Source organism: Marinomonas polaris DSM 16579 (genome assembly GCF_900129155.1).
GTDB lineage: Bacteria > Pseudomonadota > Gammaproteobacteria > Pseudomonadales > Marinomonadaceae > Marinomonas > Marinomonas polaris.
Genome location: NZ_FQVF01000023.1, coordinates 1 through 85,424, shown reverse-complemented (window position 1 = coordinate 85,424; position 85,424 = coordinate 1). Strand labels below are relative to the sequence as shown.

Annotated in this window: 83 protein-coding genes, 1 tRNA gene and 1 pseudogene; 29 read left to right on the top strand and 56 right to left on the bottom strand. The window is 41.1% G+C overall.

Translation table 11 applies throughout. The features are described from left to right. Nucleotides 1-202: 202 nt before the first annotated feature. Nucleotides 203-622 (bottom strand): PHD finger domain-containing protein, encoded by a 420-nt coding sequence (locus tag BUA59_RS20375; RefSeq protein WP_072841638.1) that lies wholly within the window; start codon nt 620-622, stop codon nt 203-205. 271 nt (nt 623-893) lie between these two features. Between BUA59_RS20375 and BUA59_RS20370 the strand changes: the two genes are divergently transcribed. The 5 genes from BUA59_RS20370 to BUA59_RS20350 all read left to right on the top strand — a co-directional run bounded on the left by BUA59_RS20370 (nt 894) and on the right by BUA59_RS20350 (nt 8,035). Further along, nucleotides 894-3,161: a tellurite resistance TerB family protein gene (locus BUA59_RS20370; protein ID WP_084122591.1), complete on the top strand. Its 2,268-nt coding sequence runs from the start codon at nt 894-896 to the stop codon at nt 3,159-3,161. Between the two features lie 4 nt (nt 3,162-3,165). Further along, the gene (locus BUA59_RS20365) at nt 3,166-4,491 is read left to right on the top strand and encodes an ATP-binding protein (RefSeq protein ID WP_072841634.1); all 1,326 of its coding nucleotides are present in this window, start codon (nt 3,166-3,168) and stop codon (nt 4,489-4,491) included. Then, the gene (locus BUA59_RS20360; protein WP_072841632.1) at nt 4,488-6,692 is read left to right on the top strand and encodes a DEAD/DEAH box helicase; all 2,205 of its coding nucleotides are present in this window, start codon (nt 4,488-4,490) and stop codon (nt 6,690-6,692) included. Before BUA59_RS20365 ends, BUA59_RS20360 begins: the two co-directional genes overlap by 4 nt. 560 nt (nt 6,693-7,252) lie before the next feature. Beyond that, nucleotides 7,253-7,549, top strand: coding sequence for a hypothetical protein (locus BUA59_RS20355; RefSeq protein ID WP_072841630.1), 297 nt, complete (start codon nt 7,253-7,255; stop codon nt 7,547-7,549). Between the two features lie 186 nt (nt 7,550-7,735). Continuing rightward, nucleotides 7,736-8,035 (top strand): hypothetical protein, encoded by a 300-nt coding sequence (locus BUA59_RS20350; RefSeq protein WP_072841628.1) that lies wholly within the window; start codon nt 7,736-7,738, stop codon nt 8,033-8,035. Nucleotides 8,036-8,102: 67 nt separating this feature from the next. Here the strand turns inward: BUA59_RS20350 and BUA59_RS23500 are convergent, their stop codons facing one another. Both BUA59_RS23500 and BUA59_RS20340 read right to left on the bottom strand, forming a co-directional pair. Then, nucleotides 8,103-8,486, bottom strand: coding sequence for an MbcA/ParS/Xre antitoxin family protein (locus BUA59_RS23500; RefSeq protein ID WP_084122589.1), 384 nt, complete (start codon nt 8,484-8,486; stop codon nt 8,103-8,105). Nucleotides 8,487-8,841: 355 nt separating this feature from the next. After that, nucleotides 8,842-10,689 (bottom strand): P-loop NTPase fold protein, encoded by a 1,848-nt coding sequence (locus tag BUA59_RS20340; protein WP_072841627.1) that lies wholly within the window; start codon nt 10,687-10,689, stop codon nt 8,842-8,844. 449 nt (nt 10,690-11,138) lie between these two features. Here BUA59_RS20340 and BUA59_RS20335 point away from each other — a divergent pair, with 449 nt between their 5' ends. After that, on the top strand, nt 11,139-12,392 hold the full coding sequence (locus BUA59_RS20335; RefSeq protein WP_084122587.1) for a DUF6602 domain-containing protein: 1,254 nt from the start codon (nt 11,139-11,141) through the stop codon (nt 12,390-12,392). A 288-nt stretch (nt 12,393-12,680) separates the two neighbouring features. Here BUA59_RS20335 and BUA59_RS20330 read toward each other — a convergent pair whose 3' ends face one another. After that, a complete protein-coding gene (locus BUA59_RS20330) occupies nt 12,681-12,890 on the bottom strand; it encodes a helix-turn-helix domain-containing protein (RefSeq protein WP_072841623.1) in 210 nt (69 codons plus the stop codon). Between the two features lie 91 nt (nt 12,891-12,981). On the opposite strand from BUA59_RS20330, the gene BUA59_RS20325 reads away from it, so the two are divergent. Together BUA59_RS20325 and BUA59_RS20320 are read left to right on the top strand one after the other, a co-directional pair. Next, the gene (locus tag BUA59_RS20325; protein ID WP_072841621.1) at nt 12,982-13,482 is read left to right on the top strand and encodes a hypothetical protein; all 501 of its coding nucleotides are present in this window, start codon (nt 12,982-12,984) and stop codon (nt 13,480-13,482) included. Then, complete coding sequence (locus BUA59_RS20320) at nt 13,479-14,879, top strand: DEAD/DEAH box helicase (protein WP_072841619.1); 1,401 nt, start codon at nt 13,479-13,481, stop codon at nt 14,877-14,879. The genes BUA59_RS20325 and BUA59_RS20320 overlap by 4 nt, the downstream gene beginning before the upstream one ends. A gap of 82 nt (nt 14,880-14,961) precedes the next feature. Here BUA59_RS20320 and BUA59_RS24300 read toward each other — a convergent pair whose 3' ends face one another. The 6 genes from BUA59_RS24300 to BUA59_RS20295 form a co-directional block, all read right to left on the bottom strand. Next, the gene (locus BUA59_RS24300; RefSeq protein WP_281251032.1) at nt 14,962-15,090 is read right to left on the bottom strand and encodes a hypothetical protein; all 129 of its coding nucleotides are present in this window, start codon (nt 15,088-15,090) and stop codon (nt 14,962-14,964) included. A gap of 244 nt (nt 15,091-15,334) precedes the next feature. Then, complete coding sequence (locus BUA59_RS20315; RefSeq protein ID WP_245813207.1) at nt 15,335-15,580, bottom strand: hypothetical protein; 246 nt, start codon at nt 15,578-15,580, stop codon at nt 15,335-15,337. Nucleotides 15,581-15,607: 27 nt separating this feature from the next. Then, the gene (locus BUA59_RS20310; RefSeq protein ID WP_072841647.1) at nt 15,608-16,711 is read right to left on the bottom strand and encodes an SAVED domain-containing protein; all 1,104 of its coding nucleotides are present in this window, start codon (nt 16,709-16,711) and stop codon (nt 15,608-15,610) included. Further along, on the bottom strand, nt 16,708-17,199 hold the full coding sequence (locus BUA59_RS20305; protein WP_072841616.1) for a type II CBASS E2 protein: 492 nt from the start codon (nt 17,197-17,199) through the stop codon (nt 16,708-16,710). Before BUA59_RS20305 ends, BUA59_RS20310 begins: the two co-directional genes overlap by 4 nt. Next, complete coding sequence (locus BUA59_RS20300; protein WP_072841614.1) at nt 17,189-18,439, bottom strand: nucleotidyltransferase domain-containing protein; 1,251 nt, start codon at nt 18,437-18,439, stop codon at nt 17,189-17,191. Before BUA59_RS20300 ends, BUA59_RS20305 begins: the two co-directional genes overlap by 11 nt. A gap of 10 nt (nt 18,440-18,449) precedes the next feature. Further along, a complete protein-coding gene (locus tag BUA59_RS20295; RefSeq protein ID WP_072841612.1) occupies nt 18,450-18,815 on the bottom strand; it encodes a metal-dependent hydrolase in 366 nt (121 codons plus the stop codon). A gap of 130 nt (nt 18,816-18,945) precedes the next feature. Between BUA59_RS20295 and BUA59_RS20290 the strand changes: the two genes are divergently transcribed. From BUA59_RS20290 to BUA59_RS20280, 3 genes are read left to right on the top strand one after another with little or no spacing between them, the layout of a single operon-like run. Next, complete coding sequence (locus tag BUA59_RS20290; RefSeq protein WP_072841610.1) at nt 18,946-19,488, top strand: hypothetical protein; 543 nt, start codon at nt 18,946-18,948, stop codon at nt 19,486-19,488. Beyond that, a complete protein-coding gene (locus BUA59_RS20285) occupies nt 19,485-19,916 on the top strand; it encodes a hypothetical protein (RefSeq protein ID WP_072841608.1) in 432 nt (143 codons plus the stop codon). Before BUA59_RS20290 ends, BUA59_RS20285 begins: the two co-directional genes overlap by 4 nt. Continuing rightward, the gene (locus BUA59_RS20280) at nt 19,897-20,700 is read left to right on the top strand and encodes an ImmA/IrrE family metallo-endopeptidase (protein WP_072841606.1); all 804 of its coding nucleotides are present in this window, start codon (nt 19,897-19,899) and stop codon (nt 20,698-20,700) included. The genes BUA59_RS20285 and BUA59_RS20280 overlap by 20 nt, the downstream gene beginning before the upstream one ends. A gap of 81 nt (nt 20,701-20,781) precedes the next feature. Here the strand turns inward: BUA59_RS20280 and BUA59_RS20275 are convergent, their stop codons facing one another. The 7 genes and pseudogenes from BUA59_RS20275 to BUA59_RS20245 form a co-directional block, all read right to left on the bottom strand. Continuing rightward, entirely contained in the window at nt 20,782-22,005 is a 1,224-nt protein-coding gene (locus BUA59_RS20275; RefSeq protein WP_072841604.1) for a tyrosine-type recombinase/integrase, read from the bottom strand. Next, nucleotides 22,002-22,472, bottom strand: coding sequence for a hypothetical protein (locus BUA59_RS20270; RefSeq protein WP_072841602.1), 471 nt, complete (start codon nt 22,470-22,472; stop codon nt 22,002-22,004). The genes BUA59_RS20275 and BUA59_RS20270 overlap by 4 nt, the downstream gene beginning before the upstream one ends. Next, nucleotides 22,465-24,537, bottom strand: a complete 2,073-nt coding sequence (locus BUA59_RS20265) for a site-specific integrase (RefSeq protein WP_072841600.1) — start codon at nt 24,535-24,537, stop codon at nt 22,465-22,467. Before BUA59_RS20265 ends, BUA59_RS20270 begins: the two co-directional genes overlap by 8 nt. Then, entirely contained in the window at nt 24,537-26,618 is a 2,082-nt protein-coding gene (locus BUA59_RS20260; RefSeq protein ID WP_072841599.1) for a hypothetical protein, read from the bottom strand. The genes BUA59_RS20265 and BUA59_RS20260 overlap by 1 nt, the downstream gene beginning before the upstream one ends. A gap of 61 nt (nt 26,619-26,679) precedes the next feature. Beyond that, on the bottom strand, nt 26,680-27,732 hold the full coding sequence (gene recA / locus BUA59_RS20255; RefSeq protein WP_072841597.1) for a recombinase RecA: 1,053 nt from the start codon (nt 27,730-27,732) through the stop codon (nt 26,680-26,682). Between the two features lie 121 nt (nt 27,733-27,853). Then, a pseudogene (locus BUA59_RS20250) lies at nt 27,854-28,045 on the bottom strand (recombinase RecA); the annotation flags it as partial. Between the two features lie 113 nt (nt 28,046-28,158). Continuing rightward, a complete protein-coding gene (locus tag BUA59_RS20245; RefSeq protein ID WP_084122585.1) occupies nt 28,159-28,659 on the bottom strand; it encodes a CinA family protein in 501 nt (166 codons plus the stop codon). A gap of 78 nt (nt 28,660-28,737) precedes the next feature. On the opposite strand from BUA59_RS20245, the gene mutS reads away from it, so the two are divergent. After that, entirely contained in the window at nt 28,738-31,395 is a 2,658-nt protein-coding gene (gene mutS, locus BUA59_RS20240; protein ID WP_072841593.1) for a DNA mismatch repair protein MutS, read from the top strand. 171 nt (nt 31,396-31,566) lie between these two features. Beyond that, on the top strand, nt 31,567-31,890 hold the full coding sequence (fdxA, locus tag BUA59_RS20235; RefSeq protein WP_012071401.1) for a ferredoxin FdxA: 324 nt from the start codon (nt 31,567-31,569) through the stop codon (nt 31,888-31,890). 557 nt (nt 31,891-32,447) lie between these two features. On the opposite strand, the gene BUA59_RS20230 is transcribed toward fdxA, so the two are convergent. After that, on the bottom strand, nt 32,448-33,668 hold the full coding sequence (locus tag BUA59_RS20230) for an EAL and HDOD domain-containing protein (RefSeq protein ID WP_072841591.1): 1,221 nt from the start codon (nt 33,666-33,668) through the stop codon (nt 32,448-32,450). Nucleotides 33,669-33,830: 162 nt separating this feature from the next. On the opposite strand from BUA59_RS20230, the gene ilvD reads away from it, so the two are divergent. The 3 genes from ilvD (at nt 33,831) to BUA59_RS20215 (ending at nt 37,859) form a co-directional block, all read left to right on the top strand. After that, nucleotides 33,831-35,675: a dihydroxy-acid dehydratase gene (gene ilvD / locus BUA59_RS20225; RefSeq protein ID WP_072841589.1), complete on the top strand. Its 1,845-nt coding sequence runs from the start codon at nt 33,831-33,833 to the stop codon at nt 35,673-35,675. A gap of 95 nt (nt 35,676-35,770) precedes the next feature. Next, nucleotides 35,771-36,613, top strand: coding sequence for a 23S rRNA (adenine(2030)-N(6))-methyltransferase RlmJ (locus BUA59_RS20220; protein WP_072841587.1), 843 nt, complete (start codon nt 35,771-35,773; stop codon nt 36,611-36,613). A 22-nt stretch (nt 36,614-36,635) separates the two neighbouring features. Further along, on the top strand, nt 36,636-37,859 hold the full coding sequence (locus BUA59_RS20215) for a sensor domain-containing diguanylate cyclase (RefSeq protein WP_072841585.1): 1,224 nt from the start codon (nt 36,636-36,638) through the stop codon (nt 37,857-37,859). Between the two features lie 65 nt (nt 37,860-37,924). On the opposite strand, the gene BUA59_RS20210 is transcribed toward BUA59_RS20215, so the two are convergent. Next, nucleotides 37,925-38,353: a secondary thiamine-phosphate synthase enzyme YjbQ gene (locus BUA59_RS20210; protein ID WP_072841584.1), complete on the bottom strand. Its 429-nt coding sequence runs from the start codon at nt 38,351-38,353 to the stop codon at nt 37,925-37,927. A gap of 5 nt (nt 38,354-38,358) precedes the next feature. After that, a complete protein-coding gene (gene folA, locus BUA59_RS20205; protein WP_072841644.1) occupies nt 38,359-38,868 on the bottom strand; it encodes a type 3 dihydrofolate reductase in 510 nt (169 codons plus the stop codon). A 164-nt stretch (nt 38,869-39,032) separates the two neighbouring features. Between folA and BUA59_RS20200 the strand changes: the two genes are divergently transcribed. Beyond that, complete coding sequence (locus BUA59_RS20200) at nt 39,033-39,884, top strand: thymidylate synthase (protein WP_072841582.1); 852 nt, start codon at nt 39,033-39,035, stop codon at nt 39,882-39,884. 93 nt (nt 39,885-39,977) lie between these two features. Here the strand turns inward: BUA59_RS20200 and BUA59_RS20195 are convergent, their stop codons facing one another. The 6 genes from BUA59_RS20195 to BUA59_RS20170 all read right to left on the bottom strand — a co-directional run bounded on the left by BUA59_RS20195 (nt 39,978) and on the right by BUA59_RS20170 (nt 45,266). Continuing rightward, nucleotides 39,978-40,478, bottom strand: coding sequence for a GNAT family N-acetyltransferase (locus BUA59_RS20195; protein ID WP_072841580.1), 501 nt, complete (start codon nt 40,476-40,478; stop codon nt 39,978-39,980). Further along, complete coding sequence (locus BUA59_RS20190; protein WP_072841578.1) at nt 40,462-40,989, bottom strand: GNAT family N-acetyltransferase; 528 nt, start codon at nt 40,987-40,989, stop codon at nt 40,462-40,464. Before BUA59_RS20190 ends, BUA59_RS20195 begins: the two co-directional genes overlap by 17 nt. 23 nt (nt 40,990-41,012) lie before the next feature. Then, on the bottom strand, nt 41,013-41,498 hold the full coding sequence (locus BUA59_RS20185; RefSeq protein ID WP_072841576.1) for a P-loop nucleotide/nucleoside kinase family protein: 486 nt from the start codon (nt 41,496-41,498) through the stop codon (nt 41,013-41,015). Nucleotides 41,499-41,599: 101 nt separating this feature from the next. Beyond that, entirely contained in the window at nt 41,600-42,415 is an 816-nt protein-coding gene (gene lgt / locus BUA59_RS20180; RefSeq protein WP_072841574.1) for a prolipoprotein diacylglyceryl transferase, read from the bottom strand. Between the two features lie 27 nt (nt 42,416-42,442). Then, nucleotides 42,443-44,731, bottom strand: coding sequence for a phosphoenolpyruvate--protein phosphotransferase (ptsP, locus tag BUA59_RS20175; RefSeq protein WP_072841572.1), 2,289 nt, complete (start codon nt 44,729-44,731; stop codon nt 42,443-42,445). Nucleotides 44,732-44,780: 49 nt separating this feature from the next. Continuing rightward, nucleotides 44,781-45,266, bottom strand: coding sequence for an RNA pyrophosphohydrolase (locus BUA59_RS20170; protein ID WP_072841570.1), 486 nt, complete (start codon nt 45,264-45,266; stop codon nt 44,781-44,783). Nucleotides 45,267-45,401: 135 nt separating this feature from the next. Here BUA59_RS20170 and BUA59_RS20165 point away from each other — a divergent pair, with 135 nt between their 5' ends. Further along, nucleotides 45,402-46,058, top strand: coding sequence for a histidinol-phosphatase (locus tag BUA59_RS20165; protein WP_072841568.1), 657 nt, complete (start codon nt 45,402-45,404; stop codon nt 46,056-46,058). Between the two features lie 121 nt (nt 46,059-46,179). Here the strand turns inward: BUA59_RS20165 and BUA59_RS20160 are convergent, their stop codons facing one another. Further along, nucleotides 46,180-47,376 (bottom strand): class I SAM-dependent rRNA methyltransferase, encoded by a 1,197-nt coding sequence (locus tag BUA59_RS20160; protein WP_072841642.1) that lies wholly within the window; start codon nt 47,374-47,376, stop codon nt 46,180-46,182. Nucleotides 47,377-47,479: 103 nt separating this feature from the next. On the opposite strand from BUA59_RS20160, the gene BUA59_RS20155 reads away from it, so the two are divergent. Then, on the top strand, nt 47,480-48,346 hold the full coding sequence (locus BUA59_RS20155) for an HDOD domain-containing protein (protein ID WP_072841566.1): 867 nt from the start codon (nt 47,480-47,482) through the stop codon (nt 48,344-48,346). Nucleotides 48,347-48,421: 75 nt separating this feature from the next. On the opposite strand, the gene BUA59_RS20150 is transcribed toward BUA59_RS20155, so the two are convergent. The 9 genes from BUA59_RS20150 to recJ all read right to left on the bottom strand — a co-directional run bounded on the left by BUA59_RS20150 (nt 48,422) and on the right by recJ (nt 59,589). Further along, nucleotides 48,422-49,489: an ABC transporter ATP-binding protein gene (locus tag BUA59_RS20150; RefSeq protein ID WP_072841564.1), complete on the bottom strand. Its 1,068-nt coding sequence runs from the start codon at nt 49,487-49,489 to the stop codon at nt 48,422-48,424. Nucleotides 49,490-49,529: 40 nt separating this feature from the next. Beyond that, nucleotides 49,530-51,194, bottom strand: a complete 1,665-nt coding sequence (locus BUA59_RS20145; protein WP_072841562.1) for an ABC transporter permease — start codon at nt 51,192-51,194, stop codon at nt 49,530-49,532. 55 nt (nt 51,195-51,249) lie between these two features. Then, the gene (locus tag BUA59_RS20140; protein WP_072841560.1) at nt 51,250-52,317 is read right to left on the bottom strand and encodes a Fe(3+) ABC transporter substrate-binding protein; all 1,068 of its coding nucleotides are present in this window, start codon (nt 52,315-52,317) and stop codon (nt 51,250-51,252) included. Nucleotides 52,318-52,602: 285 nt separating this feature from the next. After that, the gene (locus BUA59_RS20135; RefSeq protein ID WP_072841558.1) at nt 52,603-53,430 is read right to left on the bottom strand and encodes an HDOD domain-containing protein; all 828 of its coding nucleotides are present in this window, start codon (nt 53,428-53,430) and stop codon (nt 52,603-52,605) included. Between the two features lie 141 nt (nt 53,431-53,571). After that, complete coding sequence (locus BUA59_RS20130) at nt 53,572-54,777, bottom strand: UbiH/UbiF/VisC/COQ6 family ubiquinone biosynthesis hydroxylase (RefSeq protein WP_072841556.1); 1,206 nt, start codon at nt 54,775-54,777, stop codon at nt 53,572-53,574. A gap of 30 nt (nt 54,778-54,807) precedes the next feature. Next, entirely contained in the window at nt 54,808-56,115 is a 1,308-nt protein-coding gene (locus BUA59_RS20125) for an aminopeptidase P N-terminal domain-containing protein (RefSeq protein ID WP_072841554.1), read from the bottom strand. Between the two features lie 70 nt (nt 56,116-56,185). Then, entirely contained in the window at nt 56,186-56,776 is a 591-nt protein-coding gene (locus BUA59_RS20120) for a UPF0149 family protein (protein WP_072841552.1), read from the bottom strand. 124 nt (nt 56,777-56,900) lie between these two features. Continuing rightward, on the bottom strand, nt 56,901-57,743 hold the full coding sequence (folD, locus tag BUA59_RS20115; RefSeq protein WP_072841551.1) for a bifunctional methylenetetrahydrofolate dehydrogenase/methenyltetrahydrofolate cyclohydrolase FolD: 843 nt from the start codon (nt 57,741-57,743) through the stop codon (nt 56,901-56,903). Between the two features lie 121 nt (nt 57,744-57,864). Further along, a complete protein-coding gene (recJ, locus tag BUA59_RS20110) occupies nt 57,865-59,589 on the bottom strand; it encodes a single-stranded-DNA-specific exonuclease RecJ (RefSeq protein ID WP_072841640.1) in 1,725 nt (574 codons plus the stop codon). A gap of 366 nt (nt 59,590-59,955) precedes the next feature. On the opposite strand from recJ, the gene BUA59_RS20105 reads away from it, so the two are divergent. Next, nucleotides 59,956-61,185, top strand: coding sequence for a sugar MFS transporter (locus BUA59_RS20105; RefSeq protein WP_072841550.1), 1,230 nt, complete (start codon nt 59,956-59,958; stop codon nt 61,183-61,185). A 113-nt stretch (nt 61,186-61,298) separates the two neighbouring features. Here the strand turns inward: BUA59_RS20105 and BUA59_RS20100 are convergent, their stop codons facing one another. From BUA59_RS20100 to ffh, 10 genes are all read right to left on the bottom strand, one after another. Further along, complete coding sequence (locus tag BUA59_RS20100) at nt 61,299-62,396, bottom strand: GGDEF domain-containing protein (RefSeq protein ID WP_072841548.1); 1,098 nt, start codon at nt 62,394-62,396, stop codon at nt 61,299-61,301. Nucleotides 62,397-62,549: 153 nt separating this feature from the next. Continuing rightward, nucleotides 62,550-63,269 (bottom strand): 16S rRNA (uracil(1498)-N(3))-methyltransferase, encoded by a 720-nt coding sequence (locus tag BUA59_RS20095; RefSeq protein WP_072841546.1) that lies wholly within the window; start codon nt 63,267-63,269, stop codon nt 62,550-62,552. A 96-nt stretch (nt 63,270-63,365) separates the two neighbouring features. After that, a complete protein-coding gene (gene thrC, locus BUA59_RS20090) occupies nt 63,366-64,751 on the bottom strand; it encodes a threonine synthase (RefSeq protein ID WP_072841544.1) in 1,386 nt (461 codons plus the stop codon). Nucleotides 64,752-64,763: 12 nt separating this feature from the next. Continuing rightward, entirely contained in the window at nt 64,764-66,065 is a 1,302-nt protein-coding gene (locus BUA59_RS20085) for a homoserine dehydrogenase (protein ID WP_072841542.1), read from the bottom strand. Nucleotides 66,066-66,209: 144 nt separating this feature from the next. Next, nucleotides 66,210-66,926: a thioredoxin fold domain-containing protein gene (locus BUA59_RS20080; protein WP_072841540.1), complete on the bottom strand. Its 717-nt coding sequence runs from the start codon at nt 66,924-66,926 to the stop codon at nt 66,210-66,212. Between the two features lie 103 nt (nt 66,927-67,029). Further along, on the bottom strand, nt 67,030-67,392 hold the full coding sequence (gene rplS, locus BUA59_RS20075; protein ID WP_072841538.1) for a 50S ribosomal protein L19: 363 nt from the start codon (nt 67,390-67,392) through the stop codon (nt 67,030-67,032). Nucleotides 67,393-67,461: 69 nt separating this feature from the next. Further along, on the bottom strand, nt 67,462-68,214 hold the full coding sequence (trmD, locus tag BUA59_RS20070) for a tRNA (guanosine(37)-N1)-methyltransferase TrmD (RefSeq protein ID WP_072841536.1): 753 nt from the start codon (nt 68,212-68,214) through the stop codon (nt 67,462-67,464). Nucleotides 68,215-68,236: 22 nt separating this feature from the next. Then, entirely contained in the window at nt 68,237-68,782 is a 546-nt protein-coding gene (gene rimM / locus BUA59_RS20065) for a ribosome maturation factor RimM (protein ID WP_072841534.1), read from the bottom strand. 15 nt (nt 68,783-68,797) lie between these two features. Next, nucleotides 68,798-69,046: a 30S ribosomal protein S16 gene (rpsP, locus tag BUA59_RS20060; protein WP_012071436.1), complete on the bottom strand. Its 249-nt coding sequence runs from the start codon at nt 69,044-69,046 to the stop codon at nt 68,798-68,800. Nucleotides 69,047-69,224: 178 nt separating this feature from the next. Next, nucleotides 69,225-70,607 (bottom strand): signal recognition particle protein, encoded by a 1,383-nt coding sequence (ffh, locus tag BUA59_RS20055; protein WP_072841532.1) that lies wholly within the window; start codon nt 70,605-70,607, stop codon nt 69,225-69,227. Nucleotides 70,608-70,736: 129 nt separating this feature from the next. Here ffh and BUA59_RS20050 point away from each other — a divergent pair, with 129 nt between their 5' ends. The 3 genes from BUA59_RS20050 (at nt 70,737) to BUA59_RS20040 (ending at nt 73,399) form a co-directional block, all read left to right on the top strand. Next, nucleotides 70,737-71,504 carry a cytochrome C assembly family protein gene (locus BUA59_RS20050; RefSeq protein WP_072841531.1) on the top strand — a complete coding sequence of 256 codons (768 nt, stop codon included), beginning with the start codon at nt 70,737-70,739 and terminating at the stop codon, nt 71,502-71,504. A gap of 83 nt (nt 71,505-71,587) precedes the next feature. Next, the gene (locus tag BUA59_RS20045) at nt 71,588-72,844 is read left to right on the top strand and encodes an HlyC/CorC family transporter (protein ID WP_072841529.1); all 1,257 of its coding nucleotides are present in this window, start codon (nt 71,588-71,590) and stop codon (nt 72,842-72,844) included. Between the two features lie 9 nt (nt 72,845-72,853). After that, nucleotides 72,854-73,399: an NUDIX hydrolase gene (locus tag BUA59_RS20040; RefSeq protein ID WP_072841527.1), complete on the top strand. Its 546-nt coding sequence runs from the start codon at nt 72,854-72,856 to the stop codon at nt 73,397-73,399. Here BUA59_RS20040 and BUA59_RS20035 read toward each other — a convergent pair. From BUA59_RS20035 to dinB, 10 genes are all read right to left on the bottom strand, one after another. Further along, complete coding sequence (locus BUA59_RS20035) at nt 73,380-73,688, bottom strand: YqfO family protein (protein ID WP_072841525.1); 309 nt, start codon at nt 73,686-73,688, stop codon at nt 73,380-73,382. The two genes, BUA59_RS20040 and BUA59_RS20035, sit on opposite strands and share 20 nt — an antisense overlap. A gap of 47 nt (nt 73,689-73,735) precedes the next feature. Beyond that, nucleotides 73,736-74,599, bottom strand: a complete 864-nt coding sequence (locus tag BUA59_RS20030) for a DUF72 domain-containing protein (protein WP_072841524.1) — start codon at nt 74,597-74,599, stop codon at nt 73,736-73,738. Continuing rightward, entirely contained in the window at nt 74,596-75,105 is a 510-nt protein-coding gene (greB, locus tag BUA59_RS20025; protein WP_072841523.1) for a transcription elongation factor GreB, read from the bottom strand. Before greB ends, BUA59_RS20030 begins: the two co-directional genes overlap by 4 nt. Nucleotides 75,106-75,223: 118 nt before the next feature. Then, nucleotides 75,224-76,054 (bottom strand): mechanosensitive ion channel family protein, encoded by an 831-nt coding sequence (locus tag BUA59_RS20020; protein WP_072841521.1) that lies wholly within the window; start codon nt 76,052-76,054, stop codon nt 75,224-75,226. 35 nt (nt 76,055-76,089) lie between these two features. Beyond that, complete coding sequence (locus tag BUA59_RS20015) at nt 76,090-76,461, bottom strand: hypothetical protein (protein ID WP_072841519.1); 372 nt, start codon at nt 76,459-76,461, stop codon at nt 76,090-76,092. Next, nucleotides 76,461-76,919: a DUF2489 domain-containing protein gene (locus BUA59_RS20010; protein ID WP_072841517.1), complete on the bottom strand. Its 459-nt coding sequence runs from the start codon at nt 76,917-76,919 to the stop codon at nt 76,461-76,463. The genes BUA59_RS20015 and BUA59_RS20010 overlap by 1 nt, the downstream gene beginning before the upstream one ends. 31 nt (nt 76,920-76,950) lie before the next feature. Further along, the gene (locus BUA59_RS20005; RefSeq protein WP_072841515.1) at nt 76,951-77,763 is read right to left on the bottom strand and encodes an inositol monophosphatase family protein; all 813 of its coding nucleotides are present in this window, start codon (nt 77,761-77,763) and stop codon (nt 76,951-76,953) included. 29 nt (nt 77,764-77,792) lie between these two features. Continuing rightward, nucleotides 77,793-78,461: an alpha/beta hydrolase gene (locus BUA59_RS20000; protein ID WP_072841513.1), complete on the bottom strand. Its 669-nt coding sequence runs from the start codon at nt 78,459-78,461 to the stop codon at nt 77,793-77,795. A 121-nt stretch (nt 78,462-78,582) separates the two neighbouring features. Continuing rightward, a complete protein-coding gene (locus BUA59_RS19995) occupies nt 78,583-79,563 on the bottom strand; it encodes a hypothetical protein (protein ID WP_072841511.1) in 981 nt (326 codons plus the stop codon). 70 nt (nt 79,564-79,633) lie between these two features. Next, the gene (gene dinB, locus BUA59_RS19990) at nt 79,634-80,692 is read right to left on the bottom strand and encodes a DNA polymerase IV (protein ID WP_072841509.1); all 1,059 of its coding nucleotides are present in this window, start codon (nt 80,690-80,692) and stop codon (nt 79,634-79,636) included. 394 nt (nt 80,693-81,086) lie between these two features. Here dinB and BUA59_RS19985 point away from each other — a divergent pair, with 394 nt between their 5' ends. The 6 genes from BUA59_RS19985 to BUA59_RS19960 all read left to right on the top strand — a co-directional run bounded on the left by BUA59_RS19985 (nt 81,087) and on the right by BUA59_RS19960 (nt 84,956). Beyond that, nucleotides 81,087-81,716: an LPP20 family lipoprotein gene (locus tag BUA59_RS19985; RefSeq protein ID WP_072841507.1), complete on the top strand. Its 630-nt coding sequence runs from the start codon at nt 81,087-81,089 to the stop codon at nt 81,714-81,716. A gap of 3 nt (nt 81,717-81,719) precedes the next feature. Beyond that, complete coding sequence (locus BUA59_RS19980) at nt 81,720-82,913, top strand: flagellar assembly protein T N-terminal domain-containing protein (protein WP_072841505.1); 1,194 nt, start codon at nt 81,720-81,722, stop codon at nt 82,911-82,913. A 58-nt stretch (nt 82,914-82,971) separates the two neighbouring features. Then, nucleotides 82,972-83,202 carry a cell division protein ZapB gene (locus BUA59_RS19975; RefSeq protein WP_072841503.1) on the top strand — a complete coding sequence of 77 codons (231 nt, stop codon included), beginning with the start codon at nt 82,972-82,974 and terminating at the stop codon, nt 83,200-83,202. Next, the gene (locus BUA59_RS19970) at nt 83,199-83,672 is read left to right on the top strand and encodes a hypothetical protein (RefSeq protein WP_072841501.1); all 474 of its coding nucleotides are present in this window, start codon (nt 83,199-83,201) and stop codon (nt 83,670-83,672) included. The genes BUA59_RS19975 and BUA59_RS19970 overlap by 4 nt, the downstream gene beginning before the upstream one ends. A gap of 186 nt (nt 83,673-83,858) precedes the next feature. Next, entirely contained in the window at nt 83,859-84,821 is a 963-nt protein-coding gene (locus tag BUA59_RS19965) for a ProQ/FINO family protein (protein ID WP_072841499.1), read from the top strand. Nucleotides 84,822-84,872: 51 nt separating this feature from the next. Further along, a tRNA-Tyr gene (locus BUA59_RS19960) sits at nt 84,873-84,956 on the top strand. Nucleotides 84,957-85,424: the final 468 nt, after the last annotated feature.

The window sequence follows — 85,424 nt, the reverse complement described above, 5'->3', positions numbered from 1 at the left end:
TGCGCTCGCAACAAGTGGCAGCAACGACAATAAGAAAACGGAGGCAATACGATTCGTTTTACCGATTAAAAATTGACGGCAATAGACACTCTGTAATACATGACAGAATGCCAAAAATTTGTTTTTGGCCATTGGCTTGAGTACTCATTTTTAAATTCATAAAATCTCAACGCACATTAAAGCGATGAGTGAAACTGCGAATTTAAGAAATGACTATAGGGGGGAAATAAGGCGTATTTGGGTGGGTAGAAACGTAGAATTCAGACGACAGAGTCGTGTGAACAGAAGAAATATTGTCAGAATCAGAATGATAGCTGACCAGTAAGCCTGAAAAGCTACTGCAATGATTGTCCATACAGTTTTGGTGATTGTGCTCTGATGTCAAACTAGAGCATTCGTCCATCGAATCAGACGTACAAGAGATCCCCTTATCAGGAGACATATCATGATCCGATAATTCTGACGTGTCATGCATTTCCATAGACATCATATTCGAGCTCGATAACATCATACTGTTCGTTGCCATTGCCATCGAAAATAACGATAGTACAAACAGCAAAAAGCACACGAAACCGTGTTTTTTCGCTGAAGCGCTAATCTTATTTAACAAAAATGATGACATAGAACATACTCTTTATCGATACTTTAGACCCTATCAGAATAAATTGCCAAATGCAATATATATTTAAAATTAGACTTTATTTACTTCTCGGCTTTATATTAGTCTCTATTCCACCCTAAAATATGTTGACATAAAGAAGGCCTCTTTATGTCAACATCAGATATCAAGCGCACATAGCGTGACTATTTAATGGCTTTTAAATTAGGTGAACTGGACTTCCCAGACTTTACTAGATCACATTTAAACTAAAAATATAAAAATCGAGGTTAATATGGAATTTTGGCTATTAATTGGAATCGTAGTAGTGTTTTTCTACGCCATAAAAAAAGGAACCTCCTCAAAACAAAAAAGCCAGAATAATAGACTAAGCCCCGAAAATGACATTAGCGTATCCATAAAAACTAGAAACCGAGTGGTAGCAAAAAGCAATCATGATGATGACGATCTAGCTACCTTTAGTATTTCTTATGGTTATGAAGAAGAAAAAAGTAAAAACAAAGCTTCGGGTAAATGGATAAAACCAGATGAGTCTATCACCATAAAGGGACAACTATTCACTAAGGGTAATTTTTATTTTGGTGGGAAGCTCAGTTCATTAGATGGACATGGAACGGAAGCCTCATTAGTTGATGATTCGCTAAAAATTGAACATCAGCTGTCAAGTTATGAGGATGAAAGCTTAGGCTATTGGCCTAAATTCATCTCACTTACTCCTAAAGGGCGTGGAGCTTTCCTGAACTGGTTATCCGGCAATAGAGGTGATCCAGATACTCCTTTAGGTTATGTATTTATTTATTTCTATGGCATCGAAAGACGAATTACTGTTGATTCTATTAAGCAGACCGTAGATGACGCAGAATTTAAGTCTTTGTTTAACGAAATACTACGTTTAAAAAGCATTTACGGTAGTAGCCGATCTTTTTCAAATTATGCCACACGTCTATTGGAACTTATGTGTCTACTACGCCCTAAAGTAGTATCACATCCAGAACTTGAAAAAAGCCCACAAAGAGATTCTCTTCTATTTAAACATCGCTTAGCAACTACAGTAAGTAAAGGAACGCCTGTTCCCGCTGAACTGGCATTGGCATGGATTCGATTTTATCCAGATTATAATCTGAAGAAACCGGCACGGCGCTGTGACCATGAATTTAGTCGGATATTTGAACAACGTTATACAAAAAAATATGGAAACGGCGTTATTGTTAAACCCAATAAGACACGATTAAAGATTGAGTATTATCCAGCCAGTTCTTCCTTACGTGGCGTATCATTCCCTCAACAAGATCTTCCTGACCCAAGTAATTTGAAAGGTCCTGTAAATAAGCTGATTGCCCTAGCAGATGAATGTACGACCGAATTAGAAGCGTATAGTCGTTACCTTGCTAAACCAAATACGTCTCGCACTGATATTGAAGCTGTATTGTTACTGCCAGATGATCTTAGTGATTTAGGTGCGGAGTTAGGATTGGGAGAATTTAAAAAATGGGCAGATGATGCTATTTCAACAAAAAAAGGGTTGGTAGATGTTGAGGAATTCTGGACATATACCAAATCGCCTTTGCCTTCTAAGATCAACAAAAAGGAAGCTGAACTAATTCAGAACCTTGCTCAAAAAGCCGGTTATGGCATCGCTCCTGATACTCGTTACCATCATGCGAAGACGAGTGCAGATGGAAAGCTGGTTCTATTTCCTGAAGGACACGGCAAATACTTTGAACCATCCAAGGCTTATAGTGAAATAGGTATGGCACTTCGTTTAGGGGCAATGGTTGCCGCTATTGATTCGCATGTAGATCAGGCGGAATTAAATTTATTAACACAGCTGATTGATCACAGTACCAATCTATCACCTACCGAAAAACAATCACTACACGCCTACTTAGTTTGGAGGCTCAATACGCCTTCAAATATCACAGGTTTGAAAGCGAGACTGGAAACATTAGGTAAAACAGAAAAAGCAGCAGTTAGTCGCATACTTGTTGGCGTGGCGATGGCCGATGGAAAAATAGACCCAGAAGAAATCAAACAGCTTGAAAAGCTTTATACATTGCTAGGTCTTGATAAAGCCCTTGTTACAGGGGACATTCATGGAATGTCATCAAGTAAAGGTGGTATGCAATCTTCAAGTTCTCCATCAGAAACAACTTCGTCAGCTCTTACTTCGTTCCAGTTAGATGAAAATATCCTAGCGATTCATGAATCAGAAACCAAAGATGTGCAAAGCATGTTAGGTGCAATATTTGTGGAAGACGAATCTACAGGAGAATCCGATGACTCATCTGACGATAGCTTTAATATAGAGGAAGAAGCCGGAATTGATAAACAGCATTATGCCTTGTTTGAAAGCCTGATACGGAAAGATAAATGGTCCCGTGATGAAATGGAATCGCTATGCGGAGATTTAGGTCTTATGGTTGGCGGAGCATTGGAAACTATTAATGACTGGTCTTTTGATAAAGTGGATGCAGCTGTACTTGAAGATGATGGTGATGCTATTTATGTTGATCAGGAAATCGTAGCAGAGATAGAAGGTTAAACTTATGGAAAAACGTATCCGGTTAAAAGAACGTGACGCAATAATTCAATCACTGAAATCAGGGGTGACTCCCAAAATTGGGATTCAGCATATTCAGGTAGGTAGAAGCAATGAAGTCAAAGCGTTGTATAAGGATATTGAAAGAATCTCTCAGGGTGGTGCTGCATTCAGACTTATCATTGGTGATTATGGCTCAGGGAAAACTTTTTTCTTAAGCGTGGTGCGTTCCATTGCTCTTGAAAAGAAGCTAGTCACAGTCAATGCAGATCTTTCACCGGATCGACGAGTACATGCTTCTTCAGGTCAGGCACGGAACCTGTATTCTGAGCTCATGAAAAACCTAGCAACCCGTAATAAACCGGATGGAAATGCATTAGCCAGTGTTGTAGAGCGTTTTGTAACACAGGCTCGTAAAGAAGCAGATGAAAAAGATATCAGCGTTTCAACAGTAATACATCAAAAGTTAGCCTTTTTGTCAGAACTGGTTGGCGGGTATGATTTTGCAAAAGTCATTGATGCTTACTGGAACGGTCATGAGCAAGATAATGATGAGTTAAAATCAAATGCTATTCGTTGGTTGCGAGCGGAATACACCACTAAGACAGATGCAAGAAGGGATCTTGATGTCAGAACAATTATTTCTGACAATTCTTTTTATGATGCTTTAAAACTTATGAGCCTATTTGTACGTCAGGCTGGCTATGAAGGCTTACTTGTTAATCTAGATGAGATGGTTAACCTTTATAAATTAAGCAGTACACAAGCGCGTACATCCAACTATGAGCAGATTCTACGAATGCTAAATGACTGCCTTCAAGGCTCCGCTGAATATCTAGGTTTTTTATTGGGTGGAACTCCAGAGTTCTTATTAGACCCTCGTAGAGGACTATATAGCTATGAAGCATTGCAATCCCGTTTAGCTGAAAACAGCTTTGCAAAGCGAGCAGGTGTGATTGATTACTCCTCCCCAGCACTTCACCTATCGAGTTTAACTCCTGAAGAACTTTATATTCTTCTGAAGAACTTACGCCATGTTTTTGCTGAAGGTGATACTTCTAAATACCTTGTTCCAGATGATGCTCTCAAGTCATTTCTACACCATTGTAGCCAGACTATCGGAGATGCTTATTTTCGAACGCCGAGAAATACCATCAAAGCGTTTTTAGATATGTTGGCCGTACTAGAGCAAAACCCTTCTATGCAATGGTCGCAGTTAGTTCAATCTATTGCTATTGAAGAAGATCATCCAAGTAATACAGATGAAATTTTTGTAGACGAAGGAGCTGGAGAAACAACGAAATCTGATGGACTAGCTGATTTCAAATTATGACAGAGGAATATCAACTTCTTGATAAGCGTGTACAGAAATGGTTGTTTAACCAAGGTTGGCCTGATTTAAGAGAAATACAAAAACGGGCAATCATACCGATTCTAGCTTGTGATAGAGATGTACTAATTAGCGCATCAACAGCGGCAGGTAAAACAGAAGCTTTTTTTCTACCAGCATGTAGTGCAATTGCTGAAGAGAAAGACGGCTTTGGTATTTTGTATATCAGCCCTTTAAAAGCACTGATTAACGATCAGTACCGCAGGCTCGAGAGTTTAAGCGAAATGTTGGATATGCAAGTTACGCCGTGGCATGGCGATAGTCTTCAATCCAAAAAGAAGAAAGCCAGAAACAATCCTTCTGGTATTCTGTTAATCACCCCTGAATCCTTAGAGTCACTGTTAGTCAGAGAGCCCGGATGGATAAAACAATCCTTCACCTCTCTTAAATATATTGTTATTGATGAATTTCATGCGTTTATCGGAACAGAGCGAGGTCAGCAATTACTTTCTCTGCTTACTCGCCTAGAGCACCTTATAGGTCGAATTTCTAATCCTATTCCACGGGTTGCGCTAAGTGCGACACTAGGAAAGCTTGAAAAAGTACCTCTCTCTCTTAGGCCGAATAAAAGTCTTCCTTGTGAAACCATTACTAGTAGTCAGCACCAAAGCACTATCAAGGTTCAGGTCAAAGGATATTTAGAACCGATAGACATCACGACGGATGAAACACGTATCTCAGCCGAGCAGCAGATTTGTCATGAAATATTTAGGCTCTGTAGAGGCGGTTCACACCTGGTATTTGCAAATAGTCGCGGACGGACAGAAAGCATTGCTGCAAAGTTAAGTGATTTATGTGAACAACAAGTTGTACCAAATGAGTTTTTCCCCCATCACGGCTCATTAGCTAAAGAACTCAGAGAAGATTTAGAAGCCAGATTGCAGAAGGAAGCCCTACCTACAACAGCTATTTGTACCATGACCTTAGAGCTAGGTATCGACATCGGAAAAGTGAGTTCTGTCATTCAGGTTACTGCTCCACACTCAGTATCAAGTTTACGTCAGCGGTTAGGTCGATCCGGTAGAAGAAATTCCCCTTCCATTTTACGAATGTTTATCGCAGAAAATGGACTGAGTGAAAAATCTAATATAGTAGATGGTCTTAGGTTAGAGCTTGTTCAATCACTAGCAATGATACGCTTGCTCATTATAGATAACTGGTTTGAACCAGCAGATACAAAGCAAATGCATTTCTCTACATTTTTACACCAGATTCTAGCTGTCATTGCTCAATGGGGAAGCTCCAGAGTAGACCAGCTTTATTCTTTATTGTGTGAGCAAGGATCATTCAAAGAAATATCAATCCAGCACTTTAAACAACTCTTGTCCCATATGGGGACCGTCCAACTAATACAGCAACTTAATAGCGGTGAGTTGGTTTTGGGGATTGAGGGCGAACGCCTTACCAATTCCTATACCTTCTATGCTGTTTTTAAAACACCAGAGGAATTTCGTATCGTTGCCGGAAGTAAAACTCTTGGAACGTTACCAGTTGATTCGCTAATTTTAAAAGACCAGCACATCATATTTGGTGGTCGTAGGTGGAAGGTAACTGATATTGATGATGAAAAGAAAGTAATCTATGTGACTTCTACGAAAGGTGGTAAACCTCCGAAATTTAACGGTAGCGGCATGTCAATTCATGACAGAGTTCGACAAGAGATGTTAAGAATCTATTGCTCTGGTGACTATCGTATTGAAGTTGGTAATCAGAAGATAGATTTTGTGGATAAGATCGGAAGTCAGTTATTTCAAGAAGGAGCGTATTTTTTCAAAGAAGCCAATCTTGAAAATCAGCCCATATACCAAAGTGGTAAGCACTGTTATATTTTTTCATGGATGGGTGATAAAGTAGTTAATACTATTACTATTTTGCTAATTAAAAGTGGACATGTATGCAGTAATTTTGCTGGTGTTATCGAAGTTCAAAATGCGAGTGTCGATGCCCTAAAAGATTACTTTATGGGTATCATAATAGATGGGGTGCCTGATGAGACAGAGTTGGCCGAAATACTTTCACTACAACAAAAGATGATTGAAAAGTATGACGAGTATTTGCCTGAAGGTTTGTTAAACGCAGGGTACGGAAGAAAAGCGTTTGATTCGAAGGCCACTAAAGAATGGATATCAGGTTTACTAACTTAGTACCTTTTTCTCCTCAGTCAGAACCTTACGTTTTTTGACTCGCTTCGGGGTTGCTGTATAGAGCAATCCAATCTATGGCTAACACAAAGTCGCTCAGCGGCGTCAGAGATCTTAAAACTGGACTTCCCAAAGTTTGCTAGACGCTAGTTGCCTCGGTCTATTGCTAAAAAAGCCATCGAGTAAAGTGATGAATTAACGTCAATTATATGCAATTATATTTTTTCTTATAATTGGCCACTTCCCTCTATAGGCATGGCATACAACAACACAACTTCGCCTTCTGAAAAATTACTGTATAATTGATTCCTATTACTTTTTATAAAAAACTGAATTTTGGCACTCGTATACCAAGCTAACACTTTGACTATTTAGGCTAAAACAACAGGGCTTAGCAAGTTAGAAAACTCTGATAAAATCTACCTTCAACTGCAGCCAACACCCCAAGTATTTCACAGCTATACTACATACAAGCAACCGACGTTATTTTAAGGTAATAGACAATGGTCTCAATCAAGGTTTCAAACATTTTTGAAGTAGTGGCTGCGAGCTAGGAGGAAGCTTTGAGTCTAAAGGCTCAAGCAGAAATAATTGGTGTGATCCGCGATACAGCGACTAAAACTGGCTGGTCACATATCGAGGTCTGTGCCGAGGGAAACAAAATTTTGATTAAGCAAGCGAAAAGCCAAGTAAATGACAATCGACTAAGTGAAGCAGAACTACTTGAAGGGCTAGATTCTCACACTGCTCACGCAGATGAACTGTTCCTCAATGTAGATGACGAACTCGCTGAAGCTCTAATAGCTCAACTAAATAAATTAGATCTGCCTTTTATTGCTCGATCTCGTAAAGGCGCCTAAGAAACACACAGAAAGTGGAGTAAACCGTTCCTGGCAAAAGCGGCCCCCGCTTTATGACAGACCAAAAAGATATCGTTGAGGACGTTGGGCGGTTTGATCCAGATTGATTGAGCGGTTATCTAGTCAATAGCTAGAACCAAATATCAACCAAGCACCAATTAATCCTAGCAACCATAGGTAGATGAAATGTTAGTGACAAATGAAATAACACAAATGGCCAAAGCCATATTAACCCAGTTGCATATACTTAATGGCATATCGAGCACTGGTGAGCACAACAAGCGCTTATACTTTTTGGAAGACTTGTTAGAGTACTATGACGAAAACCTGGTAATTATTGAAGCCTTAAGCAATGTCATTGCACGGTATGAGGATACGGCAGCAGAGTTTGTTGATTTCAATAAACGACAGACAGCTATCAAGCTAACGACGGCAACACTAACAGTCTTGATGGATCAGGGCCTAAACAATACAAATCAGGTCTGAGTTCGTTACAAGCAAAAAAATCCAACGTGTAATTATATGCAATCTATCTGATCGCTACACAGCTGATTTAAACAACAACCCCGTGGCTAATCTGCCCTAAAAGATCTCTTACTCTATTTATTCCTTCTTTAGTAACCATCATCGACTCTGGTGACTTACCACCTAATGCCAGTACAGGTGTTTTAATCCATGATTTCCATTTGCCTTCGTCACCAAACAGCTCTAGCCCCAATTGATGAACCTTTTCATTCCGCGCTCTCATTTCAGATGCTTCAACTGCTTCTAACATAGCGGCATAGGTGTCAGCGGGAACACAGTAAAATACGGGATTACCGTCCTTCATGACAGCAACTGGGCTGCCATTTGATTCATTCATAACAAGATCAAGACTGCTCTCAATATCATGAATATCAATGCATTTTTCGGCATAATTTTTTCGTTTAGTGCTCATATCTCCTCCCTAACATGACTGATAAGTACAATGACGACCAACTGTCTAGGAAACTGGGTCCATACCAAGGTGAAACTGATGTTAGCTTCGTAATCATCTCCCCATAAGCTGAATAAGTCTTAACTTTATCTGTCAGGTTCGATTAACAGTACTCAATCTAATATGACAGTCGGCAACGTGCCAAAGCGGGCGTTAGGCTCTAACTCACTTTTGCCCCAAAACGTGTTACGACTAGCCCTTGTTAGCCTGTGTTCCTGTTATTTTGACTATTTCAAAGGAAAGCAAAAGGCAAGGTATGACCTTGTTATTTACTTTTGGTGGTTAGGGTAGCCGCTGGTCAAGCGGCTAATACAAGTTATTTTTGTTCTTGTCTTGTCTCAATGGTGGTGACAGCGGAATTAAGCTCATCTATTAGCTCTTTGATAACCCCTTTTTTTAGCCGCCCTGACATATATTCGCGCTTTAGGTTCAATTGTTTTGAAAGCTGGAGTAAAGCAGGTAGTTCTAGATGATCTTTTTCTCGGTTATTAACTATACGGTATCTCTGTCTCATAAAGCCTATGAACTCCGCTATTTCCATCGCACTCCATTGAGCAATAGCTTCAGCAAGTCGTTCGTTATCGATGCTATGGAAAAATGCCTGATTTTCAATGTAACTTTGAGGCTTATAGATGGTATATCGCCAATCTTTTAGGAAGCTGTCTGTAATAGCTTCTCTCTGTTTAGTTTCAGAACGCTGGTTTACTTCATCAATGGCCTTCTTAAAATTAGTCGTGCTGATTTGATTTGATGAGCAGCCTCTGTTAGGAAAACGGGAATGGTTTACCGTATCCAGATCAATAACGCCATCTTCTAAAACTCTTTCTTCAAGCCTCTTGGAAAGCTCATCGATATTAGCGTCTTCAAAATACCCTCGCTCGTGCATAAATAGGTATGTATCACAACATGTTATCCAATCTGACCAATTCACATTGGGCGTAGTGAAGAGTAGATCTACCAGTTGTGTAATACCTTCCTCGAACTCTTCTTCAGAAGTAAAACTATAAAAGGTGTGTGTTTTGAAAATATCTATTGGTTTCGCTAGTCTTGGTAGTTGGAATCGCTCAATAAACTCTTCATCACTCAGTTCTGGTATGAGGTTAGTAAAGCAATATTCAGCTAAAGTATCGCTACAGGCTAATCCGTTAAGCAGTGAAGTCAGTTGGTCGAACAAAGCTTTTTGTTGCAGCTCATCTTTGGTGAGTTCTTCCCCCTCATTTTGACTTCCATTACGGCTTGCTACCGCTGCTGTCAATCGGTGTGATTGCCATTTTTGAGCACTATCAAGTATTGATACAAAGGCGTCGAGATCTAGTTTGTTAACGTAGCTATAGAGTGTAATAAGAACAATATGTTGAGTTAACGTTTCGGCACAGAGTTTTTCATTGACCCCTTCGATAAGATTAATTCTATTCATTAGTTTAATGGTTCGGTTTACGGCTCGTTGAAGTACTCGTAAGTTATTGATATCTAATTTATGCATTTGTGCATGGTTAATAGTTTGAAAAAACGTGTGTTCCACCACAACATCCAGCTTTCCATCGTAAATATTAGCAATAATGGTACACAGTTCTACAGTCGTTCTAGTGAGTTTGATTACGTCACTGAAAGATTTTTCAACTTTGGTTTTATCTTTAAATGCAGTTGCGTTTGCGACGGCAATAATCTTGATTTTGTTGTGCTCGGCAAAGCGTAAGCAGGTTCCCATGATGTCTGCTATTAGCTTTTCATCTGTCAATCGCTCCAAGTCATCGACTACAAGAGTGATATCTTTCATGTTTTGGATCGCTTTTTGGCGCAGAAAGCCAGTAGTGCCAGATATGACACCTTGAATTACTCCAGCTTCACTAGCATCAGCACCACACATTCGTGCGAGCTTACCACTAAGACGAGTTAAACCATCGAGATACTTAGAGCCTTCTTCTTGGTTAGATATGTAGAGTGAGACTATCTGATCTTGGAACTCAGTGACGCTTTTGATACCGAAAGCTGAAACGTAATGATAATCACCAAATTCTTGAGGATTGGATTCAATTAGTGGGCATAGTTCATTATAGATTAAGTGAGTTTTTCCAATCCCCCAAGCCCCATCAAGCAGAATGATTGGAGGGTGACTAGAGTCCTTTAGTTGCTCAATAATCTGTTGTGTTGCTTTGTTTGTCATGGTTATTCACAATAAATTAGTTTTATCTAGTGTATCTTATCTAACTAGTTCATATGACGGCTAATTAATCGCTTGTTGAGTCTGTATGCAGGTTATTTCGGCATGTCAGAAATAGGGGGTAGGCGTATTCCACGTTTAATTAAGAGCAACAAATGGGGTAAGTCTTGCTTTTTCTAGTTAGTTTTCGTTATCCCGTTTTAGCACGGATTTCAAGAAACTATAAAGTCATTTCTAACACAGTTTTGTCCATCTTCGTTCCAGCCTGTTCGGGCTGAATCATTTCTGCCCCGAAGTTTGTTAGAACTGGTTCTCGTAATATCTCGATAAACTCCTTTTTGAATAAGTTAATCCAATACTTTTTTTGAAGCAAAGTACCTATTAGATTGGTAGCTATTCATTATGCTCTAATTTACTATGCAACTAGTTAAAATATTTGGTTGGGTTTTGAAGTGTCTAAGAAAAATGACTTTGAAGAAAAAGAGAAAAGTATCCGAGAACAAATTATAGACAGGGCTAAAAGGGCTATTGTTTTAAGATCTAAAGACCGAGAGTTTCATGGCTTAGAAAGGGAGTTCTACAACTACCAAGCAAAGATGATTGTAGAATATGACACTACAAAGGATATCAAGCATCCACGAGATGTAGGTAACGCTAGAGAAACGATCCTCAGAGAGTTTTTGAATAGTGGGTGTTTACCTAAAAAGTACTCTGTGTCTTCTACTAGTGTAAGGGTTGCTTCTCCATCTGGTCATCTAAGTCATGAAATGGATATTGTCTTGTATGATGAAGATGAGCTAATCACGTTAATGAATAGAAATAACGTGTATGAAGTTTATCCAGTAGAAAATACATATGGTGTAATTCAGGTTAAGTCTAAACTAACCACTAAAGAGTTGAAGTCAGGATTAGATAATCTTAGGTCATATAAGAAACTGAACCCTCAAGGTTTTGGAATACTGTTCTCTTACTGTAGTGATATGAACTGGGATCTTATTATTAAGCACCTAAAAGCTTATGCAGATGAAAATCCTAGTGAACACTACCCAAATTTTATATTTATTTTGGACAGGGGTTTCTTTGCGTTTGCTTCTGAGGGTAAAGCAGAGATTCTAAGTCATGAGCTTGCTGAAATGGATGATGTGGCTATACATGGATTTCCTGATAGACAGCAACAAAACCTCTATCAATTTCAGTTGATGTTGCTGGAATTATGTAGAGCTAGTAAGACTTCACTTCCTCAGATGCAAAACTACTTTAGCCTTCCTCTTACCAGTGAGGAGCAGTCCTACAGATTTGCACTAGGAAGCAATGCTGAGTTTGGTTCTTGTGAAGAGCATGGTGATTACCCTAGAAAGATATCAAGTGAGAGCTTAACCAAGATAACAGAATGGTGTGAAGCTCAAGAGCCTATAAATGGAGTTAAAGCAACTCACTTAGCCTTTGGCATACCAGAAGATGAAGAGGCCTATACAAGACAACCAAGCCTCGTTTATATCTATAACCCAGAAGATTTTAAACTGTCAGATATTCTTAAGCATGACAATGAATATGGTGAGTACATTGTACCTTCAATCGCTTATGACATCATAATCACCAATGACATGTGTATTTGGTTGCCTTATTACTATTCTATTAAAGAAGAACTTATTCCCCATTGTCCAAAATGCCCTAGCCCATTAGAGCAATTAAAGGTATCAGAGTAAATTGTATGAACATTTTTAGATGGCTCAATGCTTTAATGAGCACGTCGCTATGCATTTGGGTATCAGGTATAGATTCGGGAGTTGATAACATCGCTATACGCTGAACTAATCCGTGAAAAGCAAATTTAGTAAAATCGCTAACTCAGAAATGTCCAAAAACAAGTTATTCAAACCGGCAATTCTTCGCTCATAGCTGTCTGTCCGATGAAGTCCAAACCTATTCATCGAAACTAAAAGACCAGATCAAGTAGAGACTAATACAGAACATCATAGGCAGCAGCTGAATTCTCAATCGGGGATCAGTATTTTCGTCGAGATATCCAACGACGCAGCGATATCCCACAGAGCTTTTAACGTAACATTTACCTCACCTCGCTCTATTCGCCCCATATAACTGCGGTCTATCTTGGATTTTGCCGCTAAAGCTTCTTGAGAGATACCACGCGCTTTACGTTGACTCCGAATTAGCTCTCCAACCTCTTTTGCTATGTTTCTCATTTTTATATCTCAAAAATGAAATACAATCGCTAATTGCGGACTATATCTCCACGGACTATAATCCGTATTTTTACAAATCGAGATAGTTACTTTGAGATCTAAGCCCATCGCTCACGTTGTCGAGGAGTTCTTCCAAGCAACTACACTAAAAAAAGCCACTATAAATGACGTACTCAAACACTATGTTGAAAAATACGGCGAAGACAACCCTATTGAAATGAAAAAAGCACGACATGCTATTTATCTAAAAATTCATCGTTTAGTTAAGTCAGGTGAGTTGGTCGTTGCTTCAAAAAGTGGTAAGAGTACTCATTATGCCAAAGCGAAAATTTTAGATGAAACCAAAACGCAAAAAAATACACCAATTGCCGTTGTAGCGAGTGAGAAAGAAATGCTCTTGAAGCGTAAAGCTGAACTTGAGTATGAACTTGAACTATGTATTGCCGAAGCCCAAGGCTATGAGGAGATGAAGTCCCTATTACCCACTCAGCTTGATTTGTTGATATCTAAAAAAAGTGAAGCTAAAAAGCGAGCGATAACACTAAACGGCTTACTAACTAGCACTCAAACCATATTACTTGCGCTCTCATGAAGAAAATACAAAACCTCTCACTAAGAATTTGGCAAAAGAGCTGTTTATCTAAAGCTTTAGAAGTCTATCAAAATGGTCAGAAAAACTTTATGTGTGTTGCTGCACCAGGTGCTGGAAAAACAAGATTTTCTGCTTCGTTAGCAAAAAGCTTATTAGATGCTAACTACATTGATTTCGTTCTTTGCTTTGCGCCCTCTGTAAATGTCCAGGGTAGCATTCAAGAAACCTTCAGCAATATATTAAATGATCGCTTTGATGGCCGAATAGGCACAAAAGGCTTGGTTATTACCTATCAAGGAATACAATACGCATATCAAGAACTTGCACATGTTATTAAAAACTACCGCGCTCTAATAATCTCTGATGAAATTCATCACTGCGCTTCTGGGGTAAGTAGCACTTCTAATCAATGGGGACAGCTGTTAGTTTCTTTAATATCAGAAGGCAATCCATTAACACTAACTTTGAGCGGAACTCCTTGGCGATCCGACAGTACAAAAATAGCGCTTCAGAGCTATTCTGGAGAGCCACAAAAGCTTGATACAGACTTTGTGTATGGATTAGGCCATGCAGTTCGAGACAAGGTTTGTAGGAGACCTAGCTTAATATTGCTCGATAATAGCTCGATTGATGTTCAGGAGGGTTCTGAGACACACAAATTTAGCAGTATTCGCCAAGCTATTGAGGCTGAAAAACTAAAATATAGCGAACTACTGACTCATCAAGACTCACTAAGCCAGCTCATGACCTATGCCCATGAGGAACTGATCAGAATTAGAGAAAAACACCCTCGTGCCGCAGGGTTAGTTGTTGCATCATCAATTGATCAAGCGCGGCGGATATCTCAGTTTATTATCACTAACTTTAACGAGAGCTCTATTGTAGTTAGTTATGATCAAATTGATGCCCACGAAAACATCAGAGACTTTCAAAGTTCAGAGATTGACTGGATTGTATCTATCGGAATGGTAAGTGAAGGTACAGATATCCCTCGATTACAAGTCTGTGCTTATCTGAGTAATGTTAGGACTGAGCTTTACTTTCGCCAAGTGCTTGGAAGGATTCTACGAATAGACCAAAAGACAGACGAGCCCTGCTCCATGATAGCGTTTGCTGAACCAAAGCTAATTGAATATTCAGAACGAATTAACCAGGACCTGCCAGAAGATTCGATGAGAATAAAAGTCATTGAACAGCAGACTCTAATAAAAACGGCTGACTCAAATACATCCACCACTCAAAGTCCAGAAAAAAACGGCTTTATGACTTTGAAAACAACGTCATCAAACCATACACATTCGTTTGATAGGCTTCATGACATAGCATCAGAAGCTTCATATTCTGTTAAAATGGCTTTTGGTAAGGATTCTTATCGGACAACAATTCTATCTCTATAAAAACAGATCAGAATAAGTAAGTGGACTTCCCTAAGTTTCAGAAGTACCTCTTGTATGACTAGACTCGAACAATAATAAATATTTAGCTACGTCCGGTTTCTAAAAATGGTGCGGCGTAATTAAAATATTCTTCTTGCGGTGTACGAGCTACATCCCATCTATTGTTATGGCCTGCGAGCCTTTCTCTTTCATCAGCATAGGTAAGAAACAAGCCTACTCTTAGCCCTAGAGATTCCTAAAAAAAAGGTAAGTGCCCTTAAATCGACCAATTGCAAAAGTTTGTTTAGTTAATAATGCTATCCGGTTCTATTTACAGTAGAGCTTGTAATGGTCATATCTAAAAGGCTGAGCCCACTGGACTTTCCAGATATACTTTGTTGTAAAGTTTCTCAAGGACTAAAAAGTCTAGATTTAAGGACCATAAAAAAACATGGTACTTATACAGCCTTGATCTATTAACGTTTTTTATTTGACTGTGACAAAACAGAAGCCGCTAAAGACTTGGTAGTATCATTATACTTATCGCTTTTCAAAACTTCTGATGCGATTTCTTCCATTTTAGAACCAGTCTGATGCGATGAACTTGATTGACTTAGCACAGAACCTGCCAATGTTTTCTGGATCTGAGAGGAACCACTATCCGTCAAAACAGACGAAGCTAGTGATGCCATCTTTGATGAGCTTTGTTTTTTATTAGTCATAATTAACTCCAGCTTTACGGTTTAACATCAAGCAATATGCTTGAATTCGGTATAAACAATTATAGGTTCCGCTCCAACTTTATAAGGGATTCTTAAACACCATGGGTATTTTATAGATTGATGACGTTCATATTGATAAATGGAAATATTAGGCAAGTTTCGTTTGTCATAAGCCTGTCCAAACCTAAAAGCTATACTGTTTTGAGAGGCTAGAATTAAATTAATATTTTCTACCCCTAAACCCAACAAGTTTTTACAATATTCGAAGAAATCTCCACTAAGTCGATCTTGTTTATTTTTTGCCCAATGATTATTTCTATCAAGCGAAGGCAGTGATAAATAGTGAATGGGTTGATCAGGAAATACTGTAGAAATTGCTAATCTATCAACAGGATAAGAAATAGATACAGCTAACACAACAGTCTTAACAGTACACTCAGGTCGCTCAATAACAAACTCCTCACCATCGTCGCCTTCGTCCAATTCTCGCCAAATAGAGATATCTCGATCCCAATCGAATCTTGTAATCAGACTTTCATCATCAAGTAAATAACCAGTGTAAAATGAAAAGGGGGTAGGAAAAACTCCGCCATAGACTATCGATATATCCGATGCGGCATACTGAGTAACTTTCTCTGCAATACTCATTTTAATATGACTTAACTTGGCTAAAGCTAGATCTGGCCTAGTGATCACGTTGTCAATAATTCTCTCTCGGATGTCATTAACTATTGAATCAACCTGCCATGAGCACTGATTTTTCAAAAATTCATATAGTGGAGTATCAGAAGTATCAACTAACCCCCTCTGTTCGAGAACAATAGTTTTTTTCTTTTCGTTACGTTTCCTTACATCCCGAAATGTTTGATATTCCCACACGGCCCCAAAAACGGTTGCTGCCCCTCCAAGAAAAAAGCCTATTGAGAGAAATAACTGCGCAGTGTTTGAAGATTGATAATTTAATTCCAAAAACTGCCCTGTGTCACTGTATACAATTGACACAGTCCAACCTCCTACTAAAGTCGCTAATGTCAAACAGACCCCTGACCTAAAAACAAGCAGAGCAGGCGAACGCTTTCTGAACAGCCAGTCTGCGGCCTTCTTGATAAAGTAACTAACTGCATGTTTCATCTTTGACATATATCATTCTCGCTGTGTTCAATACCACCACCACTCCATACTCCACTGGAAAGCCAAAATTCAAAATAAAGTAGCCAGACAGAGGCCCACGGAAGGACGGTATCAGCCAGAAGCATGGTCGGCTCCCATTCGCTGACTTTGTTTTTTTGTTTGATTACTGGTAAATACAAACACAATTGCGTCCCTTTTATACCCGTCTTATTTCGATATATATGGGGGATTAACTTATCTTTTGCTAAAGTGGATAAATCAGGGGCTTTAATAATGCAGACCGGAGGATGACTAAGGGTATACTTTATGACAACTGTATACGTCCTAGACAGCGCTGTCGGTTGAAGAGTTCCTTCCCACAACACCGTCTTATCATTATCAATAATGGACACATTTCCTGTACTTCGATATTTTAATGCGAGGTATTGTTCACGAATACCAATTACAGGATATTCCAGTCGCTTTAAAAAAGAAGAGTCAGTCGCCATAGAACTGGTTCCTCTTTACTGGAACCACATCATGCAAACCTGTAGTCTCTGAATTAGCCTTTCCAGCAATAGAGGCGATGACAGCTCCTGTACCTAAACCAACTCCAAGCTTATTATTATCTCTGCTCACATTAACAGCTTCAACAATGCGGTCTTGGGCAGCTAAAACAGGCTTTTCTCCAAATGCACCAGACAAAGCAGCAAAAACACTATCCATACCTCGAATGTTTTCACTTGCCAAATATTCAAACGTATCGATTGCAGCCTGATACCAAGCATAAAATGCTCTTGTGTATTTTTGACCTTCCTGTTTTTCCGACCGATTCCACTTTTCAGCATAATTTTCTGGCCTCATAGCGGGATTGGCAATTAGTATTCCGTCAAAACCTGACTCAATGTGATGTGGCATAAGTTCAATAACATCTAAGATGAGGTCAAACTCATTGTCATATTGTTTTCCAGTCTCTATAACTTCTAAATAAGCTCGACAAGCCAACGTAGTTATTACAACAGAAATTGGCTTGAAATCAGCATGGGGGTTACTATTAAATTGAGACCAAACATCACGATGACGTTTAAGAATTTGAATAATCCGATTTAAGGGCTTCTTCTTTGACTGATCGGGTAATGCAGTGACAGATTTGCTATTCAGTGCTTCTAAAAATACCTGTGGGCGGCGAATAATCGGTAACATAGAGCAAACTTCATCAAAGTTCTTAGCCATACCTTCTGGGTTAGACTCCTTAAAGCCCATACTCTTATCAACAACCCATAACGGATGACCTGGTAACGATTCAAGGTCGTACGACTTAGCCGGAGTAATATCCAAATGATAATCACCTTTATAATTAATCCGAAAACCTCTTGGAAGATCTTCCACTAATTCCTTATAGACCTTGCTATCTAACAAGTGCTGCTTAACCACTGATACAATTTTATCTCTTGTTGCAGAACCAGCATTCGGCAAAAAGAGAATCAGATCCACATCAAACTCTTCCTGAGATAGGGGCTTATTAGTAGTACGCAGCCTCATTGAGCCCTGTGGATATATCTGCACTCCATCAAGTAAAGGGTCATCACAACTTGCCAGATAGTCACCAACGGCATTGTAAGCTGATTCAATACGCTCACGCTGTGTTTTAGTCAAATCGAGACTATCAAACACAGAGTCCAGCATATCTACCAACATAGATTTTTTACTCTCGTTTAGAGCACGAGCATTAGTAAATAAAGTAGTCATTCAGTCTCCATCAAATCTTTCCAAGTAAAGGAAGCCCCATGGGCGTTGCTGCATCGCAAATCAAGTGACTAAGGTAAGCTACCCCAGCAACAATCAATACTCCTCTGACAAATTTATTAGACAGTTCTTCAGGAGACCACTGATATACTTTTAGCATTCCCACAGAAAGCAGTGCCAATACTGTTACACCATGAAAAAACTGCCTGTGGTTAGGGTGAATAGCTGGCTCTAAAATATCTGGTAGTCTTCCCATAAAAGCTCCAATAATTGGAGCCATAGCAATATGGTGACTTATTGGATGTTTGTCTTTATCAAGTAATACTGTAGTGAGGCTAATAGCTCCCCCAACTAACATATGCGTGTTTGCATTTGGCATATATTCTTATCCTTACAAATTAGTTAAAATCTAATTACGTAGTTTTGTCCTATGCCTATTAGGACGGAACTCAAGTTAATAACTGGACAATGTCCAGAAAATTATTTTTGTCCGTCTTAGGGAATAGCAGATGCAGGAATATGATTACTACACCATCGATGAAATATTTAAGGCACTGGAGTCTAATACGGATGCAGTACTTACAAGAGCCACAGCTATATCAAAGTCATTCATCAATAAGTATGGACTTGCTATTGAAGCTGAAGATGTCTTCCATGAAGCAGTAGTGCGAATTTTAGATGATACGAGACATGTTCCTAAAAACGTCCCTTTATCGTATTCAATTGGACAGATGATTAAGAGCATCTGCCACGGCATGTTAGAACTTAACAAGGAAAAAATTTTCAACCAATCTGAGTCAATTGATGGATATGATGACGCTATTGCTGCACCAACCACAGATGAAGATAGCGATTCAGACCCAGAATGGGACATACTGATGAGTATCTTTGATAAAGATGATGATGCGATAGCTTTTTTAGCAGCAACAAAAAATGGTCTAAATAAATCTGCAATAGTTAGTTCTATTTTTGGCGGCGATGAGAAAGCCTATGACACAACGCGCAGACGAATAGTAAGAAATGGAAAAAAATACTTAAAGGAGGCAGGATGATGGCGAACAAAGAAATGGACAATTTACTCGATGATATCATGATCGAGCATATTACTTCGGCTCCCCTTAGTGAGCTTATGACTGAATACGACCTAACTTCTGATGAGATAAAGATAACTCAAGCACGCTTTCATGATCAAATTCTTGAATGCAAACAACAGTTCAAAAAAGCCAAGCTAAAGAATGCTAGGGCACAACTTGAATTTGAAAAGAGAAAGCATGAAGAAGTAGATGTATTAGGCTACCTAACAAAGAAAGGTAAAGATGCTAGAGACATTCTTATTGAGTTATTTATACAGCAAAAATTGCCGGAAAATCTTACAGTAGCGCATCGAGAAGGCAAAGAAATTACGGACGAAGACGCAAAGCAAATATTAGCTAACTTGATTGCAATGGGAGCAATTAACATTGACGATAAAGACGATTAAGGATTTTGTCGAATCACTATATGTTGACGAATTTGCAATAACTGAACCGAGTGAAATAGACATTGAAGCTATTGCATTTGAACAGCAGGCAGTTGTTTTAGAAAAACCTTTGAATGGCTGTGAAGCTATGATTATTGGCGCTGGCAACAGGGCAACAATTACTGTCAATTCAACAAGCGACGCCCCTAGGAAGCGATTTTCCGTCGGACATGAGCTGGGGCATTGGTTCAAAGACCGTGGTAAAGTCGGTAATTTATGTTCTCATAGTGACATGGAAAACCCAAAAGGCTATTCACGTAATCGCGAAAACCTTGCAAACAGCTATGCTTCAGAACTTCTTATTCCTACCTATCTGCTAAAAAATCAGCTACTTGAAAGTCAGTTGAACCTTGATTTAATCAATTCAGTAAAATCAGCATTTAATACAAGTTTCATGATGACCATGCGCCGCATTATAGCCAGCAATCATCATATGGGACATTTTGTCATATATCGAAAAGATGGAAGTCGTTGGTTATTTAGTAAAAATAGTAGTTTACCTGGATGCTTCTACCCAGAAAGTACAGTTCCTAGTGGCTCAAAAATTTATGATTTGATTGTCAACGAAATTGATTCAGGCCCTGGTGAAGTAGATGGGCATGTATGGTGTAGAGAAGATTGGGCAGACAATTCAACGGTATATGAACATGCCTTTCATTATCATAACGACCTTTTCGTTAGTTTAGTTTGGTGGAAGGACGAAGAGCCTATTTGGCAGTGTATTAGTAATCACGAAGGTCTATAAATCAATTTCAGGCCCTTTAACTAAACTTACTAAGCTTTACTAGACGTCAATAAGAAGGCTCTTGATGTTGCAATCTAGGAGTCATATATATTCTCGCAAATCTCTACTTACACTTTTCCTTGACTTAAGATTTTCAAGCTCCCATTCTAACTCTTCAATTCTAGTAGCCACAGACTGCATTTCATCCTCATCCAAATCAACAGCTAAAGCATAATCTACATACCGTTTTATAGTTGTTGTTACAGACTGATGGCCAGCCTGCAGTCTTAATGCTTGCTCAACATGCCTAACATCAATTTGCTTTAGATCATTGCTTTCTCTTCTAATAATACGTTCGATTTTAATTAACCTTGCAGCAAACCTCGTTAAACCGAAACGCCTTAAAGCGTGTGGAGTTATCTTTGGGTTAAATGAAGTTAATACTGTATAAAATGTATTTTTGCTCATTCTTGGTTTTAGAGATCTATTACCAGCATTGATGAAAACATTATCAACATCACCACATTTCGTCCAAATATTACTTATAATGTCATCTCTCTCATATTCGATATAATCCCAAGTGGCCTTTATTAAACTTTTACTCACTATAACCTTTCTATGCTTTCCATATTTAGTGCCTCGATGAATGTATACTTCTGACATAGAAGAATTAAAATTATCAACTCGAGGTAAATCAGAAATTTGTAAACAAATAAGTTCTTGTGACCGCAATGCGGCCTCAGTCGCCCATCTGACCATCAGCTGATTTCGGACAGCTAAGAATTCCCCTACAGAGTCCTTTTGATTTTTGACTTCTTTAGCAAGGTAGTCATTCAACTCTCTTATCTCATGAACGTTAGGGATATATTTCAATGGTTTTTGTATACCGCCTTTTAGAAATGGTATAATGAAATCGCTTACTCCCTTAGAAGGCTTTTTAACTATAATGTTGAAGTCAGTGTTATCTGCTTTGTTTGGCCACCCAATCATACTTGAACAGTAAGAAGTGTTATTTTGACACCACCAATAAAACCTACATATCGATGATAAATAAAGATCACAACTTTCATTAGATAGCTGGGGAAGAGCCTCATCACGATAACGCTCCATAGTAAAATTTGTTGGTTCAGAGAGGTAATCTATTTTTTCTGATTCACAAAAATCTAACCAATGAGCTAAATGGTCCGCATCAGCTCTCACTGTTTTATCAGCCAAACCAATATTAAACTTACGTTCAATTAACCATTCCGTCACAGGAACAACAGTTCTACCAGATGTGAATATAACCTTCGGGCAATTACAAGGAGCTAATACCTTGTGGCTCATTTACCCTCCAGACTAATGATTTTTCTATTAGTGTTTTGATCTCGTATCTGCGCCTGAAAAATTTGATTTTTCTTTTTAGAATCAATTAATTGCCTGCGAAGCTCAATGTTTTCTTCAGCCTGCGCGTCCCTTTCTTTCTTTGTATTCTCCAATTCAACCTTAAGTTTTTTGATTACGCCTTGAAGCTCTTTATCATTAGATTGTACTTTTGGGTCGCCTTTTTTTCGGCGTGCTTCACACTCATTTAAAAGCCCTAGAATCCGTTTGTTTAACGCTGTACCACCTTTGATTGCTCTAGAAGACTTAGAAAACCTCTCATAACGCCCCTCTGATAGAGTTACAAACCAGTTAAGGGAAAACTTAGTTGGAATAGAAAAATCGATACTAGAGCCATTTATGTAGCTTTCAAGAGCAGTTATTTTGCTCTCTATCTTCTGCATTAATAAAGCTTTTAGACCATTATCCATTTTGTAACGCCTCAAGCATGGGTGAGGATGAACAAACCAAATCTGTAACATTAATGTGATTAATTGGTTGGTCTACTGGAAGCAAATTAGGACAGCCTTCACAACTTCCTTTGGTTGCGCTAGAACATTGTATGGCTCCGTTCTCTAAACATTTACTTCTCTTCTTGATATCAGGAGTTAGGCCAAAGCATGCTCCATCTTTGACAAAATTTAGAACATACTTATCAACTAATTTACCTTTATCTTCCATTCTTGAAATACGCTTTTCGCTCTGTCCTTCAATGACTCCAAATAATTCTGCTATTTCATTACCAATCAACGATTTATCTGACCTGAAATCACTTTCAATTAGATCAATAATCCGTTCATTTTTAACTTGCTGCATCTCCCACTGGCCATCGCTATCAGTGATATAATCCATTGTCATCTCAATAGACTCATGACCTAAAAACCAATTAAGAGTAAATAAGTTAGGGTCCCGGTATTGATAATAATAAGCCATGGCCAAAAATCGCCTAAATTGGTGGTCAGAAAATATAAATGGATTACCTTCTTCATCTTTTGATTCTATTCCCACATAGTCACAAAAACCATTGAAATCCGGCCAAGCTCTTCCATGTTTAGAATTTGCATCAGTGACTTGCATAAGGTTATTAAACTGACTAGCGTCTCTTCCTTCCGCTGATAGATCTTCAAGGATAGATATTGCCTTAGCAACAACTTCTAAGGTTGGCAAAGCTCGTTCACCTTGGTTAAATTTCTCTTGGTCTACAATCAAATACCAAAGTCCTCCTTCTTGATAAGTGCAGCCAGATTTAAGTCCATATACTTCATCTCTACGGCGTGCTGTAAATGCGAATATGACAAGTAAACACGCAGATACTAGGTGTTTATTTACTATTTGTTCAAGTGAGGTTATTTGATGTCGATATGTTGTTATTGGGTGCGGAAAGTTGGTTAATTTGTTTTCTCTAATCCACACTGCGGTAAGTTTTCTAGCGTAATTAGTTTTTGATTCATCATTCCCCCCAAGCCCATAGTCTTTTATAGCCTCCAACTTTTCTTTGTACACCTGCTTAGCATACTTAAAATTATTTTGTAAAGGAGTAGAATAATCAATTACCCAACGGATAGATTCATCCATAACAGCGTACATAACGTTTCGGGGTATATTTCGGGTTTTTGCATTGGAAACTGTAGCCTTTTTCTTGGATAATTTTGATAATTTAATATCACCCATCCACATACGTTCTACTCGGTGATTTTCAGTGAAGAGATCAGACATTAGATAAACTTGTCGCATTAGACTTGAAATAACTGATAACGATTTTCTAATAGTACTTTCTGATTGAGCCTCAATATCATTTTTTACCACACCACTTCCTTTCAAGACATAACCTAGTGGCTTTAATGTTTTATACTTTAACAACTGATATTTAGGAGCATTTTGAAGGGCTCGAGCACTGATTCCAAGTTCAAAAGAAAACATATCGTTATCAAACTCTATTCTTTCATAATTTGTCTTTAAATACCTTGTTGACTTCCCAATTTTCGTATAGGTTCCAATATTTCCATTCGAAATTATTTCGTCAAATCGATTTACTGCACGTGAATCTAAGTCCAAACGAGCTATCAGACCTTTTGTAGAATAATCAGTAATAAGTTGATCAATAACAGAGCTATTAATACTTGATAAATTTGAAATTTTAGGGATTAAAAGTAAATATCGATAAAAATTAAACAAAATATTTGCTGCTTTACATAATGATTCCGCTGAATCTGTCATACCTAGCTTTTTGTCTGTTGTAGAAGCCCTTATCAAGAGACTCATTTTTATCAATTGTACTGCACCATAATAATTATTTAGTTTCTCACCATTCGGACCAACAGGTATGTTTTCCCAATCAATATCATAAGTCCTTTTCATGTTTTTAGTGTCTTGTAATACCCAAATATCAGAATCATAAGAGCAATCTTTGAACCATCTTATTTTTAGGGATTCAATATCGCTTCGATTATCAAAATCTGAAAAATAACTGACGTAATTAATGATTGGCAATGCCATTAGATATTTACCTCAGCAACAGGAATGAGGCTTGCGTATGAGTTTTGAGTGAGTGCTGCTTTTTCTTGTGCCTCTCTCATTAATCTGGCATGCGTTGGGTCTTTTGAAAAGGTATCAACAATGAGGGTTGTGAAAACATGCCATACTCGCCATTTATAAAATTCATTGTCGCTTAGAGTCTGTTTTAATTGAACAAGAATTTCATGCCACTGAATAACATTAGCTAAATTATTTATTGAAGTTACGAATACGCCCCTTCGCTGCTTGCATGTTGGACATTTATCTACCTTGTTACATACTCTACCAGCTTTTGTTCCAGGTTGAGCACCGGCGGTTGGATCAATGCAATGAATACCACCAAATTGTTGGTTAATCGCATTTTGAGCTTCTTTTTGGCGCTGTTCTAAAGCAAATTCTTTATTTTCATTATACAAAATAGAGTCAATACCAATTTTCTCAGCAAAACCTTCAATATCAACTGTAAATAATGCTTGGTACCAGTTAAGAAATAATCGTATTTCTTTATCTTGTAACCATACTTCGGGATAATGATATGTATAGCGCTTACCCATTTCTAATGAGGTATGTTGACCTTCGATCATTACAGCTGTTGCGTCCCTAGTAACAAGGCCTGTAAGAAGAAGGGCACTGCCTCTTATAGCTTTAGGTGTTGTAACCCAAGCGCCGTTAGATGCTTTTTCACACAGCATCTTAAAATAACGATTAAATGATGCTAAAGATGGCCTAGTCGGTGCATAAACTCGCTCACTTTCACTTATTTTTACATTATTTTTATACCATTGAAGAAATAGATATTTTTGATCTTTCTGAATTACAGCATTGAGAAACTTCTTACGACATTCAAGCTGATGTATAAATACATCTCTTACAGTAAGATTTTGAGTTGTAAGCGATTCTTTTCTAATTGGGAATATTCGATATTTGGACTCATGTCCACGCTGCCTTTGTTTAGTCCAATTGAGTTGAAAAAAATTATCATTCAACTCAATTAAATCTCCTTCCTCTAAACCCCATATACTAGTTGTATTAGCATTGGTTTCAAGCATGATAAATGCGAATGCACAAACCATTTCATAATTTGAGCAACCAAGGTACCTCCGTATATGATCCCGATTGTAGTTATATCTACTCATTCTATCTGGATGCCAAAATAAGCCGTAACGTGAGTCCTTATTTAAAAGTAACCTTCCTTCGTTATAACGAATCAAATAATTAACTAAAACTGAAGTTGCACATCCGCCTAGTGCTTCATCATACAAGTTCATCTTGGTATGAGCATCGACGTTTGATAACATAACTTTATGGAGTTTATCCGCACAAGCACTTATTTCTAAGTCTTTAGCCCATTTTTCAGCTTGATTTGTGGACTCTATATATGCGATATAATCGTTAGCAGCCTGATTCTTAAGCTGATTTTTTCTACCTTGTAACGAGGAAATCACTAAGGATATTGGGTTAAAATCAAAATCTTCTTCAGTATTCTCAAGTGCATTTTTAATCAGGGATATTACATCCTCATCAAGCGAAACATCATTATCATCAAAGGAAAATACAAGTTTTTGCAGATCATTTTTACTTCTATTTATAAGTCGATAAAAGTCATTTGATAAAAAAGTAGAACTCTGGCCAAGTCGCGGTTTGTCTTTCCATCCACGAAGAACAAGACCATGCGGAATAGTTTTAGTATAAGCCAAATACTCTAAGAGCTTTCGGACCCCAATAAGTTTATTGTTACGAGTCGTTAGCTGGTCTGCTGTAGGAAAGGAATCAAATATATCATTTCTATATTCGGTTATAAGGTTTTGCCAAGCAAGATACTCTTCCTGTAATGAGTCGCTACCTTTTTCAATATAGCTCCAGATTTCATGATTTGGCCTATCTGCTAAAAACCTTAACCACCTAGATATATGCTGAAAATAGGTTATTTCTGTTAATTCAGCCCTAAATGTTTCGTTAAGTAATCGCCAAGCCTTTGTGACATCAAGCAAAAAATCATTCGGTAAAGTGTTCGAGTAAATAGAGAATGATCTAATCGTGGTAGAGTTAACTTTTACTTCCATAAAAAATGGGGACTATTACTAGCCCCCACCTAATCAAATTACAAAGAAAGAACCATTAAGCTTATTCTTGAATATCCATATCTTCAATCACGATGGATTCTTTCTTTGTAGGGGTTTGGATAAGTTGGTTACGAATTTCTGTTTCAATTTCATTCGCAATATCAGGGTTTTCTTCAAGATATTTTGCTGCATTCGCTTTACCTTGTCCAATTTTAGTATCTTTATAGGCATACCAAGCTCCAGCTTTATCAACTAGGCCTTGTTTCACACCTAGATCAATGATCTCCCCCATGTGATAAATACCTTCACCGTACATGATTTGGAATTCAGCCTGTCTGAAAGGAGGAGCAACTTTGTTTTTAACGACTTTGACACGAGTTTCATTACCAACAACTTCGTCACCTTGTTTCACTGATCCTATACGACGAATATCAAGACGTACAGAAGAATAGAACTTAAGGGCATTACCACCTGTTGTCGTCTCTGGTGAGCCAAACATAACTCCGATTTTCATTCGAATCTGGTTTATGAATATGATCATACAATTGGCGTTTTTAGCACCACCAGTAAGTTTTCGAAGTGCTTGAGACATTAAACGAGCCTGTAACCCCATATGAGAATCCCCCATTTCGCCTTCTATTTCTGCTTTAGGCGTTAAGGCTGCCACTGAGTCTACAACAATTAAATTTACAGCATTTGAGCGAACCAACATATCAACAATTTCAAGTGCTTGTTCACCAGTATCAGGTTGAGACAAAAGCAGTTCATCAACATTTACACCAAGCTTTTCGGCATAAGAAGGATCAAGAGCATGCTCTGCATCGATGAATGCACAGGTATAGCCTTTTTTTTGCGCTTCGGCGATTGTACTAAGCGTTAGAGTTGTCTTCCCCGAACTTTCAGGTCCATACAGCTCGATACATCGACCCAGAGGAAGTCCGCCTATACCAAGGGCTATATCTAATCCTAAAGAGCCTGTGGATACACTAGGAATCGCTTCTCGTGGAGTATCCCCCATTTTCATTATCGCGCCTTTACCAAACTGACGTTCAATCTGAGATAAAGCTGCATCAAGTGCTTTTTTCTTATTAGCGTCAACCACTTTAGATTCCATTATATTCACCTATATTTTTTCAATATTCTTTATGTGTACCAGTACATCTAGACAAAAAGCACTTAGAGCCAGTTTTAAAAAGGGCTAAATATACGTGTACCACTTTAGCTATATAACCTTAATAGATTTCACAGATACGACCATAAGGAAGACCACCAGCACCTAGTGCAATATCCAGACCTAACGATCCAGTAGAAACCGTATCAATATCAAGCTTGGCACCTTCGCCCATCTTCATGATGGCGCCTTTACCAAATTGACGCTCGATTTGAGACAGCGCTGCATCCAGCGCCTTTTTCTTGTTGTCTGCAATAGATGACATTATGAAATCCTTGTGGCTACTTTTCGTTGTGATTAATTGTCGTTGTGGGTAACTCTATCGTTTTTTTTGGGGAATCTCAAGAAATACTGTATATAAAAACAGTATTATTTTTCACTGCTTTCAAGCATCTCTTTCACACCATGAAGAGCAGCTAAAACAGTCGCTTCTCTTACCGCTTGACGATCCCCAGAAAACTGAAAACGCTCAACTTTGGCTTCTTGTCCAAGCATTTTCCACCCGATATAAACACAACCTACAGGCTTTTCTGGCGAGCCGCCCCCAGGACCAGCCACGCCACTCACAGCCACAGAAATGTCACCGCCTAATTGTAAGGCACCAGCACACATCTCTTTCACTGTTTGCTCAGACACGGCACCAAAGGATGATAGCGTTTCTTCTTTTACCGACAAACCACGCATCTTAGCTTCATTAGCATAGCTAATCACACCACCAAAAAACCATGATGAGCTACCAGCTATTTCCGTGCATACCGCACTAATCAACCCGCCAGTGCAAGACTCAGCCGTAACCAACAACAACGCTCTTGCTTGTAAGAGTTCGCTGGCTTGTTGTGCCGCTCGTGTCATTTTTTGCATTTGATTCATTATCGTTATCCCTTAAATCCTAGGAAAATATCCCGTAGAATACCCCTCTATTTTTTGGATCACAATCGAGCTTCCCGAATGAGTAAAACACCAGCAGATAATCATACACCGATGATGCGCCAATACTTCGGCCTTAAATCACAGCACCCAAACCAGCTGCTATTTTATCGCATGGGAGATTTTTACGAGCTTTTCTACGATGACGCTAAACGCGCGTCTCAGCTGCTTGATATTACACTTACCGCTCGCGGTCATTCTGGTGGCATGCCAATTCCGATGGCTGGTATTCCCTATCACGCTGCGGAAAACTACATTGCGCGCTTAGTTCGTATGGGCGAGTCCGTTGTTGTGGCTGAGCAAACTGGCGATCCAGCCACCAGCAAAGGTCCTGTTGAACGCCAAATCGCTCGCATTGTAACGCCAGGCACCATTAGTGATGAAGCATTCCTGGAAGAGAAACGCGAAAACCTTCTACTTTCCCTTGCTCATCAATCCCGCAAAGGCCTCGATATTTTTGGTTTCTCTTATTTAGATATGGCCAGTGGCCGTTTTTGCTTATTTGAAGTAGATGGTCACGAAGCGCTTTCTAGTGAATTACAGCGTTTATCGCCGAGAGAAATTTTGATCTCTGAAGATTTCCCTGCACGAAAGACACTGAAGCTGGAAAAAGGCATCTCTGAACTTGGCCCTTGGCATTTCGATTATGAATCCAGTTATCGCCAATTAATTCAGCAATTCAACACCAAAGACCTTTCTGGTTTTGGTTGTGAGGCCATGACAGCCGCTATTGCGTCTGCAGGTGCTTTACTTCAATACGCTAAAGATACTCAACGCTCTGCGTTACCGCACATTCAATCCATCATGGTTGAACATAAAGACGATTCGGTTCTGATTGATGGCGCGACTCGACGTAACTTAGAAATCGATATCAATCTTACTGGCGGTACCAGCAACACAGTTGTAGAAGTTCTCGATAAATGCTCCACACCAATGGGCAGCCGCTTACTAAAACGTTGGCTGCACACGCCAATTCGTGATTTAAACGAAATTCAGGCTCGCCAACAAGTCGTCGCAGAATTACAGAAAAACCAAACCTATGATGTCTTTGAAGCGCCTCTTAAAAAAGTGGGCGATTTAGAACGCATATTGTCACGCGTCGCCTTACGCTCTGCTCGCCCAAGAGACTTATTGCGCCTGCGATTTGCGCTTGAAGCCGCCCCAGAAATCAACGATTTGTTAGCAAGTGCTACATCTGAGCGACTGCAAGAACTCAATCAGCGTATTATCGCGCAACCAGATATCACAGAGACGTTGGCAAAAGCCCTTGTCGAAAATCCACCGTCAGTTGTTCGTGATGGTGGTATTTTTGCCAAAGGCTACGATGAAGAGTTAGACGAACTATTGGCCTTATCCACTAATGCCACAGACTTTCTTGCCGAAATGGAACGCAGCGAAAAAGCCCGTACTGGCATCAGCTCATTAAAAGTCGGTTTTAATCGAGTTCATGGTTATTACATTGAGATTAGTCGTCTACATTCCGATCAGGCACCGGTGGAATACATTCGTCGTCAGACGCTAAAAAATGCCGAACGTTTTATCACACCAGAACTAAAAGCCTTTGAAGACAAAGCCCTGAGTGCAAAATCCAAATCCCTTGCCAGAGAAAAAGAGCTTTACGAAGCGCTTCTAGAACAACTTAATGAGATTCTAGGCGAACTACAAACCACCAGCCAAGCTTTAGCGCAACTTGATGTACTGAACAACTTTGCGGAACGCGCTAACGCGCTTAGTTTTACCTGCCCTGAATTACATAATCGTGGTGGTATTCAAATTGTCGGCGGCCGTCACCCTGTGGTGGAATCGGTTATTTCAGAACCTTTCGTACCAAACGATCTTGATCTAAATGACAAACGCTCCTTATTGATGATCACCGGCCCGAATATGGGCGGTAAATCTACCTACATGCGCCAAATAGCTTTAATCACTTTATTGGCGCATACCGGCTGTTTTGTACCAGCAGAATCGGCTTCTATCTCTGTAGTGGATCGAATCTTTACACGAATGGGTTCATCAGATGATCTTGCCGGCGGTCGCTCAACCTTTATGGTGGAAATGACGGAAACCGCAAATATCCTAAATAACGCCAGCAAAAATAGCCTGGTACTAATGGATGAAGTTGGACGCGGCACCAGTACATTTGATGGCCTGTCATTAGCTTGGGCAGCAGTCGACTATTTAGCTAATAAGTTAAAATGTTATGTTTTGTTCGCAACGCATTACTTTGAGCTCACTACGCTTGCTGACCAATTAGAAAACGCGGCTAACGTTCACTTAACAGCGACAGAGTACGAAGATGAAATCGTCTTCTTACACAAGGTCCATGAAGGCCCAGCTAGCCAATCATACGGGCTACAAGTTGCACAACTAGCGGGGGTTCCCCGCGATGTTATTGGGCACGCTAAGCAAAAGCTTAAAGAACTGGAAGTGGTTACTGGCATTGATATTGATATTGATACAAAGGCCGTAGAAACCAAGATAGATTCAAACTCCACCAAAGCTAAAACCAAGGAACACTTGGTCAAAGAAAACAAGAATGGCTATCAACCTCAGCAAGTGGATATGTTTGCTCAGGCTGAACAAAATGCATTGAAAAATGCGCTTGAAGAACTAGATTTAGATAACATGACACCGTTAGAAGCCATTAGCGCCCTTTATAAGCTGAAATCTCAGCTGTAATAAGTTATCGAGACCTTGGGCACTGCAGCTGAAAGGTCTCAATATAAGCAGCAGTCGATATAAGCTAATAGCAGATAAATGTAGACTATTTACGATTGTTGCTTGCCGCCAAATGGCCAATACCTCTAAAATAGTGCGCAATCATTTTTATACCTTGTAAGGAGAAGTCGAATGGCTTTCATCGTTACCGATAACTGCATTCGCTGCAAATACACTGACTGTGTTGAAGTTTGTCCTGTGGACTGCTTCTACGAAGGCCCTAACTTTTTAGCCATCAATCCTGACGAGTGTATCGACTGCGCATTATGTGAACCTGAATGTCCAGCCAATGCTATCTTCTCTGAAGACGAATTGCCTGAAGACCAAGAAGTGTTCGTAGAATTGAACAGGGACTTGTCTTTGATCTGGCCAAATATTGCAGAGAAAAAAGACGCACTTCCTGATGCTGCGCAGTGGGATGGTGTTGAAGATAAATTAGAGCATTTAGAGCGCTAATTTAACGCTATACCAAATTTAAAAACCAAGAATGTAAAAAAGCGACTCCAAGGTCGCTTTTTTTTATGCTTAACTTTATACAGATAAAAACAGACAAATTTTAGACAAAAAAAAGGGCGCCTATTGGCAACCCTGCTTTTTGCTAACATCCTGTCAAGCAACTCTTCCGATGAGTAAAACATCACTGTTCGCTTCATCATGAAGCATCCAAACTATCCTTATCGCATGGTGCATTCCATCAAACCACGTTATTCCTTTGAACAATCCATTGCTCTTGAACATCCGGTTCAATCCTCAACACCATCAATGGCATATCATTAAGCACTTCATGCGCTTTTCATCCATGAACTCCGTTTGGATAAGACACAATTTACCAGCTAAAAAATATATATCAACTTTATCAAAAACAACTAAAACTTAATTATTTACTTTAAAATCAATAACATAAACATAAAACACAAAAATACATGACATATAGCCACGCAACATACGGGAAATGACTACAGACATGTAAGGAAAGGACTACAAACCTTGATTGTTCATTCAAACATACAGCGTCATACCGCGATGAGGAACTCGTCAGCCCATTTGATTGCATCAAGGTATGTGGTTTTCAAGTCGTCCAAATCTTGGGGGCTTTTTATCGTATGCCCACTGCCATAATGCTCAACTAGATCAAGCGTATTACCCACTCTTCCAGATCGATGTACTATCGCGTTAATAAATTCACTTGGTAAAGGCAACTCCCCGAGCACTTCGTCTAACTTCATTCCTGTGCAAACATCAATCATTGACAACATTCCGGCTAAAAAATATTTATCCTGATTATTGTAACCCCGGCTATGAGCAAATAACTCAGCATGTTTTGCACGAACCATAATTTGCTCAAGCAAAACGTGCCTATCACCTACCATCTCTGACATTAATAACAAATTTGTTAGAGATTTTAGTTTTTCTACGCCGATTAACATAATAGCCAAACGAACAGAATCAACAGAAGCGACTAAGCCAGTTACTGGGGAGTTTAAATAACGCAATAGTTTATGAACTAATCCTGCATCTTGACTGACTATTCGCTCAAGCTCGTCGACACTCAAAGTAGACGTATTTAAAAGCGATGACATCAACTGCAATAGTGTCATGCTGTTCACTTTAGACGCTTTACTAGACACCAGCTCAGGTTTTTCAAAAAAGTAACCCTGAAAATATTCAACGCCTAGCAAACGACAAAACTGATAGTCTTCCCACGTTTCCACTTTCTCAGCAATAATTTTAATGCTAAAGCCCCTTAGCGCTTCAACTTGCTTGTGGAAATTATCTCGACCTAAAGTCTGAACATCTAGTTTGATGTAGTCTGCGAGCTCAATAAAAGGCGTTAACTTACTATCAAAAACAAAATCGTCTAATGCTATGGAGCAGCCAGCTTTCACCCAGCGACGTAAAGATGACAACAAAATCGCATCGAAACCCGAACCTTCCAGTACTTCAACCACGATATTTTCTTTATTGATCGGCATGCCACTGGGACTTAACAAATAAGCGCGAGGAAAGTTAATAAATGCCTTACTTGTCCCCACAAGGTTTTCCATACCCAGCTCAAAAAGACTAGCAGCTATAACCTGAGCTGTTGCTCCAACGTCATCTATAATATCAGCCTGCGCTGCAACAGAATTTTTGCGATAAAGAAGTTCATACCCCATTACAGCAAGGCGACTGTCTACAATTGGCTGTCTTGCCAATGCAACATTAGAGTGGGCTGATAATACATTTTCGACCATATCGTTTCCGTTTCAATAAAAGTATCAGTATTAATTTATACAGTGTCTCAATATTGTCTAAAAATTGCCATTGGGCATAGACAATAATCTTGGTAACATGGACTACATAAAATGTAGCCAGCTATATAAAACAAAATAAAGCAATAATCTGTGGGGAAAACAATGCCAGTATATCGCTCCAAAACAACTACATCGGGCCGTAATATGGCCGGAGCTCGCGCGCTATGGCGTGCAACCGGAATGACAGACGATGATTTTCAAAAGCCAATCATAGCCGTGGTCAACTCTTTCACTCAATTTGTACCAGGTCATGTTCATCTCAAAGACATGGGCCAACTGGTTGCTCGTGAAATTGAAGCCGCAGGTGGTGTAGCGAAAGAATTTAACACTATTGCTGTCGACGACGGTATCGCCATGGGTCATGACGGCATGCTTTATAGTCTTCCATCTCGTGATTTGATCGCAGATTCTGTTGAATACATGGTTAATGCTCATTGCGCCGATGCCATGGTTTGTATTTCAAACTGTGACAAAATTACACCGGGGATGCTAATGGCTGCTATGCGCATAAACATTCCGGTTATTTTTGTGTCTGGCGGTCCAATGGAAGCGGGAAAAACCAAACTGTCCGAAAACAAACTTGACCTAGTCGATGCCATGGTTATCGCAGCAGACCCAACGGCAACAGATGAAAAAGTAGCCGAATACGAACGCTCAGCGTGCCCAACCTGTGGCTCTTGCTCTGGCATGTTTACCGCGAACTCAATGAACTGCCTAACCGAAGCGCTTGGTCTAAGTTTACCGGGCAACGGCACGACATTAGCCACTCACTCAGATCGTCGCCGTTTGTTTTTAGATGCTGGTCGTCGCATCGTAGACATCACTAAACGTTTCTACGAAAACGATGAAGCGAACTGGGCACCACGTTCTATCGCAAGCTTCGAAGCCTTTGAAAATGCCATGACTTTAGACATCGCCATGGGTGGCTCAACCAACACTATCTTGCATTTATTGGCAATTGCCAATGAAGCAGGTGTTGATTTCACCATGCAAGATATTGATCGCTTGTCTCGTAAAGTGCCTCAACTATGCAAAGTAGCGCCAAACTCACCGAAATACCACGTTGAAGATGTACACCGTGCCGGTGGTATTTTTGCCTTGCTGGGTGAGCTTGATCGCGCAGGAATTTTGCACAATCAGTGTCACACTGTGCATTCAAAAACCATGCTAGAAGCGTTAGAGACATGGGATATTATGCGCTCACCAACTCCTGAGATCATAGAATTTTACAAAGCAGGACCTGCCGGCATTCCAACGCAAACAGCGTTCAGCCAATCTACTCGCTGGCCTTCTTTAGATGGAGACCGTGCTGAGGGTTGCATTCGCTCTATCGAAAATGCTTTTTCCCTCGAAGGTGGCTTAGCAGTACTTTATGGCAACATCGCTGTTGATGGCTGTGTTGTAAAAAGTGCAGGTGTAGACGAATCGATTCTGGTGTTTGAAGGCCGTGCTCACGTAACGGAGTCTCAAGACGAAGCGGTTAAGAACATTCTTGATGATAAAGTGGAAGCAGGTGACATTGTCATCGTTCGCTACGAAGGCCCTAAAGGCGGACCAGGCATGCAAGAAATGCTTTATCCAACGTCTTACATTAAGTCCAAAGGATTAGGAAAAGCCTGCGCACTATTAACTGACGGTCGTTTCTCTGGTGGTACATCTGGCCTGTCTATCGGTCACGCTTCACCTGAAGCTGCTGCCGGCGGCGCAATCGGTTTGGTTGAAAATGGCGACCGTATTTTGATCGACATTCCAAATCGTACGATCAATGTTTTGCTTAGCGATGAAGAGCTACAAACTCGTCGCGACGCTATGAACGCAAAAGGCGCAAACGCTTGGAAGCCAGTTGAAGAACGTCCACGTAAAGTCTCTCCAGCACTAAAAGTGTACGCGCACTTTGCGACCAGTGCGGACAAAGGGGCAGTACGTGATATTAGTCAAATCGACTAATTGTTAAAAAAGTAATACGCAAAAGGCCGCTTTGCCAAATACAGGCGTTGCGGCCTTTTTCATTCAAAATCTAATTATTCATCACAGGAAAAACAATGCTCAGCTATCGCCATATTTATCATGCAGGCAACCACGCTGATATTTTAAAACATTTGACGGTCAGTCAAATATGTCGCCATTTTATAAAAAAAGACGCGCCTTTTTTCTATTTGGATACACACGCTGGCATTGGTCAATATTCACTAAACTCTGAGCAGGCGCAAAAGAACAAAGAATTCCATTCAGGTATTGCACGACTGTTAACCGAAGACAACCTTCCTGAGCCATTGGAAAATCTGTTAGACATCGTCCGCGAGATGAACCCAACAGATACGTTAGAGTTTTATCCTGGCAGCCCCAAAATTGTCGATTATTACGTTCGCCAAAAAGACAAGCTACACTTATGTGAGCTGCATCCAAACGATTACCCTATTTTAGCGGCACTTTTCCCGAATAAACGTAAAGCCAATGTTGTAAAAGACAATGGCTTTGCCGCGGTTAAAGCCATGCTGCCACCACCACAGAAGCGTGGATTCGTGCTGATGGATCCACCTTATGAGGTGAAAAAAGATTACCAATACGTTGTTCAAGCTCTAGATGATGGTTACAAACGCTTCCCTCAAGGCACTTATGCCATTTGGTATCCTGTATTAAATCGTCAGCAAGCTAACGAGTTATTAAAGTCCGTCAAAGCAACCAATATTCGTAATGTGCTTTTACTAGAGCTTTGCATTAGAAACACAGAACAAGAGCGCGGCATGGCAGGAAGCGGTATGATTATCGTCAATCCACCTTGGACTCTAGAAAAAGAAGCCAAGGAATTTTTGCCAGTGCTCAGCAAGTTACTAGCAGAAGATAATGATGCGGATTACCAAGTTACTTGGATCACCCCAGAATAACCATATTATAAAGGAGCGCGTCATGAACACGCCTTTTGAACTCGCGTTTAAGTACATGCCAACGCCTGCTTTTATAATAGAAAGCAGCACTGGCAAACTAATATCATACAATCGCAACTTTGAAATTTTGTTTGAAAATTTTAATTCGACGCCTTCCGGTACCTGGGAATCACTTTGTGAAGACGCCGTTTCTCCTGACGACTGGCAAAAGCTTAATAAAAAAATCAAAAGCGGCAGCATTGAGCGTTGTGAAAGCTTAATTCGTGTTGGTGATAAGCTAATCAATATGCAGCTTGAAATGCGCCACCTTGGCGAAACGGTGTTGGCTTGTGTTTACAATACTGACCACATGGATCTTTCTGCTGCCGAAAACACCCTACTAAAATTCGCACTGACAGAATCTTCTGCGGGATTGTGGATCTGGGAAACAGAGTCAGATTTAGTATCTTGTTCAAAATCCATTGCGACACTACTGAATTATCCACTTGATAAAACACCACGCTCTACTACTGAATGGCACGCCCTTGTTCATCCCGATGATGTGAAAAAATTGGCTACTGTAGTCAATGAGCATGTAGCACTCAATCAAGATTATTATGAAGTGGAATATCGTATTCTGACTGGTGACCAACGTTACCTATGGGTAAAAGAACGCGGCAGAAGTTACACCAAAGGCCCAGATGGCAGCATCAAGAAAATCATAGGATTCATGGTGGATATTAGCCACCAAAAAGCACTGGAAGAACATCTACGCAACCAAGCGACATTTGATGAACTAACAGGGCTATTGACTCGTGGCGCAGCGCTGACGCATTTTAAAAAGCAACTAGGCTTGGCAAAACGCCAATATACGCCATTAACCATGGCAAAAATAAACCTTGATGCTAACGAACGCCTAAGCAAACTTCCAATGGAAGCGCGCAATATTGCCATTCAAACCTCCGCTCGTTATATCTATAAAAAGATTAGAGAAGCGGATGTACTAGCACGAGTAGAGCCTGACAAACTGCTGTTATTACTTCCTAACACCAGCGTAAAAGATGCGAAGACTTTGCTAAAACACATCATTAACCCGACAGAAAGTGAAAGCTCAGCTTTGTTTGAAGGTAATTCAGATCCTATGGATTTCTGCATTGGTATAGCAGCGTTTCCAGAAGATGGTGAAACAATAGAAGAACTGGCACTTAGCGCGAATCAAGCCGTTGAAGATGGCCAAGCTTCTTGCAAACAAATCGTCGTTAACTAGATTTAAGTTCTTAAAAACAAAAACGCCGCATTTTTAATGCGGCGTTTTTGTTCTAGCAAATATGACTATTTAGTCGGATCACCTTGCAGCGTTAAAATGATCCGTCTCGTACCGCCATGATCTCGATGCTCGCCTAAATAAACACCCTGCCAAACCCCTAAGCACAACCTCTTGTCGCGAATAGGAATCGTCAAAGATGAACCCAACATGCTGGCTTTTATGTGTGCCGGCATGTCGTCGCTACCTTCGTAAATATGCTCATAATAGGGCTGATCTTCAGGCACCATGTGAGAAAAATGCTTTTCCATATCCCTACGAACAGAAGGATCGGCGTTTTCATTGATCGTCAAAGAAGCCGAAGTATGCAGCAGTTGAATATGCAATAACCCTATCGATACTGGTGTCATTTTTGATAAAGCAGCCTCCACCTGATCAGTGATCAAATGAAAGCCTCGACGCATCGCTGGCAATTGAAACTCAATTTGCTGCCACATAAAAATTACTCTGCGCTGGTTCTTTGGTAAACAGAAAAACGATAGTCGTATGGATTCGGCCCTTCAGCGGCGAAAGCTTCCTCACCTATCAGGGTAAACGATGGCCAATCTACCTCTGGGAAAAACGCATCGCCTTTTACTTCAGCATCCACATGAGTGATGTACAAACGATCCGCGCGCTCAAGAGCAAGTTGGTAAATTTGGGCACCGCCTATAACCATAACTTCCTCTTGGCCATTGACCAAGCAGATGTCTTCACCAAGGGAAATGGCATCCTCCAATGTCGTCACCACATCAATTCCCTCTGCTTGATAAGCTGGATCACGACTGATAATAATATTGCGACGACCTGGCAATGGCTTGCCAATAGATTCAAAGGTTTTACGCCCCATGACAATGGGTTTGCCCATAGTCGCTTGCTTGAAATATTTAAGGTCGTTTGGCAAATGCCAAGGTAACGAGTTATTAATACCGATGGTTCTGTTCGTAGACATAGCGACAATTAGTGACAACATAAAACAACCTGCGTAAAAATCTTGGCTCTTCTTTACTCCGACAATCCAAGAGCAAAGGCTTCTGATATAATCAATAGCATTTATTATACCCATGACGGACCAGATTGCATTTCTTAACCTGCACTAGCAAGCGTCATTAGGCAAAAACAGACAAGGCATTTTTTATGAAACAGTATTTAGATCTTTGCAACCGCATCGTTAACGAAGGTGAATGGGTCAACAACGAACGTACTGGCAAGCGCTGCCTAACCGTTATTAATGCCGACCTCACCTATGATGTAAGTAAAGGCGAATTTCCCCTAGTTACCACACGTAAAAGCTATTGGAAGTCTGCTATTGCCGAAATCATCGGCTATTTAAGAGGCTACGATAACGCGGCAGACTTTCGTGCGCTGGGCACCAAAACATGGGATGCCAATGCCAACGAAAACGAAGTTTGGCTAAACAACCCTTATCGTAAAGGCGAAGATGACATGGGACTTTGCTATGGCGCCATTGGCCGTAACTTCCCAAAACCAGACGGTGGTCATATCGACCTATTACAACAGATTATTGATGATCTAAGTCGTGGGGTGGATAACCGTGGGGAAATCCTCACTTTTTATCACCCTGGCGCGTTTCACATGGCTTGTCTTCGTCCTTGTATGTACAGCCATCACTTTTCATTGCTTGGTGATACGCTTTATCTAAACAGCACACAGCGCAGCTGTGATGTACCACTTGGATTAAACTTCAATATGGTTCAGGTGTACGTATTGCTTGCCATCGTTGCGCAAATCACTGGTAAAAAACCGGGCAAAGCTTTTCATAAGATAGTGAACGCTCACATCTATGAAGATCAGCTAGAACTAATGCGTGACGTACAACTAAAGCGCGAGCCTTACCCGCTGCCAACTTTAAAAATCAACCCAGAGATCAAATCTTTAAAAGACATAGAAACTTGGGTCACCATGGATGACTTTGAAATCGAAGGCTACCAATTCCACGAGCCTATCTCCTACCCTTTCTCAGTTTAAGCAACTCTCGGTTCAAGAGACCTAAAAGCAAAACAGCGAACCAATAATGGTTCGCTGTTTTATATTGAAGTCATCTTTGTGGATAAATTAATCCTATAAGAACTTTTCTATCAAAATTTCATCGATATATTTGCCACGAACTTTAGCGTGTTTTTTCGCAGTTCCTACCACTTCAAAGCCCTGTCTTAAATACGTCGCTAAAGCGTTTGGGTTATCCTCTCTGACGTAGGCGAATAACTTTTCATAGCCTTTTGATCTTGCTAAGTTGAAGGTCGCTTTAAATAAAATCGATGCAACCCCTTGCCTTCTGCAACTGGCATCAACAAATGTTCCAATAATACCGACATGATCAAAAGCATGAGTATAGGCAGCAAACGGCTCTACATTTTGAAAGCCAACGACGCTTGAACCCTCTTCGTTTAAGGCCACATGAAACACCCCCCTCTCAGGGAAGTCTTGAATAAATTGCTCCTCATCTTCTACCGAAAAAGTAATATCGAGTATGGTAAAAAGACCTTCCTCGATAATGGGATTCAAAATATTAACTATGTCTTGTGCATCTTTGGTTTGCGCTTCTCTAACCAAGAGTGTCATGCTTTTCCTTAACAATTTTATGGTATTCAATACAATCAATACTGTTACCCTGCACTTCAGCGAAGTTTTCATGGGTCTTCATTTCAACAAATCCGTTGTGTGTCAGCACTCTCTGCGAAGCAATGTTGTCCACAGAAGCGAAGGCGATTATTTTTTGCAGATTAAGCTCGTTAGCCAGTTGAGTTATTTGTTCAGCTGCACGCTTGGCAATGCCACGTCCGGCAAATTTTTCGCCCATTCGATAGCCTAAATAAGCCTCGTGCGACACTAAATTAATATCGGTTAAATTAATACGTCCAGCAATCTCACCGGTGTCGTCAATAATAAGCATCGGCAACATGGCTTTTCTTTGATGTTGCGAAAGAAATTCTTCGATGTGCTTTTTTACGCCTTCATCACTGTAAAAACTAACTTCCCGCGGATTGATATGCGCTTCAAACCAAGTTCGGTTTTCTGTTTCAAATAGCAGCAAAGCTCGAGAATCAGATCGAGACAATAAACGCAGTTCCATTCGCCTTAAGTCCTTTATGCAAGCTAATTTCTGATTATGTTAAGACCTTCATCTTCGGATGGAGTCTGAAAATATTGGGTAACATGATAGAAAACCGTTTCATTATCAAACTGAGCTCGTTCAGGTTGCTCGACTCGACGTTTTACAAGTTGAGCCAGGCATTGTTCATCACTTAAATCGAGAAAGATAAGCTCATGCTGACACTGAATGTCAGAACATAATTGCTTAAACCATGTCCGCTGGTTAACAGTATTCGCTGGGAAATCCATCACAACATTGGTTCCCGCCTGCAAAATATTCTGCACATGTGCTTTCACAAAAGGTTTTATCAACGCAGAGAAAGTTAAGTAATCATCGAAAGAGTGAATTTGATTGGGATAATGTGCAGCAAGCCAATCATCTTCTGATAATAGCACAGCATTTTTCTCAACAGACAAGGCTTTAGATTTAGTCGATTTACCTGCGCCCATTTTTCCACAAAAGAAAGACAGTGTTCCCGTATTGTTCATAAAGCTTCCTTATCAATAAATAATGGCTAGATATAAGATTAAAAGCACCAAAACAAAAAAACCAGCCGTACGGCTGGTTTTAAGCGTCACTCTAAATCTTTTTAGCTATTTTGAATAGTATTCGCTTTTGGAAATGTGTTTAGCTTGAAGCCCGCAATAATTAAGCCAACACCAATTACTACCATTGGCAAAGATAAAAGCTGCCCTTCTGTCAGCCAACCAAAAGCAAGGTAGCCAATTTGTATATCTGGCTCGCGGACAAATTCTACTAAAATTCGGAAAATACCGTAGAAAAGTAAGAACATACCAGAGACACAATACCGCGGTTTTGTTCTTTGTGAGAAGAACCACAAGATACAAAACAGTGCTACACCTTCTAGTGCAAATTGATATAACTGCGAAGGGTGACGAGCAAGTTGCAGCGGATCATTAGGAAAAATCATCGCCCAAGAAACATCTGTCGGTTTGCCCCATAACTCACCGCCAATAAAGTTGCCTAAACGCCCAGCACCTAAACCAATTGGTACGAACGGCGCCAGAAAGTCGGTCACATCAACCAGGTGCTTGTTGTAACGACGAGCGAAGAAGTACATAGCAGTAATAACGCCTAATAACCCTCCATGGAAAGACATGCCGCCTTCCCAAATACGAACAAGAATAAGTGGATTATCAACAAACGCAGAAAACTGATAAAACAAAATATAACCGACTCGGCCACCCAATATAACGCCAAGTGCGCCATAAAATATAGCATCGCTGACCATCTCTGGTGTCCAAAGCCCATTGGAACGTTTAGCGCGATACATGCCGCATAAGTAGGCCCCGGCAAAGCCAATAAGATACATAATGCCGTACCAATGAACGGAAATTGGCCCTATTGATATGGCAATAGGGTCAATGTTTGGATATGAAATCATAATATTGAAGCAAGCCTCTGATAGGTATTATTCCACGTTAGTGGTTTTAGATGGTCGAATCAAACGCTCAATATTGGCTTCGCGCATGAGTCGTGTCATAGTCTGTGTGACCGCTTCAGCATGAGATAGTTTCATCACTTCGCTAAGCATGGCTTGCGCTTGTTCCATCGAGATATTACGAATCACCGCTTTCACTTTAGGAAGTGAGGTCGAACTCATCGATAATACGTCGTACCCCATGGCCATTAATAAAATAGCACCCATCGGATCACCAGCCATTTCACCACATACGCTTAAACCGACACCTTCATCTCTGACTTGATCGACGATGCTAAGCAATGCACGCAATACAGAAGGATGGAAAGAATTATATAAGTCCGCTACACGCGGATTATTTCGATCTACAGCAAGCAAATATTGCGTTAAATCGTTACTTCCTACCGATAAGAAATCCACCAATTCAGCTAATTCTTTAACTTGATAAACCGCCGCAGGAATTTCTATCATTACGCCAACTTGAGGCATTTTGACGTCGTAACCTTCCTCTTTAACCTCTGCATAACCACGGCGAATAAGCGCTAAGGCTTCTTCTACTTCCGCCACATTTGAAATCATAGGTAGCATGATTTTTAGATTATACAGACCGGCACTGGCTTTTATCATGGCGCGAATTTGCGCCATAAAGATTTCCAAATGATCCAGAGTAACTCGAATGCCGCGCCAACCTAAGAAAGGGTTCGCTTCGTTTATAGGAAAATAAGGCAGCGCTTTATCACCACCAATATCCAAAGTACGAACCGTTACTGGCGAAGGTGCAAAACCTTCTAACTGCTGACGATAAATAACGACCTGTTCCGCTTCGGTCGGAAAACGATCTCGCACCATGAAAGGCACTTCTGTACGGTAAAGACCTATACCTTCCGCACCACGATCCAAAGAACGGGCGATATCAGCAGACAAACCAGTATTAACAAATAAAGATAAACGGTGGCCATCAAGAGTTTCACAAGGTAAGTCTTTGAGTGTTTCGTATTCTTCTTCTAAAAGACGCTCTTCATCAACAATTTGCTGATAATTTTCAATAAGCGCTTCAGACGGATAGGTAAAAATCTTGCCCAAATAACCATCGACAATAAGATCTACTTTATCTAACTGAGCGTAAGGCAAATCTAATGCGCCCATGACAGTTGGAATACCCATAGCACGGGCTAAAATTGCCACATGAGAGTTACCCGATCCCATTACCGAGACTAGGCCTTTGATCTTATCAATTGGAATTTCGCCTAACATGGACGCGGTGAGCTCTTCACCGATAATAATAGACGGCTCACTGAAGCGCTCTGCTACATTTGGAGCCTTCTCTTGAAGATGAGATAAGATACGACGACCAAGGTCACGAAGATCCGAGGCCCGCTCACGTAAATAAGGGTCATCCATGCGGTTAAATTGCTGAATATGCGCCTGAATAACCTGTCTTAATGCACCTTGAGCCCAATTACCTTCTTTGATTTTTCGAACAATTTCACCAGCGATTGAGTTGTCATCTAGAATTTTTAGATAAACATCGAATAATGCTTTTTCATCTTCTGAAAGGTGTTGGCTAATACGATTGCTGGCACGGCGAATGTCTTGTCGAACGGCATCAAGTGCTTGATAAAAGTCCTGAATCTCTTCATCAAAATCTGTTGTACGACGATCAGGGATAACATCTAAATCAGCAGGCGGAAACACCACAACACCGCGACCAATCGCCACACCTGAGCTACCAGGAACACCCTTATAGCGAAAATCCGATCCACTAGGAATAGCGTTAGGATTAATACTAGTAATCGCCCCTGTCGCTTCAGCGTGAGCAATAACACCCGCCAATTGGGCCGATAAAGTAATAAGAAAGGCTTCTTCGCCTTCATCAAATCGACGCTTGTCTTCATGCTGAACCACCAGCACGCCTAAAACTTGTCGATGATGAATAATAGGAACACCTAGAAAAGAGCGGTATCGTTCTTCGCCGGAACCTTTTAAATAGTGGAAAGATGGGTGAATATGAGCATCTTCAAGGTTTACAGGTTCAGCCCTACGACCTACTAAACTAACCAAACCTTCATCTGCTTTTAGACTAACATTACCTGCAACGTCCGCATTCAAACCGCGCGTTGCCATCAAGATATATTCTTTAGTATTGGTGTCTACTAAATAAATAGAACACACCTCTGCTCGCATTGCTCTGCGGACACGTCGGACAATAATGTCAAGTGCCGCAGATAAAGACTGCGCGGCAGTCACCTCCTGGGTAATACGTCTTAGCAAACTTAGCATAGCTCTCCCATCAATCTATATAACCTCCAGCATCAAGCCAGTAAGTTTATCACTTTTCTAGTCGACGATGTGCACTGGGGATAAGCTCTTTTAGAGCTCGACGGTAAACATCTTTTTTAAACGCCACAACTTGGCCAAGTGGGTACCAATAACTAACCCAGCGCCAGCCATCAAACTCAGGGGTTTCCGTTCCATCTACGCACACAGAAGCATCAGGACAACGAATAGACAGAAGAAACCATTTCTGTTTTTGTCCAATACATAGAGGTTTGCTATTGTGTCTTAACATGCGTTTAGGAAGACGATAACGCAGCCAACCCCGAGTTTTACCTATTACTTCCACCTGATGAGGATCTAAACCTACTTCTTCTTTGAGCTCTCGAAATAAAGCTTCTTCAGGTGTCTCGTCGGATTTGATTCCTCCTTGAGGAAACTGCCAAGCATTTTGCCCTACGCGTCTCGCCCAAAGAAGTTGGCCACGCTCGTTCATCAGTATGATGCCCACATTCGGTCTGTATCCGTCTGCATCAATCACGAGCTATCACCTTTTAATATAAAAATAAATTAGTTTCATTGTTCCATAATTCCCCCATCTGCACAATTAAGACTGCTGTTATTTATTGTCTCCAGAGCTATAATTCACGCACTTTAGAAGAATTGAGGACAGCTTGTGACACTCGCAATATTTGACTTAGACGGCACATTATTAAATGGCGACAGCGATTACACTTGGGGACAATTTCTCGTTGAGAAAGGTTTAGTAGACAGCCACGATTACAAATTAGCCAACGATAAGTTCTTCGAAGAGTATCAAACTGGTACTTTAGATATTCATGAATACTTGGCGTTTAGCCTAGAACCATTAACTAAGTTCTCTAGAGAAGAGTTGGCCAAGCTGCACGACATTTTCATGCAAGAAAAAATCCAGCCAATGATGCAAGAGAAAGCTAATGCACTATTACAGCATCATAAAGACCAAGGTCATTTCTTGCTGATGATCACCGCGACTAACCAGTTCGTTACTGGGCCAATTGGCGATGCTTTAGGCATGGATCATATTATTGCACCTGTGCCAGAGATCATTAACGATCACTACACAGGTAAAATTGTTGGTGTTCCAAGCTTCCAAGCTGGCAAGGTTACACGCTTAAATGATTGGCTGGATGAGACCGGACACACAATGGAAGGTAGCTTTTTTTATAGCGACTCTCGTAATGATTTACCTTTATTAGAATTGGTTACTCACCCTATTGCCGTTGATGCCGATGAGACACTAACAAAAATTGCGCAAGATCGTGGCTGGCAGCATATTTCTTTAAGAGATTAGTGAACGAAACAATAAGATTGCCAAATAAAAAAGCGCTGCCAGATCATATCTGACAGCGCTTTTTTCGTTCTTATTCTTTAGCTTTTATTTTTTGGTTACTAACAACATAAACCAAATAAGCTTATAAACCCATGTTGTTATGGATTCGATAAAATAGAGCTTTTAGGTATTCCGTTTCTTCTATCGCAGGGTGGACCGGATGATCTGGTGCTTGCGTTCCGCGATAAATCAACTGCGAAAAACGCTCTAATTGACGACTGTTGCTACGAATAATATCGTGTAACCGTGCCGTTTCCAGATGCATAGAACAAGAACCGGAAACCAAAATTCCGCCCTTCGCAACCAAGCGCATCGCTAGCTGATTTGCACGATGGTAAGCACCCTCGCCCGCTTTAATGTCTTTACGACGAGCTATAAACGCTGGCGGATCCATAACAACCACATCGAAACGCTCTTTCTCTTCAATCAAAGACTGCATCGCTTCAAATGCATCACCGTGCATCAAGTTAAAACCACCTTCGTATTGGTTCAACTTAAGGTTTTCACCAACATGGCTCAATGCGCTTTCAGACGCATCAATAAAGGTAACATCTGTCGCACCCGCAGAGGCTGCTTGAACACCCCAACCACCAATGTAAGAGAAAACATCAAGTACACGTTTGCCATCACAAAAGCCTTGCATGGTTTTGCGGTTTTCACGGTGATCATAGAACCAACCAGTTTTTTGTCCATCCCACACTGGCGCTTGAAACAACACACCGTTTTCTTGTAGGAAAACCAACTCTGGAACCGTACCAAAAGCTTCTTCAACATAGGTTTCAAGGCCTTCGATCTGACGCATCTTGCCATCATTTTTCATCAGAATCGCTGATGGCTTCACTACATCTTGCAAGGCTTCAACGATCTCGTTTTTTACTCGCTCCATGCCAGCGGTCGATATTTGTACAACCAAAATATCGGCAAAACGATCGACAACCAAGCCTGACAAACCATCAGAATCACCAAAAACAAGACGGTAATACGGCGCTGGATAAGTCAGCTCACGCAAAGATAAAGCAATCTTTAGACGATGAACCAAAGTCGACTTGTTTAAAAATGTATCGGTACTACGGCTCATTAAACGACCGCAGATCAATGTATTAGGGTTTATTGTCGCAATACCAAGAGGTTTACCTTGAGCTGTTTCGACAACAACCTGATCCCCTGGGGTAAATTGCTTTAATGGCGTAGCTGAGGTATCTACCTCATTGCTGTAAATCCATTGATGTCCAGCCCTTAAACGGCGATCAGCTTGACCTTTTAGTCGAATAACACTCAAAATTTTCACCCAGTATATTTAAAAAACGCTATTATAAAGACTCTAGATTCAATTGCTACGAATTACGTAGCTGTAAAGTTACTTGTCTTAAAGAAGTGTGTCCATGTCATCTACATTAAATGAAAATCAGCTAAAACTCATCTTGCAAGGCATCAGCATTCCACCACAACCACAAATTATGGTGGATTTACACATGGAACAAGCCATGCCAGATCCTGACATGGAACGTATATCAGAAATCATTTCACAGGATGTAAGCCTTTCAGCCGCCGTATTAAAACTCGTAAACTCCGCGTCTTTTAATTTAGCTAAAAAAATAGCATCCATTCAGCAAGCCGTCATGTTGCTTGGCCCAACAAGCGTCACCAATATCGTTAACGGACTCGCAGTCAAAAGCGAACTTTCAGATGACGCAATAAAATCTTTACACAGTTTCTGGGACACAGCCAGCGAAGTTGCTGTGATTTGCTCAAGTCTAGCCAACCAGCTTAATTTTAAATACCAAGATGAATGCTATGCGCTTGGGCTTTTTCATAATGCAGGTATTCCTTTGATGCTTAAGCGTTTCGATGGCTACAAAGATGTATTGAAACAAGGTTATCAAGATCCAGAATTCAACCTAACCGACGTTGAAAACCAAGCTTTCAAAACCAACCATTCAGTTGTCGGTTATTATTTAGCAAAATCATGGGGGCTACCTAAAAGTTGCTGTGCGGTTATAGCCAAACACCACCGTGTCGATTACTTATTCCACCACAGAGTGCCTGGCGACTCTATTAATTTAACCTTTGCTTCTATTTTAAAAATGGCTGAGCATATTGCCTCGACCTATAGACATATAGGCGGTGCAAGCGAAGACTACGAATGGCAAAAAATTGGCCATTACGTCCTAGATCATTTAGAACTGAGTGAATACGATTTTGAAGGAATAATTGAAGTGTGCCATGAACAAGGAATCGGAACTATCTAGCTCTATTGTCTGCCCCCAACAATACATAAAAACGCCCAAGTGATTTATAAGCAAGTCACTTGGGCGTTTTATTTACTAGCGTGGGAACATCACAAGGTGATCTAAATGAACACTCAAGCCGATCTCTTGCCCCACGGAATGATTGTGGTGAGAAGAAGCAAAACAATATATCACTTTGCCAGAAGACAATTTCACGCGATATAAGAAGTGTGACCCACGAAACCATTTACTTACAATCACACCAACAAATTCACTGTCGTCGTCATGTAAAATGTCATCAGGACGAACCAATAAGTCCACTTGAGTATTGTCAGCAAAACCATGGTCTAAATCACCGCGAATATTACCCAAATCTGAATGAACGCAATCTGGACCACAGACGGTAGCCGTTAGGAAATCCCCATGACCAATAAAACTCGCCACAAAGCGTGTTTCTGGTCGATGATAAATCTGATACGGCGAACCTGTTTGATGAATTACGCCTTCACTCATAACCGATACTTGATCCGCCATCGCAAAGGCTTCCATCTGATCATGGGTCACTAATAACGCGCTCATTTTTTCATGCTGCAATATGGCACGAATATCAGGTACCAACTCTTCTCTTAACTTAGCATCAAGCCCAGAGAAAGGTTCATCCATCAGCAGTAATTTAGGCTTAGGTGCAATGGCGCGAGCCAAAGCGACACGTTGCTGTTGGCCACCAGAAAGAGAATGCGGATAGCGTGATTCGAAACCCGACAAACCAACCAAATTTAACAAATAAGTCACTCGTTCCTGTGCTGCCTCTTTAGGCCAAGCAGATAAGCCAAAAGCGATATTCTGTGCAATGGTAAGGTGTGGAAACAAGGCAATGTCTTGAAACACCATACCGATAAAACGGTGCTCAGGATTCACACTGTGTGATTGACTGGCAATCACCTCGTCATCAATGCGAATTTCTCCTACCATTAAAGACTCAAAGCCTGCAATTGCACGCAACAAGGTCGATTTACCGCAGCCACTTGGCCCGAGTAAACAACCGATCTGCCCTTCTAGCAGTTTGAATGAAGCATTTTTAACAACCGCATCACCATCATAACCAACCGAAACATCGGTCAGTGTCATTTCTTTCAATAGTTTATGAGGAGGTAAAGATGTCATATGCGATCCTATTTTTAATAAACGCTATTGGGCGCTTCGGCTATTTTGATTTATTCAGGTGAGAAGAAATGGAACGGCTCAACAAAATCACTGGCACCAGTCCCACCAGCACTATCATTAACGAAGCTGGAGCAGCATCGATCAGTCGCTCATCTGACGCCAATTCAAAAGCTCGCACCGCTAAGGTATTAAAATTAAATGGCCGTAACACCAAGGTCGCTGGTAATTCTTTCAACACATCGACAAAAACAATTAACATGGCCGTTAAGACCGAACCTTTTAATAGCGGAATATGAATGCGCGTTAAAACTTTAAAAGGCGACATCCCTAGCGAACGACCTGCCATGTCCATACTCGGCTTAATCTTTCCAAGGCCGTTTTGTACCGCACCTAAAGACACAGCCATAAAACGAACCGTGTAAGCAAACAGCAACGCCACTAATGTGCCAGAAAAAATCAAACCGACTCTTTCCCCACTGTAATGTTTAACCAAATCAATGATTCGATGGTCCAACCAAGCTAGAGGAACAATAGTGCCAATCGCGATAATAGTCCCCGGTAAGGCATAACCTAATCCCGCAATGCCTACAGATGTCCTCACCGCTTTACCATTATTTAAACGAATGGCGTAACTCAATATCAAGGCTAAACTCACCACAATAAGCGAAGCCATAGCCGCTAGATAAAACGAGTTCCACGCCAGTTGAATAAAGTTCGCGCCGGGCATTTCTGCTTTAAATACCGCCCAATAGGACAAAACACCTACGGGAATAAGAAAGCCAACAAGAATAGGCAGCAAGCAAAAAATGCACGCTATAAAGCCACGACTACCTTTCAAAATCATACGCCGATTACTGGCCTTTTTTAGACCTGATGCATGATAACGAATGCGATGCCGAGAATATCGTTCTAGCAAAATCAACACCGCCACGAACATCAGTAAAATACCTGCCAGCTGAGAAGCAGCTGCGATATCACCAAATCCATAAAAGGTTCGTAAAATGCCCGTTGTGAAAGTATTTACACTGAAATATTGCACCGTACCATAATCCGCCAATGTCTCCATAAGCGCTAAGGTAAGGCCTGTTACTATCGCCGGACGAGCAAGGGGGAGTGCCAATTTGAAAAATACAGCGCGACCAGAATAGCCAAGTGTGCGACTAACTTCTAAGGTGTTCTCAGACTGCTCTAAAAAAGCCGCTCGGCTCATGAGATACACATAAGGGTAAAGAACCAAGGTCAGCATAGCTATGGCGCCACCAAGGGAACGTATTTCAAAGAACCAATACTCACCGTAACGCCAACCAGTAAGTTCGCGAATAAACGTTTGTACAGGACCTGCAAAATCCAATACCCCCGTGTAGGTATAAGCAATAATGTAAGCAGGCACGGCCATTGGCAAAAGCAAGGCCCAAGATAGTAAGGTGCGACCGGGGAAATCACACATGCTAGTCAACCAAGCGCAAGGCACACCGATAACCAGCACGCCAATGCCAACACCCAACATCAGTAACAAGGAGTTAGAAATGTATTCAGCTAAGACTGTCTGATAAAGGTGTCGCCACACTTCACCATCACCGATCAAAACATTAACCAAAACAACCAAGATAGGTAATGCCAAAATGGCAGCAATAAGCATTGCCGCCATTTTTAACCAATTCCACTTAGACTTACTTGCTAAACTCGGGGGAGCTAAATTAGCCATCGATTATCAAAAACCATATCAGAAAGCTCGTTATATGGAGCAAATATCAGAAAAATCACTTCCAACCAGAAATATCCATAAGCTCGACTGCTTCACGATTGTTTTCACCTAATTGGCTTAACGAAATCGTATCCGCACGGAATGTACCAAATGGCGCCAACATTTCTGGAGCGCCAATGCCTTTTACCACAGGATACTCGTTATTCACGTGAGCATACCATTCTTGGGAAGCTTGGTTAGTGAGAAACTCAAGCAACAAGGTAGCATTTTCAATATTAGTCGCCGCGGCAGTGATACCAGCGCCACTAACGTTAACATGAGCGCCGCGTTCGCCTTGCGCTTGATTAGGCCAAAACAATTTTACGTCGTTATAAACCGCTCTTTCGTCTGCACTATCACTTTGCCCAAGACGACCATAGTAATAAGTATTCGCCAGCGTTAGATCACATACACCCGCAGAAACGGCTTTTAATAGATCCACATCGCCACCAAAAGGCGGACGTGCAAGGTTAGAAACAAGTCCTTTGATCCAGGATTGCGTTTTCTCACGACCATCTGCCTCTAACATGGAAGCAACCAGAGATTGGTTATAAATATTGGCTGAAGAACGCACACAAATACGTCCTTTCCATTTTGGATCAGCAAGGTTTTCGTAAGTAGATAAATCTTTTACTGAGACTTTTTTAGGGTTGTAAAAAATCACTCGAGCACGCTGAGATAATCCAAACCAATAACCATCACTATCTCGTAAATGACTCGGAATATTTGCGCTTAATACGTCGCTGTGAATAGGCTGCAATACGCCTGCAGCTTTTGCTCGGTGCAAACGGCCAGCATCAACAGTAATAAAAATATCTGCTGGACTCGCATCACCTTCTGCTTTTAAACGGCTCAACAAGGCATCGGCAGAACCGGTAATAAGGTTAACAACCACATCATTTTGTTCTGAAAACTTATCCAACGCAGGCTTAATAAGAGATTCTTTGCGAGCAGAATAGATGTTCACTTCGCCTTTGGCTTGTAAACCGGTAGAAAGAAGCAATGACGAAGCTAACGCAACAAATCCGACATAACTCAATATTGATTTTTGTCCTTGCGTTTTGATCGTTTTGCGCAATTTCATAAACATACTCACCTTCTACCAATTCAACAGATCCCCTCTTCCCAAAAACACCACATAGCAGATGAAAATAAGAGAAAAGGCCATAAAAAAAAGAGACAAGAAATTAGCACAACACAATGCTAAACACTAGCGATTATCATTTATTTATAGAGGTAACATAAGGGGTTAAACAGAGATAAACAAAGGATAAATTAAAGACTGGCATATCAATTTTTTGAATACGCCAATCTATTGAATATATGCATTTAAACGTATTTAAAAGCAGTTAAAATACGATATTAAAACCTAGTGAAGTAATTGATTAAGTCCATCGCCAATCGCTAAAGCATCATCTAATTCATAAATGACGCCCTCAGGCAAACCAGCCGCTTTCGCTACCGCCGAAGGAAAACCTTCTCGAACTAGATCGTATTCTCGTTCGTGGTGGATACAAGCATTAATGTAACAAGCCAAATTCAACACACAAGCAAGCGGATTTGGCTCATCATCCGAAAAAGGACGTTTATGATGTTGTACTGCATATCCAAGTCCTGCCGGAAACTTCCACAAATCCATTAGCGCTTTACCAGCATCTTGGGAAGTAAAGCCAAGTAAATCTTGTTCAGCTTTAACACGCCCCGCTTTACGGTTAGTAACCAAAGATTGAATCTCTTGCGCAATAGCTGGCTCAGTAAGATGCAATAATAATCGCCCGATATTATGAACAATTCCTGCCGTAAAAGCTTCATCGGCCTCCACCAAAGGTGTCCGCTTTGCAAACCATTGTGCTAATTCTGCCACTCTGAAAGAATCCGCCCAAAACTCATTAAGGTTTAAACCTTCAACTTTGGCTACCGAGTTAGAAAAACCAGAAGCAATAACCAAGGTTTTCAGTTTATCTGTTCCAAGCAAAACAGTTGCTTCATCAATAGAAGAAATTTTTCTCGATAAGCCAAAATAAGCAGAGTTAACCACTCGTAATACTTTCAAGGAGATCGTCTGATCATGAGAAACGCGTTCAGTAAGATCGGAATATTTAACATTAGGATCACTTAGGAGCTGAATCAGTTCACGAACGACATCGGGGACATTGGGAAGTTTATCCGTTTTCTTCAGAAGATCCGTTGCTTGCATACAATTCCGCCTTTTCTCTGATTGGTGATATATCTATACATGCAGAATAAGACAGCAAATGCTTTTTGCAACCGGAAATACGTAGCGTTTTGAAAACACGCTATTTACCTCCTAATTGCAAAAAACAAAAAAATGCTTAATTTAAGAGAAAGAAGACAAACCTGCAGCACGGGCAACCAATTTTTTCTTCAAAGATTCGCCTTTGTTAAATTGCTTCATACCGATATTTCTGAGCTGAACAATAAACGGTTGCTGAGTGGAAAATAGACGCTTAAATGATTCCATACCTGCAGCCATGGCAATGTTATCCAACATGCGTGCACGCTGGTAACGGCGTAGAACTTTACTCGTCCCTAGATACTCGCCACGTCTATGGGCTTTTTCTAGCACTTCCACTAACGCCTTCACATCACCAAAACCTAGGTTCGCACCTTGCCCTGCTAAAGGATGAATAGTATGTGCGGCATCGCCAATCAACGCTAGTCCGGCTTTCACATATTGCTTTGCATGACGTTGTCTTAGAGGAATCGCTTGACGAACCTGAGTGATACCCAAGACATCGAAGCGCTTATTCATCGCGTAATGCAAACGACGACAAAAAGCTTTCTCGTCGAGAACCATTAAAGACTCGGCTTCTTTAGGCGGTACAGACCAAACAATGGACACAAAATGTTTTTGATCGACAGAAGGAAGTGGAAGAAATGCCAAAATACCTTCTTCGCCGAAACTCTGCCACGCGGTATTTTCATGGGATTGAGCAATTTCGATCGTTGTGACAATAGCATGATGACCATAGTCCCACTCAACGGTATCGAAGGCATTTTCGCTGCGCAGTTTGGACATAGCGCCATCTGCCGCAATAATGGTCTGAGCTTCCAGCACATGACCAGACATCAGTTCTACTCTTACACCAGATTCACTTAACTCATGTGACTCTAAAGAATCGCCTAAATACAGATCGATGTTTTTCGAACGTCTAACTTGCACCATTAATTGCTGATTTAGTACAGCATTTTCAACTAAATGACCAAGCTCGGGCATTGCCGTCGCTTGAGCATTAAAATCGATATAGCCCTCGCCAAGGCCATCCCAAACCACCATATTGTCATAAGAAGCAATACGATCTTTCGCAATGCCTTGCCAAACACTAGCTTTCTCGAGCAAGGCTTTTGATTGGCTGGAAATGGCACTCACTCGAGCATCGTAAGCCGGAGGAGTAGACAATCGATATTCACCATCATGTTTATCAACAAGAGCAATTCTCAAAGAAGATTTAGCCAATAATATCGCAGACAAAGCACCAACCATACCAGCGCCCACTATTATCAAATCGTACGACTTAGCCATCTTCTTTACTCCGTCTCGTCTTTATAATGTTTATCGACTTTCAGCCATTAAGGCCTCAATCTCTGTAATTTCTTTTGGCAGGCCATGGGTCAAAACATAAGGGCCATCGGCGCGGATAAGCACATCGTCTTCAATGCGGATACCAATACCTCGCCATTTTTCGTCCACCGATTCATTATCAGCCGAAACATATAACCCAGGCTCAATGGTTAACACCATGCCTTCTTCTAGCAAACGTGATTCACCGGCGATTTTATAAGCGCCACAATCATGAACATCCAGACCTAACCAATGCCCAGTATTGTGCATGTAAAAGTCTCGATAAGCTTTGCTCTCGATCAGCTGTTCTACATCGCCAGTTAATAATCCGTGAGCAACCAGACCTTCTGTTAATGTTCGAACCGCTGCGTTATGGCAAGCTTCATAAGGCGTTCCTACCGTCAGCTCTTTCATCCCTGCATGATAAGCATCTAATACCACTTGGTATAAAGCCGCCTGTGGTTCACTAAATTTACCGTTCGCTGGAAAAGTTCGAGTAATATCCGCTGCGTAACAACCCAACTCGGCACCCGCATCAATTAAGATCAGATCGCCATCTTCGATCACTTCGTCATTTTTGATGTAATGTAAGACGCAGGCGTTACTACCTGAGGCAACAATATTGTTATACGCAGGTTGGCGCGCACCGGATTTCATAAACACATAATTTAATTCTGCTTCTAGCTGGTATTCATTCATACCTGGACGAACAGATCGCATAGCCTGTTTATGAGCTTCAACACTAATTTGCGCTGCGGTTTCCATGATACCGATTTCTTCCGCGTCTTTGCGCAAACGCATTTCAGACACAAATGGAAATAAGTCAATGAAACTTGTCGGCGCCGCCGCGCCCATTCTGACTTTTGCAGCAATAGCATCACGCCAGCAAGCAATTTTTTCACGAAGAACATCGTCGTTAAACAAATACACAACTTGTTCAGCGCCATCTAAAGCAGCAAACGCCATCTTGTCTAATTCTTCTAACGGAGCAGCATCATTTGCACCAAAATTTGCTATCGCGCCTTCACTACCAAAACGAAAACCATCCCATTGCTCACGTTCAGGATCTTTTGGCAAAGTCACTAAGGTCATTTCACCACGGCCACGAATAATGGCGTAGGCACTTGGCTCAGGAAATCCAGTTAAATAGAAAAAACTACTATGCGGACGAAACTCATACTCACAATCATTATTGCGAGTTGCTAACTCACCCGTTCGCAGAACAACCACACTGTTTTCAGGTAACGATTGCATCAGGCGCTCACGACGAGCCTGATAAGTTTGAGTGTCGATTTTCATAGAAGGTCTCACTTATTAATTTTTCATTCCATTAAACACTAGCGATAACATTTTGATTTAACATAAAAATCTAGTGTAGAGAATTTTGTTTAGTATGATCTACATCAGGATTGATATCATGATGTTCAGTGTACAACATCATTGCCGACAGTCTGACGTACTCAACCAATTCTGTTAAATCAGCTTCGTTATCATTGTTGTCTTCTAATGCGCGCATTTCCGCTTGCATGCCGGAGATATTGGCAAAATCACGCAGAATTTGCTTGGTTTCATCTGATAAATCCTTTTTTTGCCCAGACAAACCATAACCAGCCAAAAAACCATGGGCCCATTGCGCCAAAGTCACACCTCTTTCGCATAATTCAGCATCGTCATCGGAAATACTTGGCACAAGCGCAAACTCACCATTTTGGAACAAAGTCAGCGTGGCGGTATAAAGTTCAACGATTACTGCTCGACTAGCTTCTTCTTTCCAGCCTTCGATATCACAAAACTCTACAACCATGGACAACCAATCTTCCAATGGCAAAGTCACGCCAGAAGCAAGATAACCACAAAGTTGGCCATGCAATTCTGATGGTGATGCGGTAATGGATTCGGTGACAAAAACATCGGCGATCAAATCGAAGTCCAATGCGTCTTTTAACATTTCTGTGGACATAAACTGTCTACCTATTTCTGTTCAATTTATAAAAAAGAAGCCGCACCTAGTGGCGCGGCTTTCTGTCACATATTGCGATCTCATACCAACAATATGGGGCAGTGATACAGGCCTTTCAAGTCTATTAGCCTAGTTGTTTAAGGCCAGACTCTACCGTTTGCAGAATCAAAGTATTGATTGTCATTGGGCCAACACCACCAGGAACTGGAGTATAAGCCGCAACGCGATCAGTCAAAGGACCAAGCTCAATATCACCAACACCACCTGGATGATAACCAGCATCAACCACAACTGCGCCGTCTTTGATCCACTCTGCTTTGATAAATTCTGGTTTGCCTACAGCACCAACGATTACGTCGGCTTGTTTCACAAATTCAGACAGATTCTGTGTACGAGAATGACAAATCGTCACTGTTGCATTGGCATTCAACATCATCATCGCCATTGGTTTGCCAAGAATTGGACTACGACCAACCACAACAACGTGCTTACCTTCTAGGTTCACATCGTACGCTTCAAGCAAACGCATGATACCAGCAGGTGTTGCCGCGCCGTAAGCAGGCTCTTGCATAGCCATACGACCAAAACCAAGACAAGTTACACCATCTACGTCTTTGTGAGCCGCAATCGCGTCGAAACACAAACGTTCATCAATTTGCTCTGGCACTGGGTGTTGCAACAAAATACCGTGCACGTCAGGGTTATTGTTTAGCTCGTTGATCTTTGCTAGTAGCTGCTCAGTGGTCGTGGTTTCAGACAATTCAATTGCCATAGAATCCATACCAACACGACGACAAGCATTGCCTTTCATCTTCACATAAGTGGCTGATGCTGGATCAGCACCCACTAGAATTGTCGCTAAAATTGGGGTGCAACCGGTACGCTCTTTAAGCTCGGTAACTTGAGCCTGTAGGCGGTTTTCAGTTTCTTTGGCGCAAAGTTTGCCGTCAAGAACCAGTGCAGTCATGAATGAGCTCCAGTAAAATTAGAGTGATGTATGAGGGAGGCGCATTATACCTCAACTTTTGCTTTGATACGCAGTGCCAAAACCAATTTGTTCGGCAAAAGAGCGAATCTTCACTTTTACTCTACGCTGGCTCTAAATAGTCCACCAACAACTGAAGGTTACGCTGACCACGAAACTCATTCACATCAAGTTTATAAACCAAGCGAGCTTGTGTCGCTTTATCATTCGGCCATTGATCTAGATCGACAAAGAAGCTAATTGCATCTAATAAAAGCCCACTACTCGGCTCACGCACCATAAGTTTAAGGTGTTTTTCACCAACGATACGCTGCTGCAAGATATCAAACACGCCATCAAAACAAGGCTCTGGGAACATCTGTCCCCACGGGCCAGATAAGCGAACTTGCTCGGCAAAACTCAAACTAAAGTCTTCTGGCGCCAACGGCCCGTCAGTCAACAATGTCGCTTGTAATTGTTCGGGGGTTACCCATTCGGTAATGATGGCATCAAATGCCAAACGGAAAGCGTCATAGTGAGATTCTTTGATCGACATACCTGCCGCCATGGCGTGACCACCAAACTTGCTAAGCAACTGCGGATAACGTTTGGCCAATAAATCCAAAGCATCACGAATATGAACACCCGCAATGGAACGAGCTGAGCCTTTCAACTCATCTTCACCCACACGAGCAAAAGCAATCACTGGACGATGGCATTTATCTTTCATCCGCGAAGCCAAAATCCCAATCACACCTTGATGCCAATCCGCATCGTAAAAACACATACCGTTCGGCATGTCTTGTTCTTCGTCTAACAAAGACACAAGTGCTAATTCAGCCTGTTCTTTCATATCAGATTCGATAGCTTTGCGTTCACGATTGAACTGATCTAACTGCTGAGCATAATCGCGTGCTTGATGAGGATGAACTGCGAGCAAACACTCAATACCGATCGACATATCATCTAAACGACCTGCAGCGTTCAACCTTGGCCCGACCACAAAACCCAAATCGGATGCTTTCAATTGAGTATAATCGCGACGCCCGACTTCTAATAAAGCGAGAATCCCCGGGCGCGCCAAGCCGGCTTGAATACGCTTGATACCTTGCTGGACGAGAATGCGATTATTGGCATCCAAAGGCACAACATCCGCTACAGTTCCGAGTGCCACTAAATCCAAATAATCTGCCATTTTGGGCTCTGGAATGTGCTGATCAGTAAACCAATTACGACTATTCAACTCGGCTCTTAAAGCCGACATTACGTAAAAAATAACGCCAACACCCGCTAAGTTCTTGCTTGGAAAACCACAATTTGGATGGTTTGGATTCACAATAGCATCGGCGTTCGGAAGCGTATCACCGGGTAAATGGTGATCTGTAACAACTACTTTCATACCATAGGACTTTGCTGCCAACACGCCATCAATACTAGCAATGCCATTATCCACCGTCACCAAGACATCTGGTGATCGCTCTTGCGCGACCTCGACAATTTCAGGCGTTAGTCCATAACCAAATTCAAATCGGTTTGGTACCAAGTATTCTGGAGCAATCGCTCCCATCGCCTCTAAAGCTAAAATGCCAAGACTGGTACTTGTCGCGCCATCGGCATCGAAGTCACCAACGATAAGAATCTTCTGACCAGCAACAATGGCATCCGCCAATATCTTCGCCGCGGTGGTTAGGTCAAATAAAGAATCAGGTCTTAATAAATGCGGTAAGCGGTAATCAAGCTGAGCAACGGACACCACATCACGAGACAAAAAAACGCGCTGTAAAGTCGCAGACATAGTCGAGGGAAAGTCATTTTTTTCAGCCGGCACAGCTCGACGCTCAATACGCATATAAATCTCAAAGTCAGGATAAGCAGATAGACAAAGAATAACATGAAAATGACCGCACTCGCGCTGCAGCCAATTCCAAGAAAAAATTTTCAGCAAATACAAAACCACACTGGATCAAGAACCACCATAAAATGATTAAAAATCAGACACATAATATCATTAGGTTTTGTTACATAAGCGGTAAATAGGAGAGGTTTTCTTACAAAACTGACGCAAAAAAGGAATTTTCTAGGCTATCACCTACAGAACCACCTCCTGACCAGAAAGTTAAGATATTCGGTGATATGATGCCGCACTTTTTTGATTTGGATAAGTATTCTAAAGATAAAAACTGAGCAGTACTCGTTTTAACCTATCGGAAAAAATATGAAAAATCACTCACCTACGACTCATAAACCACAATCAAACCAACGATTTGCGTTGGTTGCCTTAACATCATTGTTCTTTATGTGGGGCTTTATCACCTCATTGAATGACATCCTAATACCGCACTTGAAAGGCGTTTTTGACCTTAACTATACGCAAGCCATGATGATTCAAATGTGCTTCTTCGGCGCTTACTTTATCGTTTCAGTACCTGCAGGAAACCTAGTCAAAAAAGTAGGCTTTCAGCGTGGTATAGGTATCGGCCTAATGATCGCCGCAGCTGGCTGCCTTTTGTTTATTGCTGCCGCAAAAGCACAGCAATACAGTATATTTTTAAGTGCGCTTTTTGTTTTAGCGGCAGGTATTACCATTCTTCAAGTCGCAGCAAATCCTCTTGTTACAGCAATGGGGCCAACAGAAACAGCATCAAGCCGTTTAACGCTTTCTCAAGCCTTTAATGCGTTAGGCACAACCGTTGCACCTCTTGTTGGTGGTGCACTATTGTTTACGGTTGCCGGACAATATGCCACCAAAGCACAAGAAGCTGAGAGCGTTATTATCCCTTACATCGGTTTGGCGATTTTACTTGTTCTTTTAGCTGCTATTTTCACTCGCATTAGCCTTCCAACACCTTCAAATATTGAAGAAGACACCACGGATACGCCAAGCGTTAGCATCTTAAAACACCGCCATTTGGTGTTGGGAACTGTCGCGATATTTATGTATGTGGGTGCAGAAGTGGCCATCGGCAGTTTATTGGTTAACTTCTTTGGCCTTGAAAATATTGCTGGCCTAGCTGAGGCAGATGCCGCTCATTATGTCGCCTATTATTGGGGCGGAGCTATGGTAGGACGCTTTATTGGTGCCGCGTTAATGCAGCGTATCTCTGCCGGTAGCTTACTCACATTTAATGCCTTCGCAGTAATTGCATTGATTACTAGCGCTATACTGAATGATGGTCATGTTGCTATGTGGTCTATATTATTAGTTGGCTTATTCAACTCTATTATGTTCCCAACTATATTCAGCCTCGCCTTGAAAGATCTTGGTCCACAAACTAGTCGTGGTTCTGGCTTGCTTTGCTTAGCTATTGTAGGCGGCGCTATATTACCGGTATTGCAGGGCTTTATTGCTGACTCAATTGGCCTTCAAATTTCATTCGTTATGCCAATAATTTGTTACCTATATATTGCTTACTTTGGAGTCTTTGGCTCTAAACCCGTTTCTTGATAAAAGCACAACAGAAAAAATAATATAGTGTAACGCTTTATAGAAAAATGGCCTGCTTAAGCCATTAAGCAGGCCATTTTTTATTAATCAATCATCAACAGAAGGCAGCGCATTTAGCTTTTTCGAGTTCGGTTTCGACCTGCTCGCTTTGCACTATATAAACGACTATCAGCAAGAGTTATCGCTTCTCGTAATGAAGTAGATTCATTCATTGTCGCCACACCAAAACTTAGAGTCATACGAAACTTCTGATCGAGATACTCAAACTCGTAATCCTCTACATCTTGCCGAATAGATTCAGCCAATGAAAAAGCCTCCGACTCACTACAATCACAAACCGCTATCAAAAACTCTTCTCCCCCCCATCGAGAAGCTAAGCCGCCCTCAGGAAGAGACACTTGGATAATTTTAGCCAATTGAGAAAGAGCATAATCTCCAGCGTCATGACCATATTCATCATTAATACTTTTAAAAAAATCAACGTCAGCCAACAATAGATGAAAACTCGTATAGGAGCTTGCCTCAAGCCGTTGCAACATTCCTCTACGATTTAATAGTTCAGTCAATGCGTCAATATAAGCGACTAGCTTTAGCTTGGCTGAAGTTTCTTTTAATTCTTGGTTAAACCGAGACATTGAATATTCATAAATACCAGAAAGAAAAACCACCACGATAAAGGAAAATAGAATCCTCGTCTTTAACTCTGGGTCATAACCAAATTCGGCAAAATGGCTATCCGTAAAAAACATCGTAATAATTAAAGCGAGTGTAAAAAAGCTAAGCTCAATCAACCCTCTCTTCATGCCATTCAAAAATAAAGACACAGCTGGAATACAATATATCCAAACATGCCCCGTTCCCTTTACACCACCAGTATAAACAAGGTAAATCATCAAAGCATACAGGGGGTAGATTACGAAATTACCAGATAAACCATGGTTATGGGTACGGCGCAAATAGATATGGTTCATTGCATATAAAAATGCAATCAATATCAACGCAGAACCAAGGACAGTTTTCTCTTCGATGAGCGACACAATACCTAGTGGTAAAGTAAAAAGTATACCGACAGAGGCAAACAGATTAATAATGAAAACCCGACGAATATTTTCAGAAAATACATCATCAGTATTACCTACATAGAAAAAGGTCAGCCAAGAAGCTTTATTTTTTTTATTATCAAATTTTGATTTATGTGCGTATTTTGTCATGCATATTCTCCGACTTAGCACTTCCAAGCCGTATATGATAGGGAAACTTCAAATAAGCCTCCCCAATACACACAATCCTACACCAAAGCCTAAAATAGCTCCTCTCATAACCCCCTTTAGTTACAAATTACAACAATTCATATACTTAGCACTTTAGGCTGGATACAAACGCGATAACAAAACAGGCACCACTGTTTCAACTTTTAAAATTCTATCCCCCAAATGCACTGATTCCATGCCCGCTTCATGCCATTTACTCACTTCAAATTCATTCCACCCACCTTCAGGCCCAAGTGCTAGAACACAAGGTTGCTGAATATCGATAGGACAACGTTTAGACAAATAAGGGTGTGCAAGCAATCCCACTTTATCTTTTAAAATATCTGGCAATTGATCTTCTACAAAAGGACGAAACCTAGGAATTAAAGACCAGTTTGGCATTACTGTGTCTTTGGCTTGTTCCAATCCCTCTAACAAACATTGCTGAATAGATTCGGTCTGCAAAACGGGACTCTGCCAATAGCTTTTTTCAACTTTGGCGGAATGAATAAGATATAAATCTTTCACCCCCATTGCAGTGATATTTTGCAAGGTTCGCTTCAGCATATTTGGTCTTGGCAAAGCCATAACCAATACCATAGGCAAAGGCTCTGGCGGCAGAGAAGAGAGATTTAACGAATGAATATAACCGGCTCTATCCTCGCTTGGCGACTCATAAACCCCTTCGCCTATTTTTCCATTCAAAATACCCACTCGCAGAACATCACCCTGCTGCGCTTTAATGACTTTTGAAATATGAGTTTGTTGGCGCAGAGTTAACCCATAAAGGCCATCACCAAGGGTGTTTTTAGAATCAAGTAATATGATATTCATATGAAGGGCGCAAAAATAAAAGGAAAAAAGAAACGGCCAATCTTTGATTGGCCGTTATTAGCATTGCTAATTTATCTAGAGCTATCTCTAATTAAACTAAATTTTTTCAGCAACAAAAGCCTGAACATCGCTCAGGCTATTATCTAGTACAGTATAAGATTCTTCACGCTCGAAAAGATCTTTCATGTGCTCAGGCAACATTGGTGTTTCGCAACCAGCTTTTTCGACAGCTTCAGGGAACTTCACTGGGTGGGCTGTTGCCAGGGTAATCATTGGTACAGACTGATCTTTCCAGCAATGACGAGCCGCTTCAAGACCAATCGCCGTGTGCGGATCAAGCAAGTATTGTGTTTTAGCAAACACATCTGCAATCACTTCACAAGTTTTCTTGTCATCGACTTTATAGCTGTCAAAGTTATCTTTTACAAAAGACCAAGCTTGATCATTTAACGATACATCGCCTTTATTAAAGCGCGCCATCAAATCATCAATTGCCGCACCATCGCGACCATGAGCATCAAACAATAAACGCTCAAAGTTACTAGAAACCATGATATCCATACTTGGCGATAGGGTCACGTTCAAAGACTGACGACTCATGTCGTTTTCTGCGATCACGCGATGCAAAATATCATTCTGGTTGGTAGCAACCACAAGCTGATCAATTGGCAAGCCCATTTTCTTCGCCAAATAACCCGCAAAGATATCACCAAAGTTACCCGTTGGCACAGAGAACGACACCTTACGATGCGGCGCGCCAACAGACAAAGCTGAAGAAAAATAGTAAACGATCTGAGCCATGATACGGGCCCAGTTAATCGAGTTAACCGCACCTAACTTAGCGCCTTTCAAGAAAGACTGATCAGCAAAGCTGGATTTCACCATGCCTTGGCAATCATCAAAATTACCTTTCACCGCGATGTTAAATACATTGTCGTCGATAACCGTAGTCATTTGACGACGCTGTACTTCAGATACACGTTGGTATGGATGTAAAATAAAAATATTCAGATGCTCTGAATGACGACACCCTTCAATCGCTGCAGAACCCGTGTCACCAGATGTCGCACCTAGGATAACCAATTTTTCCTTACGTTCAGACAGAACATAATCCATCAAACGACCAAGCAACTGTAATGCAAAATCTTTAAATGCCAAGGTTGGACCACGAAATAACTCTAGTATCCATTCGTTATTACCAATCTGAACCATGGGCGCAATAGCAGTATGATTAAAACCAGCGTAAGCGTCCTTAATCATAGTCTTAAAAGCATCAGCAGGAATATCACCTTCCACAAAAGGCCACATCACTTTAAAAGCAAGTTCTTGGTAACTTAGACTCGCCCAAGAAGCGATTTCTTCTTTGCTGTAATGAGGCAAGGTTTCAGGTACATATAAGCCACCATCATTTGCCAAACCAGCCAATAACACATCACCAAAAGAAAGCGCAGGCGCTTTACCACGAGTAGAAATGTATTTCATATTTGCTCTCTCTTACGCCAAGTTTTCAACACGGATTCGCTGCACTGTTCCAGCAACATCCGGCAAGGCTTCAATCGCCGCAATAGCAGCATTCATATTGCGTTCTTTTACATCATGAGTCATCACAACCAATGGCACCAATTCGCTACCTTCGCGCTCACGCTGAATAAGAGACTCGATACTGATGTTATTCACAGAAAGGATCTGCGTAATATTAGCAAGCACACCAGCGCGATCTTTAATCGTCATATTAAGGAAGAAACCACATTCAATTTCTTCAACGGGTAAAATTTGCACATGAGATAAAGAATCGGCTTGGAATGCCAAATGTGGCACTCTGTTTGTTGGATCTGCCGTCAAAGTACGAGCAACATCAATAACATCTGCGATAACAGAAGAGCCTGTTGGCAATGCACCCGCACCTGCACCGTAAGTCAAAGTCGGCCCAACAACGTCACCTTGCACCATAATAGCGTTCATTACACCATTTACATTAGCCAAAAGCTGCTTATGGGAAATCAAGGTCGGATGAACTCTCAGCTCAATACCGGCTTTAGAACGACGAGCAATGCCCAAGTGTTTGATGGCATAACCAAGGTCATCTGCAAACGCCACGTCTTCAGATGTGATACGGCTAATACCTTCGGTATAAGTTTTTTCAAATTGCAGCGGAATACCGAACGCAATAGATGCAAGAATAGTCAGTTTATGAGCAGCATCAATACCTTCAATATCAAAGGTTGGATCAGCTTCGGCGTAGCCAAGAGCTTGAGCCTCTGCCAATACATCTTCGAATTCACGGCCTTTTTGACTCATTTCCGTCAAAATAAAATTGCCTGTGCCGTTGATAATGCCAGCTAACCACTCAATTCGGTTAGCAGACAAGCCTTCACGAAGCTGTTTAATAATAGGAATTCCGCCAGCAACCGCTGCTTCAAAAGCAACAATGACGCCTTTCTCTTGAGCTTTGGCAAAAATTTCGTTGCCATGCTCAGCAATAAGCGCCTTGTTTGCGGTCACAACATGCTTGCCATTTTCAATGGCCGTAAGAACCAATTCTTTCGCGACAGAAGTTCCGCCAATCAGCTCAAGAACAATGTCGATCTCTGGATTATTGACCACATCAAAAATATCACGGGTAACATTGATACCGGAGGTATCACAAGCGTCGTTATCACGACGGGCACCTACTTGCTCAATAACAATACTGCGACCCACACGTCGTGTAATCTCTTCCGCATTATTACGAAGAATGTTAAAACTACCGGACCCCACTGTCCCCAGTCCACAAATTCCGACTTTTACCGGTTTCAAAACAATACCCCACAGAGATAATTTAATTTTTATAAGACACTTAGTTAAGTGACAAGTTGACTCATTATAACGCCAGTATTATTCAAACCCAACGTAGAAAAGGCTGAAGAAGACTCATGTTTAGTGGAATATTTCGCGATAAGACTATAACCCAAGGTGTTTAACCAACTCAGCTGCTGGTAAATATCCTGGTAAAAACTCACCGTTGCCTAGCACAATACTTGGCGTACCGCGCACACCCACTTCATTGCCTAGTTTATACTGATCTGCAACTGGGTTAACACATTTGTTTTCAGGAATTTCAGCGCCTAATTTTGCTTGCGTAAGCCACTCTTTAGGATCAGCTGAACACCAAATACTGACCATTTTAGTATAGGCTTCTGAACCTATACCGGCTCTTGGGTAAGCCAAGTAGCGCACAGTAACACCCGCCTCATTAAGTTTTGGGACTTCTTTATGAAGCATTCGGCAGTAACCACAATCAACATCTGTAAATACGGTGATGTGCGCTTTCTCGTCCTTTGCTTTGTAGACAATCATTTGCGATTCAGGAAGTGTTTCAATTTTGGCAAGTTTTGCTTTTTCTGTTTCGTTCTCAAGCGTTGTATTGTCTATTCGGTAAAGATCACCCGCGACAAAATATTTGCCATCTTGCGTTACATGTAATGTTGGACCGTTTTTTAAAACAACAACATACAAGCCTGCGCCTTCATGCAATTTCGCACTTTCGACTTCATATTGAGGCAACGCCTTTTGAACCGCAGATAAGACAGCTGATTGATCAGCAAATACTGCACAGGAAAGAGAAAGCAACATAGTTATTGCAGTAGAGCGAGACAGGGAACAGAAAAAACGCTTCATGAAAACCTCAAAGACATGTAAATAGTCTCTATTAGGCCATACGAAAGGGGGTTAGTTCCATAAAAAAAGGCGACTCGCGTCGCCTTTTTTTAATAAGAAAAAATTAACGTTTAGCCAATTTTTCTTTGATACGTGCAGATTTACCAGAACGCTCGCGTAGGTAGTAGATCTTAGCTTGACGCACGTCACCGCGGCGTTTAACTTCGATGCTTTCAACCAAAGGGCTGTACGTTTGGAAAGCACGCTCAACACCGATACCGCTAGAAATTTTACGAACGGTAAATGCTGAGTTAAGACCACGGTTACGCTTAGAGATTACAATGCCTTCATAGGCCTGTAGACGCTCGCGTGAACCTTCTTTAACTTTAACTTGAACAACAATAGTATCACCAGGACCGAAGGCTGGGATTTCTTTTGTCATTTGTTCAGCTTCTATCTGCTGAATCAGTTTAGTTTTATTACTCATGGATGTGACTCCTAATGATATGGTTTCTTATCAGCATGAAGGCTCTTCTTTCTGATAAGCTCGCAATTCCTACTCTGCCGAGGTTGAATCTTCAGTTTCGCGAATAAACTCTTCTAACAGCAACTGCTGTTCCTTGTCCAACTCAAGGTTCTGCAGAAGGTCTGGCCGGCGCTGAAAAGTTCTTGCGAGCTTTTGCTTTAAACGCCAGCGTCTAATCTCCTCGTGGTTGCCACTAAGCAGCACCGATGGCACAGGTTCACCATTTAGTACTTCTGGGCGAGTATAATGCGGACAGTCCAACAACCCATCAGAGAATGAATCTTCATCCGCAGATGCTTGCTTTCCTAACACTCCTGGAACCATACGAAATACAGCATCCATGAGCACCATTGCCGGCAACTCGCCACCGCTTAGGACAAAGTCGCCAATTGACCATTCTTCATCAATCTCAGATTGAATCAAACGCTCATCAACTCCTTCATAACGACCTGCTACCAGAATAAATTCTGCTTGTTTAGCAAGCTGTTGCACGCCTTCTTGCGTTAGCGTACGCCCTTGAGGGGATAGATAAATAACTTTTGCATTGGGTACCAATAACTTGGCACTCGCAATAGCATCTTTGAGAGGCTGAACTTTCATCAGCATCCCTGGACCACCACCATAAGGTCGATCATCTACAGTCTTATGTCTGTCATGAGTAAAATCGCGGGGATTAAAAAAATCCACCTCAACCAACCCAGACTTAATGGCTCTGCCTGTTACTCCATATTGGGTAATGGCCTGAAACATCTCCGGAAAGAGCGATATAACGCTAACCTTCACGTTGTGACCTCAGCTTATCTGTTTAAAATTCTGGATCCCAGTCAACTACCATTTCCTGCTGTTCTAAATCTATATTTAAAACATAAGTTCCTGGAGCATAAGGAATCAATCGCTCTTCACGATCAAAGCTACCTTCACACGCGCGGACAACAACTACATCATTCGCACCAGTTTCCATAAGTTGAGAAACCTTCCCTAAGAGGACACCCTCTTTGGTAATAACCCTCAGTCCTTCCAGTTGGCTCCAGTAATAATCACCTTCTTCCAAATCTGGTAGTTCTGCTGCATCTATATAAACGTCCATACCACAGATATCTTTTACTTGATCTCTGTCGGTATAACCTTTTACCGATGCTACCAAACCTCGCCCTTGCAGACGGCCTTGGCTTAATTCAACGATCTTCCACCCACTAGGAGTTTTCAACCACCAATGCTTGTAATCAAAGATCCCTTGCATTGGATCGGTGTGCGAATATAACTTCACCCACCCTTTAACACCATATACCGATGTAATGCGTCCAACCACAAGGGCTTGCTCAGGAGCGGCCGCTTGTTTTAATTCAGACATAGCATTACCTCAGTATTAAGCGTTTTTGCTAGCATCTTTTACAAGCTGCGCAGCACGGTCAGAAAGTTGAGCGCCTTGGCTAACCCAATGATTTACGCGATCTAGATCGATGCGTAGACGTTCTTCTTGACCACGAGCAACAGGGTTAAAGAAACCCAAACGCTCGATATAACGACCATCACGTGCACGACGGCTATCAGCCACGTTCAAATGATAGAATGGGCGCTTTTTAGAGCCACCACGAGAAAGACGAATAGTTACCATATGATTGGTTCCTTATTGCTTAACGAAACACCCCTTGCCGAGTCGAATTTTTGACTCATACAACAAGAAGGCGGCATATTCTAGTCGATTAACTAGAAAAACAAAAGGGTGAATTACTCACCCAGACATTAAAAACGGCAGTTTTTTAACTGCCGTTAGTAAAAACAAGAAGATATGCTTAAAATTTAGGGAAATTTCCGCCGCCAGGCATACCACCGCCCGGCATCATCCCCCCCAAACCACGCATCATTTTCTTCATTCCGCCTTTGGCGGTCATCTTCTTCATCATCTTCTGCATTTGTTTATGCTGCTTTAAAAGACGATTCAAATCTTGAATTTGTAAACCCGCTCCCGTTGAGATACGTTTTTTACGAGAACCATTAATAACATCTGGATTATGACGTTCAGCTGGTGTCATGGAATTTATCAAGGCTTCCATTTGAACGAACATTTTATCATTCACTTTATCTTGGATATTACCTAGCTGCCCCATTCCAGGAAGCTTATCCAACATGGAACTCATACCGCCCATGTTTTTCATTTGCTGAAGCTGCTCTTTGAAATCTTCTAAATCAAAGCCTTTGCCTTTTTTCAGCTTACCTGCAAGTTTCTCAGCTTTTTCTTTGTCGATCTTTTGCTCTGCTTCCTCTATTAAGGAAAGCATATCGCCCATACCAAGAATACGAGACGCTAAACGATCAGGATGGAAAGGTTCTAATGCATCGGTTTTCTCGCCAACACCTAAGAACTTAATCGGCTTACCTGTAATGTGTCGAACAGATAAAGCAGCACCACCACGGGCATCACCATCAGTCTTGGTTAAGATAACACCGGTGAGCGGCAACACATCACCAAAGGCTTTTGCCGTATTCGCCGCATCTTGGCCCGTCATGGCATCCACAACGAATAAAGTTTCAATAGGATTGACAGCGGCATGCAGAGCTTTAATCTCTGCCATCATGTCTTCATCAATCGACAAACGACCTGCCGTATCGACAATCAACACATCTTTATGGGCTTTTTTAGCGTAATCGATAGCGTTATTAACAATATCAATCGGCTTTTGTGACAAGTCACTTGGGATGAAATCTACTCCCACTTCACCCGCCAATGTTTCAAGCTGTTTAATAGCCGCTGGACGATATACGTCAGCACTAACAACCGACACCGATTTTTTCTCACGCTCTTTTAAGTATTTTGCTAGTTTAGCCGCAGATGTGGTTTTACCAGCACCTTGCAAACCAGCCAATAAGATTACTGCTGGGCGGGCTGCACGAAGATTAAGGCCATCGTTAGCCTGCCCCATAACATTTTCAAGTTCCTGCTTAACAATTTTCAGGAAGACTTGGCCAGGACTCAAACTTTTCGAAACTTCGGTCCCTATCGCACGCTCTTTAACAGCAGCAATGAAATCTTTAACAACTGGCAAAGCAACGTCGGCTTCAAGAAGCGCCATACGCACTTCACGCAACACTTCTTGTATGTTGTCTTCAGTTAATTTAGCTCGACCTCGAATACGATCAAGCGAGGAAGTTAAGCGATTCGATAAATTGTCGAACATATTGCCCTCAAATTTTGGCTCTAAATGGAAAAAACCTACGGTTTCAGTTTATCCAAGGTGAAATTGTCTCTATTATAACGGATAAATGATTATCACCCTATACCTTTACCCTGCGGAACCTTTAGTTTCATGACTCAATTATCGCTTTGGCTTGCTTGTATCGCTTGTTTGATTGCTGGCACAGCGTATTACCTGCGTCCAGAAAATCGCTCAACCCAGTACATTGGGGCAATTACGATTGCCATACACACATTTTCTCTCACACAAGTATTACTGAATAGAGATGGCTTTAACTTTTTAACAATTGGGCTACTTATTGCTTTAATTGGCAACAGCCTACTTTGGTTCAGTAACCGCGACAAAGATTTGTCGCTATTGCTCGGCACCGCATTCCCACTTGGCGCGATTATTATTGCATTAAACGCGATCGAGCCGTGGAACTTAACCCAACTGCACAGCAACTCTTGGGGCACTAGTGCTCATATTCTTATTGCCTCTGCTGCTTACAGTTTATTCACTGCTGCTTGTGGCGTTGGTATTCTGCTTGCTATGCAAGAGTACCAACTCAAAAATCACAAGTTAAAGCAACTACTTAGAGTACCGCCACTACAAGTCCTAGAACGCTTGATGTTTGAGTTTATCTGGGCGGCTTTCATTTTGTTAACCATCACAATAGCAACTGGCTTTTATTTTATTGAAGACATGTTTGCCCAACACCTAGTTCACAAAACATTTTTCACAATTGCTTCTTGGTTTGTGTTTGCAGGATTACTACTTGGCAGACATATAGCAGGCTGGCGTGGACAACTGGCGGTAAAACTGACGTTGAGTGGTTTTTTCTTGCTAATGCTCGGCTACTTTGGCAGCCAAATAGCACTACAAATATTACGTCATTAGCTATTAATGACGTAAAGTATGTTTGACAGTCTGATCTTAAGAACCAATAATCCAGTTATCTACATAATTGAGGCGATCCCTTTTTGAACGAAGTACCCTTAGGTGTTCTTAGTGGAATACTTTTTTGTCTTATTTTACTTTCTGCTTTCTTTTCGAGTTCCGAAACAGGAATGTTGTCGATAAATAAATATCGACTCAAACACCTTGTTAAGAACAAGAATCGATCTGCAATAAAAGTAAACTCTCTTTTAGAACGTCCTGATAGACTTATCGGCGTTATCTTAATCGGAAACAACTTTGTTAATATCCTTGCTTCTGCTATAGCAACTATCATTGCCGTGCGCTTATGGGGCGATGCTGGTGTCGCTATCGCTACAGCTGCGCTCACTATGGTTGTACTGATTTTCGCAGAAGTCACACCAAAAACATTGGCCGCGATACATCCTGAGAAAATTGCTTTTCCAGCTTCTTGGATCCTTGCAATTTTGTTAAAGGTTCTTTATCCGCTAGTTTGGTTGGTAAATGGCTTATCTAATGGTCTTTTGCGTTTAATCGGTGTGCATGCCTCACAAAAAAGCCACGACACGCTTGACTCGGAAGAGCTAAGAACCGTGGTAAATGAAGCGAGTGGATTGATCCCTGCTGCTCACCAAGAAATGCTTATTTCAATTCTGGATTTAGAAAAAGTCTCTGTCGAAGACATCATGATTCCTCGCAATGAAGTCATTGGCATCGACATTGAAGACTCGATCGAAGAGATTATCGAACAAATCTGCCAAAGCAGACACACGCGTATGCCTGTCTATAATGGTGAGATCAACAAAGTCATCGGTATACTTCACGCACGTCATGCTGCGGTATTTCTTCGCGATCCGACACCATCAAAGGCTGCCCTTTTGAAAGCAACCGTTGAACCTTACTTCATCCCTGAAAGCACATCTCTAAACACAGTACTGCTGAACTTCCAAAAAGATCATCAGCAAATGGGTATCGTGGTAGATGAATATGGTGATGTCCAAGGTATTGCCGCTTTAGAAGACGTACTTGAAGAAATCGTGGGTGAGTTCACTCCACCAACCCAAGACGAAGAAGAAGAAATTCAAACTCTTGATGACGGCTCTTTTAGAATCGAAGGTTCGACACACATTCGAGAGATAAATAAAACGCTTGATTGGCATCTACCAACAGACGGACCAAAGACACTCAACGGCCTTATTATCGAAACACTGGAATTCATCCCTGAGCACCCAATTAGCTTATGGGTTGGACATTACATGATCGAAATCCAAGAAATCGAAGATAAAGTCGTCAAATACGCCAAGCTTCAGCTGAAACGTTAAGGAAACATCATGAGATATTGCCCGCAATGCGGTCACGCCGTTAATATGACCATCCCTGCCGGGGATAATAGGCTACGTGCGGTTTGCCCAAGTTGCGAGTTTATTGATTATGATAACCCTAGATTGATTACCGGCACCATTCCGCTTTATGACGGTAAGATCTTATTATGCCGAAGAAATATTGAGCCACGCTTAGGCTACTGGACTTTGCCTGCCGGTTTCATGGAAAACCAAGAAACCACGAGCGAAGGCGCATTAAGAGAAACATTAGAGGAAAGCGGATCAACAGCGATATGCAAACAAGCTTTTAGCATGATCAGCATCCCTCGCATCAATCAAGTGCATCTTTTTTATATCGCAGAATTAGAGAAAGATGACTTTCATGCCACCGAAGAAAGCTCAGAAGTTGCCCTATTTGATTTTGATGAAATCCCTTGGGGGGAGCTGGCTTTTAGCAGCGTCACTAAGACTATTGAGTTTTTCATCGAAGATCATAAAAAAGGCCAGTATGGTTTTCACGAAGACACCATCCACTTCAACACTGTATCTGAATAAAATGATAGGCCACCTCTTCATAGGGGTGCGCCAACAATAAAGCAGCTAAAACAACCGCTTTTACCTCCTCGCTCAGCACCATTTCCACCCGATATTCATCAACAAACTCTAATTCATCGACCTTACCAAGAAAAGGCGTCGCTCCTTTTACCGGCTTGAACTGCCCTTGCCCTTTCACTTGCCAACAACAAGAGTCATAGTTTCCCATTGAACCTGCGCCAGCCGAAAAAACAGCCTGTTTAACAGATTCTAAATGAGATTCAGGCACATAAAATACTAGCGAATACATAACACCTTCCAACCATTTCATTTAGACAAACAATCAATTTATCCAACTTACCAAAGACTAACTTGCTCCTGACTCTGCGGCAAAGCCAAAGATTTTTGATAACTAGGGGTTAGCGAACGTACTTTTTCATCCAATTGCGCAGCCAGAGTTGGCGCTGCGATATTATCTGAAGAATGCACAAATACACTTGGCGTGAGCCCTTCAGATAGCCACTGTGATAATTTAGCCGCCCACTGGCCTAGCCAAAACTCATTACGCGGTAAATCAGGATGACCAATAAAACGCACGACTGGATGATTCGCAGTTGCTACGGGATGACAAGGCACTCTCGGCTTTTTCTTCTGTGCATCAACCAAGCTTTCGCAATACGCTTCCGTAGAAAAAACTGGTCTAGAATCCATCACCACACGATTCACATTACGCTCAGACAATCCGGTTAAAAAACGTCGCTCGGTTTGAGACTTATCAAAATAGGCAAGATTACGCACTTCAACAGACAAAGGCGTGGATAGCGTCCACATATCACATAGAGCTAGAATCGTATCTAGAGCACGCTCGTCGCATATAGCAGGGAACTGCAACATGGTTGGTCCAAGCTTAGCCTGTAACGGTTGCAACGAAAGCATGAAGGCAAACCAATCTTGCTGAACGTCACACCAAGGACGCTCTATCAATCGGTGAGTGACTGTTTGTGGTGCCTTAAAACTAAACCTGAAGTCGCCAGCAACAGACTCATACCAACGTAATAACTGAGCATCATCCACTTTGGTGTAAAAAGTACTACCAACTTCAACCGTTGAGAACACTTGTGAATATCGGCCAATTCGCTCTGCAGTAGGAAGCGAAGTAGGATAAAGCCAATTAACCCAAGCTGGATGCTGCCATTGCGCCATGCCGTAATGGATAGTCATGTAACTACTTGACGGTATTCAACAGCGTCAATAATGTAGGTTTTCTCTCCGCCAGCAAGGCGAATAACCACCTCATCACCTTCTTGCTTCTTGAGCAAAGCCCGAGCGACAGGAGAATCAATACTAATATAATTCGGGTTATGATCTAGCTCATCTGGACCAACGATGCGGTACTCTTTGGCATTTCCTACTTCATCTTCTAGCGTCACCCAAGCCCCAAAAAAAACTCGCTCTTGGTCACTAGGAAAACGATCAACAACAGTACAAACATCCAAACGTTTTTCCAGATAACGCACTCGACGATCTATTTCTCGAAGCTGCCTTTTCCCATATATGTATTCCGCATTCTCCGAGCGATCTCCTTGGGCCGCAGCTTCTCGAACCGTTTCGGTCACAGCAGGACGCTTCTCTTTCCACAAATACTTAAGCTCAACCAATAAAGCATGAGCGCCCTCTTGAGTAATATATGCAGACTTGGGTGGCGAGGGAGGACGGTATCGACTCATTATTAGCAGCCTTTTTTAATTATTAAAAAACGAAAGATAGTAAAAACAAAAATGCCGCCAGCTATTAGTTGACGGCATTTCATATATTACAGCGAAAAGAAGTTAAAGCTATGTAAGCTTACGATTCTTGCTTATGCACATGCACATCCATTTGAGGGTATGGAATACCAACGCCACGCTCATCAAAAGTGTATTTGATTTTTTCTAAAAGATCCGCTCGCACTGTCCAATAATCGCCAGAAGCAACCCAAGGACGCAGGAAGAAATTCACTGAACTATCAGCCAATTCAGAAACCGCAATTAAGCATTTAGGGTCTTTTAAAATACGTTCATCAGCATTAACAATTTCTTCCATGATTTGTTTTGCCAAACGGATATCTGCATCGTAACTAATACCAATAACAAGGTCTAAGCGGCGAGTTGATTCACGAGAAAAGTTTACAATAGAGCCGTTCATCACAGAAGAGTTTGGCACGATGATGACACGATTATCTGGCGTCTTAAGATACGTATGAAATAACTCTATACGATTAACTGTACCCATTTGACCGCCAGCATCAATAAAGTCACCTGAACGGAATGGGCGCAATATTATAATCAGTACACCTGACGCAAAGTTAGACAAAGAACCTTGCAAGGCAAGACCAACAGCTAAACCAGCAGCACCGAGAATAGCAATAAAGGATGTCGTCTCTACCCCTATTTGCCCCAATGCCATCAAGGCAACACCAGCAAACATCAAAGCATACAAGATACTTGACGCAAAACCTGCAACAGCCTGATCAACAGAAGCCTTAAGCATTCGTTTCTCACACCAATGCGAAACTTTGGAAGCAATGAACTTACCTACAAAGAAAACAACAAGACCAATTACTAAATTGATAACACTATCTGCCAACCAAGGCATCAACTCAGAACCTTGATCAAACAACGCCTCTATTTCATTCATACTTAAACCCTATGCTCTTCCGTTTTAAAATAAAATCAGACCAAATACTTTGATTTATGCTGCCACTCATCCAATAATAATTCCAGCTGAGAAATACCTTTTTTATTAAAATTAATACAAATCCGCCCATTAATTAATTGCGTTCCCTTCACTCCTAGTTCATCAATCAATAAACACTGCTCTCTTAACTCATCAAGCACATCGTCATCTCTAACAGTCATACCGATGAAAGCATGCCACTCATATTCAGGCAAAACACCTTGAATTGCTTTTTTAAGCAAGGTTATACATTGATCTTGGGTCAACCTATAATAAGGTACTTTTGATTGATGACGAATAAAAAACAACACCAAAAAAACTAACAGTAGAAACAAAAAACTGATAGAAACTAGCAGCTGAACCAACATTATTTAAAGTCATAAGCCATTAAAGAGGATCTAGCGCGCTGTAAATGCTCAGCATGCTCCACTTCGTAACTGTCCATTTCGAGTCGAAACTTCATTTTTGCAGGCTTAGGTAAATCCCCCCACTGATCGTGAGTTGGAATATGCTGGGTTTTCTCAGTAATAATATAAAAAGCCGAAATATCTTCGTGCTCAGACAAATCCTCGCTCAACTGATCCAACAAATGTTTTATTCGAATACTGGCTTCTATCCAATTTAGCTCTTCTGTCCCCACTGTTTTCAAAAGAACTCGAATACTATCAATTCTTTTTTGACGCTCTTCAAGAAAACGATTTTCTCCAGCACGAATCTTTTCTTCTCGGGTTTGGTTCAACTTTAGTTGATGACGAATAAACCAAAGAGAAACGGCAATAACACCAACACAACAGAGCAAAACAATCATAAATGCAGTAAAAGACATAAAAAATTCCAATCAAACAGAAATAAACACGCTATAAATCAACATCAATAAGAGCTAAAAAGTCAGCATATAATTGAGGTGTCGATACCAAAAGCCCTTCCCCATTAACCACATCAGGCCAAGCCGATGCGTTAGATAAATAATACCCAACTTTGGCACCAGCCTCTTCCGCTATTAAAGCTCCTGCAGCCATATCCCAAGGTTTCACGCTTTCAAAATACGCATCTAAACGACCAGCAGCCACCCAACACAAATCCAAAGCAGCAGAACCATTACGACGGACATCTTGGCAGTGATGCAAAATACGCGAAACTCTTTCAACAATAGGCGTTAGTGCCGTTTTTTGATAAGGGAACCCCGTGGCGACCAAGGCATTCCTTAACTCTTGAGCGCTAGAAACAGCTAAAGGCTTACCATTGCAGAAGGCTCCCGAACCTTTCAACGCCCAAAAACACTCCCCTAAAAACGGCGCATTTACCACGCCCAAAATTCGCTGATCGCCAATATAAAGACCAATAGAAACAGCAACATGATGATGACCATGTGCAAAATTCACCGTACCATCAATAGGATCAATCACCCAAACTGGCACGTCATCACCAATACTACCAAGATCCATATGCGGTGAAGACTCTTCAGACAAAATACAGTGAGAAGGGTAGTTTTCAACAATGCGACTACAAATGTACTGGTCGACCGCAATATCAGTCGAAGTAACCAGTTCATGATCCATTTTATAATCACGTACAAAGGTTGAATTCTCTCGCGCCGTTACGATCATTTCGCCAGCCTTCATTGCTAGAGCTTTCGCAAAATCCAGCCATTCCTCATAGTTTTCAGACACAAAAGCCCCTTAAAAGTATACTTAACCAACTATGCTAATCGAGCATTTAACCAATGAGAGATATCTAGTACTTGCTCAGGACAAACAGAATGAGGCATATCATAAGATTGATAAGCAACAGAATAGCCTTTAGAAACTAAAATATCCCTTGCTTGAGTAGCCAACACTGGCGCAACCACTGGATCTTGCAAGCCGTGATGAATAAGAATTGGAGTTTGACCATTAGGACAAGCATCTGCTTCTGGCACTTTATCGCCATTAACCAAATAGGTTGATAACGCGAGCACGCCAGCTAACACATGCTTAGTGTGCAATGCTGTTTGATAAGCAATAACGCCACCTTGAGAAAAACCAGCCAAGATAATTCGATTTGGGGCGATGCCTTTATTAATTTGATCTTGTATCAACTGCTCGACTTGTAGACAGGATTCATCGATATTTTCCATGTCTACTTTTCGCTCTAGAGTCATCTCGTAGATGTCATACCAAGCACGCATCTCCATACCACCATTGACAGTAACAGGACGACGTGGGGCATGAGGAAAAACAAAGCGCACTTTTAACGTTGGTAACAAAGATAAAGCAGGAACCAAAGACTCAAAATCATGGCCGTCTGAACCTAAACCATGCAACCAAATAATAGCAGCATCGGGCTGCTCGTTCGTTTCCACTAATACAGAGGGCAATAATTCAGTCATTCTTTAACACTCCAAAAAAATAGGCTATCGCAATTAGCCATAGCCTATCATATTGACGTTTCTCACTCGACACCTTGCTCCTACTGCAGTCTCTTTTAAAATAGTTTTTAAAGTTAAAAGTTTAGTGCTCAACTGGAAAGCGCATCTCCATAACCTCTTGTTTTTCATTCAACTGAAATAACACATCCGCTTTACCTGGCATCACCGCTAACATGTGTCGAGTCAGTCTTTCGTAATACTGCATAAATTGCTGCAGCTCTTTCGAGGACATCACTTTTAAATCAATAGTATCCAGCAAAATACCGTGAATATCATGAAGATGACTTTCCAGTACCCGCTCTTGCTTATCACGCCAATGATAAATAACATCGTAGTTTGGTGCCTGCATCCAAGCCATTAAATCAATTTGCGAAAATAACGCTTTATAGTCGTCTTTTAAGAGTTGATTCACTTTATTACGCCACAATCCATCAGCATCCATTTCTGCTTCAAGCTGGTTCAACGGTTGATCCATGTCCCCACCCATTGGTGGTGCACCAACACACCAACCTTCAAATAGAACAACATCAACAGGTCCCTGAACCTCTTGCCATAAATGTACCGCTTTTCGATCATCAATAGACTTATCGAAGCGAGGAAACTTCATCACTTCACCTTCTTTAAGATTCTTCAATCGCTCAAAAAGCGAGAGCGCAAAACTAACATCATGAGTTCCAGGTACACCTCGCACAGAAAACATTGATGTTGTTTGTTTGGCAAATTTCATGCGATCTTGCCGAGTGCTGTACAAATCATCCAAACTGATCACGATACAATTCAGGTCAAAGCCCTTACTTAATATTCGACTAATAACACTACAAAACGTCGTTTTCCCACACCCTTGCGCACCACCAACACCTACAACTAAAGGCCCTTTCCCTACATGAGCCTTTTGACTCAACCAGCTAGAAAAAGGCAAATACAATCCATCCATTTGATCAACCAAAGAAGCATCCGCATACAAACAGCTTAATGTTTGCTCCACTTCGAATCGCAACCGGTGTGACAAGGGGTCTGGCATGCTTAGATTTGTATAATCAAACTTACTTTGCTGTTTCAACATAATGATCACCTCCGTATTGTTCGCCCTTAAGTATAGTAAGCCGCCACGAAATTGATCAAAATTTACACACTCAAATGAAAGGGAGGTTCAATTGATGAGGCTCTGGTGGAGACAAACGATAGCCCACACCAATTAAACGAACTGGACGACGAGACCGGGAATAAGCCTGCTGCAACAGTTGCGAAAACACATCATCAGACAATTTGGCTTTAATTGGTTGCTCTATCGTTGTTTGCTTAAAGTCGTCAAATTTTACTTTTAGATAATATTTACTTAGTTGAGATTCGAAATCTCTTCCCGACATACGCTTTTTTAGATCGGTCAGCAAGATAGGTAGGACTGACTGACACTCTTTGAGATCAAGCAAATCTTTAGAAAAGGTATGCTCCACCGAAATACTCTTTCTTTCCCGAGAAACAGTCACTGGACGATCATCAATACCTAGGGCAAATTGGGACAAACGAAATGACATACTGCCAAAACTTTTTTGCAGAACAGAAAAATCTAATGCTTGTAAATCTGAGCACTTAAATACGCCTAGTGAAGCCAGCTTTTCTTGCGCAACACGGCCTATTCCTGAAATAAATTTAACGGGAACATTAGAAACAAACTCAAACTGCTTTTCTGGCGTAACAACCGTTAATCCATCTGGTTTATCCCAATCGCTTGCTACTTTTGCGATGAATTTATTAGTCGCTACTCCTGCAGAAACCGTAATACCAACTTCTTTCAGTATTCTTGAACGTATCTCTTCCGCAATCCGTGTAGCACTTCCTTGAAAACTTGATGAGTTAGTAACATCAAGATACGCTTCATCCAATGATAAGGGCTCAATGATATCGGTGAATTCTCGAAAAATAGCATGCATTTGCTCAGAAGCAAGTCGGTATTTATTCATATTTCCAGGTATAACAAGCAAGGCAGGACATAGCCGTTTCGCCACAGATGTCGGCATAGCAGAACGAACACCATAAACTCGAGCGGCATAGTTAGCCGTCGACAATACACTCCGTCCACTTGCGGGCCCCCCAATAGCCATTGGAATATCGCGCAAATTAGGATCGTCCCGCATCTCTATCGCAGCATAAAAACAATCAGCATCTATATGAATAATCTTTCGATTCTGCAATATAACACCCAAAAAATACTGTATAAAAACACAGTTTACACTATCTAAAAAACACCTTCACCACCCCAATAAAAAATGTAAATTTTCTTCTAGATAACTCTCTCTGAACGTAAAATAATCGAGAAAACTCAAAAAAATGCACTGATAGAACAGATTTACTATCAAAAACAAAGAAAAAGCGCTTTTTTAAGTGGTCAAACATGGACGCTAGAGAGCAAAATGGTTTACATTTTGTCCACTAGATTAGGCATGTTGAAAAATAAAAGGATTTTTGAACAAACTATTCACAATAAAACCTGTAGCGCAAAATCGCTCAGTTGAAATCACATCGTATAAAGTGTGTCATTTCAACACAGGATATTAAGGTAAAGACTTCCACACAAAGGGCACCACCATGACATTATCACTTCGTATTTTTTTTATAGCCATAGGGGCGATAATTCTTTCCGGGTGCCAAAGCCTTTACCAGCAAAGTGCAGATGGAACACCTTGTACTACTGTCGCGCCTTGTAACGGCAATACTGTCGGAAACAGTTCATCTTATGGCTATCCACAAAATGGTGCCTTAAATGCGAACAACACTATTGCAGTTATTAAACAAGAACCTATCATAGTTACTGCCACAGGTTATGCGGCAATGATGACAAACAAACGTCTGACAAAATCCCAAGCCCGAATTATGACAATGCGCAGTTCTATGCTAGATGCCTATAGAAATCTATCAGAACGAGTTTATGGCTTGAAAATTGACGGCTCCAGCTCATTGAGCAACATGGTCATGCAAAACGATGAGTTAAGAACCTATGTCGATGCATACCTAGTTGGTGCAAAAGTCGTTTCTCAACGCGAACATGAAGACGGAATATTCGAAACGGTTGTTGAAATGGCGCTGCAAGAAAACTTTCGTCAATGTTTAAGTTCCTCAAACATTCAAACAGATCCAAATTGTAAGATTCAACCTGGCTACCGTGCTGTTAATGTGGAAAACGCAACACCAACAACCAACTTTTATAGCATTGAATAACAAATGTTACTTTTAAAGCGTTTACTGATCATAGCTGCTGCATTTTTATTGCCAACAGCCAGTTTTGCCAAAAGCATCACAGCTGTCGGTGAAGCGGTTATTTATAATAATGATATTGCTGATGCTCGCTATAGAGCGACACAACAAGCCATAAAACAGGCCGTTTTAGAGTCTGGGTCCAGAGTTAACATTAAAGATGAACTCTATAATGGTGAACTAGAGTCTAATTTAGAGATACGCAGTTCTGGCTATGTTCAAAAAGCCAAAATACTTTCTGAAGAGCAAAATGGTGACTTCCTCACCATTGTGGCTCGCGTAGACGTCACACCTGACTCACAGTGTAGCTCTGGGCCCACTAGTTACTACAAAAAAACGGTTGGCGTAACAGGGTTTGAACTACAAGTCCCCCAACAAGCAAGATTGGGAGAGCTCAGTAATATATCCAGAGAATTACCAAAAGATCTAGCCGATGAAATAAATAAACAAGGCTACTTAAGAGCCTTAACCGCAACAAATATTGCTATTTATCCAGACCTAATAAACGCACCATCTTCCACAAACTATGATGGATCCCTAACAAACGTCACAAGAATCAGTGAACAGTTGGGTGTACAATACATAGTTAGCGGCGTAATTAGAGATATCGGAGAACTATACCTAAGACATCCAGATGATAAGAACACAAAAGACCTATTAGATGAAAATATTGATAAAGAAAGAAACTTTGTTGTCGATATCTATATTTATGATGGTTTCAGTGGCGCCCTTTTGTTCGAACATAGATACAATGAAATAGGTAACTGGGATGTATCAGATCACGCAAAAATAGGTTTTGGCAGTGCAAAGTTCTGGACAGTACATTATGGTAAAGTTGTTCAGCAGGCACTCAGAGAAAGCGCCTTAGACACCAGCGAGAAGCTACGTTGCCAACCATTTATAGCTAATATTTTTCGCACAGAAGGCAACAGAATACATATTTCAGCAGGATCATTAGCAGGGATAAAACAGGGAGATAAATTCAACGTTTATCGACGTTACGAGGTTTTTAATCAATTGCAATCTGCTCAAACTCAGCTGAATAATGCAAACATCAGTGTTACAATAAAACAGGTACAGCCCAACTTTTCAGTTGGAGAACTCGTTGTTGACTCACACATATTAAACGTGCAACAACAAGATGTTGTTATTGCCTGGTAATTTCATACAACTACGCCCATACACAAACGGCGATTTTTATTTTTTTAGGACAGACACAATGAATAACGAACTACTACACCACCTAGAACAACGCATCAACGAAGCAGTAGAAGAAATTGGCTCACTACGCAAACGCATCTCTGAATTAGAAATGCAAAACTACGAGCTTAGCGAAGAGAAAAGTGAAATCCAGAGCACACTTACTCAAACCAAAGAGCAGCAGTCAAATTGGGAGTCATCTCTTTCCCAAATGCTAAACCGCTTAAATCAAATGGACGATAAACAATGAAATCACTTCTACTTGCAGCTTTAGTTCTAGTGAGTGCAAACGCATCAGCTGAAGGTCAGATTGCGAGTTTGGTAAATTTTTCATCAACAGCCGTGCGACCAACAACTCCCGAAGGAGAAACAAATGTCACCTCCATTATAGATGCATCAATGGAGTATACTCTGCCAGAGAACATTTCTTTTTATGGCGGATTATCATTTGTTATTGGAGAGACTTTCGAGAATGCTATCTCTTTAGGGTCACGTTATTATAGCTCAACACCAGCGCTTCAAATTTTACCGGGCATTCCAATGTGGTCGTTTATCGGTGGTGGCATCTCGTTTCTTGACGATACTGTCTACTATCCAGAAGCTGGCTTTCGCATAGGGATATCAGATGTATCACGACTAGATATATTCGTAAAAATATTAAACAGCAGTGGCGACACCTACGACAAGCACGTCATGGTTGGCGCAGGACTTACTTTCTGAGTAAGATGAAATTATTAACTGTTTTCATCGCTAGTTTTTTAATAATAACGACTTACGTTTGGTGGCAAAAAGGTAGCTATATATCCATTACCCTACCAAACGAGAATCAGCGAAAAGAAATGATTGGCACAAGCAATACACCAAGTATTCCGCTGTCTCCAATAAAATATTGAGCCTTGTGTCTTTATGGAACAACTTATCGCTAAACTCGAAGCAAGGATTAACTGGCTAACTAAGCAGTTAGAAAACGCGAACGAGGAAATACAAAAATTAAAGGAAAAGAACGACCCCTCCATTGAGTACAGCGCTTCAATGGACCTATTGCAACACATGGCCGATCGTTCAACTGAAGATCAATTGCAGCTCTATATCGAAGACTCTCTTGACCTTTTAAGTGACACATCAGCCCCGGAGCAAGCAATAAAAATAAGCGAAGTCGAATATCAACTTCGCTTTGATTTATTGCACGAGCATGCTGATAGCAGCACCACAACCACGACAACAGAACAGATTGATTACATGACCACACAACAACCTGAGCTTAACGGCTTGCAAGAAGACGACAAACTAGTCGATACCGACATTAGCGTACAGGAAGCAAGTGACAGCACTACAGAGGCAGCGACTCTGACGCCTGAACAAAAAAAGCGTCAAAAGAATCAAAAAAATAATCGCCGTCTAATTAAAATGCTTGAAGACCGTTACCCCAAAGCGTTTGACTGGAATCAACCTAAACCTCTAAAGGTCGGTATAGACAAAGATATGGTGCTGGATGATGACTTCAATGCCAGCAAGCAAAAACGCGCCCTAGCAGCTTACACACGCTCAGACAGATATAAGAAATGCTTATTGTCTGGCCAACCACGAATCGACCTAGAAGGTATTGCAGTCAACAACGAGCCTGCCCTACCTGACTCTATGATTCCAGCAAAAGCTAAAACAGCGACAACGAGCAGACCCGCAAAAGAAAGACCTGCCCAACCAGCTCGCAACAAGCCAAAAGCTCAAGCTCAAGCTCAAGCTAAAAACAAAGCACATTCAAAGCCTAAAACAGCTCAAAGCGCACCTAAACAAGAAGATATTTATGACAACTTATCTCCTGAAGAGCGCATGAAAGCGAAATTAGCAAAACTATTAAATAAATCTTAAAAAACTATTTACATAGTAAGGCGCGATGTATATTATACGTCGCGCTGCTGTGGAGGGGTTCCCGAGTGGCCAAAGGGAGCAGATTGTAAATCTGCCACGAAAGTTTCGGTGGTTCGAATCCACCTCCCTCCACCATTAGCAGTTTCTAATTAAGATTCAATATCTTACCATCTAGATTAACAAAACAATCCACAAGTAATTTTAATACCCATCTACATTTATCAACAAAACAACACCTTAATAACAGACTTATCCACAAGAAAAATCCACACCTCACCAGACATACCGAAGAACCAGCCCAAAAAAAACCACCATCACAACCAAAAATCATCACACCACAAGACACACTTAGCAACATAGGCTTAAGAGCCCATCCACACAATCCTCACCCCACATTACAAAAGCAAGCATGACACCCACTACCAAGCCGATTCAAGGCAACAAGTGATAACTCAACCCACGACTAAACACTCTCAGAAAGCCCACGGCGCACATTTAGAGCAGACCGCGATAGACGATAGACGATAGACGATAGACGATAGACGATAGACGATAGACGATAGACGATAGACGATAGACGATAGACGATAGACGATAGACGAT

Bases quoted from the DNA above. Each gene is read 5' to 3' on its own strand.
- BUA59_RS20185 (WP_072841576.1), bottom strand. From the start codon at position 41,498: ATGAACAATACGGGAACACTGTCTTTCTTTTGTGGAAAAATGGGCGCA.
- BUA59_RS20195 (WP_072841580.1), bottom strand. From the start codon at position 40,478: ATGACACTCTTGGTTAGAGAAGCGCAAACCAAAGATGCACAAGACATA.
- BUA59_RS20030 (WP_072841524.1), bottom strand. From the start codon at position 74,599: ATGACTATCCATTACGGCATGGCGCAATGGCAGCATCCAGCTTGGGTT.
- BUA59_RS19980 (WP_072841505.1), top strand. From the start codon at position 81,720: ATGTTACTTTTAAAGCGTTTACTGATCATAGCTGCTGCATTTTTATTG.
- BUA59_RS20015 (WP_072841519.1), bottom strand. From the start codon at position 76,461: ATGTTGGTTCAGCTGCTAGTTTCTATCAGTTTTTTGTTTCTACTGTTA.
- BUA59_RS20120 (WP_072841552.1), bottom strand. From the start codon at position 56,776: ATGTCCACAGAAATGTTAAAAGACGCATTGGACTTCGATTTGATCGCC.
- folD (WP_072841551.1), bottom strand. From the start codon at position 57,743: ATGACTGCACTGGTTCTTGACGGCAAACTTTGCGCCAAAGAAACTGAA.
- BUA59_RS23500 (WP_084122589.1), bottom strand. From the start codon at position 8,486: ATGAGCACTAAACGAAAAAATTATGCCGAAAAATGCATTGATATTCAT.
- rimM (WP_072841534.1), bottom strand. From the start codon at position 68,782: ATGTCTGAATTAAAACAAGCGGCCGCTCCTGAGCAAGCCCTTGTGGTT.
- BUA59_RS20155 (WP_072841566.1), top strand. From the start codon at position 47,480: ATGTCATCTACATTAAATGAAAATCAGCTAAAACTCATCTTGCAAGGC.
- mutS (WP_072841593.1), top strand. From the start codon at position 28,738: ATGAGTAAAACACCAGCAGATAATCATACACCGATGATGCGCCAATAC.
- BUA59_RS19985 (WP_072841507.1), top strand. From the start codon at position 81,087: ATGACATTATCACTTCGTATTTTTTTTATAGCCATAGGGGCGATAATT.
- BUA59_RS20215 (WP_072841585.1), top strand. From the start codon at position 36,636: ATGAACACGCCTTTTGAACTCGCGTTTAAGTACATGCCAACGCCTGCT.
- BUA59_RS20000 (WP_072841513.1), bottom strand. From the start codon at position 78,461: ATGACTGAATTATTGCCCTCTGTATTAGTGGAAACGAACGAGCAGCCC.
- greB (WP_072841523.1), bottom strand. From the start codon at position 75,105: ATGAGTCGATACCGTCCTCCCTCGCCACCCAAGTCTGCATATATTACT.
- thrC (WP_072841544.1), bottom strand. From the start codon at position 64,751: ATGAAATACATTTCTACTCGTGGTAAAGCGCCTGCGCTTTCTTTTGGT.
- recA (WP_072841597.1), bottom strand. From the start codon at position 27,732: ATGGAATCTAAAGTGGTTGACGCTAATAAGAAAAAAGCACTTGATGCA.
- BUA59_RS20210 (WP_072841584.1), bottom strand. From the start codon at position 38,353: ATGTGGCAGCAAATTGAGTTTCAATTGCCAGCGATGCGTCGAGGCTTT.
- BUA59_RS20305 (WP_072841616.1), bottom strand. From the start codon at position 17,199: ATGGCGACTGACTCTTCTTTTTTAAAGCGACTGGAATATCCTGTAATT.
- BUA59_RS20100 (WP_072841548.1), bottom strand. From the start codon at position 62,396: ATGACAAAATACGCACATAAATCAAAATTTGATAATAAAAAAAATAAA.
- BUA59_RS20300 (WP_072841614.1), bottom strand. From the start codon at position 18,439: ATGACTACTTTATTTACTAATGCTCGTGCTCTAAACGAGAGTAAAAAA.
- BUA59_RS20135 (WP_072841558.1), bottom strand. From the start codon at position 53,430: ATGCAAGCAACGGATCTTCTGAAGAAAACGGATAAACTTCCCAATGTC.
- BUA59_RS20260 (WP_072841599.1), bottom strand. From the start codon at position 26,618: ATGGAAGTAAAAGTTAACTCTACCACGATTAGATCATTCTCTATTTAC.
- ilvD (WP_072841589.1), top strand. From the start codon at position 33,831: ATGCCAGTATATCGCTCCAAAACAACTACATCGGGCCGTAATATGGCC.
- folA (WP_072841644.1), bottom strand. From the start codon at position 38,868: ATGTTGTCACTAATTGTCGCTATGTCTACGAACAGAACCATCGGTATT.
- BUA59_RS20080 (WP_072841540.1), bottom strand. From the start codon at position 66,926: ATGAAGCGTTTTTTCTGTTCCCTGTCTCGCTCTACTGCAATAACTATG.
- BUA59_RS20330 (WP_072841623.1), bottom strand. From the start codon at position 12,890: ATGAGAAACATAGCAAAAGAGGTTGGAGAGCTAATTCGGAGTCAACGT.
- BUA59_RS20010 (WP_072841517.1), bottom strand. From the start codon at position 76,919: ATGTCTTTTACTGCATTTATGATTGTTTTGCTCTGTTGTGTTGGTGTT.
- fdxA (WP_012071401.1), top strand. From the start codon at position 31,567: ATGGCTTTCATCGTTACCGATAACTGCATTCGCTGCAAATACACTGAC.
- BUA59_RS20365 (WP_072841634.1), top strand. From the start codon at position 3,166: ATGGAAAAACGTATCCGGTTAAAAGAACGTGACGCAATAATTCAATCA.
- BUA59_RS20130 (WP_072841556.1), bottom strand. From the start codon at position 54,777: ATGGCTAAGTCGTACGATTTGATAATAGTGGGCGCTGGTATGGTTGGT.
- BUA59_RS19970 (WP_072841501.1), top strand. From the start codon at position 83,199: ATGAAATCACTTCTACTTGCAGCTTTAGTTCTAGTGAGTGCAAACGCA.
- rplS (WP_072841538.1), bottom strand. From the start codon at position 67,392: ATGAGTAATAAAACTAAACTGATTCAGCAGATAGAAGCTGAACAAATG.
- BUA59_RS20245 (WP_084122585.1), bottom strand. From the start codon at position 28,659: ATGAATCAAATGCAAAAAATGACACGAGCGGCACAACAAGCCAGCGAA.
- lgt (WP_072841574.1), bottom strand. From the start codon at position 42,415: ATGATTTCATATCCAAACATTGACCCTATTGCCATATCAATAGGGCCA.
- BUA59_RS20140 (WP_072841560.1), bottom strand. From the start codon at position 52,317: ATGAAATTGCGCAAAACGATCAAAACGCAAGGACAAAAATCAATATTG.
- BUA59_RS20270 (WP_072841602.1), bottom strand. From the start codon at position 22,472: ATGGATAATGGTCTAAAAGCTTTATTAATGCAGAAGATAGAGAGCAAA.
- BUA59_RS20375 (WP_072841638.1), bottom strand. From the start codon at position 622: ATGTCATCATTTTTGTTAAATAAGATTAGCGCTTCAGCGAAAAAACAC.
- BUA59_RS20125 (WP_072841554.1), bottom strand. From the start codon at position 56,115: ATGAAAATCGACACTCAAACTTATCAGGCTCGTCGTGAGCGCCTGATG.
- BUA59_RS20050 (WP_072841531.1), top strand. From the start codon at position 70,737: ATGACTCAATTATCGCTTTGGCTTGCTTGTATCGCTTGTTTGATTGCT.
- BUA59_RS20150 (WP_072841564.1), bottom strand. From the start codon at position 49,489: ATGACATCTTTACCTCCTCATAAACTATTGAAAGAAATGACACTGACC.
- rpsP (WP_012071436.1), bottom strand. From the start codon at position 69,046: ATGGTAACTATTCGTCTTTCTCGTGGTGGCTCTAAAAAGCGCCCATTC.
- BUA59_RS19975 (WP_072841503.1), top strand. From the start codon at position 82,972: ATGAATAACGAACTACTACACCACCTAGAACAACGCATCAACGAAGCA.
- BUA59_RS20145 (WP_072841562.1), bottom strand. From the start codon at position 51,194: ATGGCTAATTTAGCTCCCCCGAGTTTAGCAAGTAAGTCTAAGTGGAAT.
- BUA59_RS20040 (WP_072841527.1), top strand. From the start codon at position 72,854: ATGAGATATTGCCCGCAATGCGGTCACGCCGTTAATATGACCATCCCT.
- BUA59_RS20105 (WP_072841550.1), top strand. From the start codon at position 59,956: ATGAAAAATCACTCACCTACGACTCATAAACCACAATCAAACCAACGA.
- BUA59_RS20275 (WP_072841604.1), bottom strand. From the start codon at position 22,005: ATGAGCCACAAGGTATTAGCTCCTTGTAATTGCCCGAAGGTTATATTC.
- BUA59_RS20220 (WP_072841587.1), top strand. From the start codon at position 35,771: ATGCTCAGCTATCGCCATATTTATCATGCAGGCAACCACGCTGATATT.
- BUA59_RS20200 (WP_072841582.1), top strand. From the start codon at position 39,033: ATGAAACAGTATTTAGATCTTTGCAACCGCATCGTTAACGAAGGTGAA.
- BUA59_RS20340 (WP_072841627.1), bottom strand. From the start codon at position 10,689: ATGACAAACAAAGCAACACAACAGATTATTGAGCAACTAAAGGACTCT.
- BUA59_RS19965 (WP_072841499.1), top strand. From the start codon at position 83,859: ATGGAACAACTTATCGCTAAACTCGAAGCAAGGATTAACTGGCTAACT.
- ffh (WP_072841532.1), bottom strand. From the start codon at position 70,607: ATGTTCGACAATTTATCGAATCGCTTAACTTCCTCGCTTGATCGTATT.
- recJ (WP_072841640.1), bottom strand. From the start codon at position 59,589: ATGCGTATTGAGCGTCGAGCTGTGCCGGCTGAAAAAAATGACTTTCCC.
- BUA59_RS20315 (WP_245813207.1), bottom strand. From the start codon at position 15,580: ATGACTAATAAAAAACAAAGCTCATCAAAGATGGCATCACTAGCTTCG.
- BUA59_RS19995 (WP_072841511.1), bottom strand. From the start codon at position 79,563: ATGTTGAAACAGCAAAGTAAGTTTGATTATACAAATCTAAGCATGCCA.
- BUA59_RS20295 (WP_072841612.1), bottom strand. From the start codon at position 18,815: ATGCCAAATGCAAACACGCATATGTTAGTTGGGGGAGCTATTAGCCTC.
- BUA59_RS20035 (WP_072841525.1), bottom strand. From the start codon at position 73,688: ATGTATTCGCTAGTATTTTATGTGCCTGAATCTCATTTAGAATCTGTT.
- BUA59_RS20265 (WP_072841600.1), bottom strand. From the start codon at position 24,537: ATGGCATTGCCAATCATTAATTACGTCAGTTATTTTTCAGATTTTGAT.
- BUA59_RS20290 (WP_072841610.1), top strand. From the start codon at position 18,946: ATGCAGGAATATGATTACTACACCATCGATGAAATATTTAAGGCACTG.
- BUA59_RS20360 (WP_072841632.1), top strand. From the start codon at position 4,488: ATGACAGAGGAATATCAACTTCTTGATAAGCGTGTACAGAAATGGTTG.
- BUA59_RS20095 (WP_072841546.1), bottom strand. From the start codon at position 63,269: ATGAATATCATATTACTTGATTCTAAAAACACCCTTGGTGATGGCCTT.
- BUA59_RS20230 (WP_072841591.1), bottom strand. From the start codon at position 33,668: ATGGTCGAAAATGTATTATCAGCCCACTCTAATGTTGCATTGGCAAGA.
- BUA59_RS20020 (WP_072841521.1), bottom strand. From the start codon at position 76,054: ATGAATGAAATAGAGGCGTTGTTTGATCAAGGTTCTGAGTTGATGCCT.
- BUA59_RS20310 (WP_072841647.1), bottom strand. From the start codon at position 16,711: ATGAAACATGCAGTTAGTTACTTTATCAAGAAGGCCGCAGACTGGCTG.
- ptsP (WP_072841572.1), bottom strand. From the start codon at position 44,731: ATGCTAAGTTTGCTAAGACGTATTACCCAGGAGGTGACTGCCGCGCAG.
- BUA59_RS20370 (WP_084122591.1), top strand. From the start codon at position 894: ATGGAATTTTGGCTATTAATTGGAATCGTAGTAGTGTTTTTCTACGCC.
- BUA59_RS20320 (WP_072841619.1), top strand. From the start codon at position 13,479: ATGAAGAAAATACAAAACCTCTCACTAAGAATTTGGCAAAAGAGCTGT.
- BUA59_RS20190 (WP_072841578.1), bottom strand. From the start codon at position 40,989: ATGGAACTGCGTTTATTGTCTCGATCTGATTCTCGAGCTTTGCTGCTA.
- BUA59_RS20350 (WP_072841628.1), top strand. From the start codon at position 7,736: ATGTTAGTGACAAATGAAATAACACAAATGGCCAAAGCCATATTAACC.
- BUA59_RS20285 (WP_072841608.1), top strand. From the start codon at position 19,485: ATGATGGCGAACAAAGAAATGGACAATTTACTCGATGATATCATGATC.